Genomic DNA, 111,744 nt, shown 5'->3' with positions numbered 1-111,744 from the left:
CTCCGACGCGGAACGGGCCAGCGCCAGCAGCCGGTCCAGGTCGACGGTGGCGGCCACCGCCTCGCCCAACCGGCGCACCGCCCGCAGCGCGTCGCCGTCCCGCCCGACCGCCGGGACCACGCCATGCCGGCGAGCGGGGAGCGCCGGGGGCGACTCGTGGCGGCGCAGCGCGCCGTAGACCGGCACCCCGACATCGTCGAGCGCCTCGCGCAGCATCGCCTCGTGCCGGGGCGACGCCACCCGGTTGAGGATCACGCCGCCCAGCCAGAGCTGCTCGTCGTAGGACCGGAAACCGTGCACCAGGGCAGCCACCGACTGGCCCATCGCGGCCACGTCCACCACCAGCACCACCGGGCTGCGCAGCGCGGTGGCGACGGCGGCCGTGGACTCGGTGTCCGGCCGGCCGGCGATCGAGTCGTAGAGGCCCATGGTGCCCTGGACCAGCGCGAACCCGGCCCCGGCCGCGCCGTGCGCGACCAGCGGGGCGATCCGCTCCGGCCCGACCAGCCGCGGGTCCAGGTTCCGCCCCGGGCGCCCGGCGGCCAGCCCCAGATACGCCGTGTCCACCTGGTCGGGCCCGATCTTGAAGCCGGTCACGTCAAGCCCGCGGTCGGCAAGGGCGGCGAGCAGGCCGAGGGCGATGGCACCGGTGCCGTGGCCCGAGGAGGGCGCGCCCAACACGACGCGCGGCACGACGGTCATCATCGGCTCCTCGAGGGCGACGGGGCATACGCGTGGATGGTGCGCGGCGCTTTCCGCCCGCGTGACCATACCCGTCCGGCCCGACGCGCGCGGGGCGGCGACCGACGGTTTCGGCCCGGCCCAGCTCAGTGGGCCCGCTCATACGGGTAGCCTTTCCCAACGTGTACCGGTTCCTGCTGACTCCGCGCTGGCTGGGCTATCTCGCGCTGACCCTGGTCGCCGCCGCGGTGATGGTGTTCCTCGGCAACTGGCAGCTGGACCGCTACCGGGGCCGCACGGCGGTCAACGAGCGGATCGACGCCGGCGCCACCATGGCTCCCGTGCCGCTGCCCGACGCCCTGCCGGCCCCGACCGCCGGTCCCGGCAGCACCGGCCCGGCCCCGGCCGAGCGGATCACCTGGACCAAGGTCACCGCGACCGGCCGGTACGACACCTCGAACATCGTCCTGGTCCGCGGCCGTACCGTCGACAGCGAGGTCGGCTTCGAGGTGCTCACCCCGCTGGTCCTCGCCGACGGCAGCGCGGTGCTGGTGGACCGCGGCTGGATCCCGCCCGTGCCGGGTGGTAGCGCCACCGTCCAGCCGCAGGTGCCCGCCGCGCCGACCGGGGACGTGACGGTCACCGGACGGGTGGTGGCCAGCGAGAGCGGTGGCGGCGCGGTCGACCGACGTGACGGCAAGCTGGAGACCCGGCGGATCAGCATCCCCCGCATCGCGAAGCAGCTGCCGTACCCGGTCGCCGGCGGTTACGTGCTGCTCGACCAGCAGACGCCCGCCGCCGACCCGGCGTTCCAGGCGGTTCCGATCGGGCACACCAACAACTGGCAGAACTTCGGCTACGTGGTGCAGTGGTGGCTCTTCGCCGCCATGAGCATCTTCGGCTACGGCTGGGTGGCGCGCCGGGAAGCACGGCGCGCGGCCGGTCTGGGCAAGCCCCGTCCGCCCGTCGACCGGGCCGCCGAGCCGGCCTCCAGCGCCTCGGCGTGACTCGGTTCCTCGGCTTCGTCCGCCTGACCGTCGGACTCACCCGGTGATCCGGCCGGCGTGGATGGCGCGTACGGCGTCGATGGTGTCCGCCTCGGCAGCGGTCTTGTCCTCCCGGTAGCGCACCACCCGGGCGAAGCGCAGCGCCATGCCGCCCGGGTAGCGGCTGCTCGTCTGCACCCCGTCGAACGCGATCTCGACCACCTGCTCGGGGCGGACCCGGACCACCCAGTCGCCCTTCTCCACGGCCAGGTCGAGGAACCGCTCGGTCTGCCAGCGCAGCAGGTCGTCGCTGAGCCCCTTGAACGTCTTGCCGAGCATCACGAACTCGCCGGTGCGCGGGTCGCGGGCGCCGAGGTGCAGGTTGGAGAGCCAGCCCTGCCGCCGGCCGCTGCCCCACTCGACCGCCAGCACCACCAGGTCGAGGGTGTGCCGGGGCTTGACCTTGACCCAGGCCGAGCCGCGCCGGCCGGCGTCGTAGGGCGCGGCGGGATCCTTCACCACCACCCCCTCCTGGCCGGCGTCGACCGCCGCCGCGAAGGCGGCCCCGGCCTCCTCCGGCCCGTCCACCTCCACCCGGCCGACCAGCAGCGTCGGGTCGACCGCAGCTGCCAACGCGGCCCACCGTTCCCGGCCGGGCAGGTCGATCAGATCCGTGCCGTCCAGATGCAGCAGGTCGAAGAAGTACGGCGTCAGCACGGTCTCGCCGGTGCGTTCGGCGGCGGCCAGCACCGCGGGCGCCACCGGCGTAGGGCCGGTGGTGCTGGGCGTGGTGCGCCGGGCCGCCCGGCTGGAGGTCTGCTGGAAGGGCAGCGGACGGCCGGTGGCGTCCAGCCCGATCGCCTCGCCGTCGAGCACCAGCTCCCGCGCCGGCAGGGCGCGGACGGCGGCCACCACCTCGGGGAGCCGGGTGGTGATGTCGTCGAGGCTGCGGGTGAAGATCGCGATGTCCTGGCCGGACCGGTGCACCTGGATGCGGATGCCGTCGAGCTTCACGTCGACCACCGCCGGGACGCCGGTGGCGGTGAGCGCCTCGTCGACCGTCGGGGCACTCTGCGCCAGCATCGGGGCCAGGGGGCGACCCAGCTGGAGGCCGAACCCGGCCAGCGCCGCCGCGCCGCCGGAGAGTGCCGCGACCGCCACCGCCCGCAGGTCACCGGCGAGCAGCAGGGCCCGCCGGACCGCCGCCACCGGCACGTCGGCGGCCCGGGCCACCGCGTCGGTGAGCAGGCCGGCCTGGGCGCCCTGGCGCAGCTCACCCCGGAACAGGCCGGCCAGCAGCCGCTGCTCGTCGGCGGTGGCCGCGGCGAAGAGCCGGTGCAGCAGCTCGCGTCGGCGGGCCTGCGAACCGGGGCCGCGGAGCGCCGCGAGCTCGTCGACCGCCGCGTCGACGCCGGCCACGGTCAGGGTCGCCTCGGCGGCCGGCGGCGGCAGGTCGCGCAGGCTCGCCCAGCCCACGCCGGTCTGCCGTTGGCGCAGCTCACCCGCGAGGTAGCCGGCTCCCGCCGGGACCTCGGCCGGGTCGAGCGAGCGCAGCGCGGCGGCGAGGAGCTCCACCTTGGCCCGCCGGCCGCTGGTGGCTCCCACCGCGGCGGAGGTGGCCGCCAGGTCGAGGAACCGCACGGATCCCATCCTGCCAGCCACCCCCGACCCGGCGGCGCATCCCGGCCGGGCGACGGATCCCGCGCGTCGCCCGGCCGGGACGCCGTCGCGCGTGGGCGGCACGGACGGGCACCGCGCGGCAGCGCCGCGAACCGGGTGAGCCGGCCCGGTCAGGCCGAGACCGGCTCCTCGATCCGCAGGCCACGGGCGCGGACCTCGTCGGCGACCCGGGTGAGCAGCGCGTCGAGCGCGACCAGCGCGGCGGAGAGCTCGCCGAGCTGTTCCTTGAGCGTGTCCTCGGGCCACGCGGAGACGTCGACGTCCCCCAGAGCACTCACGGCGGCCTGGAGCCGCGCCATCTCGTCGTTCGTACGCATGTTCGAGAGGCTATAACACCCCTGCGCCCGACACACCGCAAACTCCGACACCGGCGACGAAGTTACGGTTCCGACGCCCGCTAGTTCCGGTGTGTGCCCGTCTCGGCGACCTTGGCCAGCAGCAGCGCCTCGGCCAGGCAGACCCGGGCGAACTCGCCCAGGTGCAGGCTCTCGTTCGGCCCGTGCGCCCGGGCGTGCGGGTCCTCCACGCCGGTCACCAGGATCGCCGCCTCCGGGAACATCTCCTGGAAGGTGGCGATGAACGGGATCGAGCCGCCGACGCCGATGTCGACCGGGTCGGTGCCGTCCCAGGCACCCCGGAAGGCCTCCCGCGCCGCCTCGAACATCGGCCCGGTGGCGTCGATGACGCAGGGGGCACCGTCGTGCTCGAAGGTCACCGTCACGTCGGCGCCCCACGGGGCGTGCTTCTCCAGGTGGGCGGTCAGCGCGGCGTACGCCTGCTTCGGGTCGTCGCCCGGCGCCAGCCGTACGCTCAGCTTGGCCTTGGCCGACGGGACCAGCGCGTTCGGGGCCTCGGCGGTGGCCGGGGCGTCAATGCCGAGCACCGCGAGGGCCGGCTTGGTCCAGAGCCGCTCGGTGATCCGGCCGGTGCCGAAGAGTTCGGCGACCAGCCCGGCCTCGGCACGGAACCGGTCCTCCGGGTAGTCGACGCTGGCGCCCGCCCGGCCGACCAGCCCCTCGACCGCCACGTCACCGGCGTCGTCGTGCAGCGTCGCGAGCAGCTTGACCAGCGCGGTGAGGGCGTCCGGCACGGCACCGCCGAACATGCCGCTGTGCACGGCGTGGTCGAGGGTGCGCACCTCCACGAAGCAGTTGACGATGCCGCGCAGCGAGGTGGTCAGCGCGGGCACGCCGACGTCCCAGTTGGTCGAGTCGGCGATCACGATGACGTCCGAGGCGAGCTCCTCGCGGTGCTCGGCGAGCAGCCGCTCCAGCGAGTCCGAGCCGTACTCCTCCTCGCCCTCGATGAAGAGGACCACGCCGACCGGGAGCTGGTCGCCGAACGCGCGCAGCGCGGCGACGTGCGCCATGATGCCGGCCTTGTCGTCGGCGGCGCCCCGGCCGTAGAGACGGCCGTCCCGCTCCACCGGCTCGAACGGGTCGGACAGCCAGAGCGAAAGGTTGCCGACCGGCTGGACGTCGTGGTGGGCGTACATCAGGACGGTGGGCGCGCCGGGCGGGGCCGGCTTCTTCCCGATCACCGCCGGCTGCCCGCCGGAACGCACGATCTTCGTGTCGAGGCCGCAGCCGCGCAGCAGCTCCGCCACGGCCTCGGCGGAGCGCTCCACGTGCGAGTGGTCGAAGCCCTCGAAGGCGATGCCCGGGATACGGACGAGGCGTTCCAGGTCGGCACGGACTCCGGGCAGTTCACGCTCGACGGCGGCCCGTACCTCGGACTCGGACAGGATCGGTGTGGTCATGACCGGCATCGTATGTCGGCCTTACCGCAGGCCACCCCCGAGGCCACCCGCCGCCTCGGACACCCGCCAGCGGTCCGCCCGGTTACCGCCGCACGGCCGGCCCGGTCAGCGGCGGCGGACGTAGTAGCGGTCGGGGTCGTGGGGCAGGCTGGGGGCGGCATCGACCACGAGGTCGGCCGCGGCTTCGGTGTCGTCGACCGCGAAATGCGTCCGCTCCCCGGCGTGCCAGCGGCGCAGCTCAGGCAGGATCTCCGCGCCGTCGCGAGCAAGTGCCCGGGACAGCCGCAATGGCGCCGGTGCGGTGACGAAGACCGACAGGGTCAGCTCCGGCCGGATCGCGGCACGTGCGGCGCTCACGCCCTCCACGATGAGCACCGGCCCCGCGGGCACCGGCATCTCCCGGTCCAGGAAGCACCGCCGCTCCCAGCTGTACCGCCGGTAGGCGCCGGGTCGACCCGCGCGTACCGGCGCGAGCACCCACCGCTCCAGCCGGGGCCAGAAGGTGAACTGGTCCTCCCAGCCGTCCAGCAGGTCGTCGGTCCGGACCACCGGTGGCTGATCGCCGCCGGACAGCGCGGCGACGGCCCCCGCGAGGCGCGCCGCGAAGACGGACTTGCCGGCGCCGCTCGGCCCGTCGACCGCGACCAGTCGGGTACGCCCCAGCCGCGCCGCCCCGGCGAGCACCTGCCGGGCCAGCCCGGAGTACGCCTCGACCACCGCCACCGCCACCGTCACGCGGTCGACGGTAGCGCCGACCGCCGGGGAGCCGATCGACCGCCCGCCACCGGCGCCGTCCACGGTCGGCGAGCGTCCCTCCTTCGCTGGATCCTGCGGTTCAGCGGGCCATTCGCCGGGCGGGCCGACGTCCCCGCCGGGCATCATCGGGTGGTGCTCCATGACGTGATGACTCCGGGCGTCGACGCCCTGCTGGAACAGGCCCGGGCCGGGCTCCGCCGGCTCAGCCCGCACGAGACCGTCGAGGCGGTCAGCCACGGTGCGCTGCTGGTCGACACGCGTACCGTGGCGCGGCGACGAGAGCAGGGCGAACTGCCCGGTGCGATCGTCATCGACCGGAACGTTCTGGAGTGGCGACTGGACCCGGCCAGCGCGTGGCGCATCCCGGAGGCGACCGGGTACGACCGGGAGATCGTGGTGGTGTGCTGCGACGGCTACAGCTCCAGCCTGGCCGCCGCCAGCCTCCAGGCGCTGGGCCTGCGCCGGGCCACGGACATGATCGGGGGCGTGCAGGGCTGGCGGGAGGCAGGACTGCCGATGTCGGACCGCCCCGCCGACGTGCGGTACTGAGCGCGCCGACCGGCGGCCGAGGCCGGTGCCGGGTCGTCAGACGGCCGGCGCGCCGGGCGGAATGAACGGCAGGGCCGGCGGCGGGCCGGACTCGATCAGCCGCCACAGGGCGTCGGTGTCCAGGTGCTCCTCGACCAGGTCGCCGAGGAGGTCCAGGGTCCGCTCGCGCGCGGCGGCGAACACGGTGTCCGGGGCGACCTTGAAGCCGGTGCGCCCGGCCAGCTGGGCTACCTCGGTGAGGAACCGGCGGCGGAACTCGTCGGACTCGAAGGCCCCGTGCCAGTGGGTGCCGTGCACCGCCCCGAGCCGGGCGCCCTCGCCGGTGCCGTCGGCGTACCGCAGCAGCGACGGCAGGCCCGGATCGGCTGCGGAGACGACGCCGTGGTGGATCTCGTACCCGTGGACCGGGACGTCGCCGGCGGCCGTGCCGGTGGCGCGGCCGACCGTCTTGTGCGGGTCGAAGGTGATCTCGACGGGCAGCAGCCCGAGCCCGGGGACGCTGCCCTGGCCGCTCTCCACCGGGTCGTGGATGGCCCGGGCCAGCATCTGGAACCCGCCGCAGATGCCGAGCAGCGGCCGCCCGGCGGCGGCGTGTGCGGTGATCGCGTCGGCCAGGCCGGTCTCCCGCAGCCAGGCCAGGTCGGCCACGGTCGACTTGGAGCCGGGAAGCACCACCAGGTCGGCGGCGGCCAGCTCGGCCGGCTCGATCGTCAGTCGCACCCGCACCCCCGGCTCGGTGGCGAGCGCCTCGACGTCGGTGGCGTTGCTGATCCGGGGCAGTCGGACCACCGCCACGTCGAGCCAGTCGGTGCCCCGGGGCGCCGCCGGCCGGCCGAGGACCCGGCCGTACGCGAGCGAATCCTCGGCGTCCAGCCAGAGGTCGAGCGCCCAGGGCAGCACCCCGTACGTGGGTCGGCCGGTGACCCGGTGCAGCATGTCCAGCCCCGGCTGGAGCAGCCCCAGGTCGCCCCGGAACTTGTTGATCACGAAGCCGGCGACGAGGGCCTGGTCGGCGGGGTCGAGCAGGGCGACGGTGCCGAACATCGAGGCGAACACCCCGCCCCGGTCGATGTCGCCGACCACGATGGCGGGCAGCCCGGCATGCCGGGCCAGCCCCATGTTCACGTAGTCACCGGCCCGCAGGTTGATCTCGGCCGGGCTGCCGGCACCCTCGCAGATCACCACGTCGTACGCGGCCCGCAGCTCGGCCAGCGCCCCGTACGCGGTCTCGGCGAGCCGGGGACGCAGTTGGCGGCAGTTGCCGGCGGTGACCGTGTCGACCGCCTCGCCCAGCAGCACGACCTGGCTGGCGTGGTCGCTGCCCGGCTTGAGCAGCACCGGGTTGAAGCGCAGGTCCGCGGCGAGCCCACAGGCGGCGGCCTGCATCGCCTGGGCGCGGCCGATCTCGCCGCCGCGCCCGTCCGGGCCGACCACCACCGCCGAGTTGTTGGACATGTTCTGCGCCTTGAACGGCGCCACCCGCACGCCCCGGCGGCGCAGCCACCGGCAGATGCCGGCGGTGAGCACGCTCTTGCCCGCGTCCGAGGTGGTGCCGGCGACCAGCAGCCCGCCGCTCATCGTCCGCTCCCCCGCCGCGCCCGGCCGCCGGCCACCCCGACGTCATTGGCCACGGACCTGCCGAGGCTCGCCCCATCCACGGCCCGGCCCAGGACTCCGCCGCCCACGGCCCGGCGCGGGGCTCCGCCGCCCACGGCCCGGTGCAACACGGACCGACCGGCGGCGTTGACCAGGCGACCGACGGTCAGCGGGTATGCCGCGGCGAGGCCGAGCGCGGCCAGACCGACCGCGCCGGAGATCCGGGCGGCCCGCTTCAGGTGCCGCGCCTCGGGTCGGGGTCCGTCGCCGAGGAACGGCCGCGTCTCGGAGCGCCCGAAGTAGACGTTGCGCCCGCCCAGCCGGACGCCGAGCGCACCGGCCATCGCCGCCTCGCACTGGCCGGCGTTCGGGCTCGGGTGGTCGTTGCGATCCCTGCGCCAGATCCGCCAGGCGGCTCCCCGGTCCCCGTGGGCGGTCGGCGCGACCGCGATGGTGAGCAGCCCGGTCAGCCGGGCCGGGACCAGGTTGAGCAGGTCGTCCAGGCGGGCGGCCGGGGTGCCGAAGCGGGCGTGGCGGGGCGAGCGGTGGCCGACCATCGCGTCGAGCGTGTTCGCCGCCCGGTAGCCGAGCAGGCCGGGCAACCCGGCGACCGCACCCCAGACCAGCGGCGCGACGACCGCGTCGGAGGTGTTCTCGGCGACCGACTCGACGGTGGCCCGGGCCAGCTCCGGCTCGTCCAGCGCCGCCGGATCCCGGCCGCAGAGGTGGTTGAGTCGGCGGCGGGCAGCGGGCAGGTCACCGTCGCGCAGCGCGCGGGCCATCACGGTCGACTCGTGCCGCAACGTACGGCCGCCCAGCACGGTCCAGGTGCCGGCGGCCACCAGCGCCGCGCGCGCCAGCGGCCGGCGCCGGGTAGCGAGCGTGGCGGCGACACCGAGCAGCACCGGCGCGCCGACGGCGAGCGTGGTGAACGCCGCCCCGGCTGCCCGGTCCGGCCGGTAGATCCGCTGCTCCAGCGCGCCGGCCGCCCGCCCGAAGCCGGCCACCGGGTGCCACCGCCGGGGGTCGCCGAACAGCGAGTCCAGGGCGTAGCCCGCCACCAGTCCCGCCGCGTTCGCCATGGCGGTCGCCTGCCGCACCCGTCACCACCTCCGGCCGGCCAGCCTAGTCGTACGGCGGGATGGCCACGCCGGCGTCGCCACCCCGCCCTCCGATGAATGAACCGGTGGCTCAGGCGGGCACCGGCGTCCGCCGCCGACCCCGCCGCGCGGGACCGGTTGGGGTGACACCCTCGACGTCGCCGGCGCCGGTCGTCTCGTCGGTGCCCTCGCCGGGCTCGGCGGCCAGCTCGTCGTCGTCATCGACGCCGCCGGCCGGCTCGTCGAACGGGTCGGCCAGCCCGTCGAAGTCACCCGCCGGCCCGTCCGGGTCGCCCGGCAGCCCGTGCCCGGCCCGCGCGACGGCGAACTCCGGCAGCTCGAACTCGTCGTCGAACGGCCGGTCGTCGAGCGAGGCCGGCGCCTGCGCGACCGGCACCGACTCGGTCGCCTCGCCATGCACCCGGCGCTCCGCCTCGGCGTCCTCGACCGTGCTGGTGGTCATGCCGGGCCGGTTGCGCAGGAACCGCCCCCGGCCGCGCGACAGGTCGTGGCCGACCGCGACCGCCTCCAGCTCGTAGAGGGTGCGGTGGTTACCGGCGTCGTCGGTCCAGTCGCGGGTGTAGAGCCGGCCGGCGACGACCACCGGGTCGCCGACCATCACCGAGGCGGCGACCCCCTCGGCCAGCTTGCGCCAGCAGTTGACCCGCACCCGCAGGCTGTTCCCGTCGACCCAGCGACCGCTGTCCCGGTCGAGGCGGCGCGCGGTGGAGGCGACCTTGAAGTTGGCCACCAGGGTGTTGCTCTGCGTGGTGCGGCGCCACTCGGGCGCGGTCAGCACGTTGCCGACGATGGTGACGTACGTATCGAACATCGCCCCTCCCAGGGACACTCGGCTTGTCGGGCCGAGCTTCGACCGGCGGGGACCCGGTCGCCAGGCGCACCGGCTGCGGCTGTGGACGACGGGCCGGGCTGTGGACAACCACCTGATCAAGGTCCCATCTGCTATGGACCATGGCCCCTGTGGCGGCGACCTGCGGCGCACCATGATCGGAAGTGCCGGCCGGGACGCCGAAGCCCAGGGGTTCCGGACGCAGCCCGACCGGGTATGGAGTTGATCAACCGAGAGAAAGGGCAGCGAGATGACCTTCCGCGCACCCCGTACCGACGTCCGCGAGGCCCGGCGATGAGCGCCGTGGCGAACCCCGCGACCGTGGCCGAGTGCCTGCGGGTCGGCACCGGGTTCTCCCAGGGCGACCGGAACTGGATCGCCGAGCAGTTCGCGACCCTGGACGCCCGGCTCGCCGGGTTCCACGCCGACGCCACCGAGCTGGAGGTGTCGGTCAAGGACCGGGGCGCCCGGGGGCAGAAGGTGACCCTGGAGTGCTGGATCGCGGGCCGCCAGAAGATCGTCACCACCTCGGCCGAGGAGGACCTGCACGCCGCGCTGCACGACGTCCGGGACGACCTGCGCCGCCGGCTCAACGACGCGAAGACCCGGCAGGAGCCGCGCAACAACAAGCACCTGCGCGACAGTGGCCAGCCCGAGGGCGTGCCGGCCCAGGCGGGACCGGCCGACGAGCGGGCCGACGCGGAGGCCGAGTGAGATCCGCCCGCCCCCGTCCGTGGCGGTGCGCGCGGACGGGGGCGGGGGCTACCGCCGGGTAGCGTCGCGGCGTACCGTCGCGTTCGTGGAACCCGACGTGCTGGGACCGCCGTACGAGCGGCAGACGATCGACCTGGGCGCCGACGACGAGGGACCGGTCGTCGCGACCCTGGTCCGCCGCCGGGCCGAGCGCCCCACCGGCCGGGCGGTGCTCTACGTGCACGGCTTCGTCGACTACTTCTTCCAGACCCACGTCGCCGACTTCTTCGCCGAGCGGGGCTGGGACTTCTACGCACTCGACCTGCGCAAATACGGCCGCAGCCTGCTGCCGCACCAGACCCCGAACTTCTGCCGCGACCTGAGCGAATACTTCCCGGAGCTGGACGCCGCCGCGCAGATCATCCGCGCGGACGAGGGGCACGACACGCTGCTCGCCATGGGCCACTCCACCGGCGGCCTGATCATCTCGCTCTGGGCGCACGCCCGCCGCGAAGCCGGCCTGGTCGACGGCCTCTTCCTCAACAGCCCCTTCTTCGACATCAACGCCCCCTGGGTGGTCCGTCGACCTCTCGCGGCCGCCGTCTCCCGGCTGGGCCGCCGGGCGCCGCACCGCATCCTCCCGTTCGGGCTCGGCACCGTGTACGGCGAGAGCCTGCACGCCGACCACCGCGGCGAGTGGCGGTACGACCTGGCCTGGAAGCCGCTCGCCGGGTTCCCGGTGCGGGCCGGCTGGATCAACGCGATCCGCGCCGGCCAGCGGCAGCTCCGGGCCGGGCTGGACATCCAAGTGCCAGCGCTGCTGGCCTGCTCCACCCGCAGCTACCGGGGCACGAAGTGGCACGAGTCCGCCACCCTCGCCGACGCGGTGCTGGACGTGGGGCACATGGTGCGTTGGGCGCCCCGGCTCGGCCGGCACGTCACCCTGGCCCGCTTCGACGGCGGGCTGCACGACCTCACGCTCTCCGGTCCCGCCGTACGGGAAAGGGTCTTCGCCGAGGCCGGGCGGTGGGCGGAGGCGTTCCTCGGCGCCGGACCGACCGCCCCGGAGCCGGACGGCCCGCCCGCCGCGCGGCGGCCGGCCGACGACCGGGCCGGCGCCACCGCCGAGGGCTGAGCCGGCGGGTCAGCGGTAGCCGGCGGTCGCCTCGGCGAGAGCCGACCTGATCCGGTCGAACGTCGCGAGCGGGTGACCCCCACCGTTACCGGGTAGCACCAGACCGAGGCAGCGCAGGGCGACCTCTCCCTCGGGGCGCGCCTCGACGCCGAACACCGGCGCGCCGACGTACCCCGCCGGCAGCTCGGTGGTGAGCCGCAGCTCGTCGCCGTCCCGGACCACCCGCTCGATCGTCGCCTCCAGCGGTCGCGACCCGTCGTCGGCGACGCCCAACGCCAGCACGAACGCCGAGCTCGGCTCCGCGCCCACGAGGGCGATCGCGTCGGCCCGCGCGGCCACCGCGTCGGTCACCTGCTGGGTGCGCCACCGCCAGCCCCGGTCCTCGGCGTGCCCGTGCAGCCCGCCGGTGGGCATGGCGGCCACGCCGACCTCCGGGAGGTGCAGCCACTGGCCGGCGAAGTCGGGCATCAGGATGCCGTCCGACGCCGCGTCCGCCGGCTCCGTGACGCTCGGCCGCAGACCGATCTCCCCGTACGGCGCCCGGGTGGCCACGTCCGCGCTGAGCAGCCACTCGTGCAGCACGTCCCCGTCGTCCGTGGCACCGACCAGCTCCGTGTGGAAGAAGGCGGTGCCGAAGCCGTCGCCGGGGGCACCGGGGCGGTCGAACTGGGTCACCGGCAGGATGGCCCGCCCGAACAACTGGCACAGCTCGTAGACGATCTCGTTCTCGGTTTCCTGATCGAGCAGCACGACGCCGAGCGTACGGACCGGACCGGGCGCGCGCGGGGCGGGCCGTTACCGGGGTGCCAATGCCGGGTGCCACGTGCGACCCTGAGCACCGACGTGGCCGCGACCACCCGTTCTCCCGGGACGCCCGGCGGCGGTACCCTCTTGGCGCGACATCGTCGACGCGCGCCCGTAGCTCAGCGGATAGAGCAGGGGACTTCTAATCCCAAGGCCGCAGGTTCGAATCCTGCCGGGCGCACCACCGCAATCCCTCGTCGGCGGTTTGCCGCGCTCGGTCGAGGGGGCATTTGTCCTGCGCCGCTTGATGGTTGACGCTGCGGCTTCGGTTGATGTTTGGCACCTGTCGGCCAGGTATCGTCTCGGCTCGGCGAAGATCGTGAGATGGGATGCGACGTTGATGGTGCGCCGGTTCGGGCTCTGCGTAGTGGTCGCGGCAATGCTGCTCGCCGCTTCGGCGTGTGACGGCGCCTCCGAGCTGCCGGGCACGCCCACCGCCGCGGAGGCGAGTGCCTCCACGGGCTCGCCCACCCCCACGCCCACGGCGGCGCCGGTGGCCACACCGAGCCGCGCACCCAAGCCCTCGCCGACCCCACGGTCCTCGGGGACCCCGCGGCCCTCGGCGGCCCCTGCGACGCCCACGACCAAGAAGGCCACGCAAGCGGCCACCACGAGCAACAAGGCGGCCTGCACCGCCGTCAAGGGTCCACTGGAGAAGGCCCTCGCCGGCCTGGTCACGTTGGGCGCGATCGCCACCAGTGCCACCGCGGAGGACGAGATCGCCTCCGCCAAGGCGGAGACGGTCACGCGGCTGGTCAACCTCGAGGCGGCGGCGAACAACGTGGCCGCCGCGCAGACCGACCGCACGCTGCGGAGCAACTTCAGGGCGCTCGCCGTGGCCGCGGGCCTGAAGCACACCAAGATCCGCTCGATCAAGCCCGCCAACGTGGAAGGGCTCCTGAACGTGGCGAGCGACACCGGCGCCCTGGAGGGCGCGGTCAACAAGCTCGATCCGGCCTGCGGCAAATACTGGTAGCCCGCCGCCGGCTGAGGCGATGGGTTCGATGAATTTCACGTCGATCTGGACCCGGTGGTCGGGCAACTGCTTCTCGTACCGCTTCCACCGCTTGTCGTGACGCTTGTAGCGCTGCGACGCTGACTGAGATCGGCCAGGGGCGGATCACCTCGCCGGGCACCTGAGGGCTACCAGCCTCCCCTCACGGCCGGCTCATAGGTACCCTCGGTCGCCCTACAAGTGGCGGCATGGCAGCCGATCGGGAGGCTTCTGTGGGTGTTCTTTACGACTACTTCCGTGCTTCTGACGACGAGGCTGTAGCAAAGCTGATAGCCGCGACCGACGGCGGCCCTGTGGTGCGAGAGGAAGATCCTCCCGCCGTGGATGCCGTGGACGGCAAGGGGATCGATCCGCGCGTAGTCCTCGGCAAGGTCGTCTCATTCGCTCTCGACGTGCCATGGGCCACCGACCTGATCGGGGAGCGACTTATCTGGCCGGACGGCGCTGGCGAGGACCCTGAGTACGAAGGACCCTGGGTCGTCGTACTGAGCGAGCGCGCCCGGGATGCGCTTGCCGAAATCCCGGACGACCGCTTGCCGGGCCTGGCCGAGCGGTGGTCACACATCGAGGAGCTGTCCTACTACAGCGACACGCAGCCGGAGGTCATGCTGCCGCGTTTGCGGGAGCTTGTTGGGCTGGCCCGCAGAGCACGCACGAGCGGGGAAAGCATCTACTGCTGGATCTGCCTCTAGGAACGGTCGACAGCGACCGTTGCGGATCATGAGGTGCGGCATTGGCTGTACAGCCAGCCGTACGGCCAAGCCTGCCCACTGAGGCCGACGCCGCCCGACAACCACGGACGACCTGACCAGGGACAGAGCCGCCCGACCATCCATCCCTGATCTTCTTCTAATCCCAAGGCCGCAGGTTCGAATCCTGCCGGGCGCACCAGTCAGTCACCACGGCCCTTTTACAGGGGACGGGAGCAGCGTGGCGGCCGGGCTCGGACAATGCTGTTGCCGAGCTCCGGCGGGGTTGCATAGGTTCGCCGGATGGTGGAGATCGAGACTGAGCGGCTCGTCCTGCGGGGCTGGCGGGACTCCGACCTGTCACCGTGGACGGCCATGAACGCCGACCCGGAGGTCCGGGAGCACCTCGGGCCGCTACTCACTCCGGCGCAGGCCGCGGCCTCGATGCGCAGCTTCCAGGAGGATCTGGACCGGAACGGGTTCGGCTTCTGGGCTGTGGAGGTCCGCGACACACCGCAATTCGTCGGGTTCGCCGGCCTGGACGTGGTGGACGAGGGCATGCCGTTCACCGGCGTGGAGGCTGGCTGGCGACTGGCCCGGTGGGCGTGGGGGCACGGATACGCCACGGAGGCGGCGCTCGCCGTGTTGCGATACGGCTTTGACAAGGTCGGGTTGACCGAAATCTTGGCGGTAACCACCAGGACGAACCTGCGTTCGCAGGCGGTGATGCGCCGGATTGGCATGACCACGAACCCGAGTGAGGACTTTGACGACCCCGACGTGGACGAGGGTCCCTTACGCCGTTGCGTGCTGTATCGCAAGCGCACGGATGTGGTCTCCCAGGCGTAGGCGAGGTGACACCGACGGCCCGCAAAACGGGCCGAGACTCACCAGCCCACCTCGTCGTCAGATACCTCAACGCCGTACGGCACGACCCGCAGCCTGTCCTTCCTGCGCCCGAGCCGGCGTAGAAATCCGCGCCGACGGGGCTCCGGCTGAGCGCACGGTTCGACGGTCGAGCGCAGAAAGATCTCCCCAGCACGGGCGGCCCTGTCCTTCGCCAGGTGGTCGCCCCACGACTGAGCCTGCCCAGCGCTTGGCGCCGCAACGATGAAGACGGCAGGCCACTCGTAGTCCTCGTCATCGGCGGGCCGTGCGGGATCCCGAAACCACACCACGTACTCGTAGGGTTCGAACGACGGTCCTGGATTCACCTGGCGACTACCAACCCTGTGACGGCCGGCGTTCGCGAACCACCAGTTCCAAGTGGTACCGCTCGGCGAGAATCGCGGACGGGTCTGACAACTGCCCCATGCCGGGCTCCCTCAGGTGTTCGTGGTCAGTGCGCTACCGATGCATCGTCGGCCAGAGAATCCGGTCAAGAAAGTCCTCTACCGCCGTGGCCATCTCGCCCAGCACCACCGCCGACCTCGCGAGTGGTCCCGGCACGCGAAGCCCGTGGTCGGCGCCCTCCACTTCGAACACGTACGGCGACAGCTCGCGAGCAAGCCCCGGGTGCCAACTGCTGTCCGCCGTACCGCCGATCAGCAGGCATGGCGCGCCGGCCCGGCGAAGACCCTCGACCACCTCCGGACGGTGCAGCAACGGCGTGATCCAGATCGCCGGCAGCCCATGCTCGGCGGCGAGATCTGCGGCAAGGGTACCGAGGCTGTTGGCGATGATCAACGGCTGGGGCAGTCCACGCAGCACCGCCGCTATCTGCTCGACCGCCCACGGACCCCGGGCCTCCGGCTCGGGTGGCACCTCGCCCCGCCACGACACGTAGTGCGCCTGCGCGCCACGCAACCGTGCCGCGTCGACCGCGAACAGCTGGTGGGGCAGGTGCCAGCAGCCACCGCTGCCCGGAACGACCAACACCGTTCGCTGGGCCGACATGACGTCCTCCCCCGGCCGGTCCCCGTCTCGCGCACCGTAAGCCCATCAGCCCCATTCGCGCGGTCCCCGCACTGGCAGCCCACCGAGCAGTCCGCCCGCAGGTCTTCCGCTGGGGAACAGTCAGCCGGCGGGCAGCCGCGCCCGGCCCAGCGCCATGATCGCGTAGCCGAGCAGCAGCAGCCCGGTGCCGGTGCCGACGACCAGCCCCGCCGGCACGGACGAGGCGAGCCCGACGACGAGGCCGGCCAGCGCGACGAGGCACACCGCCCCGCCGAGCGGCTTCAGCAGGGGATCGCGCAGCACCGGTGCCAGCGGCACGAAGTGCGCGCCGACGATGGCACTGACCAGCACCGGAATGAACGCCGACCAGCCGGCGAGCCCCAGCAACCAGGCCCCGAGCCCCGCCGCCGCGAACTCCGCGCCGACGATGAGCAGGTAACGCCGGTCGGCGGCGCGGTCGCGCGGCGCGCCGGCATCACGGGAGCGTGCGGCGACGACGGCACCGGTGACCGCGATCACCAGGGCTGCCACACTGCCGACGACCAGCAACGTGTGCCACGGCGGATCCGCCTTCGGCACGCTGAACCAGAGGGTCGCGAAGACCCCGAGGTACAACGCGGTCAACCCGGCCTGCCGACGCATCCCCGTTCGTGTTGTCATCGCCGCCCCCTCCGCATGTGCCTGTCCGCCCGGTTGCCGGACGAGCAGCCCTCGATGATCTTAGGAAGCGGTCGCCGGGTTCGGCCGTCATCCCCTGGACGGTGCCGAAGGTGGGCGCGCCGGCGCTGTCGTAGGTCAGCATCGCCACCCCGCTGGCCGAGGTGCGGGTGTCGGCCAGCAGCAGGCCGGCGGGCGGCACGCCGTCGGCGAAGAGTCGCTGTCCGCGGCCCAGGACCACGGGGAAGACCAGCAGGTGGTACGTGTCGATCAGCCCCAACCGCATCAGCGACCGGGCGAGCGCGCCGCTGCCATGCACCTGCAGTTCGCGACCGGGGCGGTTCTTGAGCTCGGTGACCGCGGTGGCCAGGTCGCCGTCGAGGCGCTGCGACCCCGACCAGGTCAGCTCGTCCGTCCTGCATGACGCCGTCCAGGGTCAGGAACGTGGTGATCGTGAGTCGCATGTTGGTGCCTCCCTCGGTGGCCGGCCCGCGCCGGCTCTCAGGGGCCGTATCGAGTCATGTGATCTCGGGTAGGGCCTGTACCCGTCGCTCGGCGAGATCCGGCAGGTGCCGCGCGGCGGCAACAAAGTCGTTGTCGTCATGCAGGACCACGAGACCGCGGACCGCCGCACACGCGCAGATCAGAAGATCCACGCAGGACAGCGAACGATGCACCCCGGCCCGCAGTAGCCGGTACTGAGCCGACTCCACCCATTGCCACGCCGTCTTCGGAACCGCGACATCGGGATACAGATCAACGAACATCGCGGTCATCTGCTCGTACTCATCCAGGTTGCGAGCCGAGCGCCGAAACTCGGTGCGCTGTGGTTGGCAGGACCCGATCGCGTGGTCGGAGATCACGTCCGCCCAGGATGCCCGCACGGCCGGCTCACGCAGGAGACGCCAGAGGGCCGACGAGTCGGCCAGGTATCGAATCACGCAGCTGGGGCCTTGCCCGCCGTGCGCATCTCCTGCCAACCCTCGTAATCCCAACCTTGCGCGACCGCCGCGTAGTGATCAAGCGCCGCGATGCGGCGATGCCGAGCCGCGTACTCGCGCAATGCGAGGTTCACGGTCTCCTTCTTGCTCTTCGCGCCGGACAGCCGCATCGCCTCGGCGAGCGCGTCATCGTCAAGATCAATCTGAGTTACGGCCATCGGAACCTCCCGTGGGAATGTATGCTCGGCTCCAACATTGCCAACATAACACGCGCAGCGCTGCCGCCGAGAGCGGCTGACCTGGGAACCGGCTCGGCTGGCTGCGGGCCGTCGCGGCCTGAGCGGCGGCGGCGCGACCGGGCGAAGGTCCATGGCCGGAGGAGTTGGACACTTTCACCCTCGGGTTTCCTGTCACCCTCGGTCACTAGCCTCCGCGCCATGGTGACCAAAACCGACCTCCGCGTACGCGACGGCCGCAGCCTGCACGTCTACGACACCGGCGGCGACGATCGGCTCGCCGTCTTCTGGCACCACGGCACGCCGAACATCGGGGCGCCACCGGCGCCCCTCTTCGCGGCCGCCGACCGGCTCGGGCTCCGCTGGGTCTCGTACGACCGGCCCGGCTACGGCGGCTCGACGCCGGTTCCCGGGCGGGACATCGCCTCCGCCGCCGCCGATGTCGCCGCGGTGGCCGACGCGCTGGGCATCTCGCGGTTCGCGGTGATGGGCCACTCCGGCGGCGGCCCGCACGCCCTGGCCTGCGGCGCGCTGCTGCCCGACCGGGTGGTCGCGGTGGTGAGCGGCGCCGGGCTCGCCCCCTACGACGCGGAGGGGCTCGACTGGTTCGCGGGCATGGTGCCGTCCGGGGTGGCGTCGCTGCGCGCCGCCGCCGAGGGGCGGTCGGCCAAGGAGGCGTACGAGACCTCGGGTGTCGAGTACGACCCGGAGTTCACCCCGGCCGACCTGGCCGCGCTGCACGGCGACTGGTCCTGGTTCGACAGCGTCGTCGGCCCGGCGATGAAGGCCGGGCCGGGCGGGCTGATCGACGACGACCTCGCGTACGTCTCGCCGTGGGGCTTCCGACCCGCGCAGGTCACACCGCCGGTCCTGCTGCTGCACGGTGACCGGGACGGGATCTTGCCGGCGGCACATGGCGCATGGCTGGCCCGACACTGCCCCTCCGCCGAGTTGCGCCGCTATCCCGAGGATGGCCACATCTCGGTGCTCCGGCACGCCGAGTCGGCCCTGGATTGGCTGCGCGAACGCGCCGACGCCGACCGGCGCCAGCCATCGACGCGGAGCAGCCGATGAATGCCCGCGGCAGGACAGGCGGAGGAATGGGTGAGGCGGAGGCCGGAGGGGATCCAGCCTGGCCGCCCGCCCGGCCCCCGGTCGGGGTGCCCCACCGCGGTCACTGGCAGATCCGCCAGGTCCCGTCCTCCTTGGTCAGGGCGTACGTCTGCGTGGTGGGCATCCCCTGCCGCACGGTGTACCGCACGCTCGCCGACCCGAACACCCGGCCGTTGTTGTTCTGGACGTTCAGGCCGACGATCTCGTACTCGTCCACCAGCGGCCCGTTGGACTGCTGGCGGGCGAAGTCGTCCTGGCTGAACCGCTCGCGCAACTCACCGCAGAGCTGCCCGTACGCGGTCGGGTAGTCGTGGGTAACCAGTGCGCCGGCGAAGGTGTCCACGGTGGTCCTGGCCGGACCGGTGGCCTCTTTCACCGCGCGATAGAGGAAGAAGCCACCGACGGTGCCGCCCAGGCAGCAGAGGGCAAGCACGACACCGACGACGATGAGGACTGTCCGCGTCGTGTTCTTCTTCGGCGGCGCCGTCGGCGGTTGAGCCATCGGCGGTTGGTATGTCATGCCGGCAGGGTAAAAGGATCATGCAACGCTGCGAGCACCGCTCGCATCGTAGGTGCCATATGCTTCCCCGCACGGGAGGGCTACATGCGACGGTGGTACGGGCTGGCAGCGGTAGCCGCCGTGATGGCGGTGACGGTGAGCGGGTGCGGGTCGCTGACGGGGCATGAGGGTGATCTGACCGCCAACTGGCCCCCGCTTCGCCAGGCCGAGCAGTTCGCCCCGAAGGCTGGCGACTGTCACGTCATCGCCAACCAGAGCAGCTACCTGACCAGCTACGAGCCGGTCGACTGCGGGCAGCCACACCTGGTGGAGACCTTCCATCTGGGCACGTTCACCGGTTCGCTCGCCGATCGGCCCGCCCCACCACCGGTCGGGTCCGCCGCGATCCGACCCGCCTTCGATGAGTGCGACGCCAGGGTGACGGCGTTCGTCGGCGGTGACTGGCGGGGCGCCCGCCTGACAATCCAGGTCGTGCCGCCGTCGCCCAACGGCTGGACGGGTGGCGCGCGCTGGTTCCGGTGCGACGTGTTCGAGCCGAACGACACGGCGGACGGTGGCAACTACCGGATCCGCCCCTACGACCAGCCGATCGAGCGCACCAGCAGCCTGCGGGACGTGCTGAAGGGGGCGTCGCCGCTGGTGTACGGCTGCCTGAACGAGGACGAGTGGGGCAACTTCCAGCAGATTACCTGCACCAAGGCTCACGAGTTCGAGTACGTCGGCTCGTGGAAAGCACCGGACGGCCGATACGCGGACGCCGACCGGGACGAGGATGCCATCCACGCGAAGTGCCGCACCCTCGTCGCCCGGTACGCGAATGTCCCGGTCGACGGCATGCTCCGCTACCGCACCGGCACGACGTACCGGCTGCCGTCGGAGGAGGCGTGGACCCGAGGCGACCGGGGGATCCGCTGCTTCCACTGGTCCGGTGGCAAGAAGCTGACCCGGTCGATCAAGGGTGGAGGCACCAAGCTGCTGCCGGTCAACTGACCAGCGCCGGCCGCCGTCAGGGGCAGCTGGTGGAAACCCGAATGACCTCCCCGACACCATCGTCCACCATCGACGGATGCCACACCATCGACCGGCCGAGCCGGACATCCAGCGGTACTACAGCGAGGTCTTCGCCGAGGCGGACCGGCTGCACCGCACGCCGCAGGGGCGCCTGGAGGCGAGACGCAACCAGGTGGCCGCGCTGCGCGAGGCGGCCCGCCTGACCCGGCCGGGCGGCCCGGTGGTCGGGGCGGTGATCAGCCGCAACGCGGCGCTGATCGACCTGACCGCGCAGGGCCGGGTGGACGAGCGCACCCGCCGGCTCCTGCTCGGGGCGTACGCCACCGGAGTGAACGACCCGGAGACCGGCTTCACCACGGCGTACTTCCACCGGCCCGAGCAGGTCGTGGAGGAGTTCACGGCGACCGGGCTGCCGGTGCCCCGGCTGTACGGGGTGGAGGGTCCACTCTGGCCGCTGCTGGACGCGCTGGACACCGGCCCGGACGATCAACTCTTCCACGACGCGGTGGCCTGCGCGGCGGCGTTCGAGCAGGACCCGGCGGTGCTCGGGGCCAGCGCACACCTGCTCGCCGTCGCACCGGCCTGAGGCTCGGCCCGGGGATCGGGAATCGGCACAGCGACGCACCGCATTCCGAAGGTGACCAGTTGAGACCCGGCGTGTTATTCTCCGTCGTCGATCTAGGCCGCGCGGACCCGACCCGGTCGCTGCCGGAAGGACACTCCCCCGATGCCGGTCGTTGCCGCCCCCACGACCTCGCCGCCGACCCCGCTGGACCGGCCGGCCGGCGGCGCGTTCACCCTCGTCTTCACCACCCTGCCGGCGCTGCTGCGGCTGACCTGCGGCATGGTCGGCGCGGTGGTGGCCCTGGCGGTCCGCACCCCGCCGGTCCGGGTGGCGCTGCTGGTGCCGGCGGTCGCCGTGCTGACCGCCTGGTCGGTCTGGTACGCCGTCCGCGCGCTGCGGCACGGGGCCACCGGCCCGATGGTGGCCGGCGACGTCGCGCTCACCACCGCGGCCGCGCTGGCGATCCCGTGGCTGGTCGCGCCGGAGGTGCTGCCCGGCGAGGTGAGCTGGATCGCGGTGCTCGCCAGCACCACCGTGATCAACGCGCAGACCACCGCCCCGGCCCGCTGGTCGGTCCCGGCCGGGTTGCTGGTCACCGCCGGCTACGCGACCGGCGCGACCGCCGCCGGCAACCCGGTCGAGGCGCGGGCGCACGCGACGACCCTGCTGGTCCAGACCGGCATCACGGCGGTGCTGACCGCGGCGATGCGACACCGGGTCGGGCGCGCCGACGCCGCCTTCGCCGACTACCAGCGGCTGGTCCGCGAGGCAGTCGTGGCACGTGCCGCCCGGGAGGCCGAGCGGCGGCAGAACCGCGACCTGCACGACACCCTTCTCGGCACGCTGACCATGGTCGGGCTCGGTGCGGTCCCCGGCCCGTCGGCCGCGCTGCGCGAGCGGTGCGCGGCGGACCTGCGTATCCTCGCCACCCTGGCCGACGCCAGGTCGGCGCCGGCGACCGGCCCGGTGGCGCTGGACGACCGGCTGCGGTCGGCCCTGGCCCGGCTGCCCGAGCTGCCGGTGGCCGCGACGCTCGCGCCGTGCGTGGTGCCGGCAGAGGTCGCCGGTGCGCTGGCCGACAGCGCCGCCGCCGCGCTGGCCAATGTGGTCCGGCACGCGCCGGGCGCCGCCGCCACGCTGCACCTGGCCTGGGACGCGGACACCGTCGTGGTCGAGGTGACCGACGACGGCCCCGGCTTCGACCCGGCCTCCGTCCCCGCCCATCGCTACGGGCTACGCGAGTCGATCATCGGGCGGATGGCCACCGTGGGGGGCCGGGCAGACGTGACTTCCGCCCCTGGTGCCGGCACCCGGATTCGGCTGGAGTGGACCGGTGTCGACTGACCTGGGGGCGGCGTTCGACGGCGTCAACCGCCTGCCCAGCCCCGCGGCCTCCGCGCCGGCCGACCGGACGGAACCGGCCGGCGGGGCGCAGTGGTCCGGCCGGACGGTGCCGGCCGGACGGGCGGCGAGCGCGGTGGCGAGCGCCTCCGACCAGGCTGCCCGCATCGCGGCGGTCATCATCGCGCTGGCCTGGCACCTGGCGATCGACCTGCCGGCGTCGGTCGGCGCCGGGTCCTCGCCCGCCAGGTCGGCCGTGCTCGCCGCGGGTTGGCTGGTGACCGCGGCGGTCGGCGTGGCGGCCGGCGTACGCCTGCTGCGCGGTGGCCTGCCGCCCGCCCGGCGGATGGCGGTGGTGCTGCTGGTGGTCGACGCGGCGATCTTCGCGGCGGTGGACGGCCAGCAGCTGTTCGCCCCGGCGAACTGGACGTGGGGCGGCCTGGTCTGGTTCTTCCTGCTGGTGCTCTGGCGCCGCCCGGTCAGGTGGCTGCTGGCGCTGCTCGGCGCGCACGCGGCGATCGCCCTCGCCGCGGTGCTCGCTCACGGCGCGACCGCCTCGGCCGACCTCGCCCGTTACGCGATGTACGTCTACGGCACGTCCTCGCTGCCCGTCGCGGTCTTCGTCGGCGGCGCCGTGATCGCCGCCCTGGCCCGGGACCGGGCCGGCACGGCCGCGGCCACGCTGACGGTCGAGGCGGAACGGGTGGCGGCGGAACAGGCCCGGGCGGAGCGGCGGGCGCGGCTCGCCCTGGTCAGCGGCACCGCCGAGGAGGTGCTGGCCGCCATCGCCGCCGGTGAGGCCGACCCGGCCGACCCGGAGGTGCGCCGCCGGTGCGTGCTGGCCGCGGCGCGGCTGCGCCGGCTGATCGCCGAATCCGACGACGTGCCCGACCCGCTGCTGCACGAGCTGCGGGCCGCCGCCGACCTGGCGGAACGCAACGGCCTACCGATCGACCTGGTCGCCATCGGGGTCCCGCCGGAGCTGCCCGTCGAGATACGCCGACGGCTGGCCGATCCACTCACCGCGGCGCTCGCCGACGGCCGCGGGTGGGCCCGGCTGACCGTGGTCGCCGGCCCGGACGAGGTGGTGGTCAGCCTGGTCACCCCCGATCACGACGCACCGGACGCGACGGGCCCGCCAGGCTCGGACGGGGACGGGAGCGGGCCGGTGGAGCACGGGCACGAGCGGGACGGGGAGATCAGATGGACGCAGACGCGGTGGCGCAGGACGTGACGGGCGGGCCGCCGATCGGCGTGGCGATCGTGGACGACCATCCGGTGGTGATCGACGGGGTGCGCTCCTGGCTGGCCACCGAGCCACGGCTGCGCGTACTGGCCACCGGGGACGATCCGGACGTGGTGCTGCGGGCCGCCCCGGAGGCCGAGGTGGTTCTGCTCGACCTGCGGCTGCACGGGCGGATGGTGATCGACAAGCTGACCGAGCTGAGCGCCGCCGGCCGGCGGGTGGTGGTCTACTCCGAGCACACCGACCCGGGCACCATGCTCGCCGCGCTGGATGCGGGCGCGGTGGCGTTCCTCGCGAAGCACGAGGGCCGGGAGCACTGCGTGGCCACCGTGCTCGCCGCGGCGAGCGACCGGCCGTACGTGCCGCCGGCGCTGGCCGGGGCGATGGTGGGCGACCCCCGGCCGGACCGGCCGGCCCTGTCGGACAAGGAACGCGAGGCCCTGCTGCTCTGGTTCCAGTCGATGTCGAAGGCGTCGGTGGCGCGCCGGATGCGGATCAGTGAGCACACGGTCAAGCAGTACGTGGACCGGGCGCGGATCAAGTACACCCGGGCGGGCCGGCCGGCCGCCACCAAGGCGGCGCTGCTCGCCCGGGCGATCGAGGACGGACTCGTCCGGCCGGAGGAGATCGGCATCTACCGGTCACAGGCTTCCACCGACCGGCCGACCCCCTAACGGGTGTCATGACAGCCGGCGTCGCGTCGGCGAGGCTCGACGTATCGCCAACCGTCTCCGGGAGGTCGTGACCGTGCAGGAGAACGCCGCACCGTTCTTCATCGGGCCGCACCGCTTCGACGCGGGCGACGAAGCCGCGCGTCCCGTGCTCGACCGGCGGTACGCGCCGATCCCCGAACCGGGCGAGCGGGTGCTCGGGCAGCACCAGCTCCGGGTGGCCGGCTACCTGCTCGGACCCACGGAGAGCGTCCGCGCCTGGGGTCTCCCCGCCCCGGCGACGGTCACCGTGACCGACCGGCGACTCGCGTACGTCTGCACCGGCGCCGAATTGTCCCTGGTCCCCGGGCGGGACGGCCGCACGGACGCCCGGCACCGGCGCCCGGTCCGGCTGTCCCGCCTGGTCAGTGGCCAGATCCGCTGGCAGTGGCCGTCCCGGCTGGAGCTGGCCGAGAGCCCGGACGACGGCGTCGAGCTTCGGGTGGTCTGCGACGCCCTGCGGACCATCCGGCAGCCGGCGCTCGCCCTCGCCGGCCCGGACGCCCTGGTCATCGCGCTGGCCCGGCAGGTACGCCGTGCGGTGGCCGCGTTCCGGCTGGTCCACCCCGAGCTGGTGGAGCTCTCCCCGCCGGAGCGGGACGCGCTGGTGACCCGGGCCGGCGGGGCGCCCGGCCCGATCCGGGGTGCGGTGACCCTGCCGGGATCGCTGCCGGTGGAGTTCCTCTCCCGGGACGACTACTACCGCCCGGCGGTGGACGGGACGGCGACCTGGCCCCGGCCGGCATCCCCGGCGCGGGACCGCCCCGGCTCCGCCTGCTGACCCTGGATGGTCGTAGGTCAGCTGCTCAGGGCCGGCGCGGTGCGGTCCGGACGGCACCGGGCCCGCAACCGGCGGAGCATCCGGGCGTCGGTGAAGCCGACCGCGCGGGCGGCGGACTCCATGGTGCTGCCATGGCCGATCAGGTGCTCGGCCCGTTCCACCCGCAGCAGTTGCTGGTAGCCGAGCGGGGTCAGCCCGGTGGCGTGCCGGAACAACCGGCTCAGCGTGCGTTCGGAGACCCCGCAGGCGGCGGCCAGCTCGGCCAGCGGCAGCGGCTCGGTGTAGTGCGCGTCGATCAGGTCCTGCGCCCGGTGCACCGCGTCGGAGAGGTGGGAGCGGTGCCGCATCATCGCGCTGGCCTGCTGCTCGTGGCCGTTGCGCCGGGCGTACACGACGAGGGAGCGGGCGATCCGGGCGGCGGCCGCCGGCCCGTGCCGGGCGGCCATGAGGTGCAGCGCGACGTCTATGCCGCTGGCGATGCCGGCCGAGGTGACCACCCGGTCGTCGACCACATAGAGCACATCCCGGACCACCCGGGCCGCGCGGTGCCGCCGGGCCAGCTCGTCCTGCACCTCGTGGTGGGTGGTGCAGCGCCGCCCGTCGAGCAGGCCGGCCCGGCCGAGGGCGAAGGCCCCCGCGCACACGCTCGCCACGGTGCCGCCGGCCGCGTGGTGGTCGGCCAGCCGCCGCAGTTCGTCCGGGCCGACCGGCCCCGCCGGGCCGTGCGCCGACGGCCGCCACCCGGGTACGACCACCAGGTCGTCGCGGTCCAGCTCGGGCCAGGTGGTGTCGGCCCGCAGCGACACCCCCTGCACGGTCGGCACCTCGGCGGTGGCGGCGACGTAGTGCAGGCGGTAGTCGTACCCGAGGTCGGCGGCGGTGGAGAAGACCTGGGCCGGACCGGCGAGGTCCAGCAGATGCAGCTGCGGGACCAGCAGGAATACGACGGCTCCAGGCCGCCGCGCGGCGGCGGACGTGCCGAGCTGGAGTCGTCGGTCGACCCGGGCCACTGCGGTCAGGCTCCGGCCGGGACCGCGCCGGGCTGGAGGTGTCGCACGACCTCGGCGACGGTACGCACGGTGGCGAACCGACCGGCCAGGGCGTACTCGGTGCGGGTCACGATCTGCTCGGCGGAGAGCGTGCGCGGGTCGGCCAGGATTTGCGCCACGGTGGCGTCGGCCGGCAGGTCCCGGTGCGGAGTGGGGAACGTGACGGTCGCGTCGGTCACGAAGGTCATCTCGTATCCGAGGTCGCAGCCGACCCGGGTGGTGGTCTCCACGCACTGTTCGGTGCGGATACCGCAGACGGTGAGGTCCCGGATGCCGGCCAGGGTGAGGACCTGCTGGAGGCTGGTGGTGGTGAAGGCGTTGTGCGACGTCTTGACCAGCGTCGGCTCTCCGGCGGCGGCCGCCAGGCCGTCGATCAGCCGGACGTGGCCGTTGGCCGGGTCGAAGACACCGCCGCTGCCCGGCTCGGCGTGCAGGACCCAGACCACCAGGTCGCCCCGGCGGCGGGCCGCGTCGACCAGCCGGTTCACCTGATCGACGATGTCCGGCTGGGAGGCGTACGCCCACATCGGGCGCTGCCGGAAGGACTCCTGGACGTCGATGACGACGAGTGCTGCTCTGCTCATGGGCTCGATCCTGGTCGGGCGGGCGCCCGGGTGGCAGGCACCATCCTGCCCGGATGCGGAACGATCCGGTCACCTGCCGGTCGCCGTGGATCAGGAGGTGCGGGCGCGGCGGCCCGGGCGGTCCAGCTCGGCCGCCTCCGCCGGGGTGGGGGCGGTGCCGCCCAGGTGGGCCGGCTGCCACCAGGCGTCGTCGGGGCCGGCGGGCTGCTCCGGATAGTCCCGTTGGGCGCGGTCGACCAGGGCGCCGAGCCGGCTCTTCAGCTCGGCGGTCATGGTGTTGGCGTCCGGGTAGGCGGCTGGGTCCATCGGCTCGCCCACCAGGATGGTGATCGGGGTGTGCCGGCGGTTCAGTGCCCGCGGCCGGCCCTTGGTCCAGAGCCGCTGGCCGCCCCAGAGGGCGACCGGCAGCAGCGGCACGGACGCCTCCCGGGCCATCCGGGCGGCACCGCCCTTGAGTTCCTTGACGGTGAACGAGCGGCTGATCGTCGCCTCCGGGAAGACTCCGACCACCTCGTCGCGCCGCAGCGCCTCCACCGCGGTGGCGTACGACCCGGCGCCGGCCGCCCGGTTCACCGGGATGTGCTTCATGCCGCGCATCAGCGGGCCGGAGACCTTGTGCGCGAAGACGGAGTCCTTGGCCATGAAGCGGACCAGCCGGCGGGACTCGAGCGCGCCGAAGCCGCAGAAGATGAAGTCCAGGTAGCTGACGTGGTTGGCGGCCAGGACCGCACCGCCGGTCCGCGGCACGTGGTGGCTGCCCTCGACCGTCAGCCGCAGGTCGAGGACCCGGAACATCGCCTTGGCGAAGGCGATCACGGGCGGATAAATGAGTTCCGGCATCCGGCAACTTTACCGCGAGTAGGTTACGCAACCGTAGGTGTCGAGCGTGTCGGGGTCCGCTCTGCACAGCTGGCTCACGCACGGCGGACACGCTCTCGACCTGGCCCGGCCGGACATCCGGGCGGTCACCGCCGCGTTCCTGGACACCGTTCTGCCCCCCGTCTGAGCCGACTACCGTCAGGGCATGCCCGACCTCGCCGCGATCGTCATCCACTGCCGTGACCCTTATCTGCTCGCCCCGTTCTGGAGCGCGGTCACCGGGCTGCCCGTGGTCGAGGAGGACCAGGTGAAGCTGGCCGAGCGGTCGCTCGGGCCGACCGAGGCGGTGCTGCTGCGCGACCCGGCCGGGCACCGGCCGGACGTCTGGATCAGCCCGGCCGACGAGTTGCCCTCCTCCGGCCGGATCCACCTCGACCTGGTCGGTGACGCCGAGGAACGGGCCGCGGTGCTGGAGGCGGGCGCGACCGTGGTCCGCGAGCTGCCCCGGTGGACCGTGCTCGCCGACCCGGAGGGGAACGAGTTCTGCCTGCTCCCCCGCGACGAGGCGAACGCCGACGCGCTGCTGCCAGGGCACTGAGCACGCGGCGGCGCCGCCGGCCCGGAGGCCGACGGCGCCGCGCGCTGTTCCGGTCGGGGTCAGGCGGCCAGCTGGTGCAGGTCGAGCCGGCCCCGGGCGAAGGCGTCCACCAGGCCCCACCGGCCCGGAATGTCCAGCACCTCGATCCGACCCATGCCGACCGGCAGGCGCGGGTCGACCGACAGGTGCCCCTCGTGCGGCTCCAGCCCCAGCATGGTCCGGATCAGCAGCAGCGGCGTCCCCGTCGACCAGGCCTGCGGGCTGCACGCCGTCGGGTACTCCACGGGGAACTTGGTCAGGTCCCGCGGGTAGCCGCCGAACGCCTCCGGCAGCCGGCCGTCGAAGTACCTCGCGGCGTCGAAGATGCCGTTGGCGATGGTGGCGGCCTCCTCCGCGAAGCCGTACCGGCGCAGGCCCCAGGCGATGAAGGAGTTGTCGAACGGCCAGATGGTGCCGTTGTGGTAGCCGATCGGGTTGTAGCGGACCTCGCCCTCGGCCAGGGTGCGTACGCCCCAGCCGGAGAACAGCCGAGGCCCGATCAGGTGCTCGGCGATCTTCGCCGCCCGGTCCTCCTCGACGATGCCGCTCCACAGCAGGTGCCCGATGTTGGAGCTGAGCACGTCGCACTGCCCGCCGTCCGGGTCCAGTCCGAGCGCGTAGTATTCGCCGTCCTCAACCCACCACTCGCGGTTGAACCGCTCCTTGAGCGCCGCCGCCTCCCGTTCCAGCTGGTCGGCGTACGCCGGGTCGTCCCAGAACTCCCGGGCCAGCCGGGCGGCCCGGATCTTCGCGTCGTACGCGTAGCCCTGCACCTCGCAGGTGGCCCGTGGGAACGGCGGCAGCCTGCCGTCGCGGTACGAGATGGAGTCCCAGGAGTCCTTCCAGCACTGGTTCTCCAGGCCGGTGTCGGTGTTCCGCCGCTCGTACCAGATGTAGCCGTTGCCGACCATGTCGGCGTAGTCGTCGACCCACTTCAACGCCGCCCGGCACTCCCGTTCCAGCTCCTTGACCAGCGCGACGTCGCCGCTCCACTTCTCGTACTCGTCGAGGAGCACCACGAACAGCGGCGTCGCGTCCACCGAGCCGTAGTAGGGCGAGTGCGGCTGTTCCTCGAAGGCGGCCGTCTCGCCGTACCGCATCTCGTGCAGGATCCGGCCCGGGTCCTCGTCCCGGAAGTCGTCGAACCGGGTGCCCTGCAACGTGCCGAGGACCCGCAGCGTGGTCTTGGACAGCGCCGGCGCGAAGGGCAGCACCTGAAGGCAGGTGAAGATGCTGTCCCGCCCGAACATGGTCATGAACCAGGGCAGGCCGGCGGCCGGGAGCGTCTGCCCGCCGAGGGAGAGCGGTGAGAAGCGTAGCGCCGCCAGGTCGATCAGGCTGCGCCGGTACGTCGAGGCCAGTTGGCCGTGCTCGCTGTTGACCTTAGGTGCCTTGGCGATCCATTCCTCCAGGTCGCGCTGGAGGGCCAGCCGCTCGCCGCCGCCGGCCCGCAGCCCCAGCCGCAGGTCCCGACCTCCCGGTCCGATCGCGACCGTCCGCACGTCGATCGCGGTGTGCCACTGCTCGTTCGGTTCCAGGTGGATGGTCCAGGCGAACCCTTGCCGGTCGTACCGGGCGGATCCGGAGGCGGAGATGACCGTCTCCCGCTTGAAGTTGCCCCGCCGGTAGCCCAGCCGAAGCTGGTCCCCCTCGGCTTCGGAGTAGATTTCGCCCTTCTTGTTGAGGATCTCGTCCTTCACCTGGAACAGGTCGGCGAAGTCGGAGCCGGCGTCCATCCGGATCTCCAGGTCGACCGCCTTCTCGTCGTGGTTGAGGATGGTCACCGTCTCCCGGAAGCTGCCACCCACCGCCCGCTCCCGGATGACCGACAGTTTTGCGTCGATGTAGTGGGTGGCCAGACCCGGCACCAGGAAGAACCGGGCCTCGAAGTACTGCAGGTCGTCGTACGACAGCGCGTTGAGCCGTTCCCCGTTGATCGTCAGCACCCACTTGGACAGGAACCGGGTGTCGATGGAGAAGAGACCGGTCGGCTCGCTCGGCGTCGCCTCGATGTCCCCGGTGTCCTCGGAGACCACGAACGTGTTTCCGTCGAGGATCCGGACAGTGTTGTTGTCACCCATCAGTGCATCTCCCTCCGGAACGCGTGATGCGGACCCTGCGCGTCCGGCGGGCCGGGGAAGAGCCGCTCGATCTGGAGCACCAGCCGCAGGTCCCCCGAGATGGTCATGTCGCCGCGGAGCAGGGCCGCGATGGCGTTCTCCCGGCCCGTGATCAGCTCGCCGAAGAGCCGCGGCCCGGTCCCCACGACCGCGTCGGCCTCCCGATCCTCCGGGCGGACCCGGAGGTTGCCGTGGTCGATCCGCAGCAGCCAGTGTCTCGTCTGCGCCTCTTCGCACAGGTCGAAGCGCAGGGTTCCGGAACTCTTCGCCAGCAGGGGCTCGAATCCCCGCCGGTCCAGTTCCTCGAAGAACTTCGTGGTCGCGTCCTGCATCCGGTCCACTCCTCCCGCGATCCGCGGCGTTCGACGTTCGAGAAGGGGTCCCCGCCGGGTGCGACGTCAACCTCGCCCGCATCGGGTGAGTCGGCTCGGGACGGCGTCGGGCCCGGACAGCGCGACGCCGGCCCCCGGAACGGAGACCGGCGTGCGACCGCGGCGGACGAAAGTCAGTTGTTGGGATCGTCGGCACTGATGTCGGCGAGCACCGACTGCGGTTCCCGCTCGACGGCGAGGTCACCCATCGAGATCAGCCCGACCAGGCGGCCGTCGTCGATCACCGGCAGCCGGCGCACCGCGTACGTCCGCATCAGGTCGGCGGCGGCCACCGCGTCGTCGTACTGGCTCACGGTCACCACGTCCTTGCTGGTGATCTGGTTGAGCCTGGTCGTGTTGGGGTCCATGTTCTCGGCCACGCCACGGACCGTGATGTCCCGGTCCGTGACGATGCCGACCACGTTGTCGCCGTCGGTCACCACCACATCGCCGATGGCGCTGTCCCGCATCTCCTGCGCCGCGGCGGTGAGGGTGTCGTTGCCGTCCATCGTCACCAACCGGGTCGTCATGAACTCTCCGACCGTTGTCATGGTGCTCCCCTCTCGGTGTCGGCACCGCGGTCTACCCGCCGGCCCCGGCGGGGTAACCCGGCCGGGTGCAGCGATGGCGCGGGGACCGCTGCTCGTGGGGAGGGTCAGGCGCGCGGGGGCATTCCGTAGACGCGCTCGACGTGCAACCGCAGCGCGAGCCGGCGCTCGGCGACCATGGCCCGCCGGAAGTCGTCCCAGTCCGGGTGTTCGCCCTGCACCGCCCGGTAGATCCCGACCAGCTCCTCGACGGTCGGGTCGTCCGGCCGCTCGGCCACCGGGGTCAGCTCGGCCCGCGCCTCCGCCACCGCGTACGCCCAGCCGTCCTGGCTGCTGACCTGGAAGCTGGCCCGGGGGTCGCGGCGCAGATTGGCGGTCTTGGCCCGGTCGTCGGTGACCGAGACCCGGATCAGACCCAGCCCTCGGTCGAAGGAATACACCACGTTGGACAGCTGGGGTCGGCCGTCCCGTTTGATGGTGGCGAGCGTGCCGAGCCAGCGGCTCGCGATGAGATCGGTCAGGGCCTGCCGGGTCCGCTCGTCCGTCATGGGGCCTCCCGTGTCGACTGGTCGTGGTCGACCCCATCTCACCGCATTTCCGGACCGGGTGCCCGACCATCGGCCGGGCACCCGGACGGCTCAGCGACGTTCGGCGGCGACCAGCTCGGCGAGCTGCACGGCGTTGAGCGCGGCGCCCTTGCGCAGGTTGTCGTTGGAGCAGAAGAGCGCCAGGCCGTGCTCGACGGTCTCGTCGGCCCGGATCCGCCCGACGTACGTCGGGTCCTGGCCGGCGGCCTCGAGCGGGGTCGGCACGTCGGACAGCGCCACGCCCGGCGCGCCGGCGAGCAGGTCGCGGGCCCGCGCCGGGGTGATCGGGCGGGCGAAGCGGGCGTTGATCTGGAGGGAATGGCCGGTGAAGACCGGCACCCGGACGCAGGTGCCGGAGACCTTCAGCCCCGGGATCTCCAGGATCTTGCGGCTCTCGTTGCGCAGCTTCTGCTCCTCGTCGGTCTCGCCGGAGCCGTCGTCGACGATCGAGCCGGCCAGCGGGAGCGCGTTGAAGGCGATCGGGCGGGCGAACGAGCGCGGCGCGGGAAACTCGACGGCCGCGCCGTCGAAGGCGAGCCCGGCGGCGTGCTCGGCGACCTTGCGGACCTGCTCGTCCAGCTCGGCCACCCCGGCCAGCCCGGCGCCGGACACCGCCTGGTACGTGGCGACGACCAGGCTCACCAGCTCGGCCTCCTGGTGCAGCGGGCGCAGCACCGGCATGGCGGCCATGGTGGTGCAGTTCGGATTGGCCACGATGCCCTTCGGCCGGTCGGCGACGGCGTGCGGGTTGACCTCAGCGACCACGAGCGGCACCTCGGGGTCCATCCGGAACGCCGAGGAGTTGTCGATGACCACCGCACCGGCCTCGGCGACCCGGGGGGCCAACTCCCGGGCGGTGCCCTTGCCCGCCGAGAAGAGCACGATGTCCAACCCGCGATAGTCCGCGGTGGCCGCGTCCTCGACGGTCACCTCGCCGGCCCGCCAGGGCAGCGCACGCCCGGCCGACCGCGCCGAGGCGAACAACCGCACCTGCTCCGCCGGGAACTCGCGCTCCGCCAGCACCTGCCGCATCACGCCACCGACCTGGCCGGTGGCCCCCACAATGCCGATCCTCATGCCCGCGAGGCTACCCAGCCGGACGGCCGGTCCGGGAAGGCTTTCCCACCGCGCGGGCCGGCGGCCGGCCGGCGGGTCGCCGTACCGTCCGGCCCGCAGACTGCAACGACGGCGCCCCGGGGCCGGTCCGGCCGGAAGATCGGCCGTGGTCCGACCACCGGGCCGCAGCATCCACACCGTGGCCGGCCGCCAGGCGCGGGGCAGGGCGACCGACGTCACATCGCGGTCAGGGGATGTGGTCGACGACCTCGCCGAGCCCGGCGGCGACCAGCTCGTCCCGGATGAGTGCCGAGTGCCCCTCGATGACCAGGGTGAGCGACTCCGGGTGCAGATGGGCCGCGGCCGCCGCCGAGACCTCCGCCACGTCGGCGGCGAGCAGCGACTCGCGCAGCCGGGCGTGGTAGTCGTCCGGCAGGTCGTGGACCACCAGCGTGGTCAGCGCCGACGCGATCGCGCGCGGCGTCTGCAGCTCGACCGAGAGCTGGCCGGCCCGCCAGGCGCGGGCCACCGCCAGCTCGTCCTCGGTCACCCCGGTCAGCTGGGTACGCGAGACCTCGCCGACCGACTCCACCAGGGCCGGTGCGGTCACCGCGGTCTGCACCCCGGAGCTGATCGCGAACCGGCCGAACCGGCGGGACGCGGCGAACTCGCCCCGGATGCCGTACGTGTAGCCGTGCACCTCGCGGATCAGGTGGTTGAGCCGGGAGGTGAACGCCCCGCCGAGCACCGTGCCGGCGAGGGTCATCGGCACGTAGTCCGGGTGGGCGCGGTGCGGGGCCGGGTGCCCGAGGCGGAGCGTGGACTGCACCGATCCCGGACGGTCGACCAGGATCACCCGCCGCTGGTCGTGCCGCGGCACCTCGATCGGGCCGCCCTTCTCCACCGGTCCGCCCCCGGTGCCGGCGAACGCCGCGGCGCCGAGCGCGTCGAGGTCGAGCCGGTCCAGGTCGCCGGCGACGACCAGTGTCCCCGGGCGGATGAACCACTCCGAGTGGAAGACGGTCACGTCGTCCACGTCGAGGGCGGCCACGCTGTCCGGGTCGCCGTACATCGGGCGGCCCCAACGGTTGTCCGCGCCGAACAGGTCGGCGCGCAGCACCGCGTCCGCCCGGGGACCGGGGTTGGCCCAGTCCATCCGCAACGCGGTCACCTCGTCGTCCCGGACCCGCAGCACGTCGGCCGGGTCGAGCTTGGGGGTACGGACGGCCTCGGCGAGCAGCTCCACGGCCGCGCTCAGGCGGTCCACCGGCGCCTGCACACTGACCTGGAAGGAGTCCCAGTCCAGCCCGGTCACCAACTCGGTGCCGAGCGCCTCGATCGCCAGGGCGTACGTGGTGGCGTCCCGTTGCGTGGTGCCTTCCTCCAGGGCCTTGGCGAGCACCGCGCCGAGCCCCTCCTTGCCGACGGGTTCCCGGCCGGCGCCCCCGTCGAGGAGCAGCTGCGCGACCGCGAGGTTCTGCCCGGGCAGGTGCGCGGCGACGACCTGCCCGCCCGCGACGGTCCGGCGGACCACCTGCGGGAACCGGTACGGGCGAGCGGCACCCGGGCCGGGACGTTCGGCGATCAGCGTCATGCGGTCTTCTCCTCCGGCACGTAGCTCAGGGTTACCCGGTCCTGCTCGGGGCGCAGCAGCTCGGCGGCCTGCTCGGCGATCTGTTCGGCGGTGACGGCGAGCCAGGCGGGCAGCCGCTCGGCGGCCTTCGCCGGGTCACCGAACTGGGTGGCGTACCGGCCCAGCGTGTCCGCCCGGCCCTCCACCGTGGACACCTGTCGCCACCACTGGGTACTCAGCAACGCCTTGGCCCGGTCCAGCTCGGCGGCGGTCACCGGCACCGTGGCGAGCTCGTCGACCACCTCGGTCAGCCCGTCGCGCAGCCGCTCGACGGTCACCCCGGGGCGGGCCGTGACGGTGGCGATCAGCGGGGCCGGGCCGTGCGCCAGGTCCACCCCGTACGCCCCGACCAGATCCGGCTGGGCGATCCGCTCGCCGTCGGCGAGGCGCTGGTAGAGGCGGCTGCCCCGGCCACTGCCCAGGACGGTGGCGAGCACGGTGGCCACGTCGTACCCGGGGGTGCCGAACGGGTGGGTGCGATGCGCGACGTAGACCCGGGGCGCGGGCACGTCGGCGGTGACGTCCTCGACCGCCGGCCGCCCGGCCGCCGGCAGGGTGCGCCCGTCGGGGGCGGCGGGGATGTCCGCGCGCGGTCGGACGGCGCCGAAGTACTTGTCGGCGAGCGCGAAGACCTCGGCGGCCGTGGTGTCGCCGACCACGGTGAGCACCGCGTTGTTCGGCGCGTAGTAGGTGGTGTGGAACGCCTGGAAGGTGGCCAGGTCGGCGGCGTTCAGGTCGGCCATCGACCCGATCGTGGCGTGGTGGTACGGGTGGCCGGGCGGGTAGAGCAGCGGCAGCAGCCGCAGCCAGGCGTCGCCGTACGGGACGTTCTCGTACCGCTGCCGGCGCTCGTTCTTGACCACGTCCCGCTGGTTGTCCAGCGTCTCCTGGGTCAGCGCCGGCACCAGGCCGCCCATCCGGTCGGCCTCCAGCCAGAGGGCCAACTCCAGGTGCTCGGCCGGGACGGTCTCGAAGTAGTTGGTCCGGTCCGGGTTGGTCGTGGCGTTCAGCGATCCACCGGAACCCTGGATGAACCTCATGTGTTCGGTCTTCGCCACGTTGACCGAGCCCTCGAACATCAGGTGCTCGAAGAGGTGGGCGAAGCCGGTCTGCCCCTCCGGTTCGTGCCGGGAACCCACGTCGTACCAGAGGTTCACGGCGACGGCGGGGGCGGTGCGGTCCTCGCTCACCACCACGCGTAGGCCGTTGTCCAGTCGGGTCGTCTCGATGGGCCAGGGGTAACCGCTGTCGGGCATGGCACGACGCTATCCGATCTCGCGGGCGGAAAGGTGACGAGCGGGGAGCATCGTCGGTGCGGGGCGGGTTTGCTCGCCGCGCGTGCCCGGCGTCTTTCGCCGCCGCACGGCGGCTCAGTCGGGCGGCTCGGCGGGGGTCACGGTCTGATCGGAGGTGCGCTGCTCCAGGACGGTGTCCGGGGCGAGGTTGCTGTCCTCCCGGATGTCGGACTCGGTGAGGATCGCGTCGGCCTGAGCCTCCGGGTCCTCGCTGCCCACCGCGGTCTCCTCGGGCAGCAGGTGGGCGCGGCCCTCGATCCGCTCCTGCTCGCTCTGCTCTTGGCTCATGCCGTCCCCATACCCCCGCCGGGGCCCACCGGAACGGGCGCGCGCCGATCGCGCCCCGCCGGGTCGCCCCGGCGGCGCGGCTCCGGTCGGTGTTTCCCAGGATGCGGTACGTCGAGAAACGGCCCCCCGCATCGGGTACGCTGGCCGGCGTGACGCGTTCGTATCGATGGTTTAGGCAGCCGGCTGGAGGAGCCGGTGACCTCACCATGATCTGACGTCACTTCCTCTTCGAGCCGGCCGGGCAGGGATCTTTTCCCTGCCCTTTCGCGTACGAGCAGCCGGCTCGACCTCGGGCGCCGGCCCCGGGGCACGGTCGGCGGAAGGAACCCCACCGTGACGACCCCGGACGCCCTTCGGGTCATCGACCAGCGGATCGACCGTGTCGTGCCGCTGACCACCCCGGCCCTGCTCCACCACCACCTGCCGCTGGACGCGTCGCTCGCCGAGGCCGTGGTGGCTGGCCGGCGTGCCGTCGGCCAGGTCCTGGACCGCACCGACGACCGGCTGCTGGTGGTGGTCGGCCCGTGCTCGGTGCACGACCCGGTCGCCGCCCTCGAGTACGCGGGCCGGCTGCGCGAGGCTGCCGATCGGCTCGCCGACGACCTGCTGGTGGTGATGCGGGTCTACTTCGAGAAGCCGCGCTCGACGGTGGGCTGGAAGGGTCTGATCAACGACCCGGGGCTGGACGGGTCGGGCGACGTGAACACCGGGCTCCGTACCGCCCGGGCGCTCCTGCTCGACGTGCTGCGCCTCGGCCTGCCGGTGGGCTGCGAGTTCCTGGACCCGATCACCCCGCAGTACATCGCCGACACGGTGGCGTGGGGCGCGATCGGCGCCCGCACGGTGGAGAGCCAGGTGCACCGGCAGCTCGCCTCCGGCCTGTCCATGCCGATCGGCATGAAGAACCGGCCCGACGGCAGCATCTCCACCGCGGTGGACGCGATCCGGGCGGCGGGCGTGCCCCACGTCTTCCCCGGCATCGACGTCTCCGGCACCCCCGCGATCATGCACACCCGGGGCAACGCCGACGGCCACCTGGTGCTGCGCGGCGGGGGCGGCCGGCCGAACTACGACGCGGAGTCGGTGGCGGGCGCGCTCGACCTGCTCCGCGCGGCCGGGCTGCCCGAGCGCTTGGTGATCGACGCCAGCCACGCCAACAGCGGCAAGGACCACCGCCGCCAGCCACTGGTCGCCACCGACGTGGCCGCCCAGCTGGCCGCCGGCCAGCGCGGCATCGTCGGCATCATGCTGGAGAGCTTCCTGCAGCCCGGCCGCCAGGACCTCGACCCCACCCGGGAGCTGGAGTACGGCAAGTCGGTGACCGACGCCTGCATCGGCTGGGACACCACCGCCGGGGTTCTCACCGAGCTGGCCCAGGCGGTCCGCACCCGCCGCGCCACCCTCCGCACCCCCGCCTGATCCCGCCGCCCGGGCCGGGACGGAGACGTTTGACCGATTCGGCCCCGGGTAGCTGGTCGGCGTGACCGACGACGAGCCCGTGACCGAGCAGCCGGACACCCGGCAGCTCGACGAACTGCTCGACGACATCTACCACGGCCAGGAGCGGATCAGTCAGGCGGACATCTACCGCCGGGCGGTCGCCGCCGAGCTGCCCGCCGAGCTGCTCTCCCGGATCGCCGCCCTGCCGCAGGGCGAGTACGCGGTCGACGAGGCGGCCGACCTGCTGGGCGGGACCGTGTCCTGAGCCGGGACGGCCACCGGGAACCGGCGGGCGGACGGTGGCCGGCGCACCCGGACTACGGAGAGGACAGGGCAATGACGGACCGTGACGAGGAACAGGAACATCGCCAGGCGCTGGGCCAACCGCCGGAGGGTCTGGGCACGGTGCCCGAGCCGGACTTCGCCCCCGAGCACGACCGCACCGCCGTGGACCGGGACGTCATCACCGGGGCTGACGAGGAGGAGCGGGAGCCGGAGGCGTCCCGCGGCTGGGCGGGCGAGGATCACGGGACGACCCCCACCTGAGCCGTGCGAGCGGAGGGGCCGGCGCGTCGCGCCGGCCCCTCCCGTCGTCCGGTCACTCGTCGTGGTGCCCGCCCTCGGCCGTCCGCTGGGCGATCGCGTACCCCATCTGCAGGAAGTCGGAGGCGCACACCGCCGTCAGCGCGGTGGCGACCAGCCGGGTCAGCCGGGGTGCCAGCACCAGTCCCCCGGTGAGCCCGGTGGCGACCCAGACCGCCAGGCAGAACGGGCAGCTCAACAGCTCACCGAGGGCGTGCCGGGTGGCGCTGCCCTGATCGCGCACCTGCTCCATCACCTCGCCGCTGCCGATCGGTCGGTCGTACCGGGTGAACGGAGCCCGCAGCGGGCTGGTGATGGCGTCCTTGGACAGCAGCCGGCTGAGCTTGTGGGTCGCGATGGAGAGCAGCACCACGTCACCCGCCGCGGGCCGCTGCGGCACCGGCCGGCCGGTCAGCCTGACCAGCCCGACCAGCGACCCGGTGACCGCCGCGTACGTGCCCATCGCCACCAGGTAGCCGCCCAGCGGCCGGTGCTCGTGCGGCGCGTACCCCTGGCGCAGGCGCGCCACTTTCTCCTTCAGGCCACTCCCGGTCACCCGGCCTCCTCGGTACTCGTGGCGGACGCCGACTCAGCCGGCGGTCAGGTTGTCGGCCACCTCGCGGGCGAGATTGGCCAGGGTCTCGTCAGCCAGTCCCTGGGTGTCCACGCCGGCCAGGTCCAGCCGGACCCGGGCACCGCCGGCAGCGACCGGTTCCACCCGGATCTCCGCCGACCAGTTGGGGGCGGCGTCGCTGTACCAGGTGGCCCGCATCTGCTCGACGCTGATCACCTCCGGGCGGCGGTCGCCGTCCTGCCGTAGCGGCTCGGGCAGCCAGGCCGCCGCCCGATCAGGGTCGATGGCCGTGTTGAAGACCACCTCGGGCGGCGCGGACATCCCCCGCTCGGCGTGCGCCGCCATCAGGCGCCCCGCAGCCGGCTCGGGTCGACCTCCCGCCCCGGGTGCCGGGCGAGATACTCGGTCTCCAACTCGGCGGTGCGGCGCAGGTGGTTGGCGAGCGCGGAATCGGTGGCGTGCCGCAGGGTGTCCAACCGGGTCCGGTGCAGGCTGGTCATCTCCCGGATCAGGTCCTCGTCCCCCAGCTCGGCGGGGTCCACCCCGAGCAGGTCACCGTCGACGTCACCGGTCACGGCGTCGGTCCGGGCGTGGCCGCCGTCCCACTCGGGCATCCGCTGCTCCGGGCTGGCCTCACCGGTCCGGCGTACTGATTCGGTCATCGTCGCCCCCTCGTCTCGTTCGGGCTGGCATCTAGACGGTTGCCCACGCGGGATGCCACCAAACCCCGCCACCTACGACACCGCGTCGGAGACGGCAGCCGTCCCCGGTACCCTCGATGGCATGAAGCGGCTCTGGACACCGGCGTGGATCGCCCGCCACGTGGCCATGGTCGTGCTGGTCGTGGGCTTCCTCGGGCTCGGCTGGTGGCAGGTGACCCGGGCCGCCGACGGCAACGCGCTGAGCTTCGGCTACGCGATCGAATGGCCGGTTTTCGCCGGCTTCGTGGTTTTCGTGTGGTGGCGTGAGGTGCGGCACACGTTGCGGGGCACGCGCGAGGAGCGCGGGGCCTCGGCGCCGCCGGCGGCGACCGGGCCCGAGCCGGCGGCCGACACCCTGGCGGTACGCCGACCCGTGCGGGTCAGCCGCGTGCCGGCGGCCCCGGTGACGGGCGCCGAGGACGGCGACCTCGCCGAATACAACCGCTACCTGTCATGGTTGAACGCCAACCCGGGCGCGAGGCCCGGTGACTACCCCGGCTGACGCCGGTTCGGAAGGACGGACGAAGGTGGGCGGAGCCCTTTCCCGGTACCGCGTGATCGCCTGGATCGTGGGCGTGGCGCTGGCCGTGCTGGTCCTGATCGGCATGCCGTTGAAGTACGGCTTCGACAAGCCGACGGTGGTGGCCGTGGTCGGCACCGCGCACGGCTGGCTGTACATGCTCTACCTGGCTGCCACCTTCGACCTGTCCCGGCGGGCCGAGTGGCCGCTGAAGCGGATGCTGCTGGTGATGCTGGCCGGCACCGTGCCGTTCGTCTCGTTCTACGCCGAGCGCCGGGTGAGCCGGTGGCTGACCGACGCCGACCGGCCCCGGACCCCGGAGCCGGTCGCCGGCTGAGTCAGCGGTTCGGTCGCCACGGATCGACGGAGGCCAGCGGCTCCTCCCAGCCGCCGTGGCGGATGCCCTCCCGGGCCCGCTGGAGGGCCCGCTTGACCTGGCCGAACTGCCGCTCGTCGTCGCTGCTGAACAGCAGCACCTCGGCACCCCGGTACCGCCCCCACAGCTCGTACGCCGGCGGTCGCCAACGGTCGCCGATCAGCGCCAGCAGCAGCGGCAGCAGGCCCACCACACCCAGGATCAGGTACGCGCTCGCGGTGAGCCGTTGCAGCCCGCCGGTGAAGCCGAGCAGCACCCCGACCGCGCCGATCAGGGCGGCGGTGACCACGACCGCCCGGACGGCGAGCCGGTCGTGCGGCCCGCGGGTGGCCCAGAGCTGGGTGAGTTCCGCGACGCGCCAACTGTTGCGACCGACGGTGAAGCGTTCGCCGGTGACGACGATGCCCGGGCGGGCGTAGAGCAGGGTCGGTGCGGCCGGCCGAGACGGTCGGGGTGGGCGGGTGCTGAAGCCATCTCTCTGCACGGCGTCCTCCAAGGGATCGCGCGCCGGGTTTCTCCGCCACCCGCGAGCTGCGCCGATGCCGCCTGGCGGGATTCCGGCTTCGCGCTTCATTGTGTTGCGGCCACGCCAGCCCGGCGGGATGTTTTCGCCCGGCTCCCCCGGCATCGCGAGCAGACACCGCACCGGGAAACAGCGCCGATTTCTGCCTTTATCAGGACTTTGCTGCGCGTTGCCTGGCGACATCCGCCCAGAACGACGAATCGGGCCAGAGGCGCGATCCGCCCATCCGACCCACCGGCCACGACGGCTCGCCACCGAACCGGACACGAAGCGTCACCATCATCGGCGTCACTTCCTGACACTTTGTCAACATTCGCCCCTGCTTCAACTGCCAGCCACTCCCGTCACGGGTTAAGTTGTGCAGGCCGGACCGGTCGACCGCCATCCGCCCGGATGGCCCCGGCCCGGTGTCGCCGGGTGCCCTCCGGCTCCGGGCGACCGTGGAGAGGAGCTTTCCGCTCTTGTCGTCCTTACGGATCCTGCTGCGCTCGCTGGCGGTCGCCGGCCTCTCGGCCGCGCTCATCGCCCCGGCGTCGGTGGCTCGGGCCCAGCCCACCCCCGCCGAGCTGACGAAGCAGATCGAGAAGTCCTCGACTGAGCTGGAGCGAATCGTCGAGTCATACAACAAGCTCAACGAGGACATCAAGGCCAACAAGGCCACGGCCGCCGCGCTGCAGGCCAAGATCGGCCCGCTGCAGGCGCAGGCCGAACAGAGCCGCAGCGACGTCGGCGTCCTCGCCGTCACCGCGTACAAGACCGGTGGGCTGCGGACCGCGCAGGCTCTGCTGGAGCCGGGCGGGTCGACCTCGCTGCCGGAGCGGCTGGGCACCCTGGACCAGCTGACCCGCCAGCGCCAGCAGACCATCGCCGGATTCACCGCCGACCAGCGCAAGCTGATCGATGAGAAGACCCGGCTCGACGCCACGCTGGCCCGCGAGGCGGCCCAGGCGAAGCAGCTCGTCGCCGGCAAGAAGAAGATCGAGGCGGACCTGGCCCGCCTCTACGAGCTGCGCCGGCAGGCGTACGGCCGGGCCACCGAGGCGCCGACGAAGTCCAGCTCCGCCGGCAGCCCCCCGGCCGTCTCCGGCTCGGCCGGGGTGGCGGTGCGGTACGCGTACGGGGCGGTCGGCAAGCCGTACGTCTACGGGGCTGACGGCCCGAACGGCTACGACTGCTCGGGGCTCACCCTCGCTGCCTGGCGGGCGGCCGGAAAGTCGTTGCCGCACAACGCGGCGATGCAGTGGGACGCCACCACCCGGATCAGTCGCAGCTCGCTGAGCCCCGGTGACCTGGTCTTCTACTCAGGACTCGGCCACGTGGCGCTCTATGTGGGCAGCGGTCAGATCATCGACGCGCCCAGCGCGGGCCGCAACGTCAACAAGCGGGACATGAACATCATGTCCATCGCCGGCTACGGCCGGGTGCGCTGACCCCACGAACACGGCGAACGGCCGGCATCCCCCTATCGGACGCCGGCCGTTCGTCGTGTCATTACTACCAGCTCAGGCCGCTTGGAGCCCCTCGGCCCGGGCCAGCTCGCGGAGCCGGCCGAGGGCCTGGATCTCCAGCTGGCGGATCCGCTCCCGGGAGAGCGAGAACCGCGAGGCGACCTCGGTCAGCGAGTGCTCCCGGCCGTCCTCCAGGCCGTAGCGGGCCCGCATGATGCCGGCCGAGCGGTCGTCGAGGTGGTTGAGCAGACCCTCGATCCGCTGCCGCTCCAGTCCGGTGAGAACGATGTCCTCCGGCGACGGGGCGTCGCTGTCGGCGACCAGGTCGCCGAGGTTGGTGTCGCCGTCGTCGCCCACCGGGGTGTCCAGCGAGACGGTGTCCTGCGACCAGCGGACCAGCTCGCTGACGCGCTCGACGGTGACGCCGAGCGCCGCCGCGATCTGCTCCGGCTCCGGGTCGGTGCCCAGCTCGCGGGTGAGCTGCCGGGTCACGTTCCGCATCCGGTTGACGTCCTCGACCAGGTGCACGGGCAGCCGAACGGTCCGCTCCTGCTGGGCGATCGCCCGGCTGATGGCCTGACGGATCCACCAGGTCGCGTAGGTGGAGAACTTGTAGCCGCGCTCGTAGTCGAACTTCTCGACCGCCCGGACCAGGCCGGTGTTGCCCTCCTGGATCAGGTCCAGCATGGGCATGCCGGAGCGCACGTAGCGGCGGGCGATCGACACGACCAGTCGCAGGTTGGCGCGGATGAAGAGGTCCTTCGCACGCTCGCCCTCGACGACCAGCCGCTCCAGGTCCTCCCGGTCGACGCCGGCGGGGACGCGGTCCTCGCCGAGCAGGTGCTCGGCGTAGAGCCCCGCCTCGATCGCCTTGGAGAGGTCGACCTCCTTGGCGGCGTCCAGCAGCGGCGTCCGGGAGATCTCGTGCAGGTAGACGCCGACCAGGTCCCGCTCCTCGGCGACCTCGTCGGTACGCATGCCGATGTTCTTGTCCACGATTGCCACGGTCCCCTCGCTCGCGCCGGTTGCCCGGTTCTTTGCCATCCCCACGTCCATCAGCCCTCCCCGTAACCTCCGCTGTGCCCGCAGGTGCTGACACCTACACAACAGATGAGACGCGTCGGGGATTCCATGTCGTGAGTCGAAACTGTCACGAATGCCTGAGTAGTAGCTGAGAGCCCGGTCCATGTTTGCTGTCAGGACCCTGCTCGGGCGGCTCACGTACGGCCTGGTGGAAGGCCGGTCGGAGCAGCGGAATCGTCGGCCGCCATGGAATGGCACCATTGCCGATTCCATGAACACAGCGACCCGCGTCACCGCAGCATTGCGATCCTGGTCACTGCGAGATACGCGTCCGCGGACCGGTCGGTTCAGCCACGGGTGAGGATTACCCCACGCCTGGTTGAACAATCCGCAGCGCGAAAGACGTCCCCCCGACAGGCGTGACGCGCGTCGCACCGGGCGGACGCGGGGCGGGCGAGCGCCGCCGCGCCGGGAACGGGTCAGGAGGCGAGCAGGGCCAGCGCGCCGCGCACCTGGTCGGCGGAGCGGGCCAGGGCGGCCCGAGCGGCGGACACCCCCGCGCCGGAGACCAGCGCGACCAGGGCGGTCTTGAGATCGCCGTCAGCCTCGTGCAGCGCGTGCCCGCAGATCTCCTCGGCGCAGCCGGTGGCCTCCATCAGGATCGAGATCATCCGGCCGCGCAGCTTGGCGTTGGTCGCCACCATATCGATCATGAGGTTCGAGTAGACCCGGCCGAGGCGCACCATCACGGCCGTGGAGAACGTGTTGAGCACGAGCTTCTGCGCGGTGCCCGCCTTCATCCGGGTCGAGCCCGCGACCACCTCGGGTCCGGTGTCCACCCCGATGAAGACGTCCACCGACGAGGCGGCGTCGGCCTCCGGATTGGCGCACAGCAGCACGGTCGAGGCCCCCTGCGCCCGGGACGCGCCGAGCGCCCCCAGGACGTACGGGGTGCGCCCACTGGCAGCCAGCCCGACCACCAGGTCGCCGGGGCGTACGCACTCGGCGGCCTCGACCGCACCGGCGCGGTCGTCGTCCTCGGCGTCCTCGACGGCCCGCCACATGGCGTCCGGGCCGCCGGCGAGGTGGGCGCAGAACCAGTGCTGCGGCGAGTTGAACGTCGGTGCGAGTTCGGCGGCGTCCAGCACGCCGAGACGGCCGGACGTGCCGGCACCGAAGTAGTGCACCCGATGCCCGCCGCGCAGCGCGGCGACCGCCAGGTCGACGGTCTCCGCGATCTCGTCGAGGACGGCGGCCACCGCGGCCGGCACCCGCCGGTCCGCGTCGTTGATGACCGTGAGCACGTCCCGGGTCGACATCAGGTCGAGGTCGACGCTGTGCGGGTTGCGCCGCTCGGTGGGCGCGCCCACCCGCACCACGGGCCGCGCCGCGGCCACCTCGTCGCGTTCCACCCAGCCGGCCGTCATGCCCGCCTCCGCCCGGCGCCCACCCGGTGCGACCGGACGGCCTCGGCGGTCGCCTCCAGGGCCTTTTTCGCCTTGGCCCGGTTCCGCGCGGCCACGCCGACGAAGAGGCAGTCGACCACGGTGAGTTGGGCGAGCCGGCTGGCCATCGCGCCGGAGCGGTACGTCGTCTCTCGAGCCGCCGTGGTGAGCACGAAGTCGGCGACCTCGGCGATCGGCGAGCGGGGGAAGTTGGTCAGCGCGACGGTGGTCGCGCCCCGCGCCCTGGCCTGCTCCAGCACCTCGACGACGTCCGATGTGGTGCCGGTGTGCGAGATCCCGACCGCGACGTCCCCACGGCCGAGCAGGGCCGCCGAGGTGAGCGCGGTGTGCACGTCGGGGAAGTAGAAGGCGGTCCGCCCGATGCGGTGCAGCTTCTGCTGGAAGTCGGAGGCGACGAAGCCGCTGGCCCCGGCGCCGTAGACGTCGATCCGACCGGCCGCGTCGATCGCCGCGACCACCTGCTCGCAGACGGCCGGGTCGAGTTGCTCGGCGGTCTCCTCGACGGCCCGTGCGTCGTTGAACGCGATGGTCGCGATGATCTGTGCCAGGTCGGCGCCGGGCGGGATGTCGCCGCCGACCACCCGGGCGTCGGGCGGCTCCACCCGGCGGGCGGCCTCGGCGGCGAGCCGGATCCGTAGCTGCGGGTAGCCGTCCATGCCGACCGACCGGCAGAACCGGATGACGGTGGCTTCCGAGGTCTCGGCGGCGGTGGCGAGGTCGGTGATGGTACGCCGGGCGGCGTCCGCCGGGTTGGCGACGACCAGTCGGGCGACCCGCTGCTCGGCCGGGGAAAGCGACGGGAGCAAGCCACTGATGTGGACGATCAGCCCACCGGGTTCGTGACTCGCAGAAATCTTCGGACTCTTCGCCACGGATGAAACTTACTTTCATGAGGCGTGACCGTCAACCATGACGGCGCGTATCGGAAAAAGTACCGCCATCCGCGCGGGATCCTCGCGGCAAGGGTCCCATCCCGGCATGCCCGCCACCTCATCCGCTCCGGTCGACTCGTCCGCTCCGGCCGGCCGCCGCAGCTGCCGTTGTCCAGGTCACGCCGACCGGACGGCCCGGACGGGGCCACCGGACGGACGGTCCGGGTGCGCCGGCCGGACCGTCCGCGGCCACCGCCGGAGGGGGCGGGCGACTAGCGTGTGCCCATGGCGGAGCGCACGGTGCTGGTGACCGGGGGCACGGGCGGGCTGGGCGGTGCGGTCACCGCGGCCTTCCTCAAGGCCGGCTGGCGGGTGGTCGTCCCCGACCGGGAGGGCGGGAAGACGACGCCGGCGCCGCCCGGACCGGTCCGGGTCGGGCGACAACTCCAGCTCGGCGCGTCTGACGCCGCGCCACTACGACGACTCCAGCTCGGCGCGTCTGACGCCGCGCCGCGACCTGGAGCCGTCGCTGAAGCCGTCGTCGCGGACCTGCTGGAACCCGTCGGGGCCGCGCGGGCGGTGGAGGCGGCCACCTCCGAACCGACCGCGCCGCTGCGCGCGGTGGTCAACCTGGTCGGGGGGTACGCCAGCGGCGGGCTGGTGCACGAGACCCCGGTCGAGGAGTTCGACCGGATGCTGCGGATCAACCTGCGCCCGACGTACCTGGTCACCCAGGCGGCGCTGCCGCACCTGGTGGCGGCCGGCGGTGGCGCGGTGGTCTGCGTCTCGGCGCGGGCCGCGGTGGCGCCGTTTCCCGGCTCGGCCGGTTACGCCACGGCCAAGGCGGCGGTGCTCGCCTTCGCCAACGCGGTCGCGGTGGAGTACCGCCAGCGCGGGGTGCGATGCAACACGGTGCTGCCGAGCGTCATCGACACCCCGGCCAACCGGGCCGCCCAGCCGGAGGCCGACCACCGACGCTGGGTTCCGCCGGCCGAGATCGCCGCGGTGATCCGCTTCCTGGCCTCCGACGAGTCCGCTCCGACCAGCGGGGCGAGCATCCCGGTCTACGGCCGGGCCTGAATCGGGACCGGGTCACCGCGCCCCTCCCCACCCGAGGGCGGGCCGGGGCCGTCCGGCGGTGGACCGGCCGACGAAGGTGGGTCGCCGGGCAACCACTCGGCGAGATGGGCGCGGATCCGGCGGGACACGTCGTCCGGCGAGCCGTTCGCGTCGACCACCACGAAAGTGTCGTACTCCGGCAGGGCCTGGTACGCGGTCGCGGCGTCGGTGAGCCACCGCATGCTCTCGTGGTCGGTGCCGCGCTGCTCGATCCGCCGGTACGCCTCCGCCGGGTCGACGGCGAGCAGGAAGGTGACCCGGGGCGCGGGAAAGACCCGGTAGCCGGCCCGGGCCAGCCGCTCCCAGCGCTGCCCGCCGTGCGCCCGGCTGCTCGCGTACTGGCAGGCGGCGTAGCGGTCCATCACCGCCGTCCGACCGGTCACCAGGCAGCTCAGCAGCGCGAGGGCGATGGCGAGCCAGCGGAGCACGGACTCGACCGCGAGCAGCCCGTCGCGCCCGACGAGACGCTGGGCGTCCGGCCGGCCGAGCCGGTTGGCGAGCTGACCGAGCCAGCGACGGCCGCCCGCGTTGCGGTGGTAGGCGGCGGGGTGCCCTGCGGCGGTGAGCGCCTCGGCGAGCCGGTGCGCCTGAGTGGTCTTGCCCGAACCATCGATGCCGATCAGGGCGACGGTGCGCAGTCGAGCCCCGCCGCGCCGCGCCCCCGGTGACCTCGCCACCCTCCCGAGGCTAGCCGATCAACACGCGGCCCTTGGCGATTTATCCCTTCCATCCCGTTCCCGCCGGGGCGCGTCGCCAACAGGTGTGGGCGACCGGTTCGCCGGGTACGCAACTTCAATCCCACCGCCAGCCACGACGACGGGAGACCCAGATGACGGAGCGCGGGGACGAGACCCTGGTGCACACCCTGAAGAAGGTCGCCGCCGTGCTCAAGCAGTCCGAGATCCCCTTCGCGCTCGGCGGGAGCTTCGCCGTATACGCCCACGGCGGTCACTCCAGCGAGCACGACGTGGACTTCCTGATCCGACAGCAGGACGTGGACCGGGCGCTGGAGGCTCTGGTCGAGGCCGGCTTCACGGCCGAGCGCCCACCCGAGGACTGGCTGGTCAAGGTCTACGACGAGGGGCGGATGGTGGACCTGATCCACCGGCCGATCGAGACCCCGGTGACCGAGGAGACCTTCGCCGACACCATCGTGCGGCCGGTCGACGCGATCCACATGCCGGTCCTCTCGGCCACCCAGCTGATGGTGCACAAGCTCCTCAGCTTCTCCCAGCACTACTGCGACTTCGCCCGAGCCCTGCCGCTCGCCCGTTCGCTGCGGGAACAGATCGACTGGGAACGGGTACGGAAGGAGACGCAGCACTCGCCGTACGCCGAGGCGTTCCTGGTGCTGCTCGACCGGCTGGACGTGCTGCCTGACGGCACGCCCGGAGGAAAGGAGACACCGTGACCGAGCAGCACGGCGCTGCGCCGCCGGACGCGTACATCGAGGCGGAGATCCACCGCCTGTTGGCCGAGGACCCCGCCGTCGCCGAGCAGGGCATCACCGCGGTCCACCGCGAGCGGGGCGTGGTGCTCTACGGCGAGGTGGAGAGCCCGCACCGGCGCGACGAGATCCTGCGCCGGGTCACCGAGCGCTTCCCGGACGTGCCGATCACCAGCGACATCGGGGTGATCCGTACGCAGGCGCCCAGCCAGGTCGAGGAGCTGCCGTGATGGAGGTGCGATGGTGATCCGGATCGCCGCGGTCGGCGACGTGCACCTGGACGAGGACGTGGTCGGCCGGTTCCGGCCGGCCCTGGAGGAGCTGCCCGACTGCGCCGATGTGCTGCTGCTCGCCGGCGACCTCACCCGGCACGGCACCGAGTCGGAGGCGCGGTGCGTGGCGCAGGAGTTCGGGAACCTCGGCGTACCGGTGATCACCGTGCTCGGCAACCACGACCACCAGTGCGATCAGGTGCCGCAGGTGGTGGCGGTGCTGGAGGACGTCGGCATCACCGTCCTGGAGGGGACCGGGATCACGCTGGAGTGCGCCGGCGGGCGGCTCGGGGTCGCCGGCGTGAAGGGCTTCGGCGGCGGCTTCGCCGGGCGGTGCGCCACCGACTTCGGCGAGCCGGAGATGAAGGAGTTCGTGCGGACCACCACCGAGAGCGCCGACGCGCTCGGCCGGGCACTGGGCGGCCTGGACTGCGACCTGTTGGTCGCCCTCACCCACTACTCCCCCGTGCCGGACACCCTGGCGGGCGAGCCGCTGGAGATCTATCCGTTCCTCGGCTGCTACCAGCTCGGCCAGGCGATCGACTCGGCGCCCACCGCACTGGCGCTGCACGGGCACGCCCACCACGGAACCGAGCGCGGCACCACGCCGGGCGGGGTACGGGTCCGCAACGTCGCCCACCCGGTGATCAAGCAGGCGTACAGCATCTTCCACGTGGGAGACCACCTCGGCTGAGCCCGGGTTTCCCGGATCGGACACCCGGGTACTGAGCGGCCATGGAGCTGATTCTCTGGATTCTCGCAGTCGTACTGGTGGTCGCCGGCGTCCTCGCGCTGTTCCGCCGGCAGATCCTGTGGGGCATCGTCCTCATCATCGTCGGCCTGCTGGTCGGCCCGGGTGGCGTCAGCATCTTCAGTAGCTAGCCGCCGCATCCCTACCACCCCTGACCCGCCGGGGTCGTCGGGTCCGGACCTCCGTCCTCCCAGACGGAAGCATCCGGGCCCGCCGACCCCGGCGCGCCGCGTTCCGGACGGGGTCCGGCGTCGATGGCCTCTTGCGCATCCATCGCCTCCAATGCTCAGAGTTGTCGATCTGGTACGCGTGGCGTGACAGAAAGTTGCATCGACGGGAAGGTACGCCCGGCGCGCGAAATCACCGTTGGTTGGGAGCGCGCCCACACCCGGTGAGCGGGTTTCGGGATTGTTACCGGGCCGTGTCCGGTAGGGGGTGGACCGAATGAGATGCAAGCGCTTACATGTGGGGACGACCATCGGACCGGCGCGGTTTCGATCCCTCCACGCGCCGGCAAGGAAGGAGATCGGCATGGCGTTTGCCAGATCGCGCCAGGCTCTCGCGATCGCCGGCGTTCTCGGGCTGGCGCTCGGCGTCACCGCCTGCGGCACCGGCAACGACAAGAAGAGCAGCAAGGCGAGCTCGCCCGAGTGCGCCCCATATGAGAAGTACCAGGGCCACGACGGCAAGAAGGTCACCATCTACTCCTCCATCCGGGACATCGAGGCCGACCGCCTGGCGCAGTCCTGGAAGCAGTTCGAGGAATGCACCGGCATCAAGATCGACCACGAGGGCTCCGGCGAGTTCGAGGCCCAGCTCGGCGTCCGGGTGGACGGCGGCAACGCCCCCGACCTGGCCTTCATCCCCCAGCCGGGCCTGCTCAAGCGGTTCGCCGACGCGGGCAAGCTCAAGCCGGCCGGCGAAGACACCAAGGCCATGGCGGAGCAGAACTACACCCCCGACTGGCTGAAGTACAGCACCGTGGACGGCAAGTTCTACGGCGCCCCGCTGGGCTCCAACGTGAAGTCCTTCGTGTGGTACTCGCCGAAGATGTTCAAGGACAAGGGCTGGACCGTCCCGACCACCTGGGACGACCTCATCAAGCTGAGCGACACGATCGCGGCGAGCGGCACGAAGCCGTGGTGCGCCGGCATCGAGTCCGGTGACGCCACCGGCTGGCCGGCCACCGACTGGATCGAGGACCTCATGCTGCGCATGACGTCGCCCGAGGTCTACGACCAGTGGACCACCCACGCCATCCCGTTCAACGACCCGCAGGTCGCTGGCGCGGTCGACAAGGCCGGCACCATCCTCAAGAACGAGAAGTACGTCAACGGTGGCTTCGGCGGCGTGAAGAGCATCGCCACCACCTCCTTCCAGGAGGCCGGCACGCCGATCACCGCGGGCAAGTGCGCGCTGCACCGCCAGGCGTCCTTCTACGCCAACCAGTGGCCGCAGGGCACCAAGGTGGCTGAGGACGGCGACGTCTTCGCGTTCTACTTCCCGGCCGTCGACCCGGCCAAGGGCAAGCCGGTGCTGGGTGGCGGCGAGTTCGTCACCGCCTTCGCCGACCGCCCCGAGGTCCAGGCGGTGCAGACCTACCTGGCCTCCGGCGAGTACGCCAACAGCCGCGCCAAGATCGGCGACTGGGTGTCGGCGAACAAGAAGCTCGACCTCAACAACGTCCCCAACCCGGTGGACAAGCTCTCCGTCCAGATCCTTCAGGACGAGAAGACCGTCTTCCGCTTCGACGGCTCGGACCTGATGCCGGCCGCGGTCGGTGCGGGCACCTTCTGGAAGGGCATGGTCGACTGGATCAACGGCAAGGACACCGCCACGGTCCTGAACGGCATCGAGAGCAGCTGGAAGTGATCTGACCCGATGGTCCGGCCCGCTCGCGCGGGCCGGACCATCGTCGGTCGATCCAACCCCTGAGGGAGGGTCGATGGAGTTCGACTTCGCGGAGGAACAGCCCAAGTTCCTCATGCTGATGTACGGGCTGATCGCTTTCGTCGCGGTGCTGGGCGGTCTGCTCCTGCTCCTCGACGCGGTGCCGGCCTGGTTCGCCCGCCGCCGGGAGGCGAGGCTGATCGCCGCCTCGGCGAGCGGTGCCCCCCTGCCCCGCCGGCGTAAGCAACGGGAGGGGCTCTTCGCGCTCTTCTTCCTGCTGCCGACGCTGCTGTTCCTTGTCGTCGGGCTGGTGGTGCCGGCGGTCCGCACCACCCTGCTCTCGTTCATGGACAAGGACAGCGTCAACTGGGTGGGACTGAGCAACTACGGCTGGATGTTCTCCGAGCCCTCGATCGTCCGGGTGCTGATCAACACCCTGATCTGGGTGCTCCTGGTGCCGCTGGTCGCCACCGCGTTCGGCCTGATCTACGCGGTGATGGTGGACCGGGTCCGGTTCGAGGCGGTAGCCAAGTCGCTGATCTTCCTGCCGATGGCGATCTCGTTCGTCGGCGCCACCATCATCTGGAAGTTCATCTACGCGTACCGGAGCGAGGACCAGGAACAGATCGGTCTGCTCAACCAGATCATGGTGAGCCTCGGCGCCGAGCCGAGGCAGTGGCTGCTCGACGCGCCACTGAACACCTTCCTGCTGATCGTGATCATGATCTGGATCCAGGCCGGCTTCGCCATGGTGGTGCTCTCCGCCGCCATCAAGGCCATCCCGGGGGACATCGTCGAGGCGGCCCGGCTGGATGGGGTCAGCCCGTGGCAGATGTTCTGGCAGATCACCATGCCGAGCATCCGGCCGGCGCTGATCGTGGTCATGGTGACGCTCTCCATCGCCACGCTCAAGGTCTTCGACATCGTCCGGACCGCCACCAACGGCAACTACGACACCAGCGTGATCGCGAACGAGATGTACAACCAGGCGTTCCGGTACGGCCAGCCGGGGCAGGGTTCCGCCCTGGCGGTCGTCCTCTTCGTCCTGGTCATCCCGATCGTGATCTACCAGATCCGCAACCTGCGTCAGCAGCGGGAGGGCTGAGATGACCACCGCCACGCCCACCGCCGGGACCGGCGTCCAGGCCCCCGGAAAGACCACCCGGGCCGGTCGCGTCCGCAAACGCCTGAACAGCCGCACGGCCACGCTGGTGTCGATCGTCATCGCGATGCTCTGGACGGTCCCGACCTTCGGCCTGTTCATCTCCTCCTTCCGGCCGGCGGACCAGATCAAGACCACCGGCTGGTGGACGTTCTTCAGGGACCCGCAGTTCACCCTGGAGAACTACCAGGAGGTGCTCTTCAGCAGCTCCTCCTCGGCCGGCCAGCTCGCCAGCTACTTCATCAACTCGCTGGTGATCACCATCCCGTCGGTGCTCTTCCCGACGGCGTTCGCGGCCCTGGCCGCGTACGCACTGGCCTGGATCAACTTCAAGGGGCGGGACTGGCTCTACATCGCGATCTTCGCGTTGCAGATCGTGCCGCTCCAGATGGCCCTGGTGCCGCTGCTGAAGTTCTTCTCCACCGGCGTCACCATCGCCGGCGTCCAGGTGCTCCCGGCCTGGGGCCTCGTGGACGAGCAGAAGTTCGCCCAGGTGTGGTTCGCGCACACCTGCTTCGCGCTCCCGTTCGCCGTGTACCTGCTGCACAACTTCATCTCGCAGCTGCCGGCGGACCTGATGGAGGCGGCCCGGGTCGACGGGGCCACCCACCCGAAGATCTTCCGCACCATCGTCCTGCCCCTGATCGCGCCCGCCCTGGCCGCGTTCGGTATCTTCCAGTTCCTCTGGGTCTGGAACGACCTGCTCGTCGCACTGATCTTCGCGGGCGGCGGCAACGAGGCGGCGCCGCTGACCGTCCGGCTCGCCGAGCTGGCCGGCACCCGGGGCAACGAGTGGCAGCGGCTCACGGCCGGCGCGTTCGTGTCGATCGTCGTACCGCTGATCGTGTTCCTGTCCCTCCAGCGCTACTTCGTGCGGGGTCTGCTCGCCGGCAGCGTCAAGGGTTGATCCGCTGTCCGCCGTCGCCGGTGAACCGGCGGCGGCGGACACGGGTCGGAGCGGGGGAGCAACGATGACGAAGATTGACGATGTCGCCCGCTTGGCCGGGGTCTCCACGGCCACCGTCTCCCGGGCGCTGCGCGGCCTCCCCACGGTCTCGGCCGCGACGCGGCGCCGCGTCCTCGCCGCCGCCGAGCAGCTCCAGTACGCGGTCTCGCCGAACGCCTCCCGGCTGGCCGGCGGGAAGACCGGCACCGTGGCCATCGTGGTCCCCCGGATCACCCGCTGGTTCTTCGGGACGGTCGTGGAGGCGGTCGAGGACTTCCTCGACCAGAACGGCTACGACCTGCTGCTCTACAACCTCGGTGGCCGCGAGCAGACCCGGCAGCGGGTACTGCGTACCGCCAGCCTGCACAAGCGGGTGGACGCGATCATCCTGGTCGCCACCCCGCTGCGCCCGACGGACGTGACCGCGCTGACCAAGCTGGACCTGCCGGGTGTGACCATCAGCTCCGGCAGCGGCGTGCCGGGCTGGCCCTACGTACGCATCGACGATGTGGCCGCGGCGCGGACCGCCACCCGGCACCTGCTCGACCTCGGCCACACTCGGATCGCGCACATCTCCGGCGACCCGGACGACGAGCTGGCCTTCACCACGCACCTGGACCGCCGACACGGCTACCAGGAGGCATTGCGGGCGGCCGGGATTCGGCCCGACCCGAGCCTGGACGTCGAGTCGCAGTTCACCATCGACGGTGGCATTCGGGCCACCGCCGAGCTGCTGGCCCGGGGCGAGCCGCCGACGGCGATCTTCGCCGCCTGCGACGAGATGGCGATGGGCGCGATGACCGCGCTGCGCGACGCCGGGCTGCGGGTGCCGCAGGACGTCAGCGTGATCGGCGTCGACGACCACGACCTGGCCGGCGTGCTCGGGTTGAGCACCATCGCCCAACCGGCGGCGGAGCAGGGGCTGCTCGCTGCCCGGATCCTGCTCGACCCGCTCGGCGTCCGCACCGCCGACCCGTACCCCGGAGTGGCGCCGCACCTGCGCGACGCGGTCGCCGACGGCGAGCCGCCGACGCCTTCGGTGATCCTGCCCACTCGGCTGGTGGTGCGGGAATCGACCGCGCCACCGCGGGCACACTGAACGGACCCGGCCGTCCGCGTGCCGGCCGGGAACGACCGCCCGCTCGGCGGACGGCCATGGCTCGACACAGGGGAGAAGGCTCTGAACACCGACGCGACGCAGCAGGAACCGGCCGGCGGCCCCGCCGTGGGCTGGTGGACCGAAGCCGTCATCTACCAGATCTACCCGCGTTCGTTCGCCGACTCCGACGGCAACGGCATCGGCGACCTCCCCGGCATCACCGCCCGTCTCGGCCACCTCGCCGAGCTGGGGGTCGATGCGATCTGGCTGTCGCCGTTCTACCCGTCCCCCCAGGCGGACGCCGGCTATGACGTGGCCGACTACCGCGATGTCGACCCACTCTTCGGCACCCTCGCGGACGCCGACGCGATGATCGCCGAGGCGAAGGCGCGCGGGCTGCGGGTGATCGTCGACCTGGTCCCCAACCACACCTCGTCGGCCCACCGCTGGTTCCAGGCGGCCCTCGCCGCCGGGCCGGGCAGCCCCGAGCGGCAGCGCTACGTCTTCCGGGACGGCCACGGCCCGCAGGGCGCCGAGCCGCCGAACGACTGGCAGAGCGTCTTCGGGGGCCCGGCCTGGACCCGGCTGCCGGACGGCCAGTGGTACCTGCACCTCTTCGACGCCGGCCAGCCGGACCTGAACTGGGACAGCCCCGAGGTGCACGCCGAGTTCCTGGACATCCTCCGGTTCTGGCTGGACCGGGGCATCGACGGCTTCCGGGTCGACGTGGCGCACGGCCTGGTCAAGCAGGCCGACCTCGCCGACTGGCAGGAGCCACAGGAGATCCTCTCCGGCAACGAGGTGGACAAGCCGCGCCCGCCGATGTGGGACCAGGACGGCGTGCACGAGATCTACCGGGACTGGCGACGGCTGCTCGACGGGTACGACGGGGAGCGCATCCTGGTCGCCGAGGCGTGGGTGGAGCCGGCCGAGCGGCTGGCCCGCTACGTCCGGCCCGACGAGATGCACCAGGCGTTCAACTTCGAGTACCTGCTCGCCTCCTGGACCGCTCCCGCCCAGTACGCGGTGATCACCCGCTCGCTGGAGGCCACCGACGCGGTGGGTGCCCCCACCACCTGGGTGCTCTCCAATCACGACGTGGTCCGGCACGCCTCCCGGCTGGGCCTGCCGGTCGGCACCCCCCGGCCCAACGGCATCGGCATCGGCGACCCGCAGCCCGACGCGGCGCTCGGCCTGCGCCGGGCCCGGGCGGCCACCCTGCTGATGCTGGCCCTACCCGGCTCCGCGTACCTCTACCAGGGCGAGGAGCTGGGGCTGCCGGAGCACACCACGCTGCCCGACGAGGTCCGACAGGACCCGACCTGGGAGCGCAGCGGACACACCGAGCGGGGCCGGGACGGCTGCCGGGTGCCGATCCCGTGGGAGGCCGACGCCCCGTCGTACGGTTTCGGGCCGACCGACGCGAGCTGGCTCCCCCAGCCTCCGAGCTGGGCCGAGTACGCCCTCGACCGGCAGCGCGGGGTGCCCGGCTCGACGTACGAGCTGTACCGGACCGCGCTGCGGCTGCGCCGCGAGCACCAGCTGGGCGCGGGTGCCCTGCGCTGGCTCTCCTCCGGCGACGAGGTGCTCACCTTCACCAACGGCGGGCTCACCGTGCTGACCAACTTCGGCGCCGCTCCGGTGCCGCTGCCGGCCGGTGCCGAGGTCCTGGTCGCCAGCGCCCCGCTCGACGACAACGACGCCGTCCCCACCGACGTCACGGTCTGGTACCGCGCCTGATCTCGACCACACCCGCCGGTCCCGCCCTCGGGTCGGGGCCGGCGGGTAGGGCGACCGATCGTCTCGGCGCGGGTCGGCGCGGGTCGGGCGCCCGGCGACCGGCATCTTGCTGTTCGCCTCCTACAAACTTGATGACGTGGATGGATCAGCGGACAGATCCGCCGCCCCTGCGGCCTCCGGCTTCCGCGCGCAGGCTTCCGCGTCCCCGGCTACCGGCTTCCTCAGGCTTCCGCGCTTCCGGCTACCGGGCTCTTCGGGCTTCCGCGCTTCCGGCTACCGGGCTCCTCGGGCCTCCGCGCTTCCGGCTGCCGGGCTCCTCGGGCCTCCACTTCCCGGCTGAATCGTTTACGGCATCAAGTTCGTAGCGTGTCACGCACATCCCCCCAGCTGGCCGAATGCCGCCCCGCTCGCCGGACCTGCCGGATCGGGCGGCCGGGCCGGATGCCGTAGCGGAGACGCGAGGCAGCTCAGAGGCGATCGGCGCGGGTGTGCAGGAGGTCGTGCACCTGCGCGATGTCGCGGGGCGAGGTACGGGCGGCGAGCCAGTACATGACGCCGGTCGGGATGAAGAAGAGCTGGAACGCGGCCAGCCCGACGGCGTAGTTGAGCGGCGGCGGGAAGGCGGCCCGCAGCCCTTGGAAGACCACCCCGACCAACCCGTTGCCGGCCGCCCGGCCGACCCCGTTGACCAGGTTGCCGAGACTGTAGACGGTGCCGCGGTGCTCGGGCGGGTTGACGTCGGCGATCAGCGCGAACCAGTTCGGCGAGTTGGCCGAGGTGAGCGCGAGGGCCAGCACCGCGGTCAACAGGCTCAGCCCGACCGTGGGCTCGGTGACCACGCTGGCCAGCACCGCCGCGATCACCGCGCCGGAGCTGCCCTCGTTGGGCACGTCGATCCGGATCGGCACGAAGAACAGGACCAGGTAGAACGGCACGGCCGCGAGGATGCCCACCGCCGCGACCAGCGCCCGCCCGCTCGGCCTGCGCCGTTGGAGCGCGTCGCCGGCCAACCCGCCCAGGATCGAGAACACCCCGCCGAGCTGGAACAGCGTGGCGAAGACGCTGCCCACCACCACGGCGGTGGTCGGCGAGTAGCCCTGCGCCTCGGCCCGCTGGGCGAAGAGCACCGGCAGCCAGACCAGCGAGCCGAACGCCGCCTGCGCGGTCAGCCCCTGCAGGATCAGCCAGCGGTTGGTCCGCCGGGCCAGGATCCGGGGCAGGTCAGCCCGGCTGATCCGATAGTCGTACTCGGCGCCCGCGTCGAGCGCCGTGGCCAGCTCCGGCTCGCTCTGTCCGCGCCGGATGTCGTACGTGAACACGTAGGCCACGGTGGCGACCAGGCCGACCACGGTGAGCGCCAGGAACGGCCGCCGCCAGTCGGTGGCGCCGAGGATGCCGCCGGTGAGCGTGCCGGCGAGCGTGCCGACGCCCTGCGACAGGCCCCAGAAGCTCATCACCAGTCCCCGGCGGCGAGGCGAGATCAGGTCGGTGACCACCGAGTAGCCGACCGAGCCGACCGCACCCAGCCCGATCGCGGCGACGAGCTGGGCGGCGAGGAACGCCGGGTACTGGTGCGCGAGCGCGCTGCCGCCGGTGCCGGCCGCCCAGATCAGCGTGCCGACCATCAGCAGCGGCTTGCGGTTGGTGCGGTCGCCCACGTACGCCCAGGCCACCGCGGCGACCGCGCTGACCAGGAAGCTGACCGCGGTCACCAGACCGAGGAGCCGCTGCGGCACGCCCAGCGCGCCGGAGATCGGCCCGTACAGCGGCGGGACCAGGCCGATCGCCACGTTGTCCAGCGAGGCGAGCACCACGAACACGACCACGCTGTAGAACCGGTGAGCCGCGTTGCCGCGCCAGGAGATCGTCGTGCCGCTCATGACCGGCAGCCAACCAGGCAGAGATCACGACCGGATGACGACCCCGCCCCGCTCAGAGGTAGCCGCCGATCTCGGCCGGCACCGCGCCGGCCGGAGTCGTCCCGGAGCGCAGCGCGTACAGCTCGGCCAGGGTGGCGCCCTGCGGCGGAATCCCGGCCGAGGTGCCGAGCCAGTCGGTCGCCTCCGGGTAGGACAGCGGACCCACCTCGATCCGGGCCAGGCAGCGCCCGGGGCGGACGACGGCCGGGTGCAGCCGGGACAGGTCCTCGTTGGTGGTGATCGCCACCAGCACGTCCCGGCCCTGGCCGAGCAGCCCGTCGGTGAGGTTGAGCAGCCGGGACAACGCCTGCCCGGTCGCCTGCTTGGCCTCGCCCCGGATCAGCTCGTCGCAGTCCTCCAGGATCAGCAACCGCCAGCGGCGCCCCGTACCGCCCTCCTCGTCGTCGTCTCCCACCGCGATGTCGGAGAGGTAGGCGGCGTCGCTGAAGAGAACGTCCGGGTCGAGGACGGCGTCGACCTGGCACCAGTCGCGCCATTGCCCGGCGAGCGCGCGCAGCGCGGTGGTCTTGCCGGTGCCAGGCGCGCCGTGCAGCAGCACCAGCCGGCCCGAGACGGCCTCCGGGGTGGCGGCCATCAGCGCGTCCAGGGCGGTACGCGCTGCCGCCGCGTAGTTGTGCCGGATCGCCGTCCACTCCGGAGCGACGATCGGCCGGAGGTCTCTGCGGGCACCGCGGCGCGGGTCGTGGTGCCAGAACCCGATCCGGCCGGTGTCGGGTTCCTCGGGCTCGGCGGCACCCTCGACGATCCGGTCCAGGGCCGCCTGCCCGACGTCGTCGCTCACCGCGGTCACGGTCACCTCGGCGTCCCGCCCGTTCCAGGTGACCACCCGGGCGGTCCAACCTTCGCCGTCGAGCAGCCGGTACCGCCGCCGATTCTCGATGGCGGTACGCAGCACCCGCGCGTCGGTGGGGGTCAGCGCCGCGTCGCGGCGCAACCGGGACAGCCGGACGGTCCGCGCCCAGGGGTGCCGACCGGTGACGAAGTCCGCCAGCGCCAGCGCGTCCACCACGTCGCAGGGGGTGTCGGCGTCGTCGTACTGGAGGACGGAGGGCAGGGTGGCGTCGGCCGGGACGGTTCGCATCACTAGATCATCGTCAGCACCGGCGCCACCCGTACAGCCGTTTACCCCCCGTCGACGCCGAGCCGGTTGACGACGTGCCCGCGGGCCTGCGCGTAGCGCTCACGGATCGCCGGAACGGGCTCGGCGACGTACTCCCCGGTGTCGCCGAGGGCCCACGCCGGTGGCGCCGTGCCGCCCAGGGCGACCCAGGCGGCCTGGCGGGCGGCGCCGTCGGCGACGTACTCGCCGGGCGGTGGCACCACCACGGGCCGGCCGAAGACCTGCGGCGCGATCCGCCGCACCGCCGCGGAGCGCGACCCGCCGCCGACCAGGATGATCCGTCGGGCGGTGGCGCCCTGCGCGGTGAGCGCGTCGAGCCCGTCGGCGAGCGCGCAGAGCATGCCCTCGACGGCGGCCCGGGCCAGGTGGGCCGGCCCGGCGGTGCCCAGGGTGAGGCCGTGCAGCGACCCGGTGGCGGTGGGCCGGTCCGGGGTCCGCTCCCCCTCCAGGTACGGGATCATGACCAGCCCGTCCGCGCCGGGCGGGGCGGCCAGGGCCAGCTCGCTCAGCGCGTCCAGGTCGACCCGGAGCAACGCCGCGGCGGCGTCGAGCACCCGGGCCGCGTTGAGCGTGCAGACCAGCGGCAGGAACCGGCCGGTGGCGTCGGCGAAACCGGCGACCGCGCCGGTGGGGTCGGCGGCGGGCGTGTCCGCCACCGCGAAGACCGTGCCGGAGGTGCCGATCGAGACGACCACGTCACCCGGGCCGGCCCCGACGCCGAGCGCCGCGGCGGCGTTGTCCCCGGTCCCAGGGCCGAGCGGAACGTCGCCGGTCGCGGTACCGGACCCCGCCACCCCGGCCAGCGCCGCCGGATGCAGCAGCCCCGCCGGCTCTGCCGGGCCGAGCACCGCCGGCACCTGGATCCGCCGCCCGAAGGCGCGTTCCAACAGGTCGAGGCGGTACGTGCCGGCCCCCGGCGACCAGTAGCCGGTCCCGCTGGCGTCGCCCCGGTCGGTGCGCAGCGCGTCCAGGCCGGGAGCGCCGGCCAGCCGCCAGGTGAGCCAGTCGTGCGGCAGGCAGACCGCCGCCACCCGGTCGGCGTTGGCCGGCTCGTGTCGGGCCAACCAGCGCAGCTTGGTGGCGGTGAAGCTGGCCACCGGCACGGCACCCGTCGCCTCGGCCAGGAACCGGCGGCCGGTCTCGCCGCCACCGGCCTCCGCGATCAGCTCGTACGCGGCGTCGGCGGAACGGGTGTCGTTCCACAGCAGCGCCGGGCGGACCACCTGCCCCGCCTCGTCCAGGCAGACCATGCCGTGCTGCTGGCCGGCGACCGAGACGGCGGCGACGTCGGCCAACCCGCCGGCGTCCGCGACGGCCGCCAGCAGGGCGTCCCACCAGGCGTTCGGGTCGACCTCGGTGCCGTCGGGATGCGGTGCGCGGCCCTGCCGGACCAGCGCTCCCGTCTCCGCGTCCCGGACGACCACCTTGCAGGACTGGGTCGACGAGTCGATGCCGGCGACGAGCGGCATGGCGGCCCGCCTCAGCGTGCGCCGAGCAGGTGCTCGACGGCGAGCTGGTTGAGCCGGACGAAGCCGTAGCCCTTCGCCCCGGCCGCCTCCGGGTCGAACTCCTCGAACGCGGAGCGGTCGGCGAGCAGTCCGGCGTAGCCTTCGCCGGGGTTCAGCGTCGGCGTGCTCAGGTCGGTGACCTGGCTGGCCGCGAGGGCCTCGGCCACCTCCGGGTCGGCCCGGAACGCCGCGGCCCGCTCCTTGAGCAGCAGGTACGTGCGCATGTTCGCCGCCGCCGACGCCCACACCCCGGTCATGTCCTCGGTGCGCGAGGGCTTGTAGTCGAAGTGCCGCGGCCCGTCGTACGCGGGGCCGCCGTTCGGGCCGCCGTGCTCCAACAGGTCGACCAGGGCGAACGCGTTGACCAGGTCGCCGTGGCCGAAGACCAGGTCCTGGTCGTACTTGATGCCGCGCTGGCCGTTGAGGTCGATGTGGAACAGCTTGCCCTGCCAGAGCGCCTGGGCGATGCCGTGTGCGAAGTTCAGCCCGGCCATCTGCTCGTGGCCGACCTCGGGGTTGAGCCCGACCATGTCGGGGTGGGCCAGGGTGGAGATGAACGCCAGGGCGTGCCCGACGGTGGGCAGCAGGATGTCGCCGCGCGGCTCGTTCGGCTTGGGCTCGACGGCGAAGCGCAGGTCGTAGCCGCGGTCGACGACGTACTGGCAGAGCAGGTCGACGGCCTCCCGGTAGCGGTCCAGCGCGGCGCGGACGTCCTTGGCCAGGTCGTACTCGGAGCCCTCCCGGCCGCCCCACATCACGAAGGTGCGGGCGCCCAGCTCGGCGGCGAGGTCGACGTTGCGCAGCACCTTGCGCAGCGCGTACCGGCGTACGTCACGGTCGTTGCTGGTGAAGCCGCCGTCCTTGAAGACCGGGTGGGTGAAGAGGTTGGTGGTGACCATCGGCACGACCAGGCCGGTCTCGTCGAGCGCCTTGCGGAACCGGGTCAGCTGGGCGTCCCGGGTGGCGGCGTCCGCGCCGAAGGGGACCAGGTCGTCGTCGTGGAAGGTGATCCCGTACGCGCCGAGCTCGGCGAGCCGGTGCACCGCCTCGACCGCGTCCAGTTCCGGCCGGGTGGCGTCGCCGAACGGGTCGCGGGCCGGCCAGCCGACCGTCCAGAGACCGAAGGAGAACTTGTCGGCGGGGGTGGGACGGGGCGCCATGGCAGACCTCCGGGGTGTCGTCCGCAATTTGTTCAGTGGTTGAATTAAATGGCGACGCTGTGGCAGTGTCAAGGGGTGACCAGCGCCAGCACCACCGGGGCGGTCCGGCAGGGCAGCCTCCGCGAGCTCAACCTCGCGGTGGTGCTCCGGCGGATCGCCGCCGCCGACCGACCGCCCTCCCGGGCCGAGCTCGCCGCCGACACCGGGCTGACCCGGGCCACCGTCTCCGCCGTCGTCGACGACCTGATCGCCGGCCGGCTGGTCGCCGAGGCGGAGCCCGCCCCCCGTACCGGGGCCGGACGGCCGGCCCGCGGCCTGGTACTGGCCATGGACGGCCCGGCCGGGCTCGGGCTGGAGATCAACGTCGACTACCTGGCCGCCTGCGTGGTCGACCTGAGCGGCGCGGTACGCCACCACCTGGTGCGCCGCGCCGACCTGCGCCCGGTCACTCCCGCCGCCGCCCTGGACCGGCTCGCCGGGCTGGCCGCCGAGGCCCGCGCCGCGGCCGTACGCGACGGGCTGACCCTGGCCGGCGCGGCGCTGGCCGTGCCGGGCCTGGTCGGCGAGGGCGGCCTGGTCCGGCTCGCCCCCAACCTGGGTTGGCGGGACGTGGACGTCCCCGGGCTGCTCGCCGGGCATCCGCTCGCCGAGCCGGTCGACGGCATCCCGCCGCTGGTGGTCGACAACGAGGCCAACCTGGCCGCCCTCGGTGAGCTGCACGCCGGCCCTCCGGGATCCGCCAGCTTCCTGCACATCTCCGGCGAGATCGGCATCGGTGCCGGGATCGTGCTCGACGGGGTGCTCTACCGGGGGGCGCGCGGCTGGAGCGGCGAGATCGGTCACCTCCCGGTGCACCCGGAGGGGCGCCCCTGCCGCTGCGGCGGCCAGGGCTGCCTGGAGCGGTACGCGGGCCAGGAGGCGATCCTGGCCGCCGCCGGACTGGCCGGCGCGGAGCTGCCCGCCGACACGGCCGCGACCCGGCTGGCGGACCTCGCCGGAGCCGGCGACCCGGCCATCCTGACCGCCCTGGCGGACGCCGGAACCGCCCTCGGGGTGGCCGTGGCGGGCGTGGTGAACCTGCTGGATCTGGACACCGTGGTGCTCGGCGGCGGCTACGCCCCGCTCGCCCCGTGGCTCTCCCCACCCGTGGTCGCCGAGATCTCCCGGCGGGTGCTCACCGCGGCGTGGGCGCCGGTCACCGTACGCCCGGCGGCCCTCGGCGCGCAGTCCGCGGCGGTCGGCGGGGCCGCCTCGGTGGTCCGCCGGATCGTCGACCGGCCGGTCGGCTGGCTGGCCCGGGCCGGGTGATCCGCTGGGCGTGGCGGTAGCGCCGGCGTGACGGCTCAGGCGGTGCGGGCCACCGGAGGCTCGCCGGGAGACGCCGGGCGCGCGGTCTCCCCCGGCTCGGTCAGCGGGTCACCGGCCCGCTCACCCGATGTCTGGAGCACCGGCCAGCCATCCGCGGCGCCGGCCTCACCGCGCCGGGCGACCTCGTCGAACTCGCGCATCCCGCGCAGCAGCGCGGCGCGCCCCTCCGCGCTCATCCCGGCCAGGATCCGGTCCAGCCGGTGCCGCCGGTCGGCCCGCAACTCGGCGAGGAGCCGGGCCGCCGCCGGGGTCAGGTGCAGGGAGATCTCCCGCCGGTCGTACCGGCCCGGCTCCCGCTCCAGCATCCCGGCCGCCACCAGCCGGTCGCAGAGCCGGCTGGCCGAGGAGAGCAGCATGTCGGTCAGCGTGGCGAGGCGGCGGAGGTTGATCCCGTCGTACTGCTCGACGACCATGACCGCACGCAACTGGGCGCTGGAGAGCCGACTCGTGGTCCGCTCCCGGGCCGCCTCCCAGACAGCCAGCAGGGTTCCCGCCGCCTCGTCCAGAGCGGCGGCCATACTCGCATCAGGTCCGTAAGGACCGCGTTCTTCGGCCATGGTGCGCCCGAGACTACCCGGCGTACCAGGCCGGCGACCTGTGCAAAGGAGCAAAGATGAGCGGACCGGAGGATCGGGCGCGCCGGACCCTCGCCGACGCCCCGGCGGACCTGCTGCTCGACCGGCTCGCCGCCGAGTTGGCGCAATCGTGCGGAATCACCAGCGCCGAGCTCTACCAGGTCGACTACCGGCTGGCCGGGCTGCTGCCGTTGGGCGGTGGCGAGCCGATCACCGGCCCCGGCCACCCGGCCTGGCGCTGCTTCGACCACCAGGAGCCCGTGGTGTCGGACGGCACCGGCTGGTTCCCGGTCGGGATGCGGGGCGAGCGGCGCGGGGTGCTCCGGCTGTCGCCGCTGCCGGCCGACCCAGCCGCGCTCGGGGAGCTGGACGCGATCGCCACCGCGCTCGGCCACGAGCTGGCCGCGGTGGCCGCCAGCACGGACGTCTACCTCACCGCCCGGCGCACCCGACGGCTGACGCTGGCCGCCGAGATCCAGTGGGAGCTGCTGCCCGGTCGCAGCCGGATCCGACCGTCGTTCAGCCTGGCCGGCCAACTGGAGCCCGCGTACGCGGTGCGCGGGGACGGCTTCGACTGGTCCGACGACGGCCACCGGCTCTGGCTCTCGGTGATCAACGGCTCGGGCGAGGGGGTGGCCGCGTCCATGCTCACGTCGCTGGCCACCCACGCGCTGCGCAACGCTCGCCGCGCCGACCTGGGGCTGGCCGACCAGGCCGCCCTGACCGACCAGGCGATCTACGCGCTGCACCGGGGCGAGCAGCACCTTTCCGCGCTGCTGCTGGAGCTGGACCTGGCGACCGGGACGATGACCGTGGTCGACGCGGGCTCGCCCCGCCTGCTGCGGCTGCGCGACGGCGAGGTGTCCGAGCAGGTGCTGGAGAAGCAGTTCCCGCTCGGCATGTTCGAGGGTACGGACTACCAGGCGCAGCAGTTCCAGCTGCGGCGCGGGGACCGGCTGTTCGTGGTCAGCGACGGGGTCGTCGACGCCGTGGCCAATCAGGTCAAGTACGGCGAGACGGCGTTGGACCGCTTCCTGCGGCGCACCGGGCCGATGGAGCCGCTGGACGCGGTGCGGTCGCTGATCGGCGACCTGCGCGCCTACGTCGGCGGCGACCTGGTCGACGACGCGGTGGTGGTCTGCCTGGACTGGCTCGGCCCGCAGCCCTGACCTCCGGCGGCCCTGACCTCCCGGCGGCGCCGGCGGCGGGGGTCGCCGGCTCAGTACGCGCCGCGGCTGTTGACCACCGCGCCGAAGGTCTTCCAGAGGATGGTCAGGTCGGCGGCGAGCGACCAGTTCTCCACGTAGTAGAGGTCGAGCCGGATGCCGTCCTCCCAGCTCAGGTCCGACCGGCCGCTGACCTGCCAGAGGCCGGTCATGCCGGGCTTCACCAGCAGGCGGCGGGCCACGTCACCGTCGTACCGGGCCACCTCGGAGGGGAGCGGCGGGCGGGGGCCGACCAGGCTCATCTGGCCGAGCAGCACGTTGGCGAGCTGGGGCAGCTCGTCCAGGGACCACTTGCGCAGCAGCTTGCCGACCCGGGTCACCCGCGGGTCGTCGCGCATCTTGAACATCAGGCCGTCGGTCTCGTTGCGCGCGGCCAGCTCGGCCAGCAGGGCGTCGGCGTTGACCACCATGGTGCGGAACTTGAAGACGCCGAACTCCTTGCCGCCCTGGCCGACCCGGACCTGGCGGAACAGCACCGGCCCCCGGCTGTCCAGCTTGATGGCGAGCGCGATCACCACCAGCAGGGGCAGCAGCAGGAGCAGCGCCACCAGCGACACCGAGCGGTCGACCAGTCCCTTGACCAGCTTCCGCGCGCCCCGGAACTCGGGCGCCTCGACGTGGATCAGCGGCAGGCCGGCGACCGGGCGGGTGTGGATGCGGGGGCCGGCGACGTCGGTCAGCGCCGGGGCCACGACCAGGTCGACCCCGGTGCCCTCCAACTGCCAGCCGAGCCGGCGCAACCGGGTCGCGGTCAGCTCACCGGAGGCGGTGACCGCCACGGTGTCCGCGCCGATCGCGGTGGCCGCCTCCGGGATGCCCCGGAACGAACCGACCACCGGCACGTCGCCCAACCGCTGCGGCACCGGGGCGAGCAGCGCGTCCGGGATGCAGGCGCCGACGACCTGGTAGCCGGCGTACGGCTCGCGGCGCAGGGTGTGCACCAGCTCCAGGACGTGCGCGGTGTCGCCGACCACCAGCACCTTGCGGGACCAGCCGGCGCTCCGTTCGCGGGCGCGGTGCAGCCGCTTGCGGGCGGCGAACCGGGCCACCTCCAGGCCGAGCGTGCCGACCGCGAACGAGATGGCCAGGAAGCCCCGGGAGACCCCGAAGTCGACGATGTACCCGGTGATCGCGATGCCGCCGGCCAGCCGCAGGCTCGCCGAGCTGATCCGCCGGTACTCGTCGGCGCCGTAGCCGAGCACCCGGTCGTCGTAGCAGCGCATCGCCTTCAGCGAGACCAGCCAGACGAGCAGCAGCGCGGGCGCGACCACCCCGTACGGGACCTTCGAGCCGCTCGGCTCCAACTCACCGAAGCGGGCGACGTACCCGACGACGATGGCCCCCGCCAGCACAGCGGTGTCCAGCACCACCAGGGACCGGACGTAGGCGCGCTCCGCGGCGCGCTTCGCCGAACTGGCGCGATCGCCGCCCGATCGCGACGGCGTCCTGGTAGGGGTCAACAGCGTCGCCGAGGTCACCGGCTCTCCCCACTTCGCTCAGGCCGACCCCCGCACCGTACAGCCCCGCTGGGGACCGGCGGCCGGAGCACCCGGACATCTTGCCTCGAAAATCATGGACGGCGATCGCTTCGGACGTATTGCCGTCAGTGTTCCGACCCGCCGGGCCGGGAAGCGGCCGCCGCACCGGGTCTCCCCGGCGCGGCGGGCCGCGTTCGCTGAGTGGCGAATCAGCGCGGCGCCGGCGGCCGCAGCGCGATCGCCTGCAGGAAGATCTCACCGATCTTGGTCGGATCGACGGTGACGAACGGTCGACCGCCGGTCACCTCCGTGATCGGCTCAAGCTCCGCCCGACTGACGTCGTTCCCGATCCCGATGATGATCACCTGAACCGGTTGCTCCGGATCGCGGAGCTTCTTCAGCTGGGCGATCAGCTCCTTCTGGGAGATGCCGTTGGCGTCGTCGTTCTTGCCGTCGGTGAAGAGCACGACCGAGTTGACCTTGCCCGGCTCCCAGTCCTCCTGGACCTTCTTGTACGCCGCCAGCAGCGTGTCGTAGAGGCCGGTGTCGCCCTTCGACGGCTTGACCGAGGCGAGGCCCTTCCGCAACGCGTTCCGGTTGGTCGACAGCGGCTTGATCTCGACGACCTCCCGGTAGTCGAGCGGGCCGTTCAGGTTGGTGGAGAAGATCCACAGACCAATCGCCCAGGAGTCGTCGAAGAGCTCGAGGCCCTGGTTCGCGGCTCGGACCGTCACCTCCTGCCGGGTGGCGCCGTTGGCGGTCGCCACCTTCGTCGACATGGAGCCGGAGACGTCGATGACGCAGAGCATGCGGCCGGACTGGGTGGCGACCGACCAGGTGCTGGTGGCCTTCTGGATGGCGACCGGGTCCAGGTCCGCCGCGCCGCCCTGGCCGGTCGGTGTGGCCCCGCCGCCCGCCGGGCTCGGCGCGCCCTGCGGCGCGTTGAACCCCTCGCCCCAGTTACCGTCGGGCCCGCGCAGCGACTGCGCGGCCAGCCGGTTTCGGAAGCCCGGGGTGGTCAGCACCTCGAACAGCATCTTCGCGGCGGACGCCTTGGCCGGCTCGACACCGGGCAGCACCGCGAACGGGTAGTCCAGCGGCGCCGGCGGCGGGCCCTCCAGGTAGAGCGCGGCCAACTTGATCGGCGGCTTGGCGCTGTTGTAGGAGATGACGTCCTCTTCGGACAGCGCCGCGGCGCCCAGGGCGCTGGCGATGGCCGTCGGGTCGTTCGAGCGGGGGAACCGCGCGAGCAGGTCCTGCCGGAGCGAGGAACGGTTGGTCGCAAGCTGCCGAAGCGCCCCGATCATCGCCTCCTGCGCCTGGGCGGGGGAGGAGCCGGGACGACTGGCCGCGGCGGTCAGCGAGAGCAGCCCGGACAGGCCGGCCGCGTCCCGGGTCGGCTCGACGATGCCGGCGTGCAGCGGCTTGCTGCTGGTGATCTGGTTGAGCAGGTCGGCCCAGGTCAGCTTCTTGTCCGGCCAGCCGACCCGGGAGGCCACCGGCTCGGGCATCGCGACCACCACCGGGCTGCGGGCGATCGAGGTGCCGTTGGTCGGGCCGAGGGCGGTGGCGCCGCCGCTCTTGAGTCGCAGCAGCCAGGTGGACGAGTCCGGCACCCAGACGTCCGGCGTCACCGCCGTGCCGCTGGCCTGCCCGACGCCGGCCAGGGTGGCGCCGTGCTTGCTCGCCACCGCGGCGGCCACGTCGACCGACTCGGCGCCGGTGACGGTCACGGCGACGCAGGTGCCGCCCACCGCCGCCCCGTTGGCGACCCACTGGTCGGCCGCCGCCTTGATCGCCGGCTCAATCTCCGTGGCGGCAGCGACGGAGAGCTGGATCCGCCCGGAGCAAGACGGCCCCGTCAGCTGCTGGTAGCCGAACCAGGAGACGGCTACGACGGCGACGAGCGCGATGACCGCCGCGGCGGCACCTGCCCCTCGGAGACGTGAACGCATGCGATGGCGGCCAGACACGGTGACCATCCTGCGTATCTCGTGACGGTACTGCCACATCCGTTCGGCCGAAAGTTACGCAGGAGAAACAGTTGACCACCCAATCACTACGCTGAGCGTTCTGTCAGTGATCGCCGGTGATCGTCGTCTACTGGGGAGTGGCCTACATTACTCCGTCACGGCCGGACGCACGTCGGGCTCGCCACCGGCACCGGCTCCCCCACCGGCTCCGGCACCCCGGTGTCGGGGTCGACCCGGAAGATCCTGATCATGTCGGCCCGCTCGTCGGCGACGTAGAGGTGCGCGCCCGCCAGGGCGAAGTGCCGGGGCCACTCCCCGCCGGTGTCGACCTCGGCCACCAGCTCGGGCATCGCGCCGGCCAGCGCGAAGACGGCCACCGTGCCCACCCCCCGGTTGCCGACATAGAGGAAGCGGCCGTCGGGCCCGACGCCGACCTCGGAGGGCTGGACGTGCCCGACCCGCCCGCTCGCGTCCACCCGGACCCGCTGGTGCAGCCCGTCGACGGTCAGGTCGTAGCCGGTGACGGTCGCGTCCAGCTCGCCGACCAGCCAGCAGCGCCGCCCGTCCGGGTCCCGGACCAGGTGTCGCGGCCCGGTGCCGGCCGGCGTACGCAGCCGCGGGGCACGCGGCACCAGCCGGCCGGAGGCGGCGTCGAGGTCGTACCGGTAGACCGAGTCGGTGCCCAGGTCGACGGCGAGCAACGGCCCGCCGTCCGGGTCGGGCGAGACCATGTGGCAGTGTGCGCTGTCCTGCCGTTGCGGGTCGGCGCCGTGCCCCTCGTGTCGGACCAGGTCGCTGCGCTCCCCCGGTACGCCCTCGGCGTCCAGCGGGAACACGGCCACACTGCCATCGCCGTAGTTGGCCACGAAAAGGTGCCGCCCGTCCGGGGCGACCGCCAGGTGACAGGGCTCGACGCCGCCGGTCAGCCGGACGTCGAGCGGGTCGAGATCGCCGTCCGGGGCGACCCGGAAGGCGCTGACCTGCCCCTCGGGCAACTCGTTGACCGCGTAGAGCACGGGCAACGCCGGGTGCCGGACCAGGAACGACGGCGACGGGGTGACCGCCACCGTGCCGAGCACGGTCAGCTCCCCCGACACCGGGTCACGGCGCGCGGCGACGATGCCCTCGGCCCGCCCGTCCGTCTCCGCCGTGTAGCCACCGATGTGGACGATCGCCTCCTGCGCGGTCAACGGTCCCACCCTTCGCCGAGTCCTCCGTCGATCCAACCAGAGGCGGGCCCGGGCGGCCGGCCGGTTGGTCGGGTCACCACCCGTACCGGTTCCGGACGGCGAGCCCGGGGCGCTCCGCGCGTCGTGCCCGCCCGGGCCACCGCCGGCCCGGCCGGGTCAGCCCACCGGCACCGGCTCACCGCGCCGCCGGGCGACGTGCTCGACCAGCGAGATCAGCACCAGCTTCCCGGACTGCCGGTCCCGGACGTCACAGAGCACCAGCGGCACTTCCGGGTCCAGGTCCAGCGCGTCGCGTACCGCCTCCAGGCTGAACCGCCGGGCCCCGTCGAAGCAGTTCACCCCCACCACGAACGGGATGCCGCGCTGCTCGAAGTAGTCGATCGAGGGGAAGCAGTCCGCCAGCCGGCGGGTGTCGGCGAGCACCACCGCGCCGAGAGCACCGAAGGCCAACTCGTCCCAGAGGAACCAGAACCGGTCCTGCCCCGGGGTGCCGAAGAGGTAGACCTGCAGGTCGTCGTTGATGGTGATCCGGCCGAAGTCCATCGCGACCGTGGTGGTGGACTTTCCCTCCACCCCGGAGACGTCGTCGGTGCCGATGCCGGCCCCGGTCAGCACCTCCTCGGTCTGCAGCGGCCGGACCTCGCTCAACGCGCTCACCAGCGTCGTCTTGCCAGCCCCGAAACCGCCGGCGATGAGGATCTTCAGGGCCAGCGGGACCCGCGGCGCCGCCGCCGCCCGGTCAGAGCGCACGGAGTCCATTGACCACCGCCTTGAGGATGTTGTCGTCGGGCAGGTGTGCGGCGGTCGGCGGCTGGCGCACCGCGACGAGCCCGCGGGCGATCAGGTCGCCGAGAAGCACGCGGACCACGCCGACGGCGAGGTCCAGGTCGGCGGCGAGGTCGGCCACCGCGGCCGGCCGCCGGGCCAGCTCGACCAGGCGCCGGTGCTCCGGCTGAAGACCCGGCTGGCCGGCCGCGTCGGCCGCCGGGGCGGCCAGCACGAACGCCACCAGGTCGAAGCCGCCGACCGGCGGTCGCACCCGGCCACCGGTGAGGGTGTACGGACGGACGACCGGGCCGGCGGCGGCGTCCAGCCACTCATGCGGGGAGCCCGGCGCCTCAGCCCGCATCGAGCGCCCCCGACGCCGTCCGGGTCGGAATGCTCAGGTTCTCCCCGACCCGGATCACCAGCATCGCCATCTCGTACGCCACCAGGCCGATGTCGGCGTCAGCGTCGCTCACCACCGCCAGGCAGGCACCCTGCCCGGCCGCCGTGACGAAGAGGTACGCGTACTCCATCTCCACCACGGTCTGGCGCACCGCCCCGCCGGCGATGTGCCGGGTGGCACCCTTGGCCAGGCCGGAGAAGCCGGAGGCCAGGGCGCAGAGGTGCTCCGCGTCGGTGCGGCTCAGCTCGGCGGAGGCGCCGAGCATGAGCCCGTCGGCCGACAGCACCACGGCCTGGCGCGCCTCCGGCACCCGGTCCACCAGGTCGTCGAGCAACCAGTCGAGATCGGCGTTCTGCCGCGTCGTGTACACCACTAGGCGTCCCTCTCAGTCACGCTCGGAGGTTCCGCCGCCGGCACCGGCGGGGCGAGCTCCGCGGCCTGGTCCCGGGCCGCGTCGGTCGACGGGTCGCCAACCGGGGACCGGCCGTCGGTGGGGTGGCTGGGGGTGCCCGGCCCGGCCTCACCGGGTCGGGTGGTCCCGACCGTCGGGCCGGCCTCTCGGAGCCGGTCGGCGGCGGCGCGAGCGCCATCGCGACGGCCCCGGGCGGTGCCGGCCTGGAGGGCGGACATGGCCCGGCGTGCGTCCTCGGGCGGTCGGTGGGCCGGGGTGTCCGCGCCGGCCGCCCGGGCCCGGATCGCGGGTCCGCGCCGGCGGACCCGGCGGGGCAGGCCGTCGCCGTCGACGGGCGGCTCGACCGAGGAGGGCTGGTCGGCGGCGGGTGGCACCACCGCCGGCTCGGGGCGTTCCCGGCCGGTTCGGGTGACGCGTGGCCGAGGAACGCTGGTCAGCCGGGCTGCTCTGGCCGTCCGCCGGTCGTCGGGCCGGGCCACCCCGGCGTCCGGGCCGATCGGTCCCACCGCCGGCTCATCGGTAATCAGGTCCGCCGGTACGAGCACCACTGCCGTGGTGCCGGCCGGGGCGGCCAGCCGCAGCTCGACCCGGACGCCGTGCCGGGCGGCCAGCCGGCCGACCACGAAATGGCCCAGCCGGGCGCTGTCGGCGGGGTTGAACTCCGGCGACCGGGACAGCTTGCGGTTGGCGTCCGCCAGGGCCTGGGGCGACATACCGAGCCCGTGGTCGGTGATCTCGATGAGGTACCCGCCGGGCATCGCCCGGCCGGTGACCTGTACCCGGGTCCCGGGCGGGGAGAAGGCGGTGGCGTTCTCGATCAGCTCGGCGACCAGGTGGATCACGTCGCCGACGGCCCGGCCGATCACTCCGGCCGGCTGCACCTCGCCCACGTCGACCCGGTCGTACGACTCCACCTCGGAGATCGCGCCGCGCACCACGTCCACCGCGGCGACCGGGCTCCGCCAGCCCCGGCCGGGGGCCGCACCGGCGAGGATGACCAGGTCCTCGGCGTGCCGCCGGAGCCGGGTGGCGAGGTGGTCGACCTGGAACAGCCCGGCCAGCTCGTCCGGGTCCTCGGTCTTCCGCTCCAGCCGGTCCAGCAACGCCAACTGCCGATGCACCAGTCCCTGGCTGCGCCGGGCGATGTTGAGAAATACCTCGTTGAGCCCCCGGCGCAGGGTGACCTCGTCGACGGCGGCCTGTACGGCGGTGCGGCGAACCTCGTTGAAGGCCCGCCCCACCTGGCCGATCTCGTCGGCGCCGTGGTCCAGCTCGGGCGCCTCCCGGGCGACGTCCACCTCCTCGCCGCGGCGCAGCCGGGCGACCACGTCGGGCAGCCGGTGCTCGGCCATCTCGAGCGCGGCGGTGCGGACCCCGGTCAGCCGGGCGGCCAACGACCGGCCGACCCGCAGCGACACCAGCAGGCAGATCACGATGGCGAGCAGGCCCAGCGCCCCGACGGCGACGAGCCGGACCAGGATGCCCACCGCCATCGGCACGGACCGCTCGGCCAGGTCGTCGAGGCCCCGCAGCTCGAAGTCCCGCAACCCCTGCCCGACCGCCGCCTGGCTGGACTCCCAGGCCCGAACGTCGAGCCCGGCCGGCAGGTCACGGGCGCGGATCAGGGTGTCCTGGAGGGCGTTCAGCCGGACGAACGCCTCGCCCTCGGTGAGCCGCTGGTATGCCGCGCGCTCCCCCTCGGGCAGGTCGGCCACCGTGGTCTCCGCCAGGAAGCGCTGATTGTCGATGGTACGCACCAACTGCTCGTGCTCGCCCTCGGCGTACCGGCCGGCGGTTATCGCGCCGGCGAGCAGCGAGTCGGTCTGCCCGAGCAGCTCCCGGCACCGGCCGAGAGCGGTCAGCGCCAACGCCTCGCGGTTGAGCTGGGCGTCGGGGTAGGCGGCCATGGCGGAGAACGCCTGGAAGGCCGAATTGATCATCCCGCTGTAGAGCCCGATCGCCCCGACCCGGTCCATCTCTCCGGCGTCGATGAAGCCCCGGCCGGCGGGCAGCGCGTCGAGCGCGGAGACCAACTGGTCGAGCCGGGCGTCGAGCAGGTCGTCGGCCGCGTCCCGCAGGTCCTCCCCGCCGACCCGGCGACGCAGCTCGGCGACCGCCCGGTCGGTGCGCTCCCGCTGCTCGGCCAGGGCCGGCAGGGTGGTGTCGCCGGCGAGCTGGACGACCGACAGCCGCCGTTCCCGCTGCAGCTCGGCGACGACCGTCTCGCCGGGCCGGCCCAGGTCGTAAAGGAGGGTACGCGCGGCGAGCAGATCGAGGGCGGGCCCGAAGGTCAGCGTGGTGGCGAAGATCCAGAGCGCCAGCAACGCGGTCACCGGACCGATGACCAGCGCCGTCAGCTTGGCGCGGATCGGCCAGTCACGGGTGTTCATCTGACCTCGCCCGAGAAGGTGTCGCAGGGGTGGCGCCGGCACCGGCCGGAGAGGTTTGCCCCCGGCCGTGACGCCGGGCCCCGGCTCGGGCGCCTTGGGCAGGATACGTAATCCCCGACGGATGTACTACCGGCCGTCTCGCCCGTCACTACTGTCCGGGATGTTCCGCTCCGGAGCCGTTGGACACCAGCGCCCCGCCGGAACGGACCGGCGGGGCGCTCATGTTTTCGGTCATGGAATCGCCCAGGAAAGTGCCCCGGATCGGGATTGGCGATCACGACACGGAGGGAATACCAGCGGGCGAAGGAGGAGCCATGTCGCCCACGCAGGTAGTCGTCACAGTCATCCTCGTCCTGGCGCTCGCGGCACTGGCCGCGGTCGCGGTCGTCGCCGGCCGCCGGCGCGCCCTCCGGCAGCGCTTCGGCCCCGAGTACGACCGGGTCGTCGCCGAGCGGGACAGCCGGGGTGCCGCCGAGCGGGAGTTGCGGGAGCGGGAGCGCCGCCACGCCGCGCTGGAACTCACCCCGCTCGACCCGGAGTCCCGGGCCCGGTACGCCGCGGCCTGGGAGGAACTCCAGGTCCGCTTCGTCGACTCACCCGACGAGACCGTCAGGGACGCCGACGAGCTGGTCAGCCGGTTGATCGCCGAGCGCGGGTACCCGACCGGCGACTTCTCGGAACGGATCGCCAACCTCTCCGTGGAGCACGCCCGCACCCTGACCCACTACCGCGACGCCCACGAGATCCGGCTGCGCACCGAGCGCGGCGAGGCCAGCACCGAGGAACTCCGTCAGGCGCTCGTGCACTACCGGGCCCTCTTCGCCGACCTGCTCGGCGCGGACCCGGTCGGGCACCAGCCGCCGGCGCAGCGCCAACCCGACCACGAGCACGATGTCACGAGCCGCTGAGGAGGCCGCCGCCATGCGCCAGGGAAAGCAGCAGGTCACGCGGGAAGACCCCGAGACGGTCCGGTCCGCGCCGGTCGCCCCGCCCGGCGAGGCCGACGGGCGCCGGGACGCCCGGGCCGACGTACCCGAGGACGCGATGGACGACCGGGGCACCGTCGACGACCCGGCGGCGGTGGACGAGCGTGCCGCCGACGCCGCGACCGGCGGCCGGCCGCCGTTCCACGCCCCGGGGCCGGTGCCGACGGGGTTCGGGGCGGCGGCCACGGTGGCCGACGCGGTGGCCGCCTCCGCGATGGCCAGCGCGCGGGCCGAGGACGAGCGGGATCCGCGCAGCGAGGACACCGCCCAGCCGGGCGACGGGGCCCCGGGACGGACCGACGCGTTCGACGACGAGCGGGCCGACCCGACGGCCGGCGACCGGCTGCACAGCCGGGAGCCGCAGGCGGCCGAGCCGTCCGGCCAGACGCGCCACGACGCGCCGGCCGCCGGCGCCGCCGGATACGGCAGCGCCGAGCCGGCCATGGTCGACCCGGACGCCAGCACCGCCGCCGCCGCCGCCGCCGGCGCGGCCGATGCCGGCCCGCGCGCGGGTACGGCCGGCGCGACGCTGGCCAGGGCGGCCCAACCCACCCCGGGCGCGGTGCCGGCGGACGCCGCCACGCTCTTCGCGCCGGAGATCGCCAGGGGCTTCCGGGACCGCTGGCGGGAGGTCCAGCTCCGCTTCGTGGACGACCCGCGGGCCGCGGTCGGCGAAGCGCAGTCGCTGGTCGAGGAGGCGATCGAGGCGCTCTCGGCCGCACTACGGGAGCAGCGGACCAAGCTCGGTGGCTGGCAGCAGTCCGGCTCGACCGACACCGAGCAGCTCCGGGTGGCCGTCCGCGACTACCGGGACTTCCTGGACCGCGTCCTGGGCCGCTGACCGGCGTCCGGGCGGCATGCCCCGCCCCCGGTGGGGTACGTCAGGGGGGTCACGGAACCGGGACAGGAGGGCAGCAGCATGGCCGATCGTGACCGCGGTGGTGAGCGGCCGCTGGAGGAGACTCCCGAGGTGGCCGCGGCGGTGGACGACGACAGCACGGTGCCGCAGCTGCGTACCGGCGGGGGCGCCGACCGGGACAATCCGGTCTTCACCGAGCCCGACGGCGCGGTGCCCGATACCGGGTCGCCCGACATCCTGGGCGACCCGTTCGCGGCGGGGACGGGGCCGACCGGCACCGGGACGGGAGCGACCGGCACCGGGACCGGGGCGGCCGGAGACAACATCCGCACCGGGGCGGAGCAGCCGTGGGATCCCGAGGACCTGGTGATGGCGCGGGGCCAGGATCTCACTCCGGACAACCTCGAGCGGGCCCGCCGCGACCTGGCCGAACTGGGCCGGGCGGCGATCGAGAAGACGGTCCCCTGACGGCCGTAGGCCGCACAGCCAGGGGCCCCTGGCCGACCTCGCTCGGTCGACCAGGGGCCCGGGGAACCCGCGCGGCGGTGCCTCACTCCCGCCGCCGCGGGTGAGCCGGCCGCGCGCTCAGGAGAGCGGCGGGTAGGCGTTGCGCATGAGCTCCTGGAACTGCGCGGAGAACCAGTGGCCGGAGACCGGGGCGTTGGGCAGCGCGCCACTCAGGCTGTTGCCGTTGCGGGCGTTACCGGTGTACGTCGGGTCGCACATCCGGTCGAAGCCCTTGCCCTCGTCGTTCGCGATGGCGCTGCTGGAACCGTCCGACTCACCCGGGGGCTTGATCCAGACGTACGCGTCGATGCCCGCCTCGGGCGCGGCCTTCGGCCGCTCGCCGAGGCCCGCGCCGGCCTGGTTGCACCAGTTGCCGGCGTGGATCCGGCGGTCGATGCGGCCTCCGTTGACGTAGGTGTCGACGCTGGTGGTCGCGCCCGGGCCGGTGGGCCGGGCAGTGCCGCCCCAGCCGTTGCGGGAGGTGTCGATCAGCATGCCGATGTTCTGGTCGAAGCCGACGGAGACCAGCTTGTTCCGGAACCCCTGGGCGAACGACAGCTCGTCGACGTACTGGTTCCAGTCGATCCACTTGGACTGGCGGACCGACGTGCCGTTCACCGTGTCGGTGATCTTGACGTACGGCTCGCGCAGGGCCGAGTAGTTCGCCGTGTTGACGATGAAGCCGTGCACGTTGCGCACCGTGCTGCCGGAGGCGACGGCGGCGCTCTTCAGCATGTCGGCGGTCGGGCCGAAGTTGCTGTCCCAGCCGATCCAGCCATGGTGGGCGGCGTCGATGTAGTTGTAGACGTTGCCGAGGGCCCCCAGCTTGGCCAGGGCGTAGCCGACGCCGTTCACGTACGCGCCGTTGGCCTTGACGGTGTCACACATCACGGTGCCGCCCGCGTTGCCGGAGGTGTTGGTCACCAGGTTCGGCAGCGAGTCGATCTCGATGATGTTGATGATCCGCAGGCCGGCGTACTTCGGGTCGGCCTGGATCGCCGCGATCGGGTCGATGTACTCGGCCTTGTACCGGGGCAGGTCGTTCGGGCCGAGCTCGCCGTTGGAGGCGAGGGCGGCGCAGTCCCGGCCGGGCAGGTTGTAGATCACGAACTGGATGTAGCCGGCACCCTGCCGCAGCGCCTCGTCCAGGTGGGCACGCATGCCGCGGGCCCCCGGCGTGCCGTTGATGGCGGCGATCCGGTCCATCCACACGCCCGTCGGGTTGTTCGAGACCCGACTGCCGCCCGGCTCGGCGTCCGCCTTGGCCTTCCAGTCCGGGTTCACGTAGCCCTTGGCCCCGACGTACGGGTTGTCCACCTTCTGTCCGGGCGGCGGGCTGCTGGGCGGCGGGCTGGTCGGCGGCGGGCTCGTCGGCGGCGGCGTGGTCGGCGGGGTGGTGGTGGGCGGGGTGCCGCCGTTGCAGACCGTGCCGTTCAGGGTGAACTGGGTCGGCTTCGGGTTGCTGCCGCTCCACGCTCCGTTGAAGCCGATGGTGGCGCTGGCACCGGTGGCCAGCGACCCGTTGTAGGACTCGTTCTTCGCGGTGACGTTCCGGCCGCTCTGCGACCAGATCGCCGACCAGCCCTGCTGCACCTGCTGGGTGCTGTTCGGGAAGGTGAAGCCGAGGTTCCACGAACTGAGCGGGTCACCGATGTTGTTGATCGTCACGGTGGCGGTGAAGCCGCCCGGCCAGTCGTTGGTGACGTAGTCCACGCTGCACTGGGTCGCGGCCTGCGCCGCCGTGACCGGGATGGTCACCAGCCCGCCGGCAACCAGGACTCCCGCACCGGTCAGTGCGAGCGCCCGGCTCCGGCCGGACAGCCTTCTCCACAGATTCATGCCACTGATCTCCTTGGGCGAGACCGGATCCGCAATACGGCCCGGCGAAATGGCCCTCGGGACGTCCGCCGGGGACGGCCGTCGGTGCCACGGGTGTCTTCGGGGGTGCCCGACCCGGACGGGCGGTGGTGGTGGTGATCGCGACCGGCCGGCACGGCCGGCCGAGGAGTCTGACGTCGCCCGGGTCGACCCGGGTGCCCTCGACGTCTGTACTCGCGGTGTGGCTCCCCGAACCGCGTGCAGCGATTCTTGCATGGGAGCGCTTCCATGGCAATGCCTCGATGCGGATTCCGGCCAGCATACGGGGCGAACAGCCCGGGCGGCACGTGTGCGGCCGGTTACCGGCAGATGAGCCCGAGCAGGTGGAGCACGGCAGGGCAGCACAAAGGCGGGACGTCGGGGCGCAGGTACGCCGTGCCGGGCCACGTCATCCTGAAGGCCCCCGAAGAACCGCCAAAGAGGCATAAGGGTTTTAGCACCCTTATGCCTCCAAGGACCAACAGACTCCTAAACACGAATGTTTCCTCGGATACCTCGCGAAAGGGTCTAACGTCGGGCGTAGCTCGACCGTCGTCGGGCTCAGGACAAACAGGGATGGAGTGACGCAGGTCATGGGAAAGAAGATGCTCGGGAAGGTCGTTGCGGGCGCCGCTCTCGGTGGTGCGTCCCTGCTGCTGTTCACGCCCGGAATGGCGAGCGCGGCCGGGCAGAGCGCAACCGTCGTCGCCAAGCCGCAGGTCAGCCTTCTGGGGACCTGCCCCGGCAACCACGAGGACTTCGACTTCAAGGACCACGACCGCAAGGACGAGGACAACAAGGACCGCGACCACAACGACCAGGACAACAAGGACCGCGACCACAAGGACCGGGACAAGGACCGGGACAAGGACCGCGACAAGGACCGCGACCACAACGACCAGGACAACAAGGACCGCGACCACAAGGACCGGGACAAGGACCGCGACAAGGACCGCGACCACAAGGACCAGGACAACAAGGACTGGGGCGGCAGCGAGAGCTGGCAGCCCGGGGCCGGCGGCCAGGGTGGCGGCATGGTCGACGACCAGTCGGACATGGACCGCAAGGACCAGGACCGCAAGGACGAGGACCGCAAGGACCAGGACCGCAACGACCAGGACAACAAGGACCGGGACCGCAAGGACGAGGACCGCGACCACAAGGACCGGGACAAGGACCGCGACAAGGACCGCGACAAGGACCGGGACAAGGACCGCGACAAGGACCGGGACAAGGACCGGGACAAGGACCGCGACCACAACGACCAGGACAACAAGGACCGCGACCACAAGGACCGGGACAAGGACCGGGACAAGGACCGGGACAAGGACCGGGACCACTGCTTCCCGCGTGGCCACGTGGACGGTGGTGACGGTGGCATGACCACCACCAGCGTGGACCGCAGCATGGCCGCCAGCGGGGTGGGCGTGATCGGCGCCGCCGCCCTGGGCGGCATGGTCCTGCTGCGTCGGCGGCGGGGCAATGGCCTCGTCTGACCAGACGGCGACACGGGCCGGCGGCCGTCACGGGAGACCGTGGCGCGCCGCCGGCGCGGCCGTCGTCGTCCTCCTCGCCCTGGTGGGCGCCGGCATGATCGGTGCGTCGTACCGGACCGTGCCACCGCCCCGCCCGCCCCAACCACTCGCCCAGGCCGGGGCCGCAGCCCCGGTCGCGACCTCCGCGGCGCCCGTCGACGGCACCGGTACGGAGGCCGCCGACCAGCCACCCGCCGACGGCGGTTCCACCGCACCGAACCCGGACCTCGCCCCCGCCGGGCTGCCCCGGTCGGCCCCGACGACCATCTCGATCCCGAAGATCGGGGTGAACGCCGAGATCATGACCCTCGGCCTGAACCCGGACGGCACGGTCCAGGTGCCCCCACTGGAGCAGGCCATGAAGGCGGGCTGGTACTCCCCCGGCCCCAGCCCTGGCGAGGTCGGCAACGCCGTCATCATCGGCCACGTCGACTCGGCCAAGATCGGGCCGGCGGTCTTCTTCAACCTCGGCTCGCTCCAGCCCGGCGACACCATCAGCGTCGCCCGGGAGGACGGATCAACCGCCACGTTCACCGTCAACGAGGTGAAGTCGTACCCGAAGACCGCCTTTCCCACCGAGCTGGTCTACGGCCCCAGCGACACACCCGGCCTGCGGGTGGTCACCTGCGGCGGGGCCTTCGACCAGAGCGCCAGCAGCTACGTCGACAACGTCATCGCCTTCGCCACCATGACCTCGTGAGGCGGTGCACACGGGCGCGGCCCGGTGGTCGGTCACCCGACCACCGGGCCGCGCCGGTATCCGTTACGGGTCAGGCCGCCGCCGAGGTCCGCACCAGGGTCCGGATCTGCCGCAGCAGCACCGACAGCGCGGAGAGGTCGGCGCGGGACTCGTCGAACTCGCCCATCGCCCGGTGCGCCCGGTGGATCGAGGTAGCGTTCGCCTGCTCCCACTCCTGCACCCGGTCTACCGGTGACAGGCTGTCCGGGGTGGAACCGAGGACCTCCGCGGTGAGCGCGGCCAACGCGGCGTACAGGTCGTAGCGCAGCGCCATCCGGGCCAGCGTCTGCCAGCGGTCCTCCCGCGGCAGCAGGGAGATCTTCGACAGCAGGGCGTCGACCCGGAACCGGTCGGAGAGGACGAAGTAGACCGAGGCCACCTCGCCGACGTCCCGGCCGGTCGACCGGGCGGTCTCCACCACGTCGAGCAGGCCGAAGCTGTACATCAGCCGGGTCGCCTGCTCGGCCAGCTCGCGGGGCAGCCCCTTGCCGGTCAGCGAGTCGATGTGGGCCGCGATCGCCTCCCGCTCGCTGCCGTAGAAGAGGTTCTCCAGCCCGGGCAGGAGCCCGGCCACCCCGTCCCGCAACCGGGCGATCTCCCCCGGCACGTCGATCGGCGAACGCCGGTTGGTGACCAGCCAGCGCACCGCGCGGTCGAGCAGCCGACGGCTGTCCAGGTAGAGGCTGGTCTGCAGGTCGGGTGCGACATTGGCGTCCAGCGCCTCGATGGCGTTCCAGAGGTCACGCAGCCCGAACACCTCGCGGACCACCACGTACGCCCGCAGCACGTCCGCCGCCGAGGCGGCCGTCTCCTCGACCACTCGGAAGACGAACGAGATGCCACCCTGGTTGATCGCCTCGTTCACCAGCACGGTGGTGACGATGTCCCGGCGCAGCCGGTGCCGGCCCATCCGGTCGGCGAACCGTTCCCGCAGCGGGGTCGGGAAGTAGTTGACCAGGATGTCGGTCGTCCACTCCTCGTCCGCCAGCCCCTCGGCGACGATCTCGCGCTCCAGCACGATCTTCTCGTACGCCAGCAGCACCGCGAACTCCGGCGGGGTCAGGCCGGTCTCGTTGCGGACCGCCAGCTCCTCGTCCGGCGGCAGCGCCTCCAGGGCGCGGTCGATCTGCCCGGCCCGCTCCAGCTCGTTGATCATTCGCCGGTGCACCGGGAGCAGCGAGGCGGCCTGCGCCTGGGCGTTGTTGAGCGCCCGGGCCTGGTTGTAGTTGTCCCGCAGCACCAGCTCGGCGACCTCGTCGGTCATCTGGGCGAGCAACTCGTCCCGCTCCGGCACGGTCAGCGCGTCGTCGGCGACCGCCGTGTTGAGCAGGATCTTGATGTTCACCTCGTGGTCGGAGCAGTCCACCCCGGCCGCGTTGTCGATGAAGTCGGTGAAGATGCGGCCGCCGGTCTGCGCGTACTCGATGCGGCCGTGCTGGGTCCAGCCCAGGTTGCCGCCCTCGCCGGCCACCCGGCAGCGCAGGCTCTTGCCGTCCACCCGGATGGCGTCGTTGGACTTGTCCCCGACCTCGGCGTTGGTCTGCGTCGACGCCTTCACGTAGGTGCCGATGCCGCCGTTCCAGAACAGGTCCACCGGCGCCGTGAGGATCGCCTTCATCAGCTCCTGCGGGCTGAGTTGCGTCACGTCGTCGTCGAGGCCGAGCACCGCGCGCACCTGCGGCGTGATCGGCACCGACTTGGCGGTACGCGGGTGCACCCCGCCGCCGGCCGAGATCAGCTCCGGGTTGTAGTCCTCCCAGGACGACCGGGGCAGCTCGAACAGCCGCTTCCGCTCGGCGTACGAGGTGGCCGCGTCCGGGTCCGGGTCCAGGAAGATGTGCCGGTGGTCGAAGGCGGCCACCAGCCGGATGTGCTCGGAGAGCAGCATCCCGTTGCCGAACACGTCGCCGGACATGTCGCCGACGCCGACCACCGTGAAGTCCTGGGACTGGGTGTCGTGCCCCAGCTCCCGGAAGTGCCGCTTCACCGACTCCCAGGCACCCCGGGCGGTGATGCCCATCTTCTTGTGGTCGTAGCCGGCGGAACCGCCGGAGGCGAACGCGTCGCCGAGCCAGAAGTTGTGCGCGGCCGAGATCTCGTTGGCGATGTCGGAGAACGTCGCGGTGCCCTTGTCCGCCGCCACCACCATGTACGGGTCGTCGCCGTCGTGCCGGACGACGTCCTCCGGCGGCACGATCTCCCCGCTGGCGATGTTGTCGGTGACGTCGAGCAGCGCCCCGACGAACTCCTTGTAGCAGACCACCGCCTCGTCCCGGTCGCCCGGCTTCTGCTTGAGCACGAAGCCGCCCTTGGCGCCCACCGGCACGATCACGGCGTTCTTCACCATCTGCGCCTTGACCAGGCCGAGCACCTCGGTGCGGAAGTCCTCCCGCCGGTCGGACCAGCGCAGGCCGCCCCGGGCCACCGGCCCGTACCGCAGGTGCACGCCCTCGAACCGGGGCGAGTAGACGAAGATCTCGAACTTGGGCCGCGGCGCGGGCAGGTCCGGAATCGCCTGCGGGTCCAGCTTGACGGCGACGTACGACTTGGGCCGCCCGCCGGCCGGCTTCTGGTAGAAGCTGGTCCGCAGGGTGGCCTGGATCAACGTCAGGTACGACCGCAGGATGCGGTCCTGGTCGAGGCTGGCCACGTCGTCCAGCGCCGCGCCGATCGCCGCGACCAGCTCGCCGCTGCGCTCCCGCCGCTCGTCCATGGTGGCCGCGCCCGGGGCGAACCGGGTCTCGAAGAGCTCCACCAGCAGCGACGCGATCTTCGGGTACGCGATGAACGTCTGCTCCATGTACTCCTGGGAGAAGACGGTGCCGGCCTGGCGCAGGTACTTCGCGTACGCCCGGAGCACCACCACCTGTCGCCAGGTGAGCCCGGCCCGCAGCACCAGCTCGTTGAAGCCGTCCACCTCGGCCTCGCCCCGCCAGGCGGCGGCGAAGGCGTTCTCCACGTGCGGGCGCACGTCGGCCAGCTCCTGGTGGCCCTCGGGCAGCCGCAGACCGAAGTCGTAGAGCCAGATCCGGCCGTCGACCCGCTCCACCTCGTACGGGTGCTCGTCGACGACCCGCACGCCGAGCGAGTGCAGCACCGGCAGCACGGCGGAGAGCATCATGGGCTCGCCGTACCGGTAGACCTTGAACCGGACGTCCATGGTCTCGTCGGCGTCCGCGCCCCGGCCGCCGCCCACCCGCGGTGCGAGCTGCTTGCGGAACAGGTGCATCTCCAGCTGGCCGGGCTCCTCCAGCAGCTCCAGCTTCGCCAGGTCCTTCATCGCCTCGTACGGCGTGTGCCCGTCCTTGTAGCCCTCCGGGAACGCGTCGGCGTACCGGCTGAACAGGTGCTTGGCCTGCTCGTCGCCGAGCTTGCGCTCAAGCACCAGCCGGTAGTCGTCGTCCCAGAGCCGGGTCGCGTCGGCCAGCTCCTCGGCGAGCAGGTCGGCGTCGATCTCCCCGGGCGGGTTGTTCGGGTCGGTCCGGACGGTGAAGTGCACCCGGGCGAGCATCGACTCGGTGACCCGGGTGGTGTAGTCGACCCCGACCCCGTTCAGCTCGCGCAGCAGGATGTCCTGCATGCGCAGCCGGTTCTGCGTGGTGAACCGGTCCCGGGGCAGGTAGATCAGGCAGGAGAGGAACCGTCCGTACCCGTCCCGCCGCAGGAAGACCCGCAGCTGCCGACGGCCCGCCATCCGCAGCACGCCGATCACCGCGTGGTACAGGTCGTCGGTCTTGATCTGGAACAGCTCGTCGCGCGGATAGGTCTCCAGGATCTGCACCAGGTCCTTGCCGGAGTGGCTGCGCAGGCTCAGCCCGGAGCGGTCCAGCACCTCGGCGACCTTGCGGCGGACCACCGGCAGCTCCTGCACGCTGGTCCGGTATGCCGCGGTGGAGAACAGGCCCAGGAAGCGCCGCTCCCCGACCACCTCGCCGGCCTCGTTGAAGATCTTGAAGCCGATGTAGTCGAGGTAGGCCGAGCGGTGCACGGTGGCCCGCGAGTTCGCCTTCGTGATGATCAGCAGGCGCTTCTCCAGCACCTTCTCGTGCGCCTCGGGCGTCATCGACGCCAGCGACCGAGCCTCCGGCGAGTCGGAGCGCAGGATACCCAGCCCGGTGCCGAGGACGGCCTCCAACGCCTGGCCGCCGGCCGCGCCGTCGGTGTCGACCAGCCGGTACTCCCGGTAGCCGAGGAAGGTGAAGTGGTCGTGCGCGAGCCAGCGCAGCAGCTCCACCGAGTCGGTGATGTCCTTCTCCGGCACCGGCGGCCGGTTGTCCGAGGTCCGCGCGGCGGCCAGCTCGTCGGCCAGGGCCAGGGCCCGCTGGCGCATCTTCGGCCAGTCCTCGACCGCCTCGCGGACGTCGGTGAGCACCCGCTGGAGCTCCCGGCGCAGCTTCTCCCGCTCGGCCGGGTCACGGACCGGATCGATCTCGATGTGCATCCAGCTCTCGACCAGGTCGCCGGCGATCGCGTCGTCCGGCTCCACGTCGGCGGAGACCTCGGTCAGCCGACCCAGCGGCTCCCGCCGGACCACCACCAGCGGGTGCACCAGCAGGTGCACGTCGAGGTGGTGCGAGTTGAGCAGGGCGGTCACCGAGTCGACCAGGAACGGCATGTCGTCCGTCACGATCTCGATGACCGTGTGGTGCTGCTCGGCGTCCGGCTCGTGGATCCGCAGCTTCAGCTCGCCGGGCACGCGCTGCTGGGCCAGATCCCGGTGCGCCCGGGCCGCGTCGAGCATCTCCTCGGCGGTGAAGCCGATCAGCTCCTCGTCCGGCGCGAACCGCCAGAAGCGGCCGACCAGGGTCGCCGCGTCCTGGTCGTCCCCGGCCAGCGCGACGGCCTGGGCCACCAGGCTCTCCGCGTTGGGTACCGGCTCGTCAAGCTCGGCGTCCTCCGTCTCGTCGGCCAGCGCCTGCGCGGGCAGGCCCAGCTCGTGGAGGGTGTCGATGCTGGAACCGGTCATCCCGGTCACTCCTGTGTCGAGACGGCCGAGACCATCTCCGTCGGTCGCCGAATCGAAGCTGTCGTCATGCCGGCTGGTGTCAACCTGCCGGAGGTCGGGTCCCGGTTTGATCGCCGGACGCCGGTCCATCGGTGCCACTCCCCTCGACCCACCGCGTTGTGGGTCACTCTCACGCCCAGCCTAGGCCTGCCGCTCTGCCCGTTTGTCGGCGGACCACTGGCCGGACGTCCGGATCGGGACTCTGTCCTTTCACCTGTTGCGGGTGCGTGGTCGGCCGGTCGCGGAGTACCCCGGCTCGCGATGTTCATCACACTGCCACAGCTGCGTCTTTCCGCACCTCAGGGTGCCCGCGGGGCGGTGGGAACGCGCGCGCCGTACTACCGTGCAGGGCAGTTTCGTACCGGAGGGACTGCTTCATGCCCGTGTCGTACCCCGTTCGCCGCCGCCTCTCCCCTCGTCGTTCGGTCCTGGCGGCGCTGGCCGCCACCGCCCTGGCCGCAGGCGGGTTGACCGGGTGCTCCGGCGAGGACGGGCCGGAGCAGAGCGTCGACGCCTTCCTGAAGGGCTGGCGCTCCGGCGACCTCCAGGCCGTCGGCTTCATCGACCCGATGGGCGCTCGCGTCCCGGCCGACGAGGTGGCGAAGGAGATCAAATCGCTCTCCGGCGAGCTGGCCGCCACCCCGCCGGAGCTGAAGCAGGCCGGCGACGCGAAGATCACCGCCGACATCGCCACCGCCCGGGTCCAGGTGACCTGGACCCTGCCGGGCCAGACCCGCTGGTCCTACGAGAGCCCGGTACGCCTCAGGCGCGGCGACGACCAGTGGCAGGTGATCTGGGAGCCGAAGGTCGTCCAGGAGAAGTTGGAGAAGGGCGACCGGCTCGCGCTGCGCCGCGACGCCGCACCGCGGGCGGGGGTGCTGGACGGCGCCGGCGCCCCGCTCGTCGCGCCCCGGCCGGTGGTCCGGGTGGGCGTGCAGCCCAGCGAGGTCACCGACGTCAAGGCACTGGTCCGCAAGCTCGACGGCGCGTTCAAGGCGATCCGGCCCTCCCTCACCCCACCGGTCGACCTCACCGACCTGCCCAAGCGCCTCAGCGCGGCCGACCCGCGCGCGTTCGTCGAGGTGGTGACGCTGCGCGACGAGGCGTACCGCCAGATCAAGCCCCGGATCCACAGCCTGCCCGGCACCATGTTCCGTGCCGACGAGCTCGACCTGGCGCCGACCCGGGAGTTCGCCCGGGCCCTGCTCGGCTCGGTCGACCCGGCCCAGGCCGACGACCTCAAGACCCACCCCGACAAATACGTCGCCGGCGACCTGGTCGGCCACGGCGGCCTCCAGGGCCGGTACGACGACCGGCTGCGCGGCACCCCCGGCCTGACCGTGTTCACCGAGCGCCCCGGCCCCGACGGCACCAGCACGCCCACCGGCACCGAGGTGTTCCGCAGCGAGCCGAAGACCGGCCAGCCACTGAAGACCACCCTCGACGTGGCCGCGCAGAACGCCGCCGACGCGGCGCTGCGCGGGCAGCCCCGGCGCTCCGCCCTGGTGGCCGTACGGATCAGCGACGGCGCGGTGCTGGCCGCCGCCAACGGCCCCGGCCCGGCCGGCGAGAACCTCGCGTTCAACGCCCAGGTGCCGCCGGGCTCGACGTTCAAGATGGTCAGCGCGCTCGCCCTGCTGGACAAGGGTGCGGTGACGCCGCAGACGACGGTCCCCTGCCCGAAGACGTTCGAGGTCGACGGCCGCTCGTTCAAGAACTCCGACAACTTCGAGCTGGGCTCGGTCCCGTTCATCACCGACTTCGCGAAGTCCTGCAACACCGCCTTCACCGCGCTGGCACCGCAGCTCGGTCCGGACGGCCTCGCCACCACCGGCCGTACGCTCGGCCTCGAGGCGAAGTGGGACCTCGGCATGGACGTGTTCCCCGGTGCGGTCTCCACCGGTGGCTCGGCCACCGAGCAGGCGGCCGCCGCGATCGGTCAGGGCACCACCGTGGTGAGCCCGCTGGCCATGGCCGGTGCCACCGCCGCCGTGGCCCGGGGCCGCTGGGAGCAGCCGAAGCTGTTGCTGGACCCGGCCCCGCAGCAGCTCGCCCCGGCCGGCCCGGACCTGCGGGCGGAGTCCGTGGCGGCGCTGAAGACGATGATGCGCGCGGTGGTCACCAGCGGCACGGCCAGCGCCCTGAAGGACGTCCCCGGCGAGCCGGTGTACGGCAAGACCGGCACCGCCGAGTACGACAACAATCCGGCGCACACCCACGCGTGGTTCGTCGGCTGGCAGGGCGACGTGGCGTTCGCGGTCTTCGTGGAGCAGGGCGGGTCGAGCACGGCCAGCGCGGTCCCGATCAGCGAGCGCTTCCTCCGCGCCCTCGCCACCCGCTGACGGCGCGCCCGATCAGGCGATGTCGATGCCGGGGCGCGGCGGTTCGGCGGGCGCCGTCGACTCCTCCTCGGCGACGGGCACCCGACGCAGCAGCCCCGGACCGGTGCCGGCCGGACCGGCCGGCTCGGGCGCGGTGAGGGCGTCCAGAGCCGACACCCGGCGCAGCAGCCCCGGACCCGCGCCGGCGGGCGGACCGACCGGCTCGGGCGGGCGAACCGCCTCCGGCTCCGGCGCCCGGCGCAGCAGCCCCCCCGGGCCCCCGGCGGTCGCCTCCCGGCCGTCGTTCGGCGACTCGCCCCCGCCCTCCTGGCCGGGCGAGGCGCCGTCGGCCGCCTCAGGTGGGGTCGGCGCCGGGCCGATGGGCTCCACCGCGACCGCGGGGGCCGGGGTGGCCGCCGGGGGCGGCAGGGCCGGACGACCCGCCAGGCGCCCGTTGCCCGGGCGGGGTGACGGCGCCACCGGGGTGGCGGGCAGCAGCCGGGGCGGCAGCGCGCTCGGCGCGGAGACCGGCGCCAGCCCCGCCACCACGGTGTTGACGATCTCGGCGGCGTACGACCCGTCCGGGTCGTAGTCGGGGTCGAAGACGGTCAGCTCGACACCGAGACAGTGCGGGGTGTCCACCAGGCCGGCGAGCAGGATCTCCAGCTCGGCGAAGGCGATCCCGCCCGGGTCGGGCGCGTCCACGGCGGGCATCACCGCCGGGTCGAGCACGTCCACGTCGATGTGCACCCAGTAGCCGGCGCAGTCCGCCAGCTGCTCGTGCGCCCACTGGGCGGTCCGGGCCGCACCCTCGGCCCGCAGCGCCGGCACCGGCCGGGTGGTGATCCCGGCGGCCTGGAGGTCGAGCCGGTACTCGTCCTGCGCCCGGATGCCGAGCACCACCACGTCGATGTCGCGGAAGTATGGTCGCCGCCCCTCGAGGGCGGCCAGATCCGCCTGCCCCCGACCGGTGACCAGGGCCAGGTCCTCCCCCGCCGCCGCGCCCACGTACGAGGCGTTGCCGGGGTGCCGGAAGTCCGAGTGGCCGTCGACGAAGACCAGCCCGATCCGGCCGCCCACGGCCTCGCCGAGCCGGTGCATGGCCAGCGCCGAGCCGAGCAGCACCGAGCAGTCCCCGCCGAGCACCAGCGGGAACTCGCCCCGGTCGATGATCGCGCCGATCCGGTCGGCCAGCGCCATCGAATACGCGGAGATCTCCCTGGCGTGGCAGACCCCGTCCCCGGGGCGCCAGTCTCCCGGGTCGTACCGGGGCGGGGTCAGGCAGCCGGCGTCGCGGGCCCGCAACCGGGCGAGCAGGTCGTGGTCGCGCAGCGCGCCGGGCGCCTTGCCGCAGCCCGGGACCGAGGTCACGGTGGGCGGGCGCAGCCCGAGGTTGGTCGGCGCGTCGAGGACGGCGATCCGGCGCATCATGGGCTCCCGTCCTCGGAGGTCGGGCGGGCCGGCCGGTACGCCGGCCCGCGCTGGCGTGCTACGAACTCAGAACAAAGCGCTGGCCAGGGCCCGCCGGGCGGCCGCCACGGCCGGGTCGTCCGGACCGGCGATGGTGAAGAGCGAGACCAGGTGCTGGCGGGCCTTGTCCCGGTCGTCGCCGGCGGTCCGGCGGACCAGGCCGACGAGCCGGGCGTACGCCTGCTCGGCCAGACCGCTGAGCACCTCGATGTCGGCCGCCAGGAGCTGGGCCTCGACGTCGTCGGGGGCCTGCTCGGCGGCGGCGAGCGCGGCATTCGGGTCGGCTCCGGCCACCCGGCGGGCCACCCCCACCTGAGCCAGGCCGGCCTCGGCCGCGACGTCCGCCGGGCTCTCGGCCAGGATCTTCCGGTACGCCGCCTCGGCCGCGTCCAGGTCGCCGGACATCAGCGCGTCGTCCGCCTCGGTCAGCCGGGGATCCTCCGCCTCGGCGACGGTGACCCCGCCGGCCTTGAGAACGGCCTGGATCCACTGGCGGAGCTGCGCCTCCGGCACCACGCCCGAGAAGGCGTCGATCGGCTGACCGCCGACCACCGCGTACACCATCGGGATGCCCTGGACCCGGAACATCTGGGCGAGGCGCGGGTTGGCGTCGACGTCGACCTTGGCGAGCACCCAGGCGCCGTCGCCCTCGGCGGCCAGCCGCTCCAGCACCGGCGAGAGCTGCTTGCAGGGCGCGCACCACTCGGCCCAGAAGTCCACGACGACCGGGGTGGTCAGCGACCGCTCCAGCACCTCGGACTGGAACGTCGCCTCGGTCACGTCGATAACGGCCGCATCGCCACCCGCTGTGGGACCGCCGGGGCCGCCGGCGGGCGGGCCGGCCTGGGCCGGTGTGGTGGGTTGGGAGGGGGCCGGGGTGCCGCGCAGCGCGCTGAGGTCGACCGCGCCGCGGGTGAAGATCGACGAGGTGATCCGTGGGTCGCTCATGGTTATCTAGTCTCGCACGTGTCCCGCTGAACTCAGATCAACCGCGACGGCGACAGTTGCAACTCTCACGCCTGGTCGGCGCCGGTGCCGGACGTCCCGGCACCGGCGCGGCGACTCAGAAGCGGGCAGGCTCGCGGTAGACGCCCCACTCGGCGCGCAGCGCGTCGCAGATCTCGCCCAGCGTCGCCTCGGCGCGGACGGCGTCCAGCATGGCCGGAATCATGTTCTCCCCGGTCCGGCTGACCTCGACCATGCGCCGCACGGCGGCCTTGACCGCGGCGTCGTCGCGGCCACCCTTGCGCTCGGCGAGCACCCGGCGCTGCTCCAGCTCCACCTCGTGCGAGATGCGCAGGATCTCCAGGTCCTTGGCGACGGTGCCGGTGTGGCAGTTGACGCCGACGATCTTCTTGTCGCCCTTCTCCAGCGCCTGCTGGTAGGCGAAGGCCGACTCGGCGATGTGGCCGGTGAACCAGCCGTCCTCGATGCCACGCAGGATGCCCGAGGTCATCGGGCCGATCTTGTGCGGGCCGTCGCCGCCGAGCTGCCGGATCCGGGCGAAGATCTCCTCCGCCTCGGCCTCGATCCGGTCGGTGAGCGCCTCGACGTACCAGGAGCCACCGAGCGGGTCGGCCACGTTGGTCACCCCGGTCTCCTCCATCAGCACCTGCTGGGTACGCAGGGCGATCTCGGCCGACTCGTCGGTGGGCAGGGCCAGGGTCTCGTCCAGGGCGTTGGTGTGCAGCGAGTTGGTGCCGCCCAGCACCGCCGCCAGGGCCTCCACCGCGGTCCGCACCACGTTGTTGACCGGCTGCTGGGCGGTGAGCGACACCCCGGCGGTCTGGGTGTGGAACTTCAGCCAGAGCGCCTTCTCGCTGGTGGCGCCGTAGACGTCGCGCAGCCAGCGGGCCCAGATCCGGCGGGCGGCCCGGAACTTGGCGATCTCCTCGAAGAAGTCCACGTGGGAGTCGAAGAAGAAGCTCAGGCCCGGGGCGAAGACGTTGACGTCCAGCCCGCGGGAGAGGCCCAGCTCGACGTAGCCGAACCCGTCGGCCAGGGTGTACGCCAGCTCCTGCGCGGCGGTCGCGCCGGCCTCCCGGATGTGGTAGCCGGAGACCGACAGCGGCTTGTACTTCGGGATCTCCCGGGCGCAGTACTCCATCAGGTCGCCGATCAGGCGCAGGTGCGGCTCGGGGTCGAAGAGCCACTCCTTCTGCGCGATGTACTCCTTGAAGATGTCCGTCTGGAGCGTGCCGTCCAGGGTGGACAGATCGGCGCCCTGCCGCTCGGCGGCGACCAGGTACATGCAGAAGACCGGCACGGCCGGGCCGGAGATGGTCATCGAGGTGGTCACGCCGGCCAGGTCGATGCCGCCGAAGAGCACCTCCATGTCGGCGGCCGAGTCGATCGCCACGCCGCAGTGGCCGACCTCACCGAGCGACTGAGGGTCGTCGGAGTCGCGCCCCATCAGGGTCGGCATGTCGAACGCGACGGAGAGCCCGCCGCCGCCCGCGCCGAGGATCATCTTGTAGCGCTCGTTGGTCTGCTGGGCGTTGCCGAAGCCGGCGAACTGCCGGATGGTCCAGGTCCGCCCGCGGTAACCGGTCGGATAGAGCCCCCGGGTGTACGGGAACTCACCCGGCCAGCCGATCCGCTCGAAGCCCGGGTACGCCACGCCCTCCGGCGGGCCGTACGCCGGCTCCACGGTCATCCCGGAGAGCGTGGTGAAGTCCGCGTCCCGCTTGCGGGCGGCGTCGTAGCGGGCCTGCCAGCGGGCCCGACCGGCGGCGATCTCGTCGGCGTCCATGCGCGGAGCTCCTCCTCGAGTCCTCGACCTGAAGACCGAGTGTAGAACGGGTGCCTGAACGATCGCTAAGGATGTGCGTACCGGCCGGTAACCCGACTCAGGCCGACGGTGCCACCGGCCCGCCCAGGGCCACGTCGTCGACCCGGATGTTGATCTCGTCGACCCGCAGCCCGTACGCCTCGACGGCCGCGGTCACCGCGGACCGGACCGCGTCGGTCACCTCGGGGACCGACCGGCCGCCGTCGATCACGATGACCAGGTTGATCACCGCAGCGCCGTTGGTGACATGGGCGGTGCAGCCCCGCCGGGCGTCGCCGAGCTGGTCCAGCCCGACCCGGTCCAGCACGGCGTTGAAGAAGCGGGCCACGTCACCGCCGAGCTCGGCCACCCCGGGCACGGACTTCGCGGCGGCCACCGCGATCTTCTCCACCACCTCGTCGGAGACCTGCGTCGCGCCGCCCGCCACCGCGTCCGGCGTCACCGACAGCTCCTGGGTCGCCTCGTCAGCCATGCTCTACCCGCCCACTCGTCCCGCCCCACGACCGCCATGAGGCGGTGCGAGCGTACTAGTTGGGCGAGGTCCGCAGTGGACCAGTCAGGCCCCCAGTTGGGCCAACAGCTCGCCGGCGGCAGCGTACGGGTCGATCGCGCCCTCGGCCACCTTGGACGCGAGGGTCGGCAGCTGCGTACCGTCGCGCAGCGAACCGATCCGGGCCCGGAGGGCGCCGAGGGCGATCGCCTCGATCTCGGCGGCGGCCCGCGCCTCCCGGCGGCGGCGCAGCTCGCCGTGCCGCTCCAGCCAGTCGCGGTGCTTGTCGATCGCGGCGGCGATGTCGTCGATCCCCTCGCCGCGCACGGCGATGGACCGGACCACCTGCGGCCGCCACTCGCCCGGCCCGCGCTCGCCCAGGGCGATCATGCCCTGGATGTCGCGGACGGTGGCGTCGGCGCCGTCCCGATCGGCCTTGTTGACCAGGAAGACGTCGGCGATCTCCAGAATGCCGGCCTTGACCGCCTGGATGGCGTCGCCCATGCCCGGTGCGAGCAGCACCAGGGTGGTGTCGGCCAGCGACGCCACCTCGACCTCGGCCTGCCCGACGCCGACCGTCTCCACCAGGACCACGTCGCAGCCGGCGCCCTCCAGCACCCGGACCGCCTGCGGCGTCGCCGCCGAGAGCCCGCCGAGGTGGCCGCGGCTGGACATCGAACGGATGTAGACCCCGGGGTCGGTGGCGTGGTCCTGCATCCGGACCCGGTCGCCGAGGATCGCCCCACCCGTGAAAGGGCTGGACGGGTCGATGGCCAGCACGCCGACCCGGTGGCCGCGCGTCCGCAGCGCCCGGACCAGCTCGTTGGTGGTGGTCGACTTGCCCACCCCCGGCGATCCGGTCAGGCCGACCACCTGGGCGTGCCCGCTGTACGGCGCCAGCGCCGCCGCCACCTGCGGCAGCACCTCGTCGCCGGACTCGACCAGGGTGATCAGCCGGGCCACCGCGCGGGGATCACCCGCGCGGGCCCGCTCCACCAGCATCGGTACGTCCCGACTCCGGCGCACCGGTCCGGCGGCCCCGGCCAGGCTGTTCTCGTCGGTCACTGCGCGGACTCACCGCCGGACGGCACGTGGATGATCAGCGCGTCGCCCTGGCCGCCGCCGCCGCAGAGCGCGGCCGCACCGGTGCCGCCGCCCCGGCGCCTGAGCTCCTGCGCCAGGGTGAGCACCAGCCGGGCGCCGGACATGCCGATCGGGTGGCCGAGCGCGATGGCGCCGCCGTTGACGTTGACCTTCTCCGGGCTGACGCCCAGGTCCCGGGTGGACTGGATGCCGACCGCCGCGAAGGCCTCGTTGATCTCGATGAGGTCGAGGTCGGAGACGGTCAGGCCGGCCTTCTTCAGCGCGTGGTTGATGGCGTTGGACGGCTGCGAGTGCAGGGAGTTGTCCGGGCCGGCCACGTTGCCGTGCGCACCGATCTCGGCAAGCCAGGTCAGCCCCAGCTCCTTGGCCTTGGCCTTGCTCATCACGACCACCGCGGCGGCGCCGTCCGAGATCGGCGAGGAGCTGCCGGCGGTGATCGTGCCGTCCTTGGTGAACGCGGGCCGCAGCTTGGCCAGCGACTCGGCCGTGGTGTCCGGGCGGATGCCCTCGTCCTCGCTGATCACCAGCGGGTCGCCCTTGCGCTGGGGAATGACCACCGGAGCGATCTCATCGGCGTAGTGCCCGTTCTTCTGGGCGGCGGCGGCGCGCTGGTGGCTGGCGGCGGCGAAGGCGTCCTGCTCCTCGCGGGTGATGCCGTGCTTCGCCCCGTGCCGCTCGGTCGACTCGCCCATCGAGCAGCAGTCCCAGGCGTCGCTGAGGCCGTCCAGCGCCATGTGGTCCTTGATCGTCACGTCGCCGTACTTGTAGCCGGTGCGCTGGCCGAGGAGCAGGTGCGGGGCGTTGGTCATCGACTCCATGCCGCCGGCCACCACGATGTCGAACTCGCCGGCCCGGATGAGCTGGTCGGCCAGGGCGATGGCGTCCAGGCCGGAGAGGCAGACCTTGTTGATGGTCAGCGCCGGGGTGGACATCGGGATGCCCGCCTCGACGGCCGCCTGGCGGGCCGGGATCTGGCCCGTGCCGGCCTGGAGCACCTGGCCCATGATCACGTACTGCACCTGGTCCGGGGTCACGCCGGCGCGCTCCAGGGCCGCCTTGATCGCGACGCCACCGAGCCGGGTCGCCGGGAGATCCTTGAGGTTGCCCAGCAGTCGCCCCATCGGGGTCCGCGCGCCGCTGACGATCACCGAAGCCATGCCTGCCTCCGAGGGGGGTGCCGACCTGTACGCCTTAACGATTGTTCGGTCAGACTAGCGCCATGGCTGAGAACTCCCCCGCCGAGCCCGCTGCCGACTATGTCACAGGCGTCGGCCTGCTCCGGATCGACCACGTCGGGATCGCCGTGGCCGACCTGGATGCCGCGATCGACTTCTACCAGCGCACCTTCGGGATGCGCTGCGTGCACGTCGAGACCAACGCCGAACAGGGCGTCCGCGAGGCGATGCTGGCCGTCGGCCCGACCACGGAGGGCGGCTGCCTGCAGCTGCTCGCCCCGCTGTCGCCGGACTCGACGATCGCCAAGTTCCTGGACCGCAACGGGCCGGGTGTGCAGCAGGTCGCGTACACCGTGGCCGACATCGACGCGGCCTGCGCCACGCTGCGCGAGCGGGGCGTCCGGCTGCTCTACGAGACCCCGAAGCGGGGCACCGCCGACTCGCGGATCAACTTCGTGCACCCGAAGGACGCCGGCGGCGTGCTGGTCGAGCTGGTCGAGCCCGCCGCCACCCACTGAGCCCTGCGAGGAGGGTCCCTCGTTGTCGCCAGGGACCCTCCCTCAGCTGCGGGACGGCGTGCGGCAATGCGCGTTTCACCGTTCCCGCGGACACCTCCACGCATCGGTCGATGCAGTTTTTCACAGGAGACTTCCGACCCTAGCTACCGTTAAGTAACATCCGCCCCACCGGAGCGCGACCGGTGCCGGATGTGTCGATTGCCGACATGGCGGTCCCGTCGCACCGGCGCCGACGATGGCAGCACCCCTGCCCTGGCGCGGGGCGGACGATCGGGAGGTCACCGTGCAGGACATCCTCGAAGCGATCATGGCGGCGGAGGGCTCCGCGCAGCCGGAACGGGAACTCGCCGGCCTCGCCGGCCTGCCGGTGCCGGACAGCTACCGGGGCGTGGTCGTCCGCGCCGAGGACACCCGGATGTTCGACGGCATGGCCACCCGGGACAAGGATCCGCGCAAGGCGCTGCACCTGCAGGAGGTGCCCACCCCCGAACTCGGCCCGGGTGAGGCGCTGGTCGCGGTGATGGCCAGCGCGATCAACTACAACACCGTCTGGACCAGCATCTTCGAGCCGCTGCCGACCTTCAGGTTCCTGCAGCGCTACGGGCGGCTCTCCGAGCTGACCCGCCGGCACGACCTGCCGTACCACGTGGTCGGGTCCGACGCGGCCGGTGTGGTGCTGCGGACCGGCCCCGGGGTGACCCGGTGGAAGGCCGGCGACGAGGTGGTCGCGCACTGCCTCTCGGTGGAGTTGGAGGACGCCGCCGGCCACGACGACACCATGCTCGACCCGCAGCAGCGGATCTGGGGCTTCGAGACAAACTTCGGCGGCCTGGCCGAGCTGGCCGTGGTCAAGGCCAACCAGCTCATGCCCAAGCCGCGCCACCTGGCCTGGGAGGAGGCGGCCAGCCCGGGCCTGGTCAACTCCACGGCCTACCGGCAGCTGGTGTCCCACCACGGGGCGAACATGAAGCAGGGCGACGTGGTGCTGATCTGGGGGGCCTCCGGCGGCCTCGGCAGCTACGCCACCCAGATGGCGGTCAACGGCGGCGCGATCCCGGTCTGCGTGGTCTCCTCGCCCGAGAAGGCCGAGCTGTGCCGGCGGATGGGCGCCGAGCTGGTCATCGACCGAGCCGCCGAGGGCTTCCGCTTCTGGCGTGACGAGGAGACCCCGGACCCGGACGAGTGGCGCCGCTTCGGCGAGCGCGTCCGGGAACTGACCGGCGGTGAGGACCCGGACATCGTCTTCGAGCACCCCGGCCGGGAGACCTTCGGCGCCAGCGTCTATGTCGCCAAGCGCGGCGGCACCATCGTCACCTGCGCCTCCACCAGCGGCTACCAGCACCACTACGACAACCGCTATCTCTGGATGCACCTCAAGCGGATCGTCGGCAGCCACTTCGCCAACTACCACGAGGCATGGCAGGCCAACCGCCTGGTGGCGCTGGGCCGGGTCCACCCGACCGTGTCGCGGACCTACCCGCTGGCACAGACCGGCCAGGCCGCGTACGAGGTGCACCGCAACGCGCACCAGGGCAAGGTCGGCGTACGGTGCCTCGCCCCGACCGACGGCCTCGGGGTCCGGGACACCGAGCGGCGCGCCCGGCACGAATCGGCGATCAACCGGTTCCGCGGGCACTGAGCCGTCCGGCTGATCCCGGCACGGCCATTGCGGCGAGGCGGCATTGCCTTTCCATCGTCCGGGGCACCATTCGCCCGATGCCCGGCAAAGGGTCGCGGGGCATCGCCCGGCGGCCCTTTTCGCGCTCACGCCGTGGGCCGCCCGACCCGCCCGGGACCTGCCAAGATCGCCGTTTGGTCCGGTCCCGCTCCGGGGCCCGAAGATGACCATGTAATGAGGACACGAAAGCGGCGCACCGCTCTTGCGAAGCACCCTGGGGCGTCTGCCAGTATGTCCCAATGCCCCAGCAGCACTCCTCCCCGCTTGCGTTCTTCGACAACGCGAACTCCCAGCCAGATTTCACGGTCACCCTGCGCGGATACGAAAAGGGTCAGGTCGACGACTTCATCGGCCGGCTGAGCGCCGCGCTGACGCAGTCCGAGCAGGCCCGGGCCGAGGCCGAGCAGCGGATGAACGACGCCCAGCGCCGGCTCCGCCAGGCCGAGCAGCGCCAGGGCACCCTCGAGCAGAAGCTCGCCGAGACCAACAAGCAGCTCGAGGAGAACAGCCGGCCGACGCTCTCCGGCCTGGGCACCCGCGTCGAGCAGATCCTCCGGCTGGCCGAGGAGCAGGCCAACGACCACCGCAACGAGGCCAAGCGCGAGTCGGAGGGCATCCTCTCCGCCGCCCGCCTGGAGGCACGGGAGATCACCGACAAGGCGCGCGCCGAGGCTGCCGCGATGAAGGCCACCGCCGAGCGGGAGGCCGGCGGCGTCCGTACCGCCGCCGAGCGGGAGGCCGCGGAGGTCCGGGTGCAGGCCCGCCGTGAGGCGGAGACCCTGCGCGCCGACGCCGAGCGGGAGACCAAGCAGCTGCGGACGGTCACCGCGCACGAGGTGGCCGAGCTGAAGTCCACCGTCGAGCGTGAGGTCGCCACCCTGCGGGCCACCGCCGAGCGGGAGATCACCCAGCAGCGGGCGAAGGCCGCCCGGGAGGCCGAGGAGAAGCGCGCCGAGGCGACCAAGCTGCTGACCGACGCGCGGGACAAGCGCGACAAGGACCTCCAGGCCCTGGAGCTCCAGCTCGCCGAGCGGCGCGAGAAGGCCGAGCGCGAGGAGTCGGAGCGGCACGCCGCCCAGGTCGCGCAGACCCAGAAGCTGGTCAGCGAGGCCGAGCAGCGGGCGCGGGCGGCCCAGGAGCGGGCCAAGGAGATCGAGCAGCGGGCCGAGTCCCGCCGGGTGGAGTCCGAGCGCACCGCCACCGAGACGGTGGACAAGGCCAAGGCGCTGGCCGACAAGACGCTGAACGAGGCACGGGCCGAGGCGCAGCGCCTGCTCAGCGAGGCCCGCACCGAGGCGGAGCTGACCACCCAGGCGGCCCGGCGCGAGGTCGAGGACCTCACCCGGCAGAAGGACGCCGTCACCTCCCAGCTCGGGCAGATGCTCTCCGGTCTCGCCGGCATCGTGCCGGGCGTGCCGGCGGGCGCCAAGGCGGAGGCGGCCAAGGCCGACGGCGCCGAGGAAAAGGCCACCGCCGAGTCGGCGAAGTAGGCACCACCCGCAACGGGGCATGAGCCACGGCGCGGGGTGACACCGGGTGACCGGTGCACCCCGCGCCGTGGCGCTTTCCCGCCCCTTTTCGATACCTCGGTGAAGTAGGTCCCATCAGGGGCGTCCGTATCGCCCCAGCAGGGCCTGATGCGTGTGAGGATGGGGGCATGTCGCACGGCGAGGAACTGTTTGCTCTCGGCGGGGACGTGGCTACGGAGCCCAGCTTCGAGTCCGCCCTGCGGGGATACGAGAAACGACAGGTCGACCGGTACGTCGCTCGCGCGGAGCACGAGATCACGGCGCTGGCGGCCGAGCGGGAGCAGGCGTACGCCCAGATCCACAAGCTGGCCGGCCAGGTGGAGGTCCTGCAACGCGACCTCGCCCAGGTGCGCAAGCAGGTGGGCGTTGTCGACCGGGCCTCGTTCCGGCATCTCGGCCCGCGGGTCGAGCAGATCCTCATCATGGCCGAGGAGCAGGCCGACGACATCGTGGCCGCCGCCAACGAGGAGATAGAGGCCCGCCGAGCGGCCGCCGAGCACATCGTCGAGGAGGCCCGGGAGCAGTCCGCCCAGGCCCTCAAGGACTTCGAGATCGCCCTCTCCGCCCGACGGGCCGAGGAGGAACGGCACACCACCGCCCGCAAGGCCGCGGCGGACGCCGCCCTCAAGGCGGCGAAGGAAGAGTCCGAGAAGCTGCGCCGGAACGCCGAGGTGGCGCTGGCCAAGGCCCAGCAGGAGGCCACCCACCTGCGGGACACCGCCAAGGAGATCCACACCCGAGCCCAGCAGGAGTCCACCCGGCTGCGCGAAACGGCCAAGGAGACGGTGGCCAAGGCCCAGCAGGAGGCCACCCAGCTCCGCGAAGCGGCCAAGGAGGTGCACGCCAAGGCGCAGCAGGAGGCCAAGCGCCTCACCGACACCGCGACCGAGGCCGGCCGGGCCACCCACGCCAAGGCACTCGCCGAGGCCAAGAAGATCGTCGACGACGCGGAGGAGGCGGCGAAGGCGACCCGGAGCCGGGCCCGGACCGAGGCCAACCGGCTCACCACCGAGGCCACCGAGGCCGGCAAGCGCAGCCGGGCCGAGGTCGAGGCGTACGTCCAGCGGGTGCGGAGCGAGACCGAGGAGGCCGGCAAGCGCAGCCGGGCCGAGGTCGAGGCATACGTCCAGCGGACGCGGAGCGAGACCGAGGCGTACGTCCAGTCGGCCCGCGCTCAGACCCAGCAGGAGCTGGGCGCCTGGCGGGCCGGCGTGGAGAAGGAGGTCAACTCCCGGCGGGATGCGGCCGACAAGGAGTTCGCCAGGCGCCGCGCCGCCGCCGAGCAGGAGTACGCGAAGCGCAGCGACGAGCTCGACAAGAAGCACAAGGAGCGGCACGACGAGCTGGAGAAGACGTACGCCGCCAAGCGCGCGGAGATCGAGCAGGGCGCCAACTCGATCCGGCAGGAGTTCGCGAAACGCCGCGACGAGCTCGACACGCAGCACAAGAAGCGGCACGACGAGCTGGAGAAGACGTACGCCGCCAAGCGCGCGGAGATCGAGCAGGGCGCCAACTCGATCCGGCAGGCGGCCGAGCAGGAAGCGGTCACCATGCGCCAACGGGCCAAGGTCGAGGCCACCGAGCTGCTGCGCCGCGCCGACGCGGACGCCGCCGACAAGCGCCGCAAGGCCGACGAGCACGTCGCCGCCTCCCGCCGCCAGTTCGAGGAGTACGCGGCCACCACCCAGCAGCACCTGGCCACCACCCAGCAGCACCTCGCCGCCACGCAGCAGGAGGTGGCCGCCGGCCGGCAGCAGCTCGCGCAGGTGATGCTGGAGATCGCCCAGGCCCAGCAGGAGCTGGCCGACCTGCGGACCGAGACCTGGAAGTCCCGCCAGGAGTCCGACGACCTCCAGCGCGAGCTCGCCGAGCGGCGGCTGACGGCAACCACCGACGGGAGCGGCCTCGCCGCCACCCCCGTCGACCCGGACCGGCTGCCCGCCACGCCCGGCGGCAACGCCGGCCCGGCGCCGACGGCGGGCGGCGCCCCGGCGGCCGACAAGGGCACGGCACCCGTGCCCACGAAGGAGACCGCCGCAGCCGCGAAGGAGACCGCGGCGGTCGCCCCCACCGGCGGCGAGTCGGCCCCGGCGACCAAGGAGCCGGCGACCAACGAGCCGGCAACCGGGGCCGGGAGCGCGAAGCCGGTCGCCGAGCCGGTGACCACCGTGGACGGGGGCGGTGCTGCCGCCGGGGTGGACGGCGAGCCGACCGTGGCCGCCGTGCCGGGCGAGGGCGGCCGGGGCGCCACCCCGACGAAGATCACCAGCACCGGCGAGAACGGCAAGCGCCCGACCAAGCCGACCACCGACGAGCGCACCGCCAAGCCGAGCACGGTCACCGTCGAGTCCGACTGACCGGACGAGGCCGGGAGCGGGGTGGCCCCGCACCGGGATGGCCGTCACGTCCACCTACCGCTACCCTCCGGGCAGGGAGAGCCCCGCTCCAGTTCGTGGGCGGGTGCGGGAGGCGTCCGGCGCCGTGCGCCGGAGCGGGATCCGGGGAGGTCGGGTTGGCGCAGGACGGGCCGGCGGGCGACGCCCGTCCCGAGGACAACGACCCGCTGGACGCGCTGCGCCCCGAGGACGAGCCGGCGGACGAGTCCGAGCGGACCGCCGTCGACGTGGCAACCGAGCCGACGGAATTCGAGCCGAGCGGACGGTTCGGCATACCGGGGAAGCCGCTGCGGCGCAGCAGCTTCCTCGTCGGTTTCACCGGGGCGCTCGGCGTGCTGCTGGCGTACGCGGTCTTCCTGGCCGTACGCAACTCCGCCGGCATCCTGGTGCTGGTGGTCATCGCGATCTTCCTCGCCGTCGGCCTGCACCCGGCGGTCGTCCGGCTGCGCGGCTGGGGGCTGCCGCACGGGCTGGCGGTGGCGGTGGTGACGCTGACCGTGCTGCTGCTGATCGTCGGCGGGCTGCTGGCGCTCGTGCCGCCGGTGGTGACCCAGTCCGGCCAGTTCATCGCACACCTCCCCGGCTACGTCGAGGAGCTACGCCGCAACGAGACCGTCAACGACCTCATCGAGCGGTACGACGTGATGGAACGGGTCCGGGCGGCGGCGAACGCGGACACCATCGGCCGGGCCCTCGGTGGCGTCCTGGGCGGGGCGCAGCTGATCTTCGGCACCCTCTTCCGGGCACTGACGGTGCTGGTGCTGACGATCTATTTCCTGGCCTACTTCGACAAGCTGCGCGACCTCGGGTACGCGCTGGTGCCGCGCACCCGCCGGACGCGGGTGCGCCTGATCGGCGACGAGATCCTGACCCGGGTCGGCGCGTACATGGTGGGGGCGCTGGCCATCGCGGTGCTGGCCGGGGCGAGCACGTTCGTCTTCGCCCTGATCGTCGGGCTGCCGTACCCCTTCGCGCTGGCCGTGGTGGTCGCGGTGACCGACCTGATCCCGCAGATCGGCGCGACCCTGGGCGCGGTGGTGGTAAGCCTGGTGGGTTTCGCCACCGACCTGGGGGTCGGCATCGCCTGCGTGGTCTTCTTCGTGGTCTACCAGCAGGTGGAGAACTACCTGATCTACCCGAAGATCATGCGCCGGGCGGTCTCGGTCAACGAGGTGGCGGCGCTGCTCGCCGCGCTGCTCGGGGTGTCGCTGCTGGGCGTGGTCGGGGCGCTGATCGCGATCCCCACGGTGGCCGCGCTCCAGCTGATCCTCCGCGAGGTGGTCCTGCCCCGCCAGGAGTCCCGGTGACGGCGGGGGTCAGCCCGCCCGGCGCTGCTGCGGACCGGGGACCGGGGTGTCGGCGAAGGCGGCCACCGTCCGGTCGGCGTACGCGCTGACGTCGCCGGTCTCCATCGGGCCGTCCCAGGTGGTCGGCAGCGGCACCGACACGGCCGGGTTGACCCGCCGGACGATCTCGTCGAGCACCGTCTCCGCGTCGCCGACCCAGAGGTGCTTGGCGCCGGGCACCCCGACCACCTCGGCCTGCGGCACGGCCGCGAAACGCTGCCGGGCCTCCTCGGGGCGGAGGTAGTCGTCGAACTCGGGCACCAGGGCGGTGAGCGGCTTGCCCGACTCCGCCCAGACGGTCAGGTCCGCGGGCTCGGAGAAGCGCAGCGGCGGGGAGAGCAGGATCGCCCCGGACACCGCCGGGTCGCAGCCGTACTTGAGCGTCAGGTCGGTGCCGAAAGACCAGCCGACCAGCCAGATGTTCGGCAGCTCGTGGAACTCGGCGTACTCGACGGCGGCGGCCACGTCGAAGCGCTCGCCGACCGCGCTGTCGAAGGCACCCTCGCTGGTGCCCCGGACGCTGCTGGTGCCCCGGGTGTTGAACCGGAGCACGGCCAGGTCGGCCAGCGCGGGCAGCCGCCACGCGGCCTTGCGGAACACGTGGCTGTCCATCATCCCGCCGTGGGTGGGCAGCGGGTGCAGGCAGACCAGGGTGCCGGCCGGTTCCCGGTCCAGCGGGCGGGCCAGCTCACCGACCAGGGTCAAGCCGTCGGCGGTGTGCAGCTCGATGTCCTCCCGGTGGCCGGGCAGGATCGACGACGCACGGATCGGTGTGCTCACCGTTCCAGTCTCCCGCGCCGCCGCTCGCGCCGCCCGCCGGGGCGGAAACAGGGTGATCCAGATCGCTCAGCCGTACCGGGGGGCGCCGCGGCCCCGCTGGAGGTTCGGCCCGCGCCGGTCCCGGGCCCCCCAGCAGCCGCTGTGCCAGTGGCGCCGGTCGGTGAGGTCACCGCGTTCGTCGGCCGGCCAGGCCACCAGGTGCGGCACCCCGGGGCGGATCTCCTGGTCGCAGCCCGGACAGCGGTACGTCTTGACCGACGCCCCGCCGCTGATCCCGCGTACCTGCCAGTCGCCGTCGCGCCACTGCTGGACGGTGGGCGCGCCCTCGCGTGCCCGGTCGGAGTCGAGGCGGGTGGTCTCGTCCCGGCGGGGGCGGTTGCGACGGGGGCTCACGGTCACCAAGCGTACGGTCCGCCGGCCGGACCGCCCCGGGACGGGCGGTCCGGCCAGTGGCACCCTCACTCCCAGGTCTCCGGGTCGGTCAGGTCCTTCGCCACCTGCGCCCCGGCCAGCACGCTCGTCGCGTCGGCCTCCGTGAAGCCCGGGTGGTCCTTGGAGGGGTCGATCCCTGGCATCGGCCAGCCGAAGTCGGCGGTCAGGTGTGCTCTCGAAATGCCGAGCAGTTCGAGCGTCGTGCCGCCCGGATAGAGGTAGGCGGGACGGCCACCCACCGTGCGGTTGCTCTCGTCGCGGTCGGCCGCAATCTGCGCCCCGTACTGCAACCGCACCCACATGGTCGCCGACGGCTCCCGGTAGAGGGTGAGTTCGACGTTGAGACCCCCGGGAAAGGCGTGGGCGTCGACGGAGCAGCTGACCACTCTCGCACCCGCCGGCAGCGCGCTCAGCCGCAGGGGCGCGTCGCACCGGCGTGCCTCACCCCAGCGGAGAGCGTTCACGGCCTTGGCCAGCATGCCCCGATCGGTGTCGCCGAGCATGCTCGCCCGGGCGTACAGGCCGGGGACGGGCTGCCAGGCCTTGACCAGACCGCCGGCTCCGTTGCGGAACTGCCGGACGACGCCGTCGAAGGTCACCGGGACCACGGCCTGCTCGATGGGGCGGCCATCGAGCAGAAGCTCGTCGACCTCCTGCGCGGAGCGGCTCACCTCAACCAGGACCGGCGGTCCGCCCCCGACACTCAACCGGATCGACTCGACCTGGTTCGCGCCGTAGACGGCCCAGCTCAGGTAGCGGGCCCGGCGGGTGTCCACGCCCAGGTGCAGCACCTGCGTGTCGGTGCCGACCAGGTCGGGGCGTTGCGCGGCACCGGGCACCCCGTCGGCGCGTGGTGGCACCGGCGCGGCGACGGTGGGCGTGGCGGCCGCCCACGGCAGCCGTCCGGTCAGTCCGCCCACGTCCGTGGTCGCCACCCCGGCGAAACCGAGCACGCCGACGAGGGCCAGCGCGGTGCCGGCGGCGACCCGGTGGTGGCGCCGGCGGCGGCGACCGAGGGCACGCGAGGCGCCCAACAGTCGATGGGTGTCGATCTCCCCGGCGGCGTGCTCCCGCAGCGCCGAGATGATCCGCTGGTCGAGGTCGGTCACGGCCGGCTCCCGTTGATCGTCGGGACGCCGCAGCGCTCCCGGAGGTGGGCGAGCGCCCGCATCGCGTGGGTGCGGACGGTGACCGGCGAGCAGTCGAGGATCTGGGCGATCGTCGTGTCGTCCAGATCCTCGTAGTAGCGCAGCACCAGCACGGCGCGCTGGCGGTCGGGCAGCGCCAGGATCAGCCGCCACATCTCGTCCCGGTCGGCCGCCTCGCCGCCGAGATCGCCGTGGTGGGCCCGCTCGGCGAAGGTGTCCACGGCCAGTTCCCGGTTGGACCGCCGCCGCCACCACGAGCTGTTGGCGTTGACCAGCATCCGCCGCACGTACACGTCGGGCCGGTCGGCCCCGGCGATCTTCCGCCAGTGCACGTACGCGCGGGCCAGCACGTCCTGGGTCAGGTCCTCGGCGCGGTGCTCGTCGCCGGTCAGCAGCCGGGCCAGGCGCACCAGGGCCGGGCCGCGGCTGCCGACGTACTCCTCGAAGGTCACACCCTCAAGACGCCGTCACCGGCGCCCGGTGTTGACCCGGTCAGCGGTGAGTGTGGTCGCGGAAGCCGCGACCGCTCTTGAGGCCGAGGTAGCCGGCGGTGACCAGGTGCTCCAGCAGCGGCGCGGGGGCGAAGCCCGGCTCGCGCAGCTCCAGGTAGAGCTCCCGCTGGATGGCCAGCGCGACGTCCAGGCCGACCACGTCGAGCAGCTCGAACGGGCCCATCGGGTAGCCGCAGCCGAGCTTCATCGCGTGGTCGATGTCGTCGGCGGTCGAGTAGCTCGCCTCCAGCATCTTCACCGCGTCGTTCAGATACGGGAAGAGCAGCGCGTTGACGATGAAGCCGGACCGGTCACCGCAGACCACACCGGTCTTGCCCAGCGCCGCGCAGACCGCGCGGGCGGTGGCGGTGGTCTCCGCCGAGGTTCGGATGGTCTGCACGATCTCCACCAGCGGCATGATCGGCGCCGGGTTGAAGAAGTGCAGGCCGATGACGTCGGCCGGGCGCTGGGTGGCCATCGCCACGTCGATCACCGGCAGCGAGGAGGTGGTGGTGGCGAGCACCACGCCCGGCTTGCAGATCTCGTCGAGGCTGGCGAAGAGGGCCTTCTTGACGCTCAACTCCTCGACCACCGCCTCGACCACCAGGTCGACGTCGGCGAGGTGGTCCAGGGTGGCGGACCAGGTGACCCGGCCCAGCGCGGCGTCCCGCTCCTCGTCGCTCAGCTTGCCCCGGACCACGCCCTTGTTCAGCGAGGTCTTGACCGCCTCGCAGACCTTCGCCGACTTCTCCGCGCCCCGGGTCACGGAGACGACCTCGTACCCGGCCTTGGCGAAGACCTCGATGATGCCGGTGGCCATGGTGCCGGAGCCGACGATGCCGACCTTGGCGATAGCCCGCGCGCCGTCGGCGAGCGCGGCCTCCGTGGTCACCGGCGTCTGCTCGTCCGGTACGACCTTCGGCGAGCCCGGCCGCTCATAGGTGTAGAAGCCGCGGCCGGACTTCCGGCCGAGCAGCCCGGCGGTGACCATCTGCTTGATCAGCGGCACCGGGGCGTGCCGGCGGTCCCGGCCGCCGCGCCGGTACATGGTGTCCAGGATCTCGTACGCGGTGTCCAGGCCGATCAGGTCCATCAGGGCGAGCGGACCCATCGGCAGGCCGCAGCCGAGCTTCATCGCGGCGTCGATGTCCTCGCGGGAGGCGTACCGCGCCTCGACCAGGCTCACCGCGTGGTTGAGGTAGCCGAAGAGGAGCGCGTTGGCGATGAAGCCGGCGCGGTCGTTGATGGTCACGTCGACCTTGCCGAGCCGCTCGCAGAGCGCCTCCACGTCGGCGACGACGTCGGCGGAGGTGACCACCGTGCGGACCACCTCGACCAGCTTCATCACCGGCGCCGGGTTGAAGAAGTGGATGCCGATGACCTGGTTCGGCCGGGTGGTGGCGACGGAGATCTCGGTGACGCTCAGCGAGGAGGTGTTGGTGGCGAGGATCGCCTCGGGCTTGCAGACCCGGTCCAGCTCGGCGAAGATCCGCTGCTTCAGGTCCAGGTGCTCGGGCACGGCCTCGATGACCAGGTCGACCGAGTGCAGCGCGTCCAGCCCGACCTGGAAGTCGACCCGGCTCAGCAGGGCGTCCCGGTCGGCCTCGGCGAGCTTGCCCTTGGCCACCGCCCGGTCGGTCGAGCCGGTGAGGGTGACCCGGCCGCGCTCCAGGGCTGCGGAGGAGATCTCCACGGCCACCACGTCGATGCCGTTGCGGGCGAACACCTCGACGATGCCGGCACCCATGGTGCCCAGACCCACCACGCCCACCCGGGTGAACTCGCGCGCCACGACCGGCCTCCCCTGTCCGCTCCGCGCGGCCGCACATGAACGGCCACTAAGGTTATGCGCGCGAGTCTGCCACGTGACGTTCCGTTGTCGAGGCGCGGTGGGATATTTCACGGTCCGGGCGGTTCATACCTCCGCCGGCGCCCCCACCAGCGCCAGCAGCTCGGCGACGAACTCGGCCGGCCGCTCCACGTGCGGGCTGTGGCCGCAGCCGGGCAGCACCACCTCCCGGTACGTCCCGCCGGCCGCCGCGTACCGGTCCAGCACCGCCCGGGTCTGGCCGACCATGGGCTGCGGCGGGCAGTCCGCCGCACCCGGCCAGCCCGGCACCACCCCGAGCGACCCCAGGTATGCCAGGTCGAACAGCGAGGTGTCCGAGACGATCACGTCGGTGTCGCCGCGTACCCAGGTCACCGGCGGCTTGACCGGGACAGCGACCAGCTCTTCCGCCACCCGGAACCACCTGGGCGCCAGCGCGTTGAGCACCCCGCGCTCCCCCGCCGCCGTGCCCGGCCACTGCGGCGAGGCGACCGCCGTGCCGGGGTAGTTGTCGTCCCCGGTGGCGGTGGTGAGCATGCTGTCCAGCAGCAGTTCCTCGTCCTCCCCGAGCGACGCCGGGTCGGCCACGTAGGCCGTGTGCAGCACCGTGCGCGGGCTGGTCGGGCCGTCCGCGCCCCGGTCCTGCGCGGCGAGCCGGGCGACGAAGTCGGGGTTGGCGCCACCCGCGCCGGTCCCGGCGAAGTCCGGCGTGGTCGGCGTGCCGTCGAGGTCCCGGGTGCCGCCGAAGCCGTACGGGGAGACCGGCGCCTCCAGCAGCAGGCCGGCCACCCGATCGGGACGGTCGACCAGCAGCCGCATCGCCACCCCGCCGCCCAGCGAGTGCCCGACGACCACCGGCCGGGCACCGGGCGCGAACAGGCCGGGGGCGTCGAGCAGGGCGGTCACGTCGGCGGCGAAGTCGCCGAGGCCCCGGGTGGCGTCGACCGGCACGGTGGCGGTGTCGCCGTACCCGCGCAGGTCGGGAGCGACGACGCGGAGCGTAGCCGGCAGCCGGCGGAGCAACGGCTCCCAGAACGCGGACGACGAGACGTTGCCGTGGATCAGCAGCACCGGTACGCCGTCCGGCGGGCCGGCCACCCGGACCGCCTGGGTGATGCCGTTTGCCTGGATGGTCTGCCGCTCGCTCCGCATTCGCGCATGCTGCCACGGCCGGGCCGGCCGGTCCATGTGTCCGGCCGCCACCTCGGGCCGCCGTCGGGTGTGGCCGCGCGCCGGGGCAACGCCGGCCCTAGACACGGCGCGAGCGTCAACTGTGGACGCCGACGCCTTGGCGTCAGCGGTGGGCGCGACGCGTTCGGGACGTCAGCTGCGGGTGTCGACCGGGAGCGGCAGGGCGCCTCCGAGCGGCTCCACCTGCGGACGCGGCGCCGGCGGAACGGGCAGCGGCAGGGTGGGCCGGTGGTCCCGGCGCGGGAGGGTGAAGTTGATCCCGACCGGGTCGGTCCGGGCCACGCCCGGGTCGAAGAACCGCAGGTCGGTACGGCCGATCCGGATCACGTCCCCGTCGGCGATCTGCACGCTGCCGGTGATCGGCTGGTCGTTGAGCCAGGTGCCGTTGGTCGAGCCGAGGTCCGTCAGCCACACCCCGTCGACGGTCAGCTGGACCGTGGCGTGCCGACGGCTCAGGTGCGGGTCGGCCAGCACGAGGTCGGCGGTCGGCGCCCGACCGATCACCTGCGGGTCCCGGCCGACCCGGAAGCTCAGCCCGCGCATCGCCCCGCCCGACACCGTCAGCAGCGGCATCAGCTCCGGATGCTCCTCCATCGACAGTCGACCTCCACCCCACTGTGGCCCCGGCGTCAGCCTGCCATCTCACCGTAATCGCTCCCACCACCGCCCGGTCACACCCGCGACCCCGGCCGGTTATCTCCCGTTCGCCGGTTCGGGGGGGTGTTGCCGGTTCAGCCGCCGGTAACCTCCGTCGATTCCACGGCCCGTCGACGGGCTCGACCAGGGCAGGCTACGACCTGGCCGGCACCTACCGATGAGTAACGCTCGGGTCTAGACTTCGGTTATGACGGCTGTGCATGTCCCGGGGACCCCGGTCATCGAGGACGGCCGGTTGGTCTCCACCAGCCCGGCGACCGGTGCCGAAGCCGGGCGTTTCCCGGTGGCGACCGAGGCGGACGTGCGGGGCGCGGTCGAGCAGGCCCGGGTCGCGGGCGAGTGGTGGGCCGGGCTCGGCTTCACCGGCCGGCGGGAACGACTGCTGCGCTGGCGGGGTGTGATCGCACGCCGGATCGAGGACCTGGCCGAGCTGGTGCACACCGAGGGCGGCAAACCGGTCGGGGACGCCGTCGTGGAGATCCTGACCGCGCTGGAGCACATCGACTGGGCCGCCCGCAACGCCCGGCGGGTGCTCGGGCCGCGGCGGGTCCGCTCCCGGCTGATCCTCGCCGAGTTCACCGGTCACCTGGAATACCAGCCGTACGGGGTGGTCGGCGTGATCGGCCCGTGGAACTACCCCGTCTTCACCCCGATCGGCTCCGCCGCGTACGCGTTGGCGGCCGGGAACGCGGTGGTGTTCAAGCCGAGCGAGTACACCCCGGCAGTGGGGCAGTGGCTGGTGGACCGCTTTGCGGAGGTGGCACCGGAGCAGCCGGTCTTCACCGCCGTGCACGGCCTCGGCGACGTGGGCGCCGCCCTGTGCCGCTCCGGGGTCGGCAAGGTGGCCTTCACCGGCTCCACCGGCACCGCCAGGAAGGTGATGGCCGCCTGCGCGGAGACTCTCACCCCGGTGCTGCTGGAGGCCGGCGGCAAGGACGCGATGATCGTCGACGTCGACGCCGACCTGGACGCTGCCGCCGAGGCGTGCGTCTGGGGCGGGCTGACCAACGCCGGCCAGACCTGCATCGGCATCGAGCGGGTCTACGCCGTCGACCAGGTCTTCGACGCGTTCGTCGACAAGGTGGTGACGAAGGCCGACCGGCTCACCGTCGGCCCGGAGGGCGCCGACATCGGCCCGATCACCATGCCGTCCCAGCTCGACGTCATCCGCCGGCACATCGACGACGCCGTCGCACGCGGCGGCCGGGCGGTGCTCGGCGGCCCCGACGCGGTCCAACCGCCGTACGTCCGTCCGACCGTGCTGGTGGACGTGCCGGAGGACTCGGCCGCGGTACGCGAGGAGACCTTCGGCCCGACGCTGACCGTCAACCGCGTACGCGACGTGGACGAGGCCATCGAGCGGGCCAACGCCCTCTCGTACGGCCTCGGGGGTGCGGTGTTCGGCCGGCGGCGGGCGGTGGCCGTCGCGCGGCGGCTGCGCTCCGGGATGGCCTCGATCAACTCGACGCTCACCTTCGCCGGGATGTCGACGCTGCCGTTCGGCGGCGTCGGCGACTCCGGCTTCGGCCGCATCCACGGCGAGGACGGGCTGCGCGAGTTCGGCCGGGCCAAGGCGATCACCCGCCGCCGGGCCCGCTCGCTGCTGCCGTCGATGACCTTCGAACGCACCCCGGCGGACGTCGCCCGCCTGGTCAAGGCCGCCGAGCTGATGTACGGCCGGCGCTGACTTCCCCGCCCCGGGTGGCTCCCCCCGGGGCGGGGCACCTCAGAACAGGGTCAGCTCGTCGCGCTCGATGCCGCGCAGCTTGTCATAGTCGACCACCACGCAGCGGATGCCCCGGTCGGTGGCGAGCACCCGGGCCTGCGGCTTGATCTCCTGGGCGGCGAAGACGCCGGTGACCGGGGCGAGCAGTGGATCGCGGTTCATCAGTTCGAGGTAGCGGGTGAGCTGCTCCACCCCGTCGATCTCGCCGCGCCGCTTCACCTCGACCGCGACCGCACCCTGGTTCGCGTCGCGACAGAGCAGGTCGACCGGGCCGATCGCCGTCATGTACTCCCGCCGGACCAGCGTGAAGCCCTCACCGAGGGTCGCCGGGTTGGCGGCGAGCAGCTCCTGGAGGTGCGCCTCGACGCCGTCCTTGCGCAGGCCCGGGTCGACGCCCAGCTCGTACGAGGTGTCCTGGAAGATCTCCTCAAGGGTGATCCGCAGTTCCTCGCCGGCCTTGTTGACCACCCGCCACACGCCGGGGGCCTCCTCCAGCCGGCACGGCGGGCTCATCCAGTTCAACGGCTTGTACGCGCGGTCGTCCGCGTGGATCGACACCGAGCCGTCCGCCTTCACCATGAGCAGCCGGGTGGCCGGCGGCAGGTGCGCCGAGAGCCGTCCGACGTAGTCCACCGAGCACTTCGCAATCACCAACCGCACCGGACGAGGGTAGCCGAGCACCTGGCGCCCGCCGACGAGCGCCACTGGCGTACCGGTGCGATATTGAGATCGTGCTCGAAGTCCTCACCGGTTCCGGCCTCGCCGCCTCGGCCGGCCTGAACGCCTACATCCCGCTGCTCCTCATGGGTCTGCTGGCGCGCTACACCGACCTGGTCGACCTGCCCAACGGCTGGCAGTGGCTCGGCAACGGCTGGATCATCGTGATCCTCTCCGTGCTGCTCGCCGTCGAGGTGGTCGCGGACAAGGTGCCGGTGGTCGACCACGTCAACGACGTGGTGCAGACGGTGGTCCGGCCGACCGCCGGCGGGCTGGCCTTCGGCGCCGGATCCAGCTCGCAGACCGTCACGGTCAGCGACCCGGACAGCTTCTTCTCCTCGCACCAGTGGGTGCCGGTCGTGGTCGGCGTGCTGATCGCGCTCGGCGTGCACGTGCTCAAGTCGGCGGCCCGCCCCGTCATCAACGCGACCACCGCCGGCTTCGGCGCGCCCGTCGCCAGCACCGCCGAGGACGCGACGAGCGCGGTCATGTCGGTGGTGGCGATCCTGCTGCCGGTGCTGGTGGTGGCGTTCCTGATCGGGTTCGTCGCGTTCCTGTTCTGGTTCCTGCGTCGGCGCGGGGAGCGGCGCCGGGAGAGGCAGGCGGCTCGGGCGGCTGGCTTCCGGGTTTAGTTTCTGGCTGGTCGCAGACGCCGCTGGCCGGCACCCCACGTTGCGGGGTGCCGGCCAGCGGCGTGTTGTTCACCTGTGTT

104 protein-coding genes, 1 tRNA gene and 4 pseudogenes (1 of these 109 only partly in view) are annotated in these 111,744 nt (G+C 72.9%); 47 read left to right on the top strand and 62 right to left on the bottom strand.

Going from position 1 to position 111,744, the window contains the following annotated elements; genetic code table 11:
* Positions 1-702: the 5' portion of a cobyrinate a,c-diamide synthase gene (locus ACNAVT_RS16650; protein ID WP_416297243.1), read on the bottom strand. 663 nt of this gene lie to the left of the window's left edge; the window shows 702 of its 1,365 coding nt (coding positions 1-702); it begins with the start codon at positions 700-702; the stop codon falls past the left edge of the window.
* A gap of 161 nt (positions 703-863) precedes the next feature.
* Here ACNAVT_RS16650 and ACNAVT_RS16645 point away from each other — a divergent pair, with 161 nt between their 5' ends.
* Complete coding sequence (locus ACNAVT_RS16645; protein WP_416297241.1) at positions 864-1,688, top strand: SURF1 family protein; 825 nt, start codon at positions 864-866, stop codon at positions 1,686-1,688.
* 36 nt (positions 1,689-1,724) lie between these two features.
* Here the strand turns inward: ACNAVT_RS16645 and ACNAVT_RS16640 are convergent, their stop codons facing one another.
* From ACNAVT_RS16640 to ACNAVT_RS16625, 4 genes are all read right to left on the bottom strand, one after another.
* On the bottom strand, positions 1,725-3,317 hold the full coding sequence (locus ACNAVT_RS16640) for an ATP-dependent DNA ligase (RefSeq protein WP_416297239.1): 1,593 nt from the start codon (positions 3,315-3,317) through the stop codon (positions 1,725-1,727).
* A gap of 140 nt (positions 3,318-3,457) precedes the next feature.
* Entirely contained in the window at positions 3,458-3,664 is a 207-nt protein-coding gene (locus tag ACNAVT_RS16635; RefSeq protein WP_416297237.1) for a hypothetical protein, read from the bottom strand.
* An 80-nt stretch (positions 3,665-3,744) separates the two neighbouring features.
* A complete protein-coding gene (locus ACNAVT_RS16630; RefSeq protein ID WP_416297235.1) occupies positions 3,745-5,106 on the bottom strand; it encodes a dipeptidase in 1,362 nt (453 codons plus the stop codon).
* A gap of 105 nt (positions 5,107-5,211) precedes the next feature.
* Positions 5,212-5,835 carry a uridine kinase family protein gene (locus ACNAVT_RS16625; RefSeq protein ID WP_416297320.1) on the bottom strand — a complete coding sequence of 208 codons (624 nt, stop codon included), beginning with the start codon at positions 5,833-5,835 and terminating at the stop codon, positions 5,212-5,214.
* Between the two features lie 174 nt (positions 5,836-6,009).
* Here ACNAVT_RS16625 and ACNAVT_RS16620 point away from each other — a divergent pair, with 174 nt between their 5' ends.
* Positions 6,010-6,411: a rhodanese-like domain-containing protein gene (locus ACNAVT_RS16620; RefSeq protein WP_416297319.1), complete on the top strand. Its 402-nt coding sequence runs from the start codon at positions 6,010-6,012 to the stop codon at positions 6,409-6,411.
* Here the strand turns inward: ACNAVT_RS16620 and ACNAVT_RS16615 are convergent.
* The 3 genes and pseudogenes from ACNAVT_RS16615 to ssb all read right to left on the bottom strand — a co-directional run.
* Positions 6,307-7,989: pseudogene (locus tag ACNAVT_RS16615) on the bottom strand (cobyric acid synthase); the annotation flags it as partial. The gene ACNAVT_RS16620 and the pseudogene ACNAVT_RS16615 sit on opposite strands and share 105 nt — an antisense overlap.
* Positions 7,990-8,102: 113 nt before the next feature.
* Positions 8,103-9,107: pseudogene (locus tag ACNAVT_RS16610) on the bottom strand (cobalamin biosynthesis protein); the annotation flags it as partial.
* Positions 9,108-9,198: 91 nt separating this feature from the next.
* A complete protein-coding gene (gene ssb / locus ACNAVT_RS16605) occupies positions 9,199-9,939 on the bottom strand; it encodes a single-stranded DNA-binding protein (RefSeq protein WP_416297233.1) in 741 nt (246 codons plus the stop codon).
* 312 nt (positions 9,940-10,251) lie between these two features.
* On the opposite strand from ssb, the gene ACNAVT_RS16600 reads away from it, so the two are divergent.
* Together ACNAVT_RS16600 and ACNAVT_RS16595 are read left to right on the top strand one after the other, a co-directional pair.
* A complete protein-coding gene (locus ACNAVT_RS16600) occupies positions 10,252-10,671 on the top strand; it encodes an HPF/RaiA family ribosome-associated protein (RefSeq protein WP_416297231.1) in 420 nt (139 codons plus the stop codon).
* A gap of 85 nt (positions 10,672-10,756) precedes the next feature.
* Entirely contained in the window at positions 10,757-11,785 is a 1,029-nt protein-coding gene (locus ACNAVT_RS16595; RefSeq protein WP_416297229.1) for an alpha/beta hydrolase, read from the top strand.
* 9 nt (positions 11,786-11,794) lie between these two features.
* On the opposite strand, the gene ACNAVT_RS16590 is transcribed toward ACNAVT_RS16595, so the two are convergent.
* Positions 11,795-12,535 carry a hypothetical protein gene (locus tag ACNAVT_RS16590; protein ID WP_416297226.1) on the bottom strand — a complete coding sequence of 247 codons (741 nt, stop codon included), beginning with the start codon at positions 12,533-12,535 and terminating at the stop codon, positions 11,795-11,797.
* 162 nt (positions 12,536-12,697) lie between these two features.
* On the opposite strand from ACNAVT_RS16590, the gene ACNAVT_RS16585 reads away from it, so the two are divergent.
* The 4 genes from ACNAVT_RS16585 (at position 12,698) to ACNAVT_RS16570 (ending at position 15,142) form a co-directional block, all read left to right on the top strand.
* Positions 12,698-12,773, top strand: a tRNA-Arg gene (locus ACNAVT_RS16585).
* 156 nt (positions 12,774-12,929) lie between these two features.
* Complete coding sequence (locus ACNAVT_RS16580; protein WP_416297225.1) at positions 12,930-13,565, top strand: hypothetical protein; 636 nt, start codon at positions 12,930-12,932, stop codon at positions 13,563-13,565.
* 251 nt (positions 13,566-13,816) lie between these two features.
* Positions 13,817-14,296 (top strand): hypothetical protein, encoded by a 480-nt coding sequence (locus ACNAVT_RS16575; protein ID WP_416297222.1) that lies wholly within the window; start codon positions 13,817-13,819, stop codon positions 14,294-14,296.
* A gap of 300 nt (positions 14,297-14,596) precedes the next feature.
* Positions 14,597-15,142, top strand: a complete 546-nt coding sequence (locus ACNAVT_RS16570) for a GNAT family N-acetyltransferase (protein ID WP_416297220.1) — start codon at positions 14,597-14,599, stop codon at positions 15,140-15,142.
* Between the two features lie 498 nt (positions 15,143-15,640).
* Here the strand turns inward: ACNAVT_RS16570 and ACNAVT_RS16565 are convergent, their stop codons facing one another.
* The 5 genes and pseudogenes from ACNAVT_RS16565 to ACNAVT_RS16545 all read right to left on the bottom strand — a co-directional run bounded on the left by ACNAVT_RS16565 (position 15,641) and on the right by ACNAVT_RS16545 (position 18,005).
* A complete protein-coding gene (locus ACNAVT_RS16565; RefSeq protein WP_416297218.1) occupies positions 15,641-16,189 on the bottom strand; it encodes an alpha/beta hydrolase in 549 nt (182 codons plus the stop codon).
* 120 nt (positions 16,190-16,309) lie between these two features.
* Entirely contained in the window at positions 16,310-16,849 is a 540-nt protein-coding gene (locus ACNAVT_RS16560) for a hypothetical protein (RefSeq protein ID WP_416297216.1), read from the bottom strand.
* A 163-nt stretch (positions 16,850-17,012) separates the two neighbouring features.
* Positions 17,013-17,216: pseudogene (locus ACNAVT_RS16555) on the bottom strand (dihydrofolate reductase family protein); the annotation flags it as partial.
* 148 nt (positions 17,217-17,364) lie between these two features.
* On the bottom strand, positions 17,365-17,787 hold the full coding sequence (locus tag ACNAVT_RS16550) for a PIN domain-containing protein (protein WP_416297214.1): 423 nt from the start codon (positions 17,785-17,787) through the stop codon (positions 17,365-17,367).
* A complete protein-coding gene (locus tag ACNAVT_RS16545; RefSeq protein WP_416297212.1) occupies positions 17,784-18,005 on the bottom strand; it encodes a type II toxin-antitoxin system VapB family antitoxin in 222 nt (73 codons plus the stop codon). The genes ACNAVT_RS16550 and ACNAVT_RS16545 overlap by 4 nt, the downstream gene beginning before the upstream one ends.
* A gap of 219 nt (positions 18,006-18,224) precedes the next feature.
* Between ACNAVT_RS16545 and ACNAVT_RS16540 the strand changes: the two genes are divergently transcribed.
* Positions 18,225-19,097: an alpha/beta fold hydrolase gene (locus ACNAVT_RS16540; RefSeq protein WP_416297211.1), complete on the top strand. Its 873-nt coding sequence runs from the start codon at positions 18,225-18,227 to the stop codon at positions 19,095-19,097.
* Between the two features lie 100 nt (positions 19,098-19,197).
* On the opposite strand, the gene ACNAVT_RS16535 is transcribed toward ACNAVT_RS16540, so the two are convergent.
* Complete coding sequence (locus tag ACNAVT_RS16535) at positions 19,198-19,656, bottom strand: hypothetical protein (RefSeq protein WP_416297210.1); 459 nt, start codon at positions 19,654-19,656, stop codon at positions 19,198-19,200.
* An 84-nt stretch (positions 19,657-19,740) separates the two neighbouring features.
* Here ACNAVT_RS16535 and ACNAVT_RS16530 point away from each other — a divergent pair, with 84 nt between their 5' ends.
* The 6 genes from ACNAVT_RS16530 to ACNAVT_RS16505 all read left to right on the top strand — a co-directional run bounded on the left by ACNAVT_RS16530 (position 19,741) and on the right by ACNAVT_RS16505 (position 25,310).
* Positions 19,741-20,646 (top strand): septum formation family protein, encoded by a 906-nt coding sequence (locus ACNAVT_RS16530; RefSeq protein ID WP_416297208.1) that lies wholly within the window; start codon positions 19,741-19,743, stop codon positions 20,644-20,646.
* A gap of 76 nt (positions 20,647-20,722) precedes the next feature.
* On the top strand, positions 20,723-21,253 hold the full coding sequence (locus tag ACNAVT_RS16525; protein ID WP_416297207.1) for a hypothetical protein: 531 nt from the start codon (positions 20,723-20,725) through the stop codon (positions 21,251-21,253).
* Positions 21,254-21,394: 141 nt separating this feature from the next.
* Positions 21,395-22,576, top strand: a complete 1,182-nt coding sequence (locus ACNAVT_RS16520) for a sensor histidine kinase (protein WP_416297205.1) — start codon at positions 21,395-21,397, stop codon at positions 22,574-22,576.
* A 106-nt stretch (positions 22,577-22,682) separates the two neighbouring features.
* Entirely contained in the window at positions 22,683-23,807 is a 1,125-nt protein-coding gene (locus tag ACNAVT_RS16515; protein ID WP_416297318.1) for a hypothetical protein, read from the top strand.
* Positions 23,777-24,493, top strand: coding sequence for a response regulator (locus ACNAVT_RS16510; RefSeq protein WP_416297203.1), 717 nt, complete (start codon positions 23,777-23,779; stop codon positions 24,491-24,493). Before ACNAVT_RS16515 ends, ACNAVT_RS16510 begins: the two co-directional genes overlap by 31 nt.
* 73 nt (positions 24,494-24,566) lie before the next feature.
* On the top strand, positions 24,567-25,310 hold the full coding sequence (locus tag ACNAVT_RS16505) for a hypothetical protein (RefSeq protein WP_416297317.1): 744 nt from the start codon (positions 24,567-24,569) through the stop codon (positions 25,308-25,310).
* A 17-nt stretch (positions 25,311-25,327) separates the two neighbouring features.
* Here ACNAVT_RS16505 and ACNAVT_RS16500 read toward each other — a convergent pair whose 3' ends face one another.
* The 3 genes from ACNAVT_RS16500 to ACNAVT_RS16490 all read right to left on the bottom strand — a co-directional run bounded on the left by ACNAVT_RS16500 (position 25,328) and on the right by ACNAVT_RS16490 (position 27,783).
* Positions 25,328-26,320, bottom strand: coding sequence for a GlxA family transcriptional regulator (locus tag ACNAVT_RS16500; protein ID WP_416297201.1), 993 nt, complete (start codon positions 26,318-26,320; stop codon positions 25,328-25,330).
* Between the two features lie 5 nt (positions 26,321-26,325).
* Complete coding sequence (locus ACNAVT_RS16495; RefSeq protein WP_416297199.1) at positions 26,326-26,943, bottom strand: isochorismatase family protein; 618 nt, start codon at positions 26,941-26,943, stop codon at positions 26,326-26,328.
* Positions 26,944-27,033: 90 nt separating this feature from the next.
* On the bottom strand, positions 27,034-27,783 hold the full coding sequence (locus ACNAVT_RS16490) for a lysophospholipid acyltransferase family protein (RefSeq protein ID WP_416297196.1): 750 nt from the start codon (positions 27,781-27,783) through the stop codon (positions 27,034-27,036).
* Between the two features lie 184 nt (positions 27,784-27,967).
* Between ACNAVT_RS16490 and ACNAVT_RS16485 the strand changes: the two genes are divergently transcribed.
* On the top strand, positions 27,968-28,360 hold the full coding sequence (locus ACNAVT_RS16485) for a VOC family protein (protein ID WP_416297194.1): 393 nt from the start codon (positions 27,968-27,970) through the stop codon (positions 28,358-28,360).
* A gap of 59 nt (positions 28,361-28,419) precedes the next feature.
* Here the strand turns inward: ACNAVT_RS16485 and ACNAVT_RS16480 are convergent, their stop codons facing one another.
* From ACNAVT_RS16480 to ACNAVT_RS16445, 8 genes are all read right to left on the bottom strand, one after another.
* On the bottom strand, positions 28,420-30,480 hold the full coding sequence (locus ACNAVT_RS16480) for a glycogen debranching N-terminal domain-containing protein (RefSeq protein ID WP_416297192.1): 2,061 nt from the start codon (positions 30,478-30,480) through the stop codon (positions 28,420-28,422).
* Positions 30,480-30,851: an SCP2 sterol-binding domain-containing protein gene (locus ACNAVT_RS16475; RefSeq protein ID WP_416297190.1), complete on the bottom strand. Its 372-nt coding sequence runs from the start codon at positions 30,849-30,851 to the stop codon at positions 30,480-30,482. Before ACNAVT_RS16475 ends, ACNAVT_RS16480 begins: the two co-directional genes overlap by 1 nt.
* Positions 30,852-31,024: 173 nt before the next feature.
* The gene (locus ACNAVT_RS16470) at positions 31,025-31,441 is read right to left on the bottom strand and encodes a CBS domain-containing protein (RefSeq protein WP_091197272.1); all 417 of its coding nucleotides are present in this window, start codon (positions 31,439-31,441) and stop codon (positions 31,025-31,027) included.
* Positions 31,442-31,545: 104 nt separating this feature from the next.
* Positions 31,546-31,986, bottom strand: a complete 441-nt coding sequence (locus ACNAVT_RS16465) for a PPOX class F420-dependent oxidoreductase (RefSeq protein ID WP_416297188.1) — start codon at positions 31,984-31,986, stop codon at positions 31,546-31,548.
* Between the two features lie 90 nt (positions 31,987-32,076).
* The gene (locus ACNAVT_RS16460; protein WP_416297186.1) at positions 32,077-33,102 is read right to left on the bottom strand and encodes an aspartate-semialdehyde dehydrogenase; all 1,026 of its coding nucleotides are present in this window, start codon (positions 33,100-33,102) and stop codon (positions 32,077-32,079) included.
* A gap of 226 nt (positions 33,103-33,328) precedes the next feature.
* Positions 33,329-34,675 (bottom strand): M16 family metallopeptidase, encoded by a 1,347-nt coding sequence (locus ACNAVT_RS16455; protein ID WP_416297184.1) that lies wholly within the window; start codon positions 34,673-34,675, stop codon positions 33,329-33,331.
* A complete protein-coding gene (locus ACNAVT_RS16450) occupies positions 34,672-35,970 on the bottom strand; it encodes a M16 family metallopeptidase (protein WP_416297182.1) in 1,299 nt (432 codons plus the stop codon). Before ACNAVT_RS16450 ends, ACNAVT_RS16455 begins: the two co-directional genes overlap by 4 nt.
* Positions 35,971-36,084: 114 nt before the next feature.
* Complete coding sequence (locus ACNAVT_RS16445; RefSeq protein WP_416297180.1) at positions 36,085-36,297, bottom strand: hypothetical protein; 213 nt, start codon at positions 36,295-36,297, stop codon at positions 36,085-36,087.
* A 333-nt stretch (positions 36,298-36,630) separates the two neighbouring features.
* Between ACNAVT_RS16445 and ACNAVT_RS16440 the strand changes: the two genes are divergently transcribed.
* The 3 genes from ACNAVT_RS16440 to ACNAVT_RS16430 all read left to right on the top strand — a co-directional run bounded on the left by ACNAVT_RS16440 (position 36,631) and on the right by ACNAVT_RS16430 (position 38,283).
* Positions 36,631-37,716 (top strand): 3-deoxy-7-phosphoheptulonate synthase, encoded by a 1,086-nt coding sequence (locus ACNAVT_RS16440; protein WP_416297179.1) that lies wholly within the window; start codon positions 36,631-36,633, stop codon positions 37,714-37,716.
* 52 nt (positions 37,717-37,768) lie between these two features.
* Positions 37,769-38,002, top strand: coding sequence for a hypothetical protein (locus ACNAVT_RS16435; protein ID WP_416297315.1), 234 nt, complete (start codon positions 37,769-37,771; stop codon positions 38,000-38,002).
* 71 nt (positions 38,003-38,073) lie between these two features.
* Entirely contained in the window at positions 38,074-38,283 is a 210-nt protein-coding gene (locus ACNAVT_RS16430) for a hypothetical protein (RefSeq protein ID WP_416297177.1), read from the top strand.
* Between the two features lie 52 nt (positions 38,284-38,335).
* On the opposite strand, the gene ACNAVT_RS16425 is transcribed toward ACNAVT_RS16430, so the two are convergent.
* The 3 genes from ACNAVT_RS16425 to ACNAVT_RS16415 are packed head-to-tail and all read right to left on the bottom strand — an operon-like array spanning position 38,336 to position 39,555.
* Positions 38,336-38,875, bottom strand: coding sequence for a DUF1360 domain-containing protein (locus ACNAVT_RS16425; protein WP_416297174.1), 540 nt, complete (start codon positions 38,873-38,875; stop codon positions 38,336-38,338).
* Positions 38,876-38,908: 33 nt separating this feature from the next.
* Entirely contained in the window at positions 38,909-39,238 is a 330-nt protein-coding gene (locus ACNAVT_RS16420) for a hypothetical protein (RefSeq protein ID WP_416297172.1), read from the bottom strand.
* On the bottom strand, positions 39,238-39,555 hold the full coding sequence (locus ACNAVT_RS16415; RefSeq protein WP_416297170.1) for a DUF6158 family protein: 318 nt from the start codon (positions 39,553-39,555) through the stop codon (positions 39,238-39,240). The genes ACNAVT_RS16420 and ACNAVT_RS16415 overlap by 1 nt, the downstream gene beginning before the upstream one ends.
* Positions 39,556-39,676: 121 nt before the next feature.
* Here ACNAVT_RS16415 and ACNAVT_RS16410 point away from each other — a divergent pair, with 121 nt between their 5' ends.
* Both ACNAVT_RS16410 and ACNAVT_RS16405 read left to right on the top strand, forming a co-directional pair.
* Positions 39,677-40,096, top strand: coding sequence for a hypothetical protein (locus ACNAVT_RS16410; RefSeq protein WP_416297168.1), 420 nt, complete (start codon positions 39,677-39,679; stop codon positions 40,094-40,096).
* A 25-nt stretch (positions 40,097-40,121) separates the two neighbouring features.
* A complete protein-coding gene (locus tag ACNAVT_RS16405) occupies positions 40,122-40,451 on the top strand; it encodes a DUF3817 domain-containing protein (protein WP_416297166.1) in 330 nt (109 codons plus the stop codon).
* A 1-nt stretch (position 40,452) separates the two neighbouring features.
* On the opposite strand, the gene ACNAVT_RS16400 is transcribed toward ACNAVT_RS16405, so the two are convergent.
* Positions 40,453-40,974, bottom strand: a complete 522-nt coding sequence (locus ACNAVT_RS16400) for a DUF6232 family protein (protein WP_416297163.1) — start codon at positions 40,972-40,974, stop codon at positions 40,453-40,455.
* A gap of 500 nt (positions 40,975-41,474) precedes the next feature.
* On the opposite strand from ACNAVT_RS16400, the gene ACNAVT_RS16395 reads away from it, so the two are divergent.
* A complete protein-coding gene (locus ACNAVT_RS16395) occupies positions 41,475-42,443 on the top strand; it encodes an NlpC/P60 family protein (RefSeq protein WP_416297161.1) in 969 nt (322 codons plus the stop codon).
* Positions 42,444-42,515: 72 nt separating this feature from the next.
* Here the strand turns inward: ACNAVT_RS16395 and ACNAVT_RS16390 are convergent, their stop codons facing one another.
* From ACNAVT_RS16390 to ACNAVT_RS16380, 3 genes are all read right to left on the bottom strand, one after another.
* Complete coding sequence (locus tag ACNAVT_RS16390) at positions 42,516-43,505, bottom strand: RNA polymerase sigma factor RpoD/SigA (RefSeq protein ID WP_416297313.1); 990 nt, start codon at positions 43,503-43,505, stop codon at positions 42,516-42,518.
* A 458-nt stretch (positions 43,506-43,963) separates the two neighbouring features.
* Complete coding sequence (locus ACNAVT_RS16385) at positions 43,964-44,911, bottom strand: N-acetylmuramic acid 6-phosphate etherase (RefSeq protein WP_416297160.1); 948 nt, start codon at positions 44,909-44,911, stop codon at positions 43,964-43,966.
* Positions 44,908-45,822: a MurR/RpiR family transcriptional regulator gene (locus ACNAVT_RS16380; protein WP_416297158.1), complete on the bottom strand. Its 915-nt coding sequence runs from the start codon at positions 45,820-45,822 to the stop codon at positions 44,908-44,910. Before ACNAVT_RS16380 ends, ACNAVT_RS16385 begins: the two co-directional genes overlap by 4 nt.
* A gap of 285 nt (positions 45,823-46,107) precedes the next feature.
* On the opposite strand from ACNAVT_RS16380, the gene ACNAVT_RS16375 reads away from it, so the two are divergent.
* On the top strand, positions 46,108-46,902 hold the full coding sequence (locus tag ACNAVT_RS16375) for an SDR family NAD(P)-dependent oxidoreductase (RefSeq protein WP_416297156.1): 795 nt from the start codon (positions 46,108-46,110) through the stop codon (positions 46,900-46,902).
* On the opposite strand, the gene ACNAVT_RS16370 is transcribed toward ACNAVT_RS16375, so the two are convergent.
* Entirely contained in the window at positions 46,887-47,618 is a 732-nt protein-coding gene (locus tag ACNAVT_RS16370; protein WP_416297154.1) for a dTMP kinase, read from the bottom strand. The genes ACNAVT_RS16375 and ACNAVT_RS16370 overlap by 16 nt on opposite strands.
* Positions 47,619-47,701: 83 nt before the next feature.
* Between ACNAVT_RS16370 and ACNAVT_RS16365 the strand changes: the two genes are divergently transcribed.
* The 9 genes from ACNAVT_RS16365 to ACNAVT_RS16325 all read left to right on the top strand — a co-directional run bounded on the left by ACNAVT_RS16365 (position 47,702) and on the right by ACNAVT_RS16325 (position 56,248).
* Positions 47,702-48,352: a nucleotidyltransferase gene (locus ACNAVT_RS16365; protein ID WP_416297311.1), complete on the top strand. Its 651-nt coding sequence runs from the start codon at positions 47,702-47,704 to the stop codon at positions 48,350-48,352.
* The gene (locus tag ACNAVT_RS16360; RefSeq protein ID WP_416297152.1) at positions 48,349-48,618 is read left to right on the top strand and encodes a hypothetical protein; all 270 of its coding nucleotides are present in this window, start codon (positions 48,349-48,351) and stop codon (positions 48,616-48,618) included. The genes ACNAVT_RS16365 and ACNAVT_RS16360 overlap by 4 nt, the downstream gene beginning before the upstream one ends.
* Before the next feature lie 10 nt (positions 48,619-48,628).
* On the top strand, positions 48,629-49,354 hold the full coding sequence (locus ACNAVT_RS16355) for a metallophosphoesterase family protein (protein WP_416297149.1): 726 nt from the start codon (positions 48,629-48,631) through the stop codon (positions 49,352-49,354).
* A 41-nt stretch (positions 49,355-49,395) separates the two neighbouring features.
* Complete coding sequence (locus tag ACNAVT_RS16350) at positions 49,396-49,542, top strand: GPGG-motif small membrane protein (protein WP_416297147.1); 147 nt, start codon at positions 49,396-49,398, stop codon at positions 49,540-49,542.
* A gap of 400 nt (positions 49,543-49,942) precedes the next feature.
* Positions 49,943-51,283, top strand: a complete 1,341-nt coding sequence (locus ACNAVT_RS16345) for an ABC transporter substrate-binding protein (RefSeq protein WP_416297145.1) — start codon at positions 49,943-49,945, stop codon at positions 51,281-51,283.
* 73 nt (positions 51,284-51,356) lie between these two features.
* The gene (locus ACNAVT_RS16340) at positions 51,357-52,406 is read left to right on the top strand and encodes a carbohydrate ABC transporter permease (protein ID WP_416297143.1); all 1,050 of its coding nucleotides are present in this window, start codon (positions 51,357-51,359) and stop codon (positions 52,404-52,406) included.
* A gap of 1 nt (position 52,407) precedes the next feature.
* Entirely contained in the window at positions 52,408-53,370 is a 963-nt protein-coding gene (locus tag ACNAVT_RS16335; protein WP_416297141.1) for a carbohydrate ABC transporter permease, read from the top strand.
* A 64-nt stretch (positions 53,371-53,434) separates the two neighbouring features.
* Positions 53,435-54,508 (top strand): LacI family DNA-binding transcriptional regulator, encoded by a 1,074-nt coding sequence (locus ACNAVT_RS16330; RefSeq protein ID WP_416297140.1) that lies wholly within the window; start codon positions 53,435-53,437, stop codon positions 54,506-54,508.
* A gap of 81 nt (positions 54,509-54,589) precedes the next feature.
* Positions 54,590-56,248: a glycoside hydrolase family 13 protein gene (locus tag ACNAVT_RS16325; RefSeq protein WP_416297309.1), complete on the top strand. Its 1,659-nt coding sequence runs from the start codon at positions 54,590-54,592 to the stop codon at positions 56,246-56,248.
* Between the two features lie 467 nt (positions 56,249-56,715).
* Here the strand turns inward: ACNAVT_RS16325 and ACNAVT_RS16320 are convergent, their stop codons facing one another.
* Genes ACNAVT_RS16320 through xylA form a run of 4 tightly spaced genes read right to left on the bottom strand, consistent with a single transcriptional unit; the run spans position 56,716 to position 61,976 of the window.
* Positions 56,716-58,128: an MFS transporter gene (locus tag ACNAVT_RS16320; RefSeq protein ID WP_416297139.1), complete on the bottom strand. Its 1,413-nt coding sequence runs from the start codon at positions 58,126-58,128 to the stop codon at positions 56,716-56,718.
* 52 nt (positions 58,129-58,180) lie between these two features.
* Positions 58,181-59,269 (bottom strand): DUF5925 domain-containing protein, encoded by a 1,089-nt coding sequence (locus ACNAVT_RS16315; RefSeq protein ID WP_416297137.1) that lies wholly within the window; start codon positions 59,267-59,269, stop codon positions 58,181-58,183.
* A gap of 41 nt (positions 59,270-59,310) precedes the next feature.
* The gene (gene xylB, locus ACNAVT_RS16310) at positions 59,311-60,777 is read right to left on the bottom strand and encodes a xylulokinase (protein WP_416297135.1); all 1,467 of its coding nucleotides are present in this window, start codon (positions 60,775-60,777) and stop codon (positions 59,311-59,313) included.
* An 11-nt stretch (positions 60,778-60,788) separates the two neighbouring features.
* A complete protein-coding gene (gene xylA / locus ACNAVT_RS16305) occupies positions 60,789-61,976 on the bottom strand; it encodes a xylose isomerase (protein WP_416297133.1) in 1,188 nt (395 codons plus the stop codon).
* A gap of 48 nt (positions 61,977-62,024) precedes the next feature.
* On the opposite strand from xylA, the gene ACNAVT_RS16300 reads away from it, so the two are divergent.
* Positions 62,025-63,284 (top strand): ROK family protein, encoded by a 1,260-nt coding sequence (locus tag ACNAVT_RS16300; protein WP_416297131.1) that lies wholly within the window; start codon positions 62,025-62,027, stop codon positions 63,282-63,284.
* Positions 63,285-63,319: 35 nt separating this feature from the next.
* Here the strand turns inward: ACNAVT_RS16300 and ACNAVT_RS16295 are convergent, their stop codons facing one another.
* Complete coding sequence (locus tag ACNAVT_RS16295; RefSeq protein WP_416297129.1) at positions 63,320-63,862, bottom strand: MarR family winged helix-turn-helix transcriptional regulator; 543 nt, start codon at positions 63,860-63,862, stop codon at positions 63,320-63,322.
* 95 nt (positions 63,863-63,957) lie between these two features.
* On the opposite strand from ACNAVT_RS16295, the gene ACNAVT_RS16290 reads away from it, so the two are divergent.
* Positions 63,958-65,088, top strand: a complete 1,131-nt coding sequence (locus ACNAVT_RS16290) for a PP2C family protein-serine/threonine phosphatase (RefSeq protein WP_416297127.1) — start codon at positions 63,958-63,960, stop codon at positions 65,086-65,088.
* A gap of 50 nt (positions 65,089-65,138) precedes the next feature.
* Here the strand turns inward: ACNAVT_RS16290 and ACNAVT_RS16285 are convergent, their stop codons facing one another.
* The 7 genes from ACNAVT_RS16285 to ACNAVT_RS16255 form a co-directional block, all read right to left on the bottom strand.
* Positions 65,139-66,623: a sugar transferase gene (locus tag ACNAVT_RS16285; RefSeq protein WP_416297125.1), complete on the bottom strand. Its 1,485-nt coding sequence runs from the start codon at positions 66,621-66,623 to the stop codon at positions 65,139-65,141.
* A 209-nt stretch (positions 66,624-66,832) separates the two neighbouring features.
* Positions 66,833-68,578 (bottom strand): VWA domain-containing protein, encoded by a 1,746-nt coding sequence (locus ACNAVT_RS16280; protein ID WP_416297124.1) that lies wholly within the window; start codon positions 68,576-68,578, stop codon positions 66,833-66,835.
* A gap of 173 nt (positions 68,579-68,751) precedes the next feature.
* Positions 68,752-69,786 carry a lactonase family protein gene (locus ACNAVT_RS16275; protein ID WP_416297121.1) on the bottom strand — a complete coding sequence of 345 codons (1,035 nt, stop codon included), beginning with the start codon at positions 69,784-69,786 and terminating at the stop codon, positions 68,752-68,754.
* Between the two features lie 156 nt (positions 69,787-69,942).
* A complete protein-coding gene (locus ACNAVT_RS16270) occupies positions 69,943-70,545 on the bottom strand; it encodes a GTP-binding protein (protein ID WP_416297120.1) in 603 nt (200 codons plus the stop codon).
* A complete protein-coding gene (locus tag ACNAVT_RS16265) occupies positions 70,526-70,915 on the bottom strand; it encodes a DUF742 domain-containing protein (RefSeq protein WP_416297118.1) in 390 nt (129 codons plus the stop codon). The genes ACNAVT_RS16270 and ACNAVT_RS16265 overlap by 20 nt, the downstream gene beginning before the upstream one ends.
* Positions 70,905-71,327, bottom strand: coding sequence for a roadblock/LC7 domain-containing protein (locus tag ACNAVT_RS16260; protein ID WP_416297116.1), 423 nt, complete (start codon positions 71,325-71,327; stop codon positions 70,905-70,907). Before ACNAVT_RS16260 ends, ACNAVT_RS16265 begins: the two co-directional genes overlap by 11 nt.
* Positions 71,327-73,756, bottom strand: coding sequence for a nitrate- and nitrite sensing domain-containing protein (locus ACNAVT_RS16255; RefSeq protein ID WP_416297114.1), 2,430 nt, complete (start codon positions 73,754-73,756; stop codon positions 71,327-71,329). The genes ACNAVT_RS16260 and ACNAVT_RS16255 overlap by 1 nt, the downstream gene beginning before the upstream one ends.
* A gap of 314 nt (positions 73,757-74,070) precedes the next feature.
* Here ACNAVT_RS16255 and ACNAVT_RS16250 point away from each other — a divergent pair, with 314 nt between their 5' ends.
* The 3 genes from ACNAVT_RS16250 (at position 74,071) to ACNAVT_RS16240 (ending at position 76,069) form a co-directional block, all read left to right on the top strand.
* Positions 74,071-74,664, top strand: coding sequence for a hypothetical protein (locus tag ACNAVT_RS16250; protein ID WP_416297112.1), 594 nt, complete (start codon positions 74,071-74,073; stop codon positions 74,662-74,664).
* Positions 74,665-74,677: 13 nt separating this feature from the next.
* Positions 74,678-75,583 (top strand): hypothetical protein, encoded by a 906-nt coding sequence (locus ACNAVT_RS16245; protein WP_416297110.1) that lies wholly within the window; start codon positions 74,678-74,680, stop codon positions 75,581-75,583.
* 78 nt (positions 75,584-75,661) lie between these two features.
* Positions 75,662-76,069: a hypothetical protein gene (locus tag ACNAVT_RS16240; RefSeq protein ID WP_416297108.1), complete on the top strand. Its 408-nt coding sequence runs from the start codon at positions 75,662-75,664 to the stop codon at positions 76,067-76,069.
* A gap of 117 nt (positions 76,070-76,186) precedes the next feature.
* On the opposite strand, the gene ACNAVT_RS16235 is transcribed toward ACNAVT_RS16240, so the two are convergent.
* Entirely contained in the window at positions 76,187-77,947 is a 1,761-nt protein-coding gene (locus ACNAVT_RS16235) for a glycoside hydrolase family 6 protein (protein WP_416297106.1), read from the bottom strand.
* A gap of 611 nt (positions 77,948-78,558) precedes the next feature.
* On the opposite strand from ACNAVT_RS16235, the gene ACNAVT_RS16230 reads away from it, so the two are divergent.
* Complete coding sequence (locus ACNAVT_RS16230; protein WP_416297105.1) at positions 78,559-79,461, top strand: hypothetical protein; 903 nt, start codon at positions 78,559-78,561, stop codon at positions 79,459-79,461.
* Positions 79,448-80,200 (top strand): class F sortase, encoded by a 753-nt coding sequence (locus ACNAVT_RS16225; RefSeq protein ID WP_416297103.1) that lies wholly within the window; start codon positions 79,448-79,450, stop codon positions 80,198-80,200. Before ACNAVT_RS16230 ends, ACNAVT_RS16225 begins: the two co-directional genes overlap by 14 nt.
* Positions 80,201-80,270: 70 nt before the next feature.
* Here ACNAVT_RS16225 and ACNAVT_RS16220 read toward each other — a convergent pair whose 3' ends face one another.
* Positions 80,271-85,334, bottom strand: a complete 5,064-nt coding sequence (locus tag ACNAVT_RS16220) for an NAD-glutamate dehydrogenase (RefSeq protein ID WP_416297101.1) — start codon at positions 85,332-85,334, stop codon at positions 80,271-80,273.
* A 287-nt stretch (positions 85,335-85,621) separates the two neighbouring features.
* Between ACNAVT_RS16220 and ACNAVT_RS16215 the strand changes: the two genes are divergently transcribed.
* Positions 85,622-87,586: a penicillin-binding transpeptidase domain-containing protein gene (locus ACNAVT_RS16215; RefSeq protein ID WP_416297099.1), complete on the top strand. Its 1,965-nt coding sequence runs from the start codon at positions 85,622-85,624 to the stop codon at positions 87,584-87,586.
* A 282-nt stretch (positions 87,587-87,868) separates the two neighbouring features.
* On the opposite strand, the pseudogene ACNAVT_RS16210 reads toward ACNAVT_RS16215, so the two are convergent.
* From ACNAVT_RS16210 to ACNAVT_RS16185, 6 genes and pseudogenes are all read right to left on the bottom strand, one after another.
* A pseudogene (locus tag ACNAVT_RS16210) lies at positions 87,869-88,996 on the bottom strand (arginase family protein); the annotation flags it as partial.
* 66 nt (positions 88,997-89,062) lie between these two features.
* Positions 89,063-89,983: a tetratricopeptide repeat protein gene (locus ACNAVT_RS16205; RefSeq protein WP_416297096.1), complete on the bottom strand. Its 921-nt coding sequence runs from the start codon at positions 89,981-89,983 to the stop codon at positions 89,063-89,065.
* 115 nt (positions 89,984-90,098) lie between these two features.
* A complete protein-coding gene (locus ACNAVT_RS16200) occupies positions 90,099-91,787 on the bottom strand; it encodes an acyl-CoA mutase large subunit family protein (RefSeq protein ID WP_416297094.1) in 1,689 nt (562 codons plus the stop codon).
* Positions 91,788-91,884: 97 nt separating this feature from the next.
* Positions 91,885-92,298, bottom strand: coding sequence for an Asp23/Gls24 family envelope stress response protein (locus ACNAVT_RS16195; RefSeq protein ID WP_416297092.1), 414 nt, complete (start codon positions 92,296-92,298; stop codon positions 91,885-91,887).
* Positions 92,299-92,382: 84 nt separating this feature from the next.
* The gene (meaB, locus tag ACNAVT_RS16190) at positions 92,383-93,318 is read right to left on the bottom strand and encodes a methylmalonyl Co-A mutase-associated GTPase MeaB (protein ID WP_416297307.1); all 936 of its coding nucleotides are present in this window, start codon (positions 93,316-93,318) and stop codon (positions 92,383-92,385) included.
* A 59-nt stretch (positions 93,319-93,377) separates the two neighbouring features.
* Positions 93,378-94,577 (bottom strand): acetyl-CoA C-acetyltransferase, encoded by a 1,200-nt coding sequence (locus tag ACNAVT_RS16185; protein WP_416297090.1) that lies wholly within the window; start codon positions 94,575-94,577, stop codon positions 93,378-93,380.
* A gap of 62 nt (positions 94,578-94,639) precedes the next feature.
* Between ACNAVT_RS16185 and mce the strand changes: the two genes are divergently transcribed.
* The 5 genes from mce (at position 94,640) to ACNAVT_RS16160 (ending at position 102,023) form a co-directional block, all read left to right on the top strand.
* Complete coding sequence (gene mce, locus ACNAVT_RS16180) at positions 94,640-95,113, top strand: methylmalonyl-CoA epimerase (protein WP_416297087.1); 474 nt, start codon at positions 94,640-94,642, stop codon at positions 95,111-95,113.
* Between the two features lie 283 nt (positions 95,114-95,396).
* Positions 95,397-96,752 carry a crotonyl-CoA carboxylase/reductase gene (gene ccrA, locus ACNAVT_RS16175; protein WP_416297305.1) on the top strand — a complete coding sequence of 452 codons (1,356 nt, stop codon included), beginning with the start codon at positions 95,397-95,399 and terminating at the stop codon, positions 96,750-96,752.
* 278 nt (positions 96,753-97,030) lie between these two features.
* A complete protein-coding gene (locus ACNAVT_RS16170; protein WP_416297084.1) occupies positions 97,031-98,281 on the top strand; it encodes a cell division protein DivIVA in 1,251 nt (416 codons plus the stop codon).
* Positions 98,282-98,448: 167 nt separating this feature from the next.
* Positions 98,449-100,677, top strand: coding sequence for a hypothetical protein (locus tag ACNAVT_RS16165; RefSeq protein WP_416297082.1), 2,229 nt, complete (start codon positions 98,449-98,451; stop codon positions 100,675-100,677).
* Positions 100,678-100,943: 266 nt separating this feature from the next.
* The gene (locus ACNAVT_RS16160) at positions 100,944-102,023 is read left to right on the top strand and encodes an AI-2E family transporter (protein WP_416297302.1); all 1,080 of its coding nucleotides are present in this window, start codon (positions 100,944-100,946) and stop codon (positions 102,021-102,023) included.
* Between the two features lie 9 nt (positions 102,024-102,032).
* Here ACNAVT_RS16160 and ACNAVT_RS16155 read toward each other — a convergent pair whose 3' ends face one another.
* From ACNAVT_RS16155 to ACNAVT_RS16125, 7 genes are all read right to left on the bottom strand, one after another.
* Positions 102,033-102,842: an alpha/beta hydrolase gene (locus tag ACNAVT_RS16155; RefSeq protein WP_416297080.1), complete on the bottom strand. Its 810-nt coding sequence runs from the start codon at positions 102,840-102,842 to the stop codon at positions 102,033-102,035.
* Positions 102,843-102,908: 66 nt separating this feature from the next.
* A complete protein-coding gene (locus ACNAVT_RS16150; RefSeq protein WP_416297078.1) occupies positions 102,909-103,235 on the bottom strand; it encodes a hypothetical protein in 327 nt (108 codons plus the stop codon).
* A gap of 65 nt (positions 103,236-103,300) precedes the next feature.
* On the bottom strand, positions 103,301-104,383 hold the full coding sequence (locus ACNAVT_RS16145; RefSeq protein ID WP_416297076.1) for a hypothetical protein: 1,083 nt from the start codon (positions 104,381-104,383) through the stop codon (positions 103,301-103,303).
* Complete coding sequence (locus ACNAVT_RS16140) at positions 104,380-104,874, bottom strand: SigE family RNA polymerase sigma factor (RefSeq protein WP_416297074.1); 495 nt, start codon at positions 104,872-104,874, stop codon at positions 104,380-104,382. Before ACNAVT_RS16140 ends, ACNAVT_RS16145 begins: the two co-directional genes overlap by 4 nt.
* Positions 104,875-104,914: 40 nt before the next feature.
* The gene (locus tag ACNAVT_RS16135) at positions 104,915-106,705 is read right to left on the bottom strand and encodes a 3-hydroxyacyl-CoA dehydrogenase family protein (protein ID WP_416297072.1); all 1,791 of its coding nucleotides are present in this window, start codon (positions 106,703-106,705) and stop codon (positions 104,915-104,917) included.
* A 123-nt stretch (positions 106,706-106,828) separates the two neighbouring features.
* Complete coding sequence (locus ACNAVT_RS16130) at positions 106,829-107,893, bottom strand: alpha/beta fold hydrolase (protein WP_416297070.1); 1,065 nt, start codon at positions 107,891-107,893, stop codon at positions 106,829-106,831.
* A 171-nt stretch (positions 107,894-108,064) separates the two neighbouring features.
* The gene (locus ACNAVT_RS16125) at positions 108,065-108,526 is read right to left on the bottom strand and encodes an FHA domain-containing protein (protein WP_416297068.1); all 462 of its coding nucleotides are present in this window, start codon (positions 108,524-108,526) and stop codon (positions 108,065-108,067) included.
* Positions 108,527-108,776: 250 nt separating this feature from the next.
* Here ACNAVT_RS16125 and ACNAVT_RS16120 point away from each other — a divergent pair, with 250 nt between their 5' ends.
* Positions 108,777-110,276 carry an aldehyde dehydrogenase family protein gene (locus tag ACNAVT_RS16120; protein ID WP_416297066.1) on the top strand — a complete coding sequence of 500 codons (1,500 nt, stop codon included), beginning with the start codon at positions 108,777-108,779 and terminating at the stop codon, positions 110,274-110,276.
* 39 nt (positions 110,277-110,315) lie between these two features.
* Here ACNAVT_RS16120 and nucS read toward each other — a convergent pair whose 3' ends face one another.
* Positions 110,316-110,975 carry an endonuclease NucS gene (gene nucS / locus ACNAVT_RS16115; RefSeq protein WP_416297064.1) on the bottom strand — a complete coding sequence of 220 codons (660 nt, stop codon included), beginning with the start codon at positions 110,973-110,975 and terminating at the stop codon, positions 110,316-110,318.
* A gap of 71 nt (positions 110,976-111,046) precedes the next feature.
* On the opposite strand from nucS, the gene ACNAVT_RS16110 reads away from it, so the two are divergent.
* Positions 111,047-111,664, top strand: a complete 618-nt coding sequence (locus tag ACNAVT_RS16110; RefSeq protein WP_416297062.1) for a DUF4126 domain-containing protein — start codon at positions 111,047-111,049, stop codon at positions 111,662-111,664.
* The last annotated feature ends 80 nt before the right edge of the window (positions 111,665-111,744 follow it).

The sequence above is a fragment of the Micromonospora sp. SL4-19 genome (assembly GCF_047921475.1).
Lineage (GTDB): Bacteria > Actinomycetota > Actinomycetes > Mycobacteriales > Micromonosporaceae > Micromonospora.
Note: the sequence above shows the minus strand (reverse complement) of the source record. Positions and strands in the feature narration are given on the sequence as shown.

What these genes read in the sequence shown, in the direction of transcription:
- ACNAVT_RS16640 (WP_416297239.1), bottom strand. Translation starts at nt 3,317, where the DNA reads ATGGGATCCGTGCGGTTCCTCGACCTGGCGGCCACCTCCGCCGCGGTG.
- ACNAVT_RS16635 (WP_416297237.1), bottom strand. Translation starts at nt 3,664, where the DNA reads ATGCGTACGAACGACGAGATGGCGCGGCTCCAGGCCGCCGTGAGTGCT.
- ACNAVT_RS16630 (WP_416297235.1), bottom strand. Translation starts at nt 5,106, where the DNA reads ATGACCACACCGATCCTGTCCGAGTCCGAGGTACGGGCCGCCGTCGAG.
- ACNAVT_RS16620 (WP_416297319.1), top strand. Translation starts at nt 6,010, where the DNA reads ATGACTCCGGGCGTCGACGCCCTGCTGGAACAGGCCCGGGCCGGGCTC.
- ssb (WP_416297233.1), bottom strand. Translation starts at nt 9,939, where the DNA reads ATGTTCGATACGTACGTCACCATCGTCGGCAACGTGCTGACCGCGCCC.
- ACNAVT_RS16600 (WP_416297231.1), top strand. Translation starts at nt 10,252, where the DNA reads ATGAGCGCCGTGGCGAACCCCGCGACCGTGGCCGAGTGCCTGCGGGTC.
- ACNAVT_RS16580 (WP_416297225.1), top strand. Translation starts at nt 12,930, where the DNA reads ATGGTGCGCCGGTTCGGGCTCTGCGTAGTGGTCGCGGCAATGCTGCTC.
- ACNAVT_RS16570 (WP_416297220.1), top strand. Translation starts at nt 14,597, where the DNA reads ATGGTGGAGATCGAGACTGAGCGGCTCGTCCTGCGGGGCTGGCGGGAC.
- ACNAVT_RS16565 (WP_416297218.1), bottom strand. Translation starts at nt 16,189, where the DNA reads ATGTCGGCCCAGCGAACGGTGTTGGTCGTTCCGGGCAGCGGTGGCTGC.
- ACNAVT_RS16560 (WP_416297216.1), bottom strand. Translation starts at nt 16,849, where the DNA reads ATGACAACACGAACGGGGATGCGTCGGCAGGCCGGGTTGACCGCGTTG.
- ACNAVT_RS16545 (WP_416297212.1), bottom strand. Translation starts at nt 18,005, where the DNA reads ATGGCCGTAACTCAGATTGATCTTGACGATGACGCGCTCGCCGAGGCG.
- ACNAVT_RS16540 (WP_416297211.1), top strand. Translation starts at nt 18,225, where the DNA reads ATGGTGACCAAAACCGACCTCCGCGTACGCGACGGCCGCAGCCTGCAC.
- ACNAVT_RS16535 (WP_416297210.1), bottom strand. Translation starts at nt 19,656, where the DNA reads ATGACATACCAACCGCCGATGGCTCAACCGCCGACGGCGCCGCCGAAG.
- ACNAVT_RS16530 (WP_416297208.1), top strand. Translation starts at nt 19,741, where the DNA reads ATGCGACGGTGGTACGGGCTGGCAGCGGTAGCCGCCGTGATGGCGGTG.
- ACNAVT_RS16525 (WP_416297207.1), top strand. Translation starts at nt 20,723, where the DNA reads ATGCCACACCATCGACCGGCCGAGCCGGACATCCAGCGGTACTACAGC.
- ACNAVT_RS16520 (WP_416297205.1), top strand. Translation starts at nt 21,395, where the DNA reads ATGCCGGTCGTTGCCGCCCCCACGACCTCGCCGCCGACCCCGCTGGAC.
- ACNAVT_RS16510 (WP_416297203.1), top strand. Translation starts at nt 23,777, where the DNA reads ATGGACGCAGACGCGGTGGCGCAGGACGTGACGGGCGGGCCGCCGATC.
- ACNAVT_RS16495 (WP_416297199.1), bottom strand. Translation starts at nt 26,943, where the DNA reads ATGAGCAGAGCAGCACTCGTCGTCATCGACGTCCAGGAGTCCTTCCGG.
- ACNAVT_RS16490 (WP_416297196.1), bottom strand. Translation starts at nt 27,783, where the DNA reads ATGCCGGAACTCATTTATCCGCCCGTGATCGCCTTCGCCAAGGCGATG.
- ACNAVT_RS16485 (WP_416297194.1), top strand. Translation starts at nt 27,968, where the DNA reads ATGCCCGACCTCGCCGCGATCGTCATCCACTGCCGTGACCCTTATCTG.
- ACNAVT_RS16480 (WP_416297192.1), bottom strand. Translation starts at nt 30,480, where the DNA reads ATGGGTGACAACAACACTGTCCGGATCCTCGACGGAAACACGTTCGTG.
- ACNAVT_RS16475 (WP_416297190.1), bottom strand. Translation starts at nt 30,851, where the DNA reads ATGCAGGACGCGACCACGAAGTTCTTCGAGGAACTGGACCGGCGGGGA.
- ACNAVT_RS16470 (WP_091197272.1), bottom strand. Translation starts at nt 31,441, where the DNA reads ATGACAACGGTCGGAGAGTTCATGACGACCCGGTTGGTGACGATGGAC.
- ACNAVT_RS16465 (WP_416297188.1), bottom strand. Translation starts at nt 31,986, where the DNA reads ATGACGGACGAGCGGACCCGGCAGGCCCTGACCGATCTCATCGCGAGC.
- ACNAVT_RS16460 (WP_416297186.1), bottom strand. Translation starts at nt 33,102, where the DNA reads ATGAGGATCGGCATTGTGGGGGCCACCGGCCAGGTCGGTGGCGTGATG.
- ACNAVT_RS16455 (WP_416297184.1), bottom strand. Translation starts at nt 34,675, where the DNA reads ATGACGCTGATCGCCGAACGTCCCGGCCCGGGTGCCGCTCGCCCGTAC.
- ACNAVT_RS16450 (WP_416297182.1), bottom strand. Translation starts at nt 35,970, where the DNA reads ATGCCCGACAGCGGTTACCCCTGGCCCATCGAGACGACCCGACTGGAC.
- ACNAVT_RS16445 (WP_416297180.1), bottom strand. Translation starts at nt 36,297, where the DNA reads ATGAGCCAAGAGCAGAGCGAGCAGGAGCGGATCGAGGGCCGCGCCCAC.
- ACNAVT_RS16430 (WP_416297177.1), top strand. Translation starts at nt 38,074, where the DNA reads ATGACGGACCGTGACGAGGAACAGGAACATCGCCAGGCGCTGGGCCAA.
- ACNAVT_RS16420 (WP_416297172.1), bottom strand. Translation starts at nt 39,238, where the DNA reads ATGGCGGCGCACGCCGAGCGGGGGATGTCCGCGCCGCCCGAGGTGGTC.
- ACNAVT_RS16415 (WP_416297170.1), bottom strand. Translation starts at nt 39,555, where the DNA reads ATGACCGAATCAGTACGCCGGACCGGTGAGGCCAGCCCGGAGCAGCGG.
- ACNAVT_RS16410 (WP_416297168.1), top strand. Translation starts at nt 39,677, where the DNA reads ATGAAGCGGCTCTGGACACCGGCGTGGATCGCCCGCCACGTGGCCATG.
- ACNAVT_RS16390 (WP_416297313.1), bottom strand. Translation starts at nt 43,505, where the DNA reads ATGGCAAAGAACCGGGCAACCGGCGCGAGCGAGGGGACCGTGGCAATC.
- ACNAVT_RS16385 (WP_416297160.1), bottom strand. Translation starts at nt 44,911, where the DNA reads ATGACGGCCGGCTGGGTGGAACGCGACGAGGTGGCCGCGGCGCGGCCC.
- ACNAVT_RS16375 (WP_416297156.1), top strand. Translation starts at nt 46,108, where the DNA reads ATGGCGGAGCGCACGGTGCTGGTGACCGGGGGCACGGGCGGGCTGGGC.
- ACNAVT_RS16355 (WP_416297149.1), top strand. Translation starts at nt 48,629, where the DNA reads ATGGTGATCCGGATCGCCGCGGTCGGCGACGTGCACCTGGACGAGGAC.
- ACNAVT_RS16350 (WP_416297147.1), top strand. Translation starts at nt 49,396, where the DNA reads ATGGAGCTGATTCTCTGGATTCTCGCAGTCGTACTGGTGGTCGCCGGC.
- ACNAVT_RS16345 (WP_416297145.1), top strand. Translation starts at nt 49,943, where the DNA reads ATGGCGTTTGCCAGATCGCGCCAGGCTCTCGCGATCGCCGGCGTTCTC.
- ACNAVT_RS16340 (WP_416297143.1), top strand. Translation starts at nt 51,357, where the DNA reads ATGGAGTTCGACTTCGCGGAGGAACAGCCCAAGTTCCTCATGCTGATG.
- ACNAVT_RS16335 (WP_416297141.1), top strand. Translation starts at nt 52,408, where the DNA reads ATGACCACCGCCACGCCCACCGCCGGGACCGGCGTCCAGGCCCCCGGA.
- ACNAVT_RS16330 (WP_416297140.1), top strand. Translation starts at nt 53,435, where the DNA reads ATGACGAAGATTGACGATGTCGCCCGCTTGGCCGGGGTCTCCACGGCC.
- ACNAVT_RS16320 (WP_416297139.1), bottom strand. Translation starts at nt 58,128, where the DNA reads ATGAGCGGCACGACGATCTCCTGGCGCGGCAACGCGGCTCACCGGTTC.
- ACNAVT_RS16315 (WP_416297137.1), bottom strand. Translation starts at nt 59,269, where the DNA reads ATGCGAACCGTCCCGGCCGACGCCACCCTGCCCTCCGTCCTCCAGTAC.
- xylB (WP_416297135.1), bottom strand. Translation starts at nt 60,777, where the DNA reads ATGCCGCTCGTCGCCGGCATCGACTCGTCGACCCAGTCCTGCAAGGTG.
- xylA (WP_416297133.1), bottom strand. Translation starts at nt 61,976, where the DNA reads ATGGCGCCCCGTCCCACCCCCGCCGACAAGTTCTCCTTCGGTCTCTGG.
- ACNAVT_RS16300 (WP_416297131.1), top strand. Translation starts at nt 62,025, where the DNA reads ATGGCGACGCTGTGGCAGTGTCAAGGGGTGACCAGCGCCAGCACCACC.
- ACNAVT_RS16295 (WP_416297129.1), bottom strand. Translation starts at nt 63,862, where the DNA reads ATGGCCGCCGCTCTGGACGAGGCGGCGGGAACCCTGCTGGCTGTCTGG.
- ACNAVT_RS16290 (WP_416297127.1), top strand. Translation starts at nt 63,958, where the DNA reads ATGAGCGGACCGGAGGATCGGGCGCGCCGGACCCTCGCCGACGCCCCG.
- ACNAVT_RS16280 (WP_416297124.1), bottom strand. Translation starts at nt 68,578, where the DNA reads ATGCGTTCACGTCTCCGAGGGGCAGGTGCCGCCGCGGCGGTCATCGCG.
- ACNAVT_RS16270 (WP_416297120.1), bottom strand. Translation starts at nt 70,545, where the DNA reads ATGGACTCCGTGCGCTCTGACCGGGCGGCGGCGGCGCCGCGGGTCCCG.
- ACNAVT_RS16265 (WP_416297118.1), bottom strand. Translation starts at nt 70,915, where the DNA reads ATGCGGGCTGAGGCGCCGGGCTCCCCGCATGAGTGGCTGGACGCCGCC.
- ACNAVT_RS16255 (WP_416297114.1), bottom strand. Translation starts at nt 73,756, where the DNA reads ATGAACACCCGTGACTGGCCGATCCGCGCCAAGCTGACGGCGCTGGTC.
- ACNAVT_RS16250 (WP_416297112.1), top strand. Translation starts at nt 74,071, where the DNA reads ATGTCGCCCACGCAGGTAGTCGTCACAGTCATCCTCGTCCTGGCGCTC.
- ACNAVT_RS16245 (WP_416297110.1), top strand. Translation starts at nt 74,678, where the DNA reads ATGCGCCAGGGAAAGCAGCAGGTCACGCGGGAAGACCCCGAGACGGTC.
- ACNAVT_RS16240 (WP_416297108.1), top strand. Translation starts at nt 75,662, where the DNA reads ATGGCCGATCGTGACCGCGGTGGTGAGCGGCCGCTGGAGGAGACTCCC.
- ACNAVT_RS16235 (WP_416297106.1), bottom strand. Translation starts at nt 77,947, where the DNA reads ATGAATCTGTGGAGAAGGCTGTCCGGCCGGAGCCGGGCGCTCGCACTG.
- ACNAVT_RS16230 (WP_416297105.1), top strand. Translation starts at nt 78,559, where the DNA reads ATGGGAAAGAAGATGCTCGGGAAGGTCGTTGCGGGCGCCGCTCTCGGT.
- ACNAVT_RS16225 (WP_416297103.1), top strand. Translation starts at nt 79,448, where the DNA reads ATGGCCTCGTCTGACCAGACGGCGACACGGGCCGGCGGCCGTCACGGG.
- ACNAVT_RS16220 (WP_416297101.1), bottom strand. Translation starts at nt 85,334, where the DNA reads ATGGACCGGCGTCCGGCGATCAAACCGGGACCCGACCTCCGGCAGGTT.
- ACNAVT_RS16215 (WP_416297099.1), top strand. Translation starts at nt 85,622, where the DNA reads ATGCCCGTGTCGTACCCCGTTCGCCGCCGCCTCTCCCCTCGTCGTTCG.
- ACNAVT_RS16205 (WP_416297096.1), bottom strand. Translation starts at nt 89,983, where the DNA reads ATGAGCGACCCACGGATCACCTCGTCGATCTTCACCCGCGGCGCGGTC.
- ACNAVT_RS16200 (WP_416297094.1), bottom strand. Translation starts at nt 91,787, where the DNA reads ATGGACGCCGACGAGATCGCCGCCGGTCGGGCCCGCTGGCAGGCCCGC.
- ACNAVT_RS16195 (WP_416297092.1), bottom strand. Translation starts at nt 92,298, where the DNA reads ATGGCTGACGAGGCGACCCAGGAGCTGTCGGTGACGCCGGACGCGGTG.
- meaB (WP_416297307.1), bottom strand. Translation starts at nt 93,318, where the DNA reads ATGCTGGTGGAGCGGGCCCGCGCGGGTGATCCCCGCGCGGTGGCCCGG.
- ACNAVT_RS16185 (WP_416297090.1), bottom strand. Translation starts at nt 94,577, where the DNA reads ATGGCTTCGGTGATCGTCAGCGGCGCGCGGACCCCGATGGGGCGACTG.
- mce (WP_416297087.1), top strand. Translation starts at nt 94,640, where the DNA reads ATGGCTGAGAACTCCCCCGCCGAGCCCGCTGCCGACTATGTCACAGGC.
- ACNAVT_RS16170 (WP_416297084.1), top strand. Translation starts at nt 97,031, where the DNA reads ATGCCCCAGCAGCACTCCTCCCCGCTTGCGTTCTTCGACAACGCGAAC.
- ACNAVT_RS16165 (WP_416297082.1), top strand. Translation starts at nt 98,449, where the DNA reads ATGTCGCACGGCGAGGAACTGTTTGCTCTCGGCGGGGACGTGGCTACG.
- ACNAVT_RS16130 (WP_416297070.1), bottom strand. Translation starts at nt 107,893, where the DNA reads ATGCGGAGCGAGCGGCAGACCATCCAGGCAAACGGCATCACCCAGGCG.
- ACNAVT_RS16125 (WP_416297068.1), bottom strand. Translation starts at nt 108,526, where the DNA reads ATGGAGGAGCATCCGGAGCTGATGCCGCTGCTGACGGTGTCGGGCGGG.
- ACNAVT_RS16120 (WP_416297066.1), top strand. Translation starts at nt 108,777, where the DNA reads ATGACGGCTGTGCATGTCCCGGGGACCCCGGTCATCGAGGACGGCCGG.